Below are 114,181 nucleotides of genomic sequence, written 5' to 3' on the forward strand. Positions count from 1 at the left end.
TTTTTAACAGCACACCCAGAGCACGCGCTCGAAGCTTTTGAGCTTGCTGTTGACGGTTATTTAGTTAAACCCGTTACAGCGGATGCATTATCGAAAACGCTGTCTCAACTGAGAAGATTAAATCGTGCTCAAGTGAGTAAAAGTGATGACCTTTATATTAGCTATCAACTTGCAGGGGTCATTAAGCGAGTGCATATTGAAGATATAATTTGTTGTACAGCTGAGCAAAAATATACGCGTTTAATCTTTGACGGTGGCGAAGCTTTAGTCGAGCAAAGTTTAAAACAGCTTGAACATCAGTACCCAGCGCAATTAATGCGCATTCACCGTAATACATTGGTTAATAAAAACCGAATTTATAGTATGACCCATGATGATGGTGTGCACTCGTTGATGTTAGATGGTGTGTCGACAAAATTTGTTATAAGTCGACGAGAAGTAAAGTCTGTTAAGGCTATTATGGGTAAATAGCGTGGCTTAATGTACCGTTTATCAATAAAAATGACCGCTCATCCATTCTTATATTGCTATTTATTGACCCCACCTTATGCTTAATCTATGGAAAAGTATCAATTGAATTCATTATGTTAAACAAATCACAAGTCCAAGGCTTTACGCTAATCGAAGTGCTTATAGCTTTTGTGATCTTAAGCTTTGGCTTGCTCGGTGCTGTGGCACTTCAAGCAAAGGCAAAGCAAGCGAGTTTTGACTCAATGCAGCGTGCAGCGGCTATTGCTTTGGGTAACGATATTATCCAGCGAATGCGTGCGAATGACACGGCAGGGTTTGCAGGTCGTTATAACGGAACATTAACCAGTGACACACCATTAAATACAAATTTACAGTGCTTTAATAACGCTTGCTCTGCAGAGCAAGTGGCGGCACTTGATAAACAGCAGTGGGTGAGAGCTATTCAAGCGCGTGAGAATACGGGGGCTTTAGATGATGCAACCGTGTGTATAAATGCAGCGTCGCTGGGCACAGCAAATGAATTTAATATTGAAGTGGTTATCAGTTGGCAAGGCCGTCAAAAGATTAAAGCAAACAGTGATACAGCAGCAGTTGATTGCGGCGCATCAAATGATAAACGACGCTTAATTGTACTCGAAAGTTATATATATCTAAGGTCTTGATATGAAAAAGCATATTGGCTTTACATTAGTCGAAATGATGGTTGCACTGTTTATAGGTGGCCTGGTGTTGGGCGGAGTCATGTTCACTTATTTGAGTATGAAAGTCACAACCCGAGACACGATGACAATAGGCGAGCTTCAAGAAACGGGCCGACTTGCAATGAATATAATGCAGCGTGACATTGAGCAAATAGGTTTTTGGGGAACATATTACGAAAAATCAATGACATCTGAAAATACGGATACTTTAACCAATCCTGGTAACGATTGTTTTGGGGGACTCAATAACGGCAGTTTCCCTGACGCGGCATCCGTTACTAACTTTCGCTCTGTTTATGCGGTAAATACAACCGATAATACCGCACTAAGCTGTATTAATAATGTAAAAAAAGATACCGATGTTCTGCAAGTAAAGTTTTTAGAGGGCTTAGAGATAGCACCTGCTGAAACAAACAATAATTTTTACTATTTTATCGCTGAACAAGATAGGGGAGAGTTTCGCAGGGGTCCTGTTGATGCAGCCAGCATAAGTGGCAATGCGACTGTATGGCGTTATCGTCATCATGTTTACTATATTTCTGAGCAAACATTCACTATTAATGAGCAACAAATTTCTGTACCTGTACTGATGCGCAAACGACTAAGACCAGGCTCTGGTATGGTGACCGAAACCATTATGGAAGGGGTCGAAGACATACGCTTTGTATTTGGCCTAGATACAACAAATAACAGCCGTGTTGATACCTATAAAAGTATTGAAAATATGACTAACTCTGATTGGGAAAATCGTCAAAGTATTTTAACTGTTCAAGTCTTTTTACTCACAAGGTCGTTAATGCCTGATGCAAATCTGAAGTTGCAAAATCAAACCTACACGTTGGGTGAAGATGCAAATAAGCGAGAGCTTACATTTAATGATAACTTCAGGCGTGCGTTGTTCACTACGACTATCCGCTTAAATAATGTAGGAGCAAACCTATGGCGCATTTAGTATCGATAAAAAAACAGCAAGGTGTTGTGCTGATAGTCGCCTTGATTATGGTTGTGGCTGTAACTGGAATAGCGGTTACCTTAATGAGTAGCAGTAGCATTGATATAAAAATTACGAATGCGGCTCAAGAGCGGGATGCCGCCGAGAACAAACTAATCGGTATTGTTCAAGAGGTCATTGCAAAAGAAGCACTCGAAGACGGTAAAAGTGCATTTTTATTGAAACCCGCAAAAATACCTGCTGAGGGTTTTAAAATGAACAAAGTTGATAATGAGACAAGCACACTTAAAAATATGAACAAAGGGCCATCAGCATTACTTTGCCCACGCAAGTTTGATCCGACCCCAGGTATTGTTTGTAATATGGTGCAAATTGACTCAAGCCTTACTTATGGTTCTAAGAGTAAGCACACATTAACCGTTGTCACAGGTGTTGCCCAAGAGATGGCAAACGTGAATTCGGGGAGTTAACTGGAGATTTATGATGAAAATTAAACGCTTAACTCGCAGTATACTGCTCGGTTTTATAACGCTAGCTGGTATGTCAGTGCAAGCAGAAGATATAGAGCTTTATGTTAATCACAATGTCGATTTAGATGAGAGGCCGCGTGTTCTAATTGTGTTCGATACCTCAGGAAGTATGGCGTTTTCAACAGCAACAGGTAACAGTTGTGGCTATAACTATTATACCGGCTACGTTGTATGTCCGGACAGTCGTTTGGGGGTTGCACAGGGTGCAATTACCAGCTTGGTTGATGACAATGACGATATTGATTTTGGCCTGATGAGGTTTAATGGTACAGAAGGGGGTTATGTACTTGCAGGTATTGGCTCATCGACATCACTTTTAAAGCAAACTCTTTCAGCTCTCCCTGCTGATGGTGGTACGCCTTTAACGGAAACATTATGGGAAGCGTATCTCTATATTACAGGGCAAAGCGTATTTTATGGACAGAATGTTAGTGAAGCCCAGCGTGACACATCAATAGAAACGAGGGTTCAATCAGGACCGTGGTGGCGACCTAGATATAGCTATACTTATAACTCACCTTTTGATACTACAGAAGAAGCCAAACGTTGTGATAACTCAATTAACGTTATTTATATGACTGATGGGGATCCTTCTGCTGACCAAGATGGCGAGCAAAATAGCAATATTAGCTCATTGTATAACACTCATTTTAATCAATATCTATCTAGCACAGACAAAATAGCCGGTGTATACCTACACAAGCTTGCTCAGATAATTCACGGCACTGAGGATGTTGACGTGGATTTATTCCCTTCGACACCGGATATTCATGAAACAGGGCGAGTATACACAATCGGCTTTGGTAGCGGTATGAGTAATAATGGTAAACGCTTACTATCGGAAACGGCTAAGCTAGGTGGCGGCCAATACCTCCACGCGAATACCTCTGAGCAATTATCGCAGGCACTTAAAAATACCATTACTCAAATCCGTGAAGTAAACGATAGTTTTACCTCACCGTCCATCGCGAGTAATAACGTTGATCAAACCCGTAGTCGTGAAGATATTTACTATGCAATGTTTTATCCAGAAACAGGTGCTCGTTGGCGAGGTAATCTAAAAAAACTAAAAGTGTCTGGTGAACAAATTGTTGATTCGACAGGTAAACCAGCTTTAAATGAAGATGGGCTTATATCAAACAAAGCGCGTACATATTGGTTACCAGATAACGAGGAAGCTGATGGTAATACAGTGCAACGCGGCGGTGTGAACCTGCTGTTGAGTAGCCTTGCAAGTCGAAAACTTTATACTGATGCAGGCTCGTCAGCTTTAATCAGCTTTACGAAAAGTAATGTATCTAATGCGCTTGGCGGAGATGATAAAGCGGCAGCTGCGTTTGGAGTGGACAAGTCTCAATTACAAAAAACGATTGATTGGGCAAGGGGAATCGATGTTGATAATGAGGATGAAGATGCATCTTCAATTGATCAACGCCAAGATATTTTCGGTGATCCGTTGCACTCAAAGCCTGTGACAATAGATTATGGTAATGACGATATACGTATTCTAATTGGCACCAATGCGGGTTTTTTGCATCTTTTTCAAGATAAAAATGACGTGCTAAAAGAAAGCTGGGCATTTATGCCAAGTAGCTTATATAAAATAGTGAAACCGTTAAGAGACAATCAGTCCAACACAAAGGTGTACGGCGTCGATGGTCCTATTTCAGTGTTCTTTGATGATAAGAACGGTGACGGGATTGTTAACGGTAGTGACCGCGTGTGGGCTTTCTTTGGCTTTAGACGTGGCGGTAGTTACTATTATGGTCTTGATATTACTAACCCTGATTCACCAAGCCTGATGTGGAATGGGCCTATTGTGGGGGGGTCTGCTGACTTTAAAGAGCTTGGTCAATCTTGGTCTAAACCGACGGTGACCTATATAAATCTAGAAGGGTATGAAGACCGTCCACTGCTGGTTTTTGGAGCAGGTTATGATACCAATAAAGATAATGTTATTCGTACTGCTGATAGTAAAGGGCGAGGCATTTATATTGTCGATGCACAAACGGGTAAAAAGGTATGGGCACTCACGCCAACTGAAAATGGTTTTCAAGGCAATCACAGCATAGCCTCAGACATAACAACACTGGATTCTGACTATGATGGCTACGTTGACCGTTTATACGCCACAGATACCGGCGGCAATGTTTGGCGCGTAGATATGCCTTCAAACACTCCTAACGACGCGAAGCAGCCATGGACACATTTTAAACTAGCGAGTTTAGGCAATACTCTATCGACGCAAGACCGACGTTTCTTTTATAAACCGTCGGTGGCCAGAACTGTGTTCAGCAAAGTGACAAAAACAACGGTGAATGGCCAATCGACAATTGCCCGACTAGACACACCGTATGATGCGGTATTAATTGGTAGCGGCAATCGCTCAAAGCCTACAGCCACCACGACTAACGATCAGCTTTATATGATTCGTGATATCAATACAACTACACAATCATTCCAAGGTAGTGACGTCCCCGTCGCCATTACGCAATCAGACTTAATGAATATGGATTCAGACCCATTTGGTAATGCATTAGACGATGTTGAGGAGTTTACAGAGCTTGAAGTTGAGTTATCTGAGTATTACGGTTGGTACTACAATTTACCTGCTGCTGGTGAGAAATCACTGGCTGCTAGTACGGTGATTGGTGGTGTGGCTTATTTTACAAGTTATACCCCATCTTCTGCCACTGAAACGGTAAACCAGTGTTCTTTAACTGGTGGGGCAGGTGGCCTGTATGCATTTCATTTGCATTATGGCACCAAGGTTTATGACGAATTAAAATTTACTACATCAAATGATGTACCAGATACGCCACAGTTATACTTTGGTGTTGGTGATAGTTGTGTTGACAAAAACAACAATGGTTTTTGTGATGATTTATCTGATACTGAAAACCCTGACGTAATTAAAGATACAAACATAAAAGTGGAAGAAAAAAGTCAATTTATGACCATAGGGCCGGGTCTCAAAGGGCAGCAGAATCCGTTTAAAGTTAAAAAAATAGTTGGGCCAAATCTCACTCAAGAAGATGGTAAAATTAAGCTCGTAAGCGATACTGATCCTGTTGGCTTTGGCTTTGAGACACAACAAACCTATATTTATAAGCGAGAAGTAAATGATAAAAGTCAATAAAGCGAACGCTGGCTTTACACTGATAGAGCTCATGATAACAGTGGCTATTTTGGGAATTATTGCCAGTATTGCCTTGCCTAGTTATTTTCAGCATGTCAAACGTACTGCCAGAACAGAAGCAATAACGGCATTATTAGATGCTGCCAATAAGCAGGAACAATTCTTTGTTGATAATAGAGAGTATACAACTGTGCTGGCTGATTTAGGTGTCGCAAGTAAAACAGAGAATAACTTCTATACGATATCTGTGACTGTTGATAATGATGCGGGGACATTTGAGTTTACCGCCACACCTGCATCGGGACCTGTATTACAAGATACCGAATGCACCTCTTTATCAATCTCAGATACCGGATTAAAGACATCGAAAGGCTCAGCTAATGCAAAAGAATGCTGGGGCCGATAAAAAGAGCCTATAACTGGCACTTATCAGTATCTTTTAAACGAGTACGGCCGGTAAAACTTAGCGAAATAGCAAGCCCTTTTAGGCTTGCTTTTTTGTACTCAGGGCAATAGATAAAAGTGCCGTTATTAAAGCCCATAGGGGTGCCATTAGGCCTAAAAGTAATAGCATGTCGAGGGTAGGTGAGTTGATCTAGCCTGTTAATTGCCTCTAGCTCAAGGATGACTGTATCACTACTATCAAGCACACCAATTTCATTATTGTCTACAAATACGGTGAGTGATTTGTGCCAGTAGTCCTTGTTACAGTGATTATCTTTTAGAGCACAAAATGTTATGAATGCATCGTTGGTTTGTGCATTATGACGGCTTATCCCCAGCGCACGCCTAATCTCTTGCATTTTGTTTTCTAGGCGATTTTTGGCAAGCAAAGGGGTATATTCAAACAACGCTATATTAAGAAGAATAGCTAAAACAGACAACACAACTAAGCTTTCTATAAGTGTTGTGCCTTTTAATTTCCACCAATACGTTTTTGTCTCCATCCGTGAAGATCTCATTTATTATAGTTTCTTCAACTATATTCATGTCCCTTTATTGGTGTCAAATAAGTTGCTTAATTACAGCTTTTAGTCGTATTCCCATTATATAAAGCAGTCCCAGATTTGAATACTGTAAGCTCTTTATTGTTATCTCCGTCTGCTTTTGAAGGGCAATAGATAAAAGCGCCAGCAGTTGTTGTGATCATCCCGCTTGTATCAAAGATTAATGAACTGCCACCTGAAAATTGGAGCCTACTGCTAGTTGGAAGCTCTTTCATTACTCTGAGAATTTTATCGTTTTGAGCAGGGTTGTAGACACCGTTTTGATTAGCATCATAAAATACAAATACAGTGCCTTCCTGCCAGTTATTTGAACAAGTAACGCGACTATTATTTTCAATGTTAGTGGTACTTCCTGCGCACACAACAACTAAAGAGTCAGAGCTGGTGGCTTTGGCTCTTGCGAAACTAATATTACGTTTTAATTCTTGAAGATAGCTTTCAGCACGATCTTTTTCGAGTAGGTCAGAACTATCCCACAATGCGATGACAGCGATAATACCCACTATTGTGATAGTGACCATGAGCTCTAAAAGCGTAAAACCTTGTTGTGATGATTTCATTGTTGTCTCTATTATCAAACGCCTCATTTAATAATATCATGATTGCTGGTTTAATCACCGAAATTCATAGCTTTGTTTGCCATCAGAGTCGGTATTGTCTAAAATCGAGGCAATTAAGAAATAAAAAGTAACCCAAAAAATGAAAAAAATTGAAGCAATCATAAAACCATTTAAGCTTGATGATGTTCGTGAAGCATTATCAGAAGTGGGTATCACAGGGATGACAGTAAGCGAAGTTAAAGGCTTTGGTCGTCAGAAGGGGCATACAGAGCTTTATCGTGGTGCTGAGTACATGGTTGATTTTTTACCGAAAGTAAAACTAGATATCGTGCTCGCCGATGAAGATGTTGATAGAGCAATTGATGTTATCGTTAAAACGTCACAAACAGGTAAAATTGGCGATGGTAAAATTTTTGTTACTGACGTTGAGCGTGTAGTTCGTATTCGTACTGCTGAAGAAGATGAAGACGCGATTTAATATAAAACTCGCAAATATTAAAAAAGGCGCCAAAGGGCGCCTTTTTAGTTTTCAATCAATTTGAACGATTATTCGCTTCTCGCGTTGCTTTAGCGTGTTCACTTAGCTCAGGTAAGCCAAGTTTGTCGTAGCTTTTTACCATGATCTCAAGCGCTTGATCTAAGTAGCTACTTTGTGAGTAATGCTCGACCACATATTTACCACGGTTTGCAGCCGCAAGGTACGCCTCACGTTCATAATAGTATTGCGCTACTTTTAATTCGTAACGTGCCATTTTATTTAACAACCATACCAAACGTTTTTTAGCTTCAGGGGCATATGCGCTATCAGGGAAACGCTTTAGTAATGTTGATAAGTCAGTAAATGCAACACGCGTACGATTTGCGTCTCTGTCAGCGCGGTCTACACCAAAATATTCCTGAAATGCATTTTCATCCGCTTTAATATTAACTAAGCCACGCATGTAATACATGTAATCTAAGTCTTTGTGATTTGGATTAAGGCGAATAAAGCGGTCAATAGTTGCCAGTGCCTGCTCGGTATTACCTGATTGATAATGTGCATACACTAAGTCCATTTGCACTTGTTTTGACAAAGGGCCAAATGGATAGCGTGAATCAATTGCACTTAAAAGTTCAATTGCACGGGCATAAAGACCCGAGTCTAATGTTTCTTTTGCATCTTCGTATAAAGCTTGCGCAGATTTATTAGGAACCCGTTGTATGTCTTCTTGATCAGGTGCTGATGAACAGGCACCTAAACCAAGTAATGAAACTGAAAAAACTATGGCGAACGCACGTTTCCCTATTTTATTTATCATTTTATTTATTACCTTTGATGTCTTCGGCTAGGCCAAGTGAGGAAAACCGAGTAAACTATACGTATTAAAGCGATTCTAACCCAGTCGAGCAAAGCTTGCACTGGTAAATTGGGTAAAGTTACTAATGTCAGAGCAAATTTCTCTCCAAGCCGAGGTTCCAATAGACCTTGGCGGTAAACGTCTAGACCAAGTATTGGCACAATTGTTCCCTGATTATTCTCGTTCACGTATAAAAACGTGGATTTTAGATGATAAAATAACCGTTAACGGTGAAATATTAAACACACCGCGTGAGAAACTACTCGGTGGCGAAATGGTCAGTGTTGAAACAACCATCGAAGCTCCGCGCGAGTACGAAGCACAAAATATCAAATTAAACATCGTTTATGAAGACGATGATATTTTAGTGATTAATAAACCAATGGGTTTAGTTGTTCACCCTGGTGCAGGTAATCCTGATGGCACCGTATTGAATGCATTGTTACACCATTACCCTGATATCATTAATGTGCCTCGTGCTGGTATTGTGCACCGTTTAGATAAAGACACCACAGGTTTAATGGTGGTAGCAAAGACAATTCCTGCGCAAACACATTTGGTATCTGCTTTACAAAAGCGTGAAAACTTCACCCGTGAATATGAAGCAATTTGTAATGGTTCAATGACAGCAGGTGGCATGGTTGAAAAACCAATTGGCCGTCATGCAACTAAACGAACTCATATGGCCGTGCATGAAATGGGTAAACCCGCGGTTACTCACTATCGGGTTGCAGAAAAATTTAGAGCACATACACGCTTACGTTTACGCTTAGAAACCGGTCGTACTCACCAAATCCGTGTACACATGGCTTATTTGAATCACCCGCTAGTGGGCGATCAACTATACGGAGGCCGTCCACGTCCACCTAAAGGGGCAACACCTGAGCTATTTCAAATGCTTCGTGAGTTTAAGCGCCAAGCCTTGCATGCAGTTAAGCTGTCAATTGCTCACCCGATCACTGGCGAGATGATGACATGGCAGGCACCGATTCCTGATGATATGGCTGCGATGACAGAAGCTTTACGCGCAGACACCAAAGCAAACCCAAATATCGAGTTTTAATCGTTATGATCACACCAGCATGGACTGCCCCAATAACAATTAGCGCACTGAGTACTACTCGCAAGGGCGGTGTTTCTGTTGCACCTTTTGATAGTTTTAATGTGGGGTTACATGTTGGTGATGATGAGCAGGCCGTGCTTGCAAATCGAGAGCTGCTAACAAATCAGTTGCCAAATCCTGCTGTGTGGTTAAATCAAATTCATAGCAGTGACGTCGTGGTGATTGATGAAGACAGTGACTTAAACCAAGTCCGCTCTGCTGACGCGCTTTATACTCGTGTAGCAAAACAGCCGCTTGCGATAATGACCGCGGATTGCTTACCCGTATTACTTTGCTCAACCACCGGTGATGAAATAGCAGCAGTGCATGGTGGTTGGCGTGGTTTAGCCCAAGGTATATTGGCAAACACTATTGCACATTTTAAAGCTAAACCAAGCGATATTATTGCTTGGTTTGGTCCTGCCATTGGCCCTTCAGAATTTGAAGTAGGGCAAGAAGTAAAAGCATGCTTTTGTGAGCTAAATGCTAACCATCAACATGCATTTACGCCTAGAGGTGATAAATATTTAGCTGATATTTATTTACTTGCTCGCCAGCAATTAGCGCAATTAGGCGTGGTAAATATTTTTGGTGGCGAGCACTGTACTGTTAGTGATAAGTCACAGTTTTTCTCATATCGCCGCGATGGCGAAACAGGGCGTATGGCAAGTTTGATCTGGCGCAATTAATACCACTTTTTTGCGATTAAATTATCGTCTCTTACTTGAACAAATCATTAAGCATACCCATTAATTAAGCAATTAGATTTTTTAATAGGTAAACCCTTATGCGTTTAGATAGATTTACAAGTAAATTTCAATCTGCGCTTTCAGATGCGCAGTCATTAGCACTTGGGCGCGATCATCAATTTATTGAGCCAGTACACTTGATGTATTCTTTGCTTCAGCAAAATGGCTCGAGTGTGCGTGCGCTGTTAGCCCAAGCAGGCGTGAGTGCTGATGAATTAAACACCAAGTTATCGCAAGAAATCGAAAAACTATTTAAAGTTGAAGGCATTGGCGGCGATGTTCAACTATCAAATAACATGGTTTCGTTGATAAACCTGTGTGATAAATACGCGCAAAAACGTAAAGATAAATTTATCTCAAGTGAGCTATTTGTTCTTGCAGCATGCGAAGACAAAGGTCCTCTAGGTGATATTTTTAAAGCACTTAATATTACTTCGAGTAAGATTGAAGCAGCAATCGAGGCTATTCGTGGTGGCCAAAAAGTGGATGACCCTAATGCTGAAGAAACTCGTCAGGCATTAAAAAAATTCACAATCGATCTCACTGAGCGCGCAGAGCAAGGCAAGCTAGACCCTGTTATTGGCCGCGATGATGAGATACGCCGCACGATTCAGGTATTACAACGTCGTACCAAAAATAATCCTGTACTCATTGGTGAGCCAGGTGTGGGTAAAACTGCGATTGCCGAAGGCTTAGCGCAACGCATCATTAATGGTGAAGTGCCTGAGGGGCTAAAGAGCAAACGCGTTTTATCGCTTGATTTAGGTGGCTTGGTCGCAGGCGCTAAATACCGTGGTGAATTTGAAGAGCGTTTAAAATCAGTACTGAATGAACTTGCCAAAGAAGAAGGCCAAGTGATCCTCTTTATTGATGAAATTCATACCATGGTGGGCGCAGGTAAAACAGATGGTGCCATGGATGCAGGTAACATGTTAAAACCTGCTCTTGCACGTGGTGAGCTTCACTGTGTGGGTGCGACGACCCTCGATGAGTATCGTCAATACATCGAAAAAGATGCAGCACTTGAGCGTCGTTTTCAAAAAGTGTTTGTTGATGAGCCATCAGTTGAAGATACCATCGCGATTTTACGTGGCTTAAAAGAGCGTTATGAGTTACATCACTCAGTTGATATTACCGATCCGGCCATCGTTGCTGCAGCGCAGTTATCACATCGTTACATTAGCGATCGCCAATTACCAGACAAGGCGATTGATTTAATTGACGAAGCGGGTTCTTCCATTCGTTTGCAAATTGACTCAAAGCCAGAATCTTTAGATAAGCTTGAGCGTCGTATTATCCAGTTGAAGTTGGAAGACAATGCCCTTGCGAAAGAAAAAGACGAAGCGAGCCAAAAACGCCGCACAGAAATGCAAGAGCTGATCACTGAACTGGAAGCGCAATACCGCGAACTAGACGAAGTGTGGAATGCCGAGAAAGCGTCGTTACAAGGCACGCAAGTGATTAAAGCTGAGCTTGAACAGGCACGTCTTGATTTAGATGTGGCACGTCGTGCTAGTGACTTACAGCGCATGTCAGAACTTCAATATGGCCGTATTCCTGAACTTGAGCGTAAACTCGACCTTGCATCGCAAGCGGAAATGCAAGAAATGAGCTTACTCAAAAACCAAGTTGGTGAAGATGAAATCGCGGAGATTTTATCGCGTTGGACAGGTATTCCTGTATCGAAAATGCTGCAAGGTGAGCGCGAAAAGCTACTGCAAATGGAAGATCAATTGCATCATAAAGTAATTGGTCAAGATGAAGCGGTTGTAGCTGTGGCGAATGCCATTCGCCGTTCTCGCGCAGGGCTTGCAGATCCAAATCGTCCAATTGGTTCATTCTTATTTTTAGGCCCAACAGGGGTGGGTAAAACTGAGCTGACTAAAGCGTTGGCTAGTTTTATGTTTGATACTGAGGATGCCATGGTGCGCATCGATATGTCAGAGTTTATGGAAAAACACTCTGTTGCACGTTTAGTGGGGGCGCCTCCAGGCTATGTAGGTTATGAAGAGGGGGGCTATTTAACCGAAGCCGTGCGCCGTCGTCCGTATTCAGTTATTTTACTGGATGAGGTTGAAAAAGCGCACCCTGATGTATTTAACATCTTACTACAAGTTCTTGATGATGGCCGCTTAACGGATGGTCAGGGTCGTACCGTTGACTTTAAAAATACAGTTATCATTATGACCTCTAACTTAGGCTCGGACATTATCCAAGAGCAAGCAGGTTCAAATGACTATGCGACCTTAAAAGAAAAAGTGATGGGCGTTTTAGTGAGTCAGTTCCGTCCAGAGTTTATTAACCGTATTGATGAAACGGTAGTATTCCATCCACTTGCCAATGAGCACATTAAAGAAATCGCTGATATTCAATTAAGTAAGCTTCGTGAGCGTTTAACTGAAAAAGGCTATCTGCTTGAAGTGACCGATGCGGCCCTAGAGGGCATTGCTGCAAGTGGCTTTGATCCGGTTTATGGGGCAAGGCCTTTAAAACGCGCTATTCAACATACTATTGAAAACCCGTTGGCGCAGCGCTTATTAGCTGGAGATTATCAGCCAGGTGCCATCATTCATATTGATGCCGATGAAAATGGATTGGTTTTTTCTAATCGCTAAATTAACCGCACGTAAAAAAGCCGCATCAATTTGATGCGGCTTTGTTTTTATCAATATATTTTATACTTTAAAAGTTAACAGCATATCGTTCACTTTACGTGAGCCCTCAACAAGGCCCGCAGCATCTTTTGCTACGTTGTAGCTTAGCTTTAAGTTTTCTTCGCTGTGTCCTTTGATGCTGTCTACATTGGTACGAATATCAACACTGACCACTTGTTGCTCTTCCGCAGCAGTTGAAATCTCTGTTGCAAGGCTAGAGATCTCATCAATTTGTGCAAAAATGCTCGCAAGCTCGGTTTGTGTATGTGTAGTCGTGCTTACACAGCTATCAGCTTGCTCTTTAGTTGATTGCATTACTTTTGACCAACTGAATAAAGTATCTTGAATTTCTTTGATTGAGCTGTGAATTTGTGACGTAGCACTTTGAGTTCGAGATGAAAGAGCTCGTACCTCATCGGCTACCACAGCAAAGCCTCGGCCATGCTCGCCAGCACGGGCCGCTTCTATCGCTGCATTAAGTGCTAATAAGTTGGTTTGCTCTGCAATACCTTCAATCTCACTCATAACTTGGCCAATTTTATCCGCCTCACTAGCAAGGGAGTTAGCTGTTGTAGCAGCTTGTTCAACTTGATTTGCAAGTGCAGACACCATACCGCTGTTATCTTCTATGTGCAGCTTAATGTCATTACAACTTTGATAAGTCGTATTAACTTTCTCTGCTGTGTGGTGTGTATTTGCAGATATTTCACCAATAGTTGCACTCATCTGCGTCATTGCTGTTGCAATATCGCCCAAGCGTTGACCTTGGGCTGCAATCCCTTGCTCAGTCAACGAAGACTGCCTATCTAAGTTTGTAGCAATATCTTTAAATGAATAGGTCGAATCTTTAATACGGCCAAGAACCGTACGCAGTTTTGCTGATAACATTTGCTGATTATAGGCTGCAACGCTAAATGGATGAGCGCCTGAATACACATAACGAGACACAGAGTCAAACTCAGCACGCTGTTTTTTAAGCTCTGTTGGGGTCACGATTAGCTCGTCATAATTAAGAGCAACAAGAAATACTGTAACCATAAAAGAGATCGCCGCAATGACTGTTGATGTCATCAAGCCAAGCGCAACAATAGCCGAAGCCGCAATAACAACAGAAATGAGTTGTCGCAATGAGATATTTTCACGAAAAGATGAAATAGATTTACCATTATTTATTTTTTCGTATAGTGCCATGGCACGTGTTTTGAGCTCTTCTGATGGTTTTGTACGCACTGATTGATAGCCAACTAATTGCCCGTGTTCATAAATAGGGGTTACAAAGGCATCAACCCAATAATATCGACCATCTTTACAGCGGTTTTTCACCATGCCTCGCCATGAGTGACCCTGTTTGAGCTTTTCCCACATCTCCTTAAATGCAGCTTTTGGCATATCTGGGTGTCTAACCATGTTGTGATTCTTACCCAGCAGCTCTTCCTCGCTATAGCCTGCTATGGTGCAAAACTCTTTGTTTACGTAGGTGATTACCCCACGTAAATCGGTTGTTGAGACAAGCTCTTGATGTTCAGAGTAGGTTACTTCCTGATTGATTGTTTCTTGACCACGACGCATTTTAGTCCTTGAAATGTACTTTTTTACTATGTGCGGATTATAGTCTCAGAAAAATGTAAGGGAAGAGTAACTATGTTAATTAAGTGAAACTTTGAATTATTTCATATAAATATTGATCTAGAACAATGTCTTGTCTGAAAACATGTGTTTGTGGCTTAACCAAAAGGTCGTAATTGAAATAAATTTTATTGGCATGAGGTCTCATTATTGATTAGCGAAACAATTTCGCATCAATGAAGTGCTATCAAAGCAATTGTATTATAGTTATCTGAATGGCAAGATGATGACTAAGTGATGGAGTTGTCAGGGTATCGACATTAATTACAGTTGCATGGATAGAGATTCTAATTTTTCTCTTGAGAATTTATATTCTGCCCCCATACACTTGGGATTAAAGCCACGTGGCTCGAGGAAGCATTTTTGATAAAACATGATTTAAACAAAACGCTACAAGCGTTATCGGCACACTATCCAACCGCAATTAATGGGATTAAACGTGGCATCGAGCGAGAAGCATTAAGGATCAAACCTAACGGTGTTATTTCAAAGAAGGGGCATCCGCAAGGAGTAGGGTGCGCACTGACCAATGATCATATAACTACAGATTTTTCAGAATCTTTATTAGAGTTTATTACGCCAGTCAGTACCTCACCTGAGCAAACATTAGCGCAGCTTAAAGATTTACAGAAGTTTACCTTGTCTCAAATGGGTGACGAATTGTTATGGCCTATTAGTATGCCATGCTTTATTGATAACCAAGATGACATTGTGCTGGCGCAATTTGGTGACTCAAATATCGGTCGCATGAAAACACTCTACCGTGAAGGGCTTAAAAATCGTTATGGTAGTATGATGCAAGCCATTGCAGGTGTGCATTTTAATATTTCCTTCCCTGACACGTTATGGCAGGGACTACATGAGCTAAGTGATAGCACAAAGGACTTAGCAGATTTTATATCTGATGGTTACTTAGGTTTAATTCGTAATTTTAAACGCGAACTTTGGTTAATTAGCTATTTATTTGGTGCCTCCCCTGCGTTATGTCACTCTTTTCTTCAAGGGCGTCAAACTGAGCTGCCATTTAAAAAGTTAGGTAAAGGTACACTTTACTTAGAGGTTGGCACCGCTTTACGTCTTGGTGATCTGGGCTATACAAACAGCGCACAATCTTCTTTACGTGTGATGTACAACTCGTTAGATGAATACGTTGCTGGTTTAAAAGAAGCCATTAATACACCATCAAATATTTATAATCATATTGATGATTACACCAGCGAAACACCAAAACAGTTGAATAAAAACATTCTCCAAATCGAAAATGAATTCTACTCACCGATTAGGCCTAAACGAAATGCTGCCAGTGGAGAAACCCCTACGGACGCTTTGCTACGAGGTGGAATTGAATACATTGAAGTACGTGCCTTAGATGTCAATCCATTTAGTGAAACGGGTATCGACTTACAACAGATCCACTTTTTAGATGTATTTTTAACTTATTGCTTATTAAGTGATTCCCCTGCGATGGACTGGCAGGAGCAAAGTCTCAGTACTAAAAACCTTGATGCCGTAGTAAACGAGGGACGTAGTCCTGATTTGCAACTGTTAAAGCAAGGTGAGTCAGTAAGCTTGACGACGTGGGCAACGTCAATATTCGATAAACTAAAGTCGGTGGCGCACTATATGGATGCTGCCTATGGCGTAAGTTATTACAATGAAACAGTGGCAACGCTTGCGGCCTGGGTTAGTGAGCCAAATAAAACATTTTCAGGACGATACATTGATATGTTAGCAAACACTAACCAAGATAATGGTGAGTTTGCATTAACACTTGCACAGCAATATAAGCAAAGTCACCTAGGCGCTGATTATCAATTTTACGATGAGGCTTTTTTAACTGAGCAAGCATCTAAGTCGGTAACAAAAGAACGCGAAGTAAAAGCAGAAGATAATGTGTCTTTCACTGCATTTTTAGATGATTACTTTGCAAAGGTGAAGTAAATTTTAGACATAAAAAAACGCAGCCTAGGGAGAGGCTGCGTCAAAGATTCTTCAGGGATGAAACAATGCTATACTGCTGCATTCATAAGTTCAGACTGACCCACTAAAAAAAAGTTCAGCGAGATACATAAAAAAATGAAAAAAAGTTTAATTATTTTATCGCTGGCCGCATCTTTGGCTGGTTGTGCTACTGCTCCACCTGAGCAACCCCATGATATTTGTAAGATTTTCGAAGAAAAGCCTGATTGGTATTATGATGCTCGCGATGCTCAAGAAAAGTGGGGATCGCCAAAACATGTATTAATGAGCATGATGTATCAGGAAAGCTCGTTTCGTCATGATGCAACACCACCTATGGAATACTTTCTGTGGATCATCCCAATTGGTCGTGTAAGCTCAGCCTATGGTTACTCACAAGCAAAAACACCAACATGGTCAGACTATATTCGTGAAACCAATAACAGTGGTGCAGATAGAGATGATTTCGATGATGCCATCGATTTTATGGCGTGGTTTGTTTATAAAACACATAAAGTAAATGGTGTTTCAAAGTGGGACGCTTACGCGCAGTACCTTAATTATCATGAAGGGTGGGGCGGTTATAAACGTGGTACGTATAAAAAGAAAAAATGGTTGATGAGTGTGGCAAATAAAGTTAAGCATCGAGCAAGTCGTTATGGTGCACAACTTAGAAAATGCGAAGATGAGTTGGATAAAAACTGGTTTGAGCGCTTGTTTAGTTAGCAGTTATTTAGTTAAAAACCCACAAAAATGTGGGTTTTTTAATGATAAATTATTTGCCAGGAAATTGGTGAATGTGTACATCCCGTTGCGGAAACGGAATAGTGATATCCGCTGCATCAAAAGCAATTTTTACTTTTTCATACAAGCCAAAATACACTGGCCAGTAATTCTCTGAGTTAACCCACGCCCATACCAGCATACCAATATGACTATCGCCATGTTGACTAACATGTACCACCGGCTTTTTCGCATCTTGATCTTTTAGTACTAATTCATAGTCATTCAACACACCCATAAGCACTTCTCGCGCCTTATGAACATCATCGCCATAACTAATACCAAACTCTATATCAACACGGCGTGTAGGCTCTGCAAATTTGTTTTTGACACAGCCATTAGATAAAGCGCCATTTGGAATGATTATTTTTTCATTATCATAAGTAAGTAGCACAGTGACAAAAATTTGAATCTCAACAACTTTCCCCATATAACCTTGTGCTTCAATAACATCACCGACTTTAAACGGTTTAAAGAATAAAATCAGAACACCACCTGCAAAATTAGCTAAACTACCTTGCAGTGCCATACCAACGGCTAAGCCTGCAGCACCTAACATAGCGATGAATGAGGTGGTTTCGATGCCGATCATAGAGGCAACAGAAATCAGCAAGAGTATTTTTAAAATGACTGAAATAAATGACACTAAAAAGTGTGTGAGCCCAGCTTCAAATTTTACTCTGTTCATTGATTTTTCGGCCATGTTGGCGATGCGGCCAATCAACCACCACCCTATAACCAAGACTAAAATAGCTAAAATAAATTTTGGCCCATATAACATGAGTAATTCGATAGCTTGGTTATATACTTTTTCGATTGAAATATCGTCCATTGTTGCTCCATGTAAATAAACTTAACCGGACACAATACTAGACGAATTAACATGAAAGTGTGTTCTTTAGCAGAAAAATGTGAAACTTCAGAGGCGCTAATATGCGTAATAAAAAAGGAGTAGCAAGCTACTCCTTTTCTTATTCTTGAATACGTTTACTGGGGATTACTTTAACCAGTTTTACCATATTTTCTTTAACTTCTAATACTTCGATAGGGTAGCCAGCAATACGCAAACTTAAGTTAGCATCTGGAATATCTTCAAGGTATTCTACAATTAAACCACTTAAAGTTTTTGGCCCATCTATAGGGAGCTCCCAGTTCATTTCTTTATTTAAGTCACGAATATTAGCGCCACCATCGACAAGTACAGAACCATCGTCTTGCTCTGTTACTTCTTCACTTGGCGTACGGGTTTGCGTTGTTGTGAAATCTCCAACCACTTCTTCTAAGATATCTTCAAGTGTCACGAGACCTTGAATATCACCATATTCATCTACAACTAGACCAATTCGCTCTTTTGATTGTTGGAATTTTAAAAGTTGTGTATTGAGTGATGTCCCTTCAGGAATAAAGTAAATCTCACGAACGGCACGTAATAGTGAAGGCTTATCAAATTGCTCTTTTGTTAACAGGCGTAGGGCATCACGCGAATGAATGAAGCCTACTGCATCGTCAATTTGGTCTCTATAAAGCAGTACACGCGTGTGTTGTGCATGTGTTAATTGGCGACTGATAAGCTTCCAATCATCATTGATATCAATTGCAACAATCTCATTTCGTGGGATCATGATATCTTCTACGGTGACTTGCTCTAAATCTAAAATAGATGTCAGCATGCTTTGATGGCGAGCAGGAAGCAGGGCCCCTGATTCATTTACCACCGTTTTTAGCTCTTCTTTGCTTAGGCTGTGCTCTTCAATTTGTGCCGTGGTAATGCCAAATAGGCGCAACATACCATTGGTCATCCAGTTAACGATAACGACAAACGGAAATAGTATTTTTAATAGCCCTTTAAGGATGATAGAGCTTGGAAAAGCGACCTTCTCAGGATAGAGCGCTGCGAGTGTTTTAGGGGTCACTTCAGCAAAAATAAGCACAACAAGCGTTAATACGCCGGTGGCAATAGCAATACCCAAGTCACCATACAGGCGAATTCCTATAATCGTAGCGACTTGAGCCGCTGCGATATTAACGAGGTTATTTCCGATTAAGATCAGACCAATTAGTCTATCAGGACGGCTTAACAGTTTACTGACGCGTTTCGCTGCACGGTGATCTTCTTTTGCTAAATGGCGCAAGCGAATACGGTTAATTGACATAATTCCAGTTTCAGAACCAGAAAAATAAGCAGAAATAAGTATCAATAATCCCAATACAATAAACAGGGTACTAGTCGATATGTCGTCCAACGATGGATCCTTTTTTTATAAACTAATGCATATTAAGCTAGAGACAGCTTGCTGAGTCAAGTTAAAACTTATTTAGTATCACTTCTTGTATGAAACGGCTGCCAAAATAAGCAAGTGATAAGATAAATGCGGCTATCATGATCGAAAATACCACAGGCTTCCCTCGCCAACCTTTACGCAGGTGACCGATAGTCACAACGGTAAAAATAACCCAAGCAAGTAAAGAGAGAATTGTTTTATGAATAAACTCACTAGCAAACATACCATCAAGGAAAATAAAGCCAGATAGCAGGGCAAAGGTGAGTAAAATCGTCCCTAAAGTAAGTAATTGATACAGCTGACGCTCAACCACCATTAAAGGGGGTAAGTGGCTGTGCACTATCGCTAAATCTTTACGCTTTAGGCGTTTATCAATAAAGTAAAACTGAATGGCATAGAGAGTCGATATAATGAGCACGCAGTAAGCTAATAAAGACAGGGAAATATGTGTAACCAGCCCTAGCTCGACATCAATTGTATGCAAAATAACGTGGTGAGGAATAAACAAGCTGGCTAAGGTAAGTATTGCCGCAAACCCATATACAACGGGGAGTAACAGTGTCGCTGGAAACTTTAAAGAAACTGCTGTGACAGAGACAACAATAACCCAACATGTCAGTAGGGCAACATTCACAATACTTAAATCTTGGCCATCTGCACGAAATACAGAGTTAACCAATAGCAGCATATGGGCAAGGATAGCAACCGTGCTTAAAATGACCGTGAGTTTCTGGCTCGGACCTTGTTTGTGAAAAAGGCGTGATAGCACGTGCGACGTTGCTAACACATAAAACAAACTAGCAATAATAGTTAAACTAATAATCATCGTGTTTTGGCCATTTAATTTATATCGATAAATCCTTGTCTCTTTGATGCCATTGTATTTTATAGTAAGGAAAAAGCATAGAGTTTGTAAAAAGAAACTCAAACAGCACACTTGAACACTGTATTGTCGACCACCATTTACGGTATACTGTTAAGAATTGAAATTTTAATTTCTCCTGTTTTGGTCTTTATATTAATCTAAGAAACAGGCGAAACACGTTTTATCGGAACCTTTACATGTTTGAGAATCTCCAAGAACGCTTAGGTAAAACCTTAAAAAATATCAGTGGTCGTGGACGCCTAACTGAAGACAATATTAAAGATACATTACGTGAAGTCCGCATGGCATTTTTGGAAGCGGATGTTGCACTGCCTGTTGTTCGTGAGTTTGTTAAGCAAGTTAAAGAACGTGCAGTGGGTGTTGAAGTCACTAAAAGCTTAAGCCCTGGCCAAGTTTTTATCAAAATTGTCCGCGAAGAGCTTGAAAAAGCCATGGGCGAAGCGAATGAAGAGCTTAGCCTTAATGCGCAGCCGCCAGCTGTTGTAATGATGGCAGGCCTGCAAGGTGCGGGTAAAACGACGAGTGTCGGTAAACTAGCTAAATTTTTAAAAGAGCGTAAAAAGAAATCGGTACTTGTTGTGAGTGCTGACGTTTATCGTCCAGCGGCAATTAAACAGCTTGAAACACTTGCAGATGAAGTGGGCGTTGAGTTCTTCCCGAGTGATATTTCGCAAAAGCCGGTTGATATCGCAAATAATGCTATCTCTCATGCGAAGAAGAAATTTATCGATGTCGTGTTAGTCGATACCGCGGGTCGTTTGCATGTTGATAACGACATGATGGATGAAATCAAAGCACTTCATAGCGCGATTAACCCAATCGAAACTTTATTTGTTGTTGATGCAATGACAGGTCAAGATGCTGCAAATACAGCAAAAGCATTTGACGAAGCGCTTCCTTTAAGTGGTGTGATCTTAACGAAAACGGATGGTGATGCTCGTGGTGGTGCTGCACTATCAATTCGTCATATCACGGGTAAGCCAATTAAGTTCATGGGTGTGGGTGAGCGTACCGATGCACTTGAACCATTCCACCCTGACCGTATTGCTTCTCGTATCCTAGGTATGGGTGATGTACTTTCATTAATCGAAGAAGTCGAAATGAAAGTTGATAAAGAGAAAGCGGCTAAAGTTGCTGAGAAAGTCTTTAAAGGTGATGGATTTACACTTGATGACTTTGCAGAGCAGCTTCGTCAGATGAAAAACATGGGCGGTATGATGTCAATGCTCGATAAATTGCCGGGTATGCAAAACTTACCTGATGCAGTTAAGGGGCAAATGGGTGATAAAACGTTTGTACAAATGGAAGCGATTATTAACTCAATGACTGCAAAAGAGCGTGCGCGCCCTGAAATCATCAAAGGCTCTCGTAAAAAACGTATTGCAGCAGGCTCTGGTACACAGGTGCAAGAAATCAATAAATTGCTTAAGCAATTTACGCAGATGCAAAAAATGATGAAGAAAATGAAAGGTAAAGGCGGCATGAAGAAAATGATGCGTGGCATGAAAGGCATGTTACCGCCAGGTATGATGGGCGGAGGCCCTAAGTTTTAATACCACCTTTATAGTGTTTATCTTAAAGAAGGAGCAAATAGCTCCTTTTTTAATGGATAAATTATGCGTAATCACTATGCAAAGTTAAGATCGCTAGCGCAGATCAGTGTTTAATCAACTAAACTTACATTTTGCATCACTTCTTACTTGCAATGTTGCAAAAAACTCGTACAATTCCCCAGCTTCCCGTATTGGGGAGTAAATCTTATTAATGAAAACAGTCAATCTATTTAGAGGACGGTATGGTAACTATTCGTTTGCAACGTGGTGGCGCTAAAAAACGCCCTTTCTATCAAATTGTGGTTGCGGATAGCCGTTTCTCGCGTGACGGTCGCTTCATCGAGAAAGTAGGTTTCTTTAACCCAATCGCTTCTGGTCAGGAAGAAAAAGTACGTTTAGATTTATCTCGTGTTGAACACTGGGTAGGTCAAGGCGCATCTCTTTCAGATCGCGTAGCTAAATTAGTTAAAGACGCTCGTAAAGCGGCTTAATAGGCGTAAGTGTAACCATGAGTCAAGAGAACACCTCGATAATCGTTGTAGGAAAGCTCGGTGCCCCCTATGGTATAAAGGGCTGGCTTAAGGTGCATTCATTTACTGATGATCCCGAAGGGATCTTCGATTTCAGCCCATGGTTGATAGGGCAACAAGGTAAATGGCAGACCTTAGAAGTGGTCGACTGGCGTCGCCACAACAAAGGCTTTATCGCTAAAGTTGCGCAAGTAAACGACCGAGATGAAGCAATGGCGTTGACCAATGTTGAAATCTCTGTAGATGCAGCGCAGCTACCAGAATTACCGCAAGGTGAATTCTATTGGCGAGATCTCATCGGCATGTCTGTTGTAACTGATAAAGGTTATAATTTAGGCACGGTTGATGACCTAATGGAGACAGGGTCAAATGATGTTTTGGTTGTGAAAGCAAACAAAAAAGATGCATTTGGCCAAGCTGAACGTTTAATTCCATTTTTAACAGACTCTGTTATTAAAGAAGTTAAACACGAGGCGAGAGAAATTACCGTAGACTGGGATCCTGGGTTTTAATGTCACAAACGAGTTCATTGTGGGTAGGGGTGATAAGCCTTTTCCCGAACATGTTTGACGCTATTACCAATGAAGGGGTAACTGGTCGCGCAGTTAAAAATGGTCTAATCGACTTTAACTGCTGGAATCCACGTGACTATGCTACTGATAAGCATAGAACTGTGGACGATCGTCCTTATGGGGGCGGTCCTGGTATGTTAATGATGGTTGAACCATTGAAACAAGCCATTCTTGACGCAAAAAAAGCGGCAGGTGATGGTGCTAAAGTAATTTATATGTCCCCGCAAGGGCGCAAATTAGATCAGCAAGGGGCGAGCGAACTCGCAAGCTCTAAAAAACTGATTTTGATTGCCGGTCGCTATGAAGGTATAGATGAGCGAATCATAGAATCATATGTTGACGAAGAATGGTCAATAGGTGATTTTATTCTGAGTGGTGGTGAGCTACCCGCCATGACATTAATTGATGCAGTCGCACGATTAGTGCCAGGGGTGCTAGGTCACAACCAATCAGCAGAGCAAGATTCATTTTCGGATGGATTGCTTGATTGCCCTCATTATACACGGCCAGAAACATTGGATGATAAACAGGTGCCTGCTGTATTACTCAGCGGAAACCACCAAGAGATAGCAAAATGGCGCTTAAAGCAGTCATTAGGTAGAACTTGGTTACGTCGTCCTGACTTGTTGCATAACCTAGCTCTGACTGAGGAGCAAGCGGCACTTCTTGCAGAATTCAAGCAAGAGTACCAACAAGCTTGTGGCTAGAAGACAGTTACACCTAGGAAAGTGAGAAATATAATGGCAAAAGTAAACCAAAATATTATTAAAGCGCTTGAAGAAGAGCAGCTTAAAACAGACGTACCAGCATTCGGCGCTGGTGATACAGTAGTTGTACAGGTACGTGTAAAAGAAGGTAACAAAGAGCGTCTACAGGCCTTTGAAGGTGTTGTAATCGCTAAGCGTAATCGTGGTCTTCACTCAGCATTCACAGTTCGTAAAATTTCGAGCGGTGAAGGTGTTGAGCGTGTATTCCAAACGCACAGCCCTCTTATCGACAGCGTAACAGTTAAGCGTCGCGGTGCAGTTCGCCGTGCTAAGCTTTACTATCTACGTGAGCGTTCTGGTAAATCTGCACGTATTAGAGAAAAACTTAACTAATACGCGCTGTTTATCAACGCAAAAAAAACGGGTTGCAGCCTTCGGGTTGCAACCCGTTTTGGTTTTTAAAAAAGCAACTCTCTATAAGCTTATCCTTTGTTTCACCCTTCTTTGCACTTTATCCTGTCATACATTGATGACTCAAGTTTCCTCTCTTTGTTAGCTCCTTAGGGCTTTGTACTTTGCAGCTTATGCTGTTACTATAATCTGTATTGTAAGCTTTACTTTTTTGTATATATATATTTACGTTTGGGGTTTGAGGTGTAGTAACGTGGCAACAGTGAATGAATTAGCTGATTTAAGAGCAGGAATAGATGAGTGTGATGCACAATTAGTGGCATTGCTAGCAAAGCGTAATAGCATTACAGAAAAAATAGGGGCAATTAAGCAACAAATCGGCGCTCCGTTACATGCCCCAGATCGTGAAGCTGATTTATTGGCAGCACGTCGCCAAGAAGCGGTTAACCAAGGTGTTAACCCAGAGTTAGTTGAAGATATTTTGCGTCGTATGATGCGTGAAGCGTACCAAAATCAACAAGGAAATTTAGCCTGCTCGGCTCCTCAATTATCACCTATAGTCATTGTTGGCGGAAAAGGAGCGATGGGGCAATTATTCGCACAGCAATTTATTCGCTCAGGTTATGAAGTGCGTATTTTAGATAAAGAGCAGCAAGCAGAGAGTGAAGCTATCTTGGCAGGGGCTAAGCTTGTACTTGTCAGTGTGCCAATCAATGCATTAGAACAGGTTGTTGCAGCTTTGCCTAAGCTTGATGAGGACTGTTTGCTTGTGGATATTACTTCAGTGAAGCAAAAACCATTAAACGCACTTATGGCGGCACATAATGGCCCTGTTGTAGGCTTACATCCGATGTTTGGCCCCGACATTTCTCACTGGGTTAAGCAGACAGTTGTTGTTTGTGAGGGACGTAATCATGAGGTTGCACAGGGCTTGTTAGCCCAGTTGCAAGTGTGGGGTTGTCAAGTTGTCGAAATGGAAGCAAAAAAACACGATGAAGCGATGCAAATCATTCAAGTCATGCGCCACTTAACAACTTTTGTCTATGGTCAATTCTTAGCGAAGCAAAGTCATACACTTGCAGAGCTTCGTAGCTGTTCTTCTCCTATTTATCAATTAGAGCTGATGATGGTAGGGCGACTTTTTGCTCAGTCACCAGAGCTTTACTCGGATATTATGTTAGCGCAATTTGATGATGTGGAAAATTTACTTGCTAATTATCAAGCGACCTTTGCCGACACGCTAGAAAAACTAAAAACGGGTAATAAAGCTGCTTTGATAGAGGGCTTTGCGGATGCCAAAGAGTATTTTAGTGATGCTACCGCACACTTCTTAACGCAAAGTCGCAGTCTGCTAAATAAAGCCAATGATGCCAAGGTACTTGATTGATCATTGCTTTAAGAGCATTAAAGAAGCGAGTCTATACTCGCTTTTTTTAATTAATTTTATGTGGCTACTCTTTATAGACGAGCAAGACTAAGCGTTTAGTGCTCCAAAGTCTTAGGTGATTAATTACAATCTTAGCTTAAAGTTAATTTATTTTTTCATTGCGAAGAGATTTTTATCCGCAGGGTACTTACTTTGCTTGTTAGTTGCTGATCATCTGGTACAATCAGTGAGTTGATCGCTTTTTGCGATAGAAGTAGGTGCTAACTCAAGTGGAAATTGAATGAGAATTTTTAAAGCGAAAAGTCCAGCAGGTTTTGCTGAAGAATACATTGTTGAATCTATTTGGAATGGTGACTTTCCGCCTGGCTCAATTCTTCCTGCTGAACGCGAACTTTCAGAACTAATTGGTGTTACCCGCACAACGCTTCGTGAAGTGCTACAACGTTTAGCACGAGATGGTTGGTTAACAATCCAGCATGGTAAACCGACTCGTGTAAATAATTTCTGGGAAACATCTGGGCTGAATATTCTTGAAACGTTAGCACGGCTTGATGAAGACAAAATGCCTGAGTTAACCGACCAATTACTGTCTGCGCGTACCAATATTAGCGCCATTTATACGCGTGCAGCGATCAAGCTTGCACCTGAACGCGTAATCGAAATTTTATCGCAAAGTGAGCAGCTTGAAGACAGTGCGCAAGCGTTTGCTGATTACGACTACAAAGTACACCATGAGTTAGCTATTGCGGGAAATAATCGCATTTATGTACTGATTTTAAATGGCTTTAAAGGCTTTTATTCAAAAATTGGTTGTCATTATTTTTCTGATTCACGTACCCGTGAATTAGCGCGTCAGTTTTATAAAGATTTAACTTTACTGGCAGAGCGTCGTGAACATGATGGTGCGATTTCTATGATGCGTAAATACGGTCATCAAACAGGTGAAATCTGGCAGCAGATCCGTGGTGATATGCCAGAAGATATAATGGATTAATATTTGTAAAGTATTAACTGTCACCTGAAAACCCAGCTTGATGCTGGGTTTCTTATTTTTAGCCAAAATATACTAAGTTATTGAAAGGATGGTTTATTTCTGTACTTTATTGAGTAGATAGAAGTTGACTTCAAGTTGCCCAGCCATCAATTTAGCCGAATCAATTTTTTCGATTGCACATATCGCTTTTTTCGATTGTTCATTTGTCTGTAACCTCTTTAAACTATCTTGCTAATTATCAGTGCTTACCCTTGGTTTTTGATTTTTCGTAACCATATACTAGTAAGTATTGCGTAGGCAATTGGAAATAAACTCAAATATTTGGAGATAAAAATGGGTGTATTAGTTGGCCGTCAGGCACCAGACTTTACTGCAGCAGCTGTTCTTGGTAACGGTGAAATCGTTGAAAACTTTAACCTAAAAGAAACTATCAAAGGTAAAAAAGCAGTTATCTTCTTTTACCCGTTAGACTTCACTTTCGTATGTCCTTCAGAGCTAATCGCTTTCGACAAACGTTTTGAAGAATTCCAAAAGCGTGGCGTTGAAGTAATCGGTGTTTCTATCGATTCACAATTCTCACACAACGCATGGCGTAACACTGCCGTTGCTGACGGTGGTATTGGTCAAGTGAAATATGCACTTGTTGCAGACGTTAAACACGAAATCTGTCAAGCATATGACGTTGAGCACCCAGAAGCCGGTGTTGCTTTCCGTGGTTCTTTCCTAATCGACGAAGAAGGTAACGTACGTCACCAAGTAGTTAACGACCTTCCACTAGGCCGTAACATCGACGAAATGATCCGTATGGTTGACGCACTCGCATTCCACAGCGAGCACGGTGAAGTATGTCCTGCTGGTTGGACTGAAGGCAAAAAAGGTATGGACGCAAGCCCTGAAGGCGTTGCTAAGTTCCTTTCTGAAAACGAAGGCGACCTATAATTTAGGCCTGAGTTAAAGAGTTAAAAAACCCGCCAGTTGGCGGGTTTTTGTTTTTAAGCCTTGATTAGTTTAATTAAAACGCATCGTTAACTTAGTGTAGAAGTAACGGCCACGTGGATTATGTACACTTGATACATAGCCATATAAGTCGCCATCACCATCACCAATTGCGAATGGTGGATCTTCATCAAATACATTATTAACGCCCACAGAGACCTTTAATTTATCTGAGAAGTTATAAGCGGTCTGTAAATCGACTAATGTTTGTGAGTCAACCATACGCGAAGTATTGCTGTCAAAATCAAGGTCACCATCGAAGTTAATGTCTGGAGTATCCTCAAACTCGCCAATGTAACTAACGTTTACATTCGTATTAAAGTCGCCCATCTCCCAGTTTGTGCTGAAAATCCAGCGATGTTCAGGGTAACGGTATTCGCCAGTGTAATCACGACCATCTTTTTTGAACTCATCTTGGTAGGCCCACTCTAGATTGAATTTCAAGAATCCATAGTCATTCATTGCATGTGTGTAGTTTGCCGATACATCTATACCTGAGACTTCTTGCGAAGAGACATTTTCAAATGTGCTGTGTACTTTTTGAATGACACCTAGGCTCAAACCATCCTGAGGCGCAAGTCGAACGCATACAGTACTGTTTTGGTCATTACAATTTTCACTGTAAATAGGGCCGAACTCTTGCTCGTCAATCTTATTATCTTGAGTGATACTCCAGATATCGACACCAAAACCAAACTCAGCTGTTGGCGCCCAAATAAAGCCGACGTTCCACGACTCAGATTCCTCAGCTTCAAGGTTTGGATTACCTGCAAATTGAATGTTGTAATCAAGCGCATCGCAATCTTGTCCAGTTGCTTGGCATCGGTAAGTATCTACAAAGAATTGGCTTTCTTCTGAAGGTCCCAAGCCTATTTGTGCAAGCGATGGCGCTCTAAATCCTTGTGCCCAAGAACCTCGAACGGTAATCGAGTCAGTTGGAGCCCAGCGAACTGCTACTTTAGGATTTGTTGTTGAACCAAAGTCACTGTAATCATCGTAACGACCAGCCAGTTGTAGCTCTAGGTTGTCGGCAAGTGGAATTGAAAACTCAATATAGGCAGCATATTGATCACGCTCAGCAGCCGCTGAAACAGATTCAGTACCAAAAATTAACCCGCGTTGGAATTGATCATCTGGAATGTCGCTAACATCTTCTTCGCGGTACTCAATACCGGCAGCCATCATCACAACATCGTCGCCAAAGCTGAATGCTTCACCAGTGATGTTTGCATCAAATGATGTCATATGTGATTCACCACGGCGCACTAGGCTTGTTGTGATACGATCAATAACATCTTGACTATTATAGGTGCCGCCGAATGGGTTGTAGTTACCCGCGTCGATTTCTTGTTGTAAAAAGTCAGTACGCACCCAGCCTTGGCTTCTGTCGCCAGTTTGCATTGATTTGCTACGGCCTTTTTGTACCGCCGCTTCCCAGCTCCAGTCACTAATTTCACCTTTGAGTCCGGCAACAAAGCGTAGTGTATCTGATTCAATGTCCCACTGACGCGCTCCAGCATCCACTGTACGGTAACGACCAATATCAATATCTTGACCAAAAGGATTATTCGGATGACTTGCTGGAACTGTCAGTCCTGCGTCTTCATCAAGTGGAGTAGGCGCCCCAGCTGCTTGTGATGAATTGTGTTGAACCGCCACTTCTAAGAAAGCTGAAATACCATTATCAAAGTTGTATTCAAATTGTGAAATAGCACCCACTCGCTCAGATGCCGGCGTAATATAACCATATGGGCCATAGTCGAATAAACAACTTCCAGTTGATGTAGCATTTTCAGGAGGACACGATGGGTCAATCGTTTTTTCGCCATCTACATAAAAGTAACCTGGAAAACCGCGTGATGAGCGAAAGTCCATACCACCATAGGGTTCTTGGTTTGCAGTACCTAATCGCCCCATTTCATCTGATGATAAAGCTGTGTTATTGAAGTAATCAATAATGATAGATGCACTACTTTTTTCAGTGCTCGTACCCCACACTAGACTGGCTGTTTTTTCTTCATAATTAGGCCCGTCTGTACCGCCATAACCTAGGTTAACTTCTAGACCATTTATATCTTTCTTTAAGATGATATTAACGACACCAGCTACAGCATCGGAGCCATAAATAGCCGATGCCCCATCTTTTAAAATATCGATTCGCTCAATAGCTGATACAGGGATTGAGTTAATATCAACAAATGAATTAGTGATGCTTTCAGCAAATGCACTAATAGACACTCGGCGGCCATTTATTAACACAAGCGTGGCATCAGAGCCTAATCCACGTAAACTCACTGCAGCAGCCCCGTTCGCTGTAGAGTCTTGGTTATTACCACGGGTAGAAAATGTACCATTACCGGCTACGGGCATACGTTCTAAAAGTTGTTGTAAGTTGTCGTAGCCCATATTATCAATGTCTGCACGACTGATAGATTGCACCGGCGAAGGGCCTTCAATATCAGAGCGTTTAATGCGAGAACCTGTTACTTCAATACGTTCGACCTTTTCAGCTCCATCTGTTTGAGCTGCAACAGACATAAAGCTTGTGCCTGCTAACGCTGCAATGGTAAATGCATAAAGTGGTCGTTGCATAAAGTGATGGGAGTTCTTCATAAAATTCAATCCTTGTTTCAATGTGAGAATATTGTGAATAAATATCACGAAAAAGATTGATACCATGTAAATGGTGTGTTTTCAAATAGCAAAAAGGTATGGGTTTTTAAGCTGATAATGGTTTTTTGGAGAGTGAAGTGTGTGTTTTCAAGGGGTACAAGCCTAACAAAAAAGTTAGGCTTTAATATTATTTTTAAGCTTTGTGCTTCATTAGGCGCTCTTTTTCACGAGCCCAATCTTTATTTTTTCCGTCTTCACGTTTGTCGTGCATCTTTTTACCTTTAGCAAGGTGGAACTCCAACTTCACCCAGCATTTTTTCCAGTACATAGCCGTTGCGATCAGTGAGTAACCTTCACGCTCTGTTGCACCGATAAGACGATCGATCTCACGCTTATTTAAAAGTAACTTACGATACCGAAGTGGATCGCAAATCACGTGTGTTGAAGCACTATTGAGAGGCTGAATTTGACTGCCAAGTAAAAATGCTTCGCCGTTTTTAATATGAATATAAGTCTCAGAGATGTTTACTTTACCTGCTCGGATACTTTTTACTTCCCAGCCTTGTAGTTCAACCCCTGCTTCAAACTTATCGTGTAAAAAATACTCATGGCGCGCTTTTTTGTTCAGCGCGATGGTATTACTTGTCGATTTAGATGATTTTTTCTTAGCCATAGTGTCCCATATTATACGTAAATACAGCGTTTTTACATCGCTTTTTTAAGGCTTTGCGTAAATTATACTAGTACGAAAATTTGGGGAAATAGCTAAAGCTTGCTAAAATTCGTCGACACAGTTGGGAGTGAATATGCCACAAATAGAAAAAAGTGCGCTGGTAATGTACAGCAGCAAAGAAATGTTTGATTTAGTCAACGATGTAGATGCTTACCCAGAGTTTTTGCCACATTGCTCAGATGCAAAAATTGTTTCAAAGCAGCCCTCTGGTATGACAGCCAGCTTAGAGATTTCTAAAGCGGGTTTAAAAAAGTGGTTCACGACTGAAAACACCTTTATAGATGATCATACTGTGTCATTACAACTAGTTGATGGCCCATTTAAATCCCTAAAAGGGAAGTGGCACTTTTTACCCTTAGATGACAAAGCCTGTAAAGTGCAACTACATCTAGAGTTTGAGTTTGCAAGTAAACTTATTGAGCTTGCATTTGGCAAGGTATTTAATGAAGTTGCGAAGAATATGGTGAATGCCTTCACTCAGCGTGCTAAAGCGGTTTATGGAGCTCGTTTATGATCAGTGTAGAAGTTGTATTTGCATTACCGACAACAGCAACCAGTTTACTCGTTGAAGTGCCAACAGGCACAACGGCTGAGCAGGCAGTTATTAAGTCTGGAATTATCGACAAGTGCCCAGAAATAGATGCAAGTAATCTGACCCTAGGTATTTGGAATCGAACGTGTAAATTGACGCAAGAAGTTAAACAAGGCGACCGAATTGAAATCTATCGTCCCTTGATTGCTGACCCTAAGGATGCCCGCAGACGCCGAGCAGAAAAAGCGAAGGAAGAGGGGCGTGCGAATAAAATAACGGGTGGACGGCCTAAATAAAAAAGGTAGCACCTAGCTACCTTTTCTTGTCTTAGAACTTATTCTTGTTCTAGAGGGGTATTGAACTCGCTTGGTTGATCGTAATCACCTGAAATTGAAACCAGCTTGTCGTTCTCAAAGTTTACAGTGAGCGATTTTCGCTGCTCATTATCACGACCGATGTTAAACACATAAAGGTAATGCCAAGTACTTTTATCAAAAGAGTCTTCTGCCACGGGTTTACCTAGGACATAAACCACTTGCTCACGAGTCATGTTTACGCGTAGCTTATCAACATCAGACTGCTCTAAAAAGTTACCTTGGGGAATGTTGATACGATAAACCCAGCTAGAACATCCTGCTGTAACAGTTAAAGCAAGGGAAAGTACGAGCCAAAAAGAAAAAGTTTTAAACGACTGCATTATTTGTTTGAATCCTTATTTTTTATACTTTGCATGATACCGATTAGTCACAGAAGGTAAAACCCTTTTCAACAATTGTTTTTGCTGAGATTGACGTTTACGAGGCACAAATTTGACCACAGACACGACAAAAAGTTTACCTGAATCAATAAAAAAGCGCGAGAGTATGGATGCTGTGTGGCATTTGTATATCGTTCAGACGCGTTTAGGGCATTGGTACACAGGAATAAGTACTGATGTTGAAAAACGTTTTGCCGCACACGAGGCTGGTAAAGGAGCTAAGAATTTAAAAGGCAAAGGGCCTTTAACGCTAGTATACCAACAAAAGGTTGGCACCCGCAGCGAGGCAAGTAAGTTAGAGGCACGTGTGAAAAAGTTAACCAAAATACAAAAAAAGCAGTTTGTATTGTGTACTCAACTCCCTGTTAAGTAAGTCACAAACTCCGCTATTTTTAAAATGGTTTGCTCATAAAGGTGAAAGTCGATATGTTCTAGCGTGTCTGTTACTTGATGATGATGTTTATCATCACCCATGCCGAAATAAATAAAAGGAATATCAGCTTTGGCAAATGCGTAGTGATCACTTGCTTTACGCCAGTTAATGTTAGTGCCAAGTAATCTATTGAGTCGTGCTGATGAACTGCTGACTATAAATGTTAATTCCTTATCAGAGAGCAAAGTTAACGCTTTTTTATACTGACTACCAGACTGCCTATCTAAATACACATAAATGCGTGGTTTGTGTTTATTAACCACTAACATATCAAGGTTTATACTTAGTTTGATATCACTTAAATTAAGTGTGGAGACAAGATATTTACTGCCGTGTAAACCGTTTTCTTCAGCATCCGTAGCGACAAAAACTAAGTTGTACTGTCGAGTTTGATGCGCTAAATGATGTGCTAAGTACAACAGCGCAGCTACGCCGCTGGCATTATCGTTCGCTCCTGGGTAATAGCGGCTTCCTGTTGGCCCTAGGTGATCATAGTGAGCGGTGAAAATGATCATTTTGCAATCAGTGCATGCTGTTTTCTGCGTGGCGATTATATTAACGCCTGAGCGTTTTTGGTTAAAAGGAACATCATACTCAAAGGGTTGTTTACGTACGTTGTAGTTTAGTTCTAAGAAGCGCTCACTAATAAACTCACCCGCATGTTTTGCACCAAGCGTATTTGTTTTCCTGCCATAAAATTGACTGGATGTAAGTGCTGTAATGTCCTTTTCGAGTGCGGTTTGTGCATTCGCATATGCATGACCAGTCAGAATAAGTAACAGACTACTAGTAGTGAGTAAGCTTAGCTGTGTGAGAGCGAATAGCTTGTAATTTGCTTTCATAGCGTTTTTTATCATGATCGAAATCAGCTTTGTTATTAGCGGATATTAAGTACTTTCTGGCAAGTTTTAAATCCCCTAATTGGTAGTAGGTTTTGGCAAGACCAAAGTCAGAATCATGAAGTTTAATGTTTAAGCTGCGTGCTTTTTTATAGTGTTTGAGTGCATCTTGATAGCGCGCTGCGGCATATGCATCGTTACCTAATGAAATATGATAGTAAGGATTGGATTGGCGCTTTTTATCTAGCCTAGTGAGAATGTCTTCTCCCTCTTTTTCACGGTTAGTGAGTTTGTAGATAAGTGCTAAGTTGCCAAGTGCGGTATGATTGTTCACATCAAGATCAATCGCATGCAGGTAAGCAGCTTCAGCCTGTTTAAAGTGATTAGTTAAACGCAACAGTACCCCTAAGTTACCCCAAGCACCTGAATATTTTGGGTCGACTTTAATCGCTCCAGTAAAATAACTGTAAGCTAAATCGTAGCTCTCATTGAGCATAGCGGCAGCGCCTTTGTTATTATAAAACATTGCAGTAATGCGCGCTTTATCAATGTAACTGGTTTTAAATGATTCTTGACGGCTATTAGGGTCAAAATCAATGACTAAAGCGCGCTCTTGCGGGTAAATGACCCTTAGATTCGTGAGCTGTTTGCCTCTTTCTTTCACTCTTAGGTTAATGTGTCCAGTGAGTAAATTAAACCCATTATTCAAAGCCCAATACTCAGGGATGTGTACTTTTTGAAATTGTCCATATAAACCCAAATGCTCAGCGAGACTATATGCGAGTATAGAAAGCGATAAACAGTTCGCATTTAAGTCGTTATAGGCTTGCGCTGCGGTAAGGGTCGCGCCTGACTGATAAGAGAGGGATTCATCGCCATTATCGAGCAAAAACTGCATCAGTCGCTTTGCACTGCGGATAGAGCGTTGACCCTCAGGAAAGCTCATGTCGAGGCGTTCTTTTATAGTGGGCGTTAATGTAAAGATATCTTTTTGGCTTTCGATCTCCAAAATGTTGAAATCTTCAATCTGGGTAAGGGCGTTGGGGGGTGAAAGAGGTTTATCAGCAGTACTATTGCACGCACTTAAAAAGCAAAGGTTTAATACAAGAATAAACGTTGTTGTTTTCATCTGACCCTCTTAAATTCACGGCCTAAATCACTTTAAGTATAGGCGGTGAATCAAAAAGGGTCAGTGTTAACTGTTACAAAACGTGTCAGCGTTTGTCAAAAGTAGCCACTAAATCATCCAGAGTTTGTGCGCTGGTTGCTAAATCTTTTATCGCTTGTTCAGTATCTATTTGTTCACGCATAACATTGTCACTAATATCGCTAATCTGTTCAATATTACGACCAACATCAGCGACGACGTTGCTTTGCTCCTCGGTGGCGGTCGCAATCAAGGTGGCCATATCATTTATTTCGTTTGCAGCATCATTAATTGCATTGAGTAACTCAACAGAGCTCTGCATCGCATCCACACTTAATTGAGCTTGTGATTTCGAGTGATTGATATGCTCAACCACTAAATCAGACGTATTCGTCAGATCGCTGATCATTGTTTGAATTTCATTAGTCGATTGTGATGTTCTGCTTGCTAGTGCTCTCACTTCATCGGCGACAACAGCGAATCCGCGACCATGTTCACCTGCCCGGGCTGATTCAATTGCCGCATTAAGCGCCAGTAAGTTCGTTTGCTCAGAAATTCCTCTGATGGCATCAACAATGTTTGCAATAGCTTGCGTTTTACCTGCCAATTCGTTCACTTGCACCGTTATATTATCTATATCAGCCGCAAGCTCAGTGATCGCTTGCTGGCTTTGTGTGACCTGAACATGGCTTTGTTCAGTATTTTGTTTACTGCTTTCAGTGAGCTTTGCTGTATTTGCTGCGCTTGATGCAATTTCTTGTACTGTTGCACCCATTTCGTTAATTGCAGCCGCAACGGAAATAGTTTGCTCTTTCTGATTATCCAATGCGTCTGAATTTTTCTGGGTTTGTTTAAATACATGACTTGCGCTTTGTCTGATCTCTCGACTTTCTTGCGCTACTTGGCCAATCGCTGTTTCGATTTTGGTCATAAATTGATTAAAGCCAGCACTCAAATTTGCAAGCTCTGGTTGCTCTGAGCTAGGTAATCGATAGGCTAAATTTGCATCACCAGAGCCTAACCGAGTAAATAACTCTGCCATTTTTGATAAAGGAGATGACAATGTTCTAGCTAGTAGTAAACCTGCAAAACTGGCAACGAATGCGATGACAATTGCAAAGCTGATAATTTGCCATGTCAATGTATCAATACTTGCAAAGACTTCACGCTTAGGCACTTGTGCAACAACAAACAGGTCTGTGTTTTTTATTGGGCTTGCAGCAACCAGCGTTTCTTCTCCCTTGATGCTGACTTCCTTAAGAGTAAACTCTTCACCAGTTAATAGTGTGCTTGTAATACCTGATTCATAAAGCGTATCAAGTTTTGCTTTGGCTACTTTACTGGCGTCTTTGTGCAGCTTTATCAAGCCATGTTTGTCAACAACAAAAACAAAACCGGTTTTCTCTATTTGAAACTTTTGCAGCATTGCTTGCATGTCATCAATACTTTTAGCAAGACCTGCCAAACCTAAGCCATTAGTTTGTTGGTGGTTCACAAACATTTTTACGTCTGTAGGTGATTCTTGGTAAATACTGATAGAAAAAGGGTTTGCTGATTGTTTAAACGCAAAAAACCAACCATCTTGCTCTTTAGTAAGTACTCTTAAAAAACCATCTTGATTCCAATATTGCGCTGTTTCACGGTTTGCCCATGAAGCTGTCGCAAGATCGTATTGTGCAACTAAGCGATTCAACTCTTTAAGTAAAATCGTATCATCAGTATCACCAGAGCGTGCCCAGTCGATAACAAACGCGTTACTTGAAAGCTGCTCAGCGGCACTGATCATTTGGTTTATATCGTGGCTAATATAATTATCAATTGCTTGTAACTTGCTTGGTAGCTCAGACTCGATCATTCGTTGTTCAATGATTTGTTTAGCACTATAAATTGCGGTTACGCCAATTAACGCAGCAACAATGAGTGCAATAGAGCTACCTAGTAGAGTGATTTTTTTAGTAATGGTAAGGTGATTTAACGCCATGAAAGTGTCTTAGGTTACAACATTAAGGTAGTTATTTTAGCATAGACTTTTCAGATGACGAATTAAACTAGGAACAAAAAAGCCCAAAGCATATGCAATTGGGCTTGGTTTCTAACAAGCGAAACTTACTTTCTAGGGTTAAACTATTTTCTTCATTGCCGACATGTAACCACGTAATTTACTGCCAACAATTTCAACAGGGTGCTCACGCAGGGCCTTGTTCACCGCGATTAAAGTTTGGTTGTCCACCTGATTTGATGAATCACCTAAACCTTTACCAATCACATCAGTGTCGATATCTTTCATAAAATCTTGTAGTAAAGGCAAACATGCGTGGTTGTATAGGTAGCAACCATATTCAGCTGTATCTGAAATTGTTCTGTTCATTTCGAAAAGCTTTTTACGCGCAATCGTGTTAGCGATCAGTGGCGTTTCGTGTAATGACTCATAGTAAGCTGATTCGTCGATAATGCCAGCAGCAGTCATGGTTTCAAACGCAAGTTCAACGCCTGCTTTAACCATAGCAACCATCAAGATACCTTGGTCGAAGAAAGTTTGCTCGTTAATTTCTTCATCGGTATTTTGCTGTTTTTCGAATGCGGTTTCAGCAGTTTCAGCACGCCATGCAAGAAGCTTTGCATCATCTTCAGCCCAATCAGCCATCATACCGCGAGAGAATTCGCCGCTGATGATATCGTCCATATGCTTATTATAAAGTGGACGCATAATTGTTTTAAGTTGTTCGCTTAATTCAAATGCTTTAACTTTTGCTGGGTTTGATAAGCGGTCAAGCATGTTAGTCACACCGCCATACTTAAGTGCTTCAGTGATCACTTCCCAACCGTATTGGATTAACTTTGACGCGTAACTTGCATCAATACCTTTTTCGACCATTTTATCAAAGCAAAGTAGTGAGCCAGTTTGTAACATGCCACATAGAATCGTTTGCTCGCCCATTAAGTCAGACTTAACTTCTGCAATGAATGATGATTTTAGTACACCAGCACGATGACCACCGGTACCAGCTGCATACGCTTTCGCTTGCGCTAGGCCATGACCTTGAGGGTCGTTTTCTGGGTGAACGGCAATGAGTGTTGGTACGCCAAAGCCACGTTTATATTCTTCACGCACTTCTGAACCAGGGCATTTAGGCGCAACCATGATAACAGTTAAGTCTTCGCGAATTTGCATGCCTTCTTCAACGATATTAAAGCCATGTGAATAGGCAAGCGTTGCACCTTGTTTCATCAGCGGCATGATGGCATTAACAACAGATGTATGTTGTTTATCAGGAGTTAGGTTTAATACTACATCAGCCGTTGGAATAAGCTCTTCATATGTGCCTACAGTGAAGCCGTTTTCAGATGCGTTTAAGAAAGATTGACGACGCTCAGCAATCGCTGACTCACGCAGTGTGTAAGAAACATCTAAACCAGAATCACGTAAATTTAAACCTTGGTTAAGGCCTTGTGCACCACAGCCGACAATAACGAGTTTTTTCCCTTTTAAAGCGTCTACGCCATCAGCAAATTCTGATGGGTCCATAAATTCACATTGCGCTAATTGCGCTAACTGCTCTCTCAAAGGAAGAGTATTAAAATAATTCGCCATTGTTAGTGTCCTATAAATACAAGTTTTTCAAAAAACAAAGAATAAAAGTGTGTGCTCTTTGTATGGCTTAACAGTATGCAATTTTATCTCTTGCGTAAAATGATATATTTGAATTAAAGTGTTTCATAAAATGAAATGGTAGTCACAATGGATCACAAACATCTTAATTACTTCTTAGCCTTAGCTAAAACGCTCCACTTTGCTAGAGCCAGTGAGCTTTGCCATATTAGCGCTCCTACTTTAAGCCGTAATATCAAGCAACTTGAAGATGAAGTAGGCGCAGTATTATTTAATCGTGATAACCGTACGGTTAAGCTAACTCAAGAGGGAAAAGCATTTTGTGATTATGCCAATGCTACGCTTGCCAGTTGGCACCGATTCAAAGCTGATATCCAAGAGCCACAGCAACATATATACGGTAATGTCAGTATTTATTGTTCTGTTACTGCCTCATATAGCTTTTTGCATCAAATTCTTGAAAAGCTTCGGATGCAGCATCCTTATATCGAAATTACACTCAATACAGGTGACCCCGCGCTCGCCATAAATCGTGTATTGGATGGCCATGAAGCCATGGCGATTGCAGCAAAACCAGTTAAATTACCAGGGCAAATAGCCTTTACCAGTATCGGGTATTCTCCTTTGGTACTTATTGGACCTAAAATAGCCTGTCCTATCAGTGAACAACTTAAAGATTTAGAAACAATTCATTGGTCTAATTTAGAATTCATTGTTGCTGAACAAGGATTATCTAGGCAGCGATTAGAGCAGTGGTGGCGAAAGAAAAATATTCATGGTCGTATTTACGCCCATGTAGCAGGTCATGAAGCCATGGTGTCGATGGTAAGTTTGGGTTTAGGTGTTGCTATGGTGCCTAAAATTGTACTTGATAATAGCCCGTTAAAAGAAAAGGTTCAGGTTATTAGTGACGCTGAAAAAGATATTCCAGGCTTTGAAATTGGCTTAGCAGTGCTTAAAAAGGAGCGGCATGATCCCGCATTAAATGCTATTTGGGAAATTGCGCAGTCGTTACTAACTTATTAAGCATGACTGGTCATCGTTTTAATAACAGGAATAAGCCGTTTTTATAGAATTGATGTGGAAACTTGACAGCGATGTCATTTTGCATCTAGTGTTAATAAAAGGTTAAAACCTATTTTAGAAACACACAATTCAAAGGAAAGACGATGAAAACCCACTCTATTAAACTGCTTGCTCTGCAAGTTGCTCTTATCGCCTCTGCTAATGCATTAACGATTGTTGATGACCCGAATAACCCAAACGGCTATTTGCTATCTCGTGCGGAACTAAATGCGGCTCGTGATGCTAAAGCATCCGATCCCATGTATCAGACTTGGGCAAAAGCGCTTGAAACGAGGGATAATAGTATTGTTGAAGCTATTACACCTAACAATGCAAGCAACCCTGAAAACGTGAAACGTGTTGAACGAGTCTTTGGTCAGCAAGAGTGGGATTTTCTGACGGGAATGGCTGCGCCAGAGTATACTTATACACGTTTTTTGCGGGCAATTGGTAAGTTCCCTGCTTTTTGTGGTGAATACACCGATGGCCGAGATTCTGATGCCATTTGTAAAAAGTCTATCATCACGGCATTTGCACACTTTGCACAAGAAACCGGTGGTCATATCGCCAAAGATAATATCTCTGATAACCCATTACAACTCGAAGAATGGCAACAGGCTTTAGTACATGTCCGCGAAATGGGGTGGTCAGAAGGGCAGGCCGGTTATACAACAGGGTGTGGTCAAAATGATTGGCAAAATCGCCGTTGGCCATGCGCAGAAGGACAAGGTTATTTCGGCCGCGGTGCGAAGCAGCTTTCGTATCATTTTAATTATGGTGCATTTTCGGAAGTGATGTTTAATGGTGATGCAACTGTGCTACTTAACAACCCAAGCTTAGTGGCAGATTCTTGGCTTAATCTTGCTTCAGCAATTTGGTTTTTCTTGACACCTCAAGCACCTAAACCGGCGATGCTACACGTTATTGATAGAACTTGGGTGCCATCACAAAAAGAGCTCAGTGCGGGGATCGGATACGGTTTTGGCACAACAATTAATGTAATAAATGGGGGAATTGAATGTGGCGAGCAAAACCGCACCAAAGGACAGCCAGTAAATCGCATTCGCTATTGGGAAGGTCTATCGAATTACTATTATATCCCGATTGAAACAGATGAAGAGAACACCTGCTGGCAGCAAACTCCTTTTGGTAGTTTAAACCTTAATGATTCGACCGATGTTCTCTACACAAACTGGGAAGCAGACTGGGCATATTACAGCGACAGACCAGGAGGCCAATCATTTGAGTGTAAGTTAGTTGGTTATCAAACTGCCTATTCAGCATTGGTCCCTGGTGATTATGAAAAGTGCGTAACAAACTTTTATCAATCTCATGTAAACTGGCCTCAAGTAACAGTCGTCGACACGCTAACACCACCAGAGGGCAATCCTCCGGTAGGTGGTGTTGCAGCATGGGATAGTACAAAGGTATATGTTAAAGACGACAAAGTAAGTTTTAACAATGTCATATATGTCGCTAAGTGGTGGACTCAAGGTGACTCGCCAGAAACAGCTAATGGACCTTGGTCAGCTGTAAACTAATTTCAAACTATTCAATAAAACCTAAGGCGGTTGATATAATTGTTATAAGCCGCCTATAAATCCCCAGTTATTTAACTTTTGGCTAAACTGACGCGGTGATTTTTCACGTCATTTTCTTAAATTAGCAGATCTCATCTTTTTTACTTAGAGTTTTTGGGTTATTTTGTTCCGCAAAAATAGCCATAAAAACAATCCTTTTGTATTGTTTTTTGTTAATGGTTTCCGTGTTTTTTGCTGGGATTTAGCGATTATTGCAGATTTTTTATTGATTTTTTTCAATGTGTTGCTAACGTAAATCAAAATAATAAAAATACTGATGGCATGGACACATGATTCTGTCAGCTCACGTTGAGCATTCGCTGAGCTATTCAAGTAGCTGTTTGAAGCGCGCTATTCCCTTAATGGTTAAATACAAAATGCCTATTACACCGCTTAATTATGCGTTGTGGTATTGCTATGTAAGTGGCAGAAATAAAGCGCTTAATGAAGAACTTGATAATATTATTCGCACATTCAGTACATGCGACCAAGAGCGAGCCAAGTATCTTTTTAATAAATATTTATCTCAAGATGATCTGTCTTTGTTCTATCAACTATCGAATGATTTTAATGGTGTTGTAAGTAATGTTCAGCAAGGCATAAACGACACGCTTGTTCACTCTATTCAGTTTAATCAAACACTCCAAGAGTGCCGAGAGCAACTCAATGATGTAAATTTAAGTGATGGAGATAGCTTTGATAATGTGTTGGACTGTGTAGAGCGACTAAGTGGTGAGTCAGCCGCTTTACAAAACCGCGCACAGGATTTTCAAAACCAGTTAGCACAAGCCTATGCAGAAATATCCGAATTAAAGCAGGAGCTTAGTCTTTCGAAAAATAAAGCAGAAAAAGATACGCTGACAGGCCTTTATAATCGAGGCAAGTTTGATGAAGACATTTCTCGATTCTGCCAAGCGGCTCATTTGGCTGGTCTTGCGGTGTTGGTGATGGTTGATATTGATCATTTTAAGCAATTTAATGATACATTCGGACACCAAAAGGGAGACCAAGTTCTGAGAGCTGTAGCGAGTAAATTACTCAAACACGTGTCAAGTGTAGGGCAGGTTTATCGCTTTGGTGGGGAAGAGTTTTGCTTTACTGCACATTTTGCAAGTGTCAGTGATATGACTAACTTTACTCAACAGCTGCGCATCGCGATATCGAAGTTACAAGTCAAGAAACCTAAATCGACTAATGTGTTAAGTAAGATAACGGCAAGTTTTGGTATTGCTATTAAGTCTAAGAATAGTCAACCAGAACAACTGATTGCTAAAGCTGACCAAGCTCTTTATCTTGCCAAAGAGCATGGAAGAAACCGTCTTGAGATTGTTGAAGAGTAACAAACTTAGCTGATATATGTATCAAAATTGTGAATACTTGTAACCTATAAAAGACAGCCTATTCACACCTTGATACCATAGACTAACTGGAAACTGCCTGTGGTCGTAACAAACATGAAAACGATAACGATCAATAATTGGGTAATGATGTGCATCTTGATTTTTATATCGATGAATCAAGTCTGTGCTGAAGACTCAACCCGCACAGAACGAGAAAGTCGTTCAGCATCTCAAGAAGTTGAAGCCAATAAGTGGTATTTGGGTGTCAATACAGGAGCTGGGGTGATCACAAACCCGCTGTATGGAGGTGATAATCTACCGCTTATACTCTTACCTGAAATTGCTTATTACGGTGAAAAGTGGTTTTTTGATAACGGTCGACTTGGTTATGCTTTTCATGAAACGTCATCTCATGTTTTTAATGTAGTGGCGGAGTTTAACCCTGAAACGCGCTTTTTTATTGATTTTCACCCTAGTAATGTTTTTGCGCTGCAAACTTCGAGTAGTTTTGTCAATTCCACAGAAAAGAATGAATTGAATGCTGAGCGTATCTCTGTGAACGATATCAGTAAGCGTCGTTGGGCATTAGATGCAGGCTTAAGTTACCATTACATTCATAATAACCATATATTCTCGCTACAAGCATTAGCAGATGTATCCAATGTATATAAAGGCACAAGAAGTGCAGTTCAGTGGCAGACACTCCAGCAAATAGGTCAGTTAGAACTGACTCCAAGTTTAGGCGTTTGGTATAAATCCGCTAAGTTAAACGATTACTTTTATGGCTTATCGGCGAAAGAAACCTTACATGGGAAAATTGGTGTTGGCAGTAGTTGGCAACCTTATGCTAAAATCGACGCCCGTTGGCCCTTGAGTGAGGGCAACTCACTTCGTTTTCATTTAGCATATTACGATTACTCGGGCGTAGATGACAGTCCGCTTTTTGAACACACGTATTCGATGACTGCTTTTATAGGATTCAATCATATTTTTTAATATGAAGTTTTTTGTTTTTAGTCTGGGTGTGTTTGTTGCTGTTTTTTGGGGATTCCCGAGCCATGCACAAGCATCTCTCTTCGATGTATCACCTAAAGTGTGTGTTGTTTTTCAACAGCACGAATTTTGCGATCTTGAACTAAAAATAAGTTGGCAGTTAACACACCCTCAAGATGTATGTTTGTATCAGAATGATCAACAAGTTCAGTGCTGGCAGAACATGCAAAAAGGCCGTTTTAGCTATAAAGCGCGGGTTCAGGTTGAAACAATATACTCCTTAGTCAATCCGCACACGGGGAGCAAAGTTGCGACAGCAAAAGTTGAAGTGCAGAGCACAGAAGCAAAAACGACAAGACGAAGATTACGCTCTCCGTGGAGCTTTTTTTAATTCAGGAGCAACCAATGACAAAGATTTTACTTGTTGAAGATGATCTCGGTTTACAACAGTTAACACGAGACTACCTTCAGCACAATGGGTTGGATGTTGCGGTCCTTGAACGCGGCGATGAAGTTTTCGAATACCTAGAAAATAACCCTGTTGATTTAATGATTCTTGATGTCATGTTACCAGGTAAAGATGGCTTTAGTGTGTGCCGTCAAGTACGCGATAAGTTTAACTTGCCAATTCTTATGTTAACCGCGAAAGGTGAAGATTTTGATCAGGTCATCGGTCTGGAGCTTGGTGCTGATGATTATGTAATTAAACCGGCAGAACCGCGTGTACTACTTGCAAGAATCAATGCGTTACTGCGCCGTGGGCATGCAACGACTAAAGCCCCTGAAGAAATCACATTTGGTGATTTATCAATTGATAAAACGAGTCGCATTGTTACACTTAAAGGCAATGAGATTACACTTACATCACATGAATTTGAATTATTGTGGCTTTTAGCTTCAAATGCAGGTGAAGTGCTAAGCCGTGAGCATGTCCATCAACATATGATTGGACGTCAATATGATGGTTTAGATCGCACTGTTGATGTTCGGGTATCAAGAATCCGTAAGAAGTTAGGTGATAACAGTGATAAACCATACCGTATTAAAACAGTTTGGGGACAGGGATACTTATTCGTATCAGATGCTTGGGAAATCTAGCTGTTAATGGGGAAGCTGTTTGCGAGTTTATATCTTTATATAATCGTTTCTCTGTTTCTTGTCAGTGGGGTCATCGAACAACTGTGGCCCTATGAAGACTCCCAACAGCAAATTGCACTCGATAAAGAATTTGGTAAATCGCTCTGGTTATTAAGCCAAACTAAAGACGGCTTATCGAAGCTACAAGATGAATTTGATAGTGAAATCATCGACAGGAATGACTTGGCACTTCCTGATGATTTAAAAGCCGATTTAGCTTCTCACCATTATTTGTACTTATTTAACCAACAACAAGAGGTTATTTGGTACATAACACTCAACGATCAGCAGTTACTTCATATTGGCCCATTGACTGTATCGAACCCAAGCTTTAGCTCTGTCTGGCCTTATTTTTTACTGTTGATGGTTGTCGGTGTTCCTGTAGGCTTATGGAGTTTTTTACTGTGGAGAGATTTTAATAAACTGACCCTTGCTTGTGAGGCTGTAGGTGGTGCGCAAGATTTTGAATTACATGATGCTTCAAAGTCTTTTTTCTTACCGATCACCGATACTTTATCTGCCATGCAAGAGCGTATTCAATACTTATTAGCAGCACAGCAGGAGCTAACCTCATCAGTTTCTCATGAATTTAGAACGCCGCTAGCGCGTTTGAAATTCGCAATAGCAATGCTTGAAGAACAAGTAGAGAATGAGCAGTCTTTTACCTATTTAGACAATATGCATGCAGATATTGTTGAACTTGAAGCGTTAGTGTCAGAAATGCTTGAGTATGCACGTTTAGAATCCCACAAGCCTAACCTTATCAACCGCTCATGTGATTTAACTGCCCTCGTTACCAGTGTGGTTAATAAACTTGAGTTTGCGACAGATATAGACGTGCAAATAAAGGCACCGCTTAGCTTAATTTATAAGTGTGATGAGCACTTTATGGCTCGCTGTATTCAAAACTTATTAGGTAATGCGCAAAAGTATGCTGCACATACAATCATTGTTTCCCTAGAAGAGCATAATAAAGAGCTTGTCATAACCGTTGAAGACGATGGACCTGGCATTGCTAAAAGTGAGTGGGAGAGTGTGTTTAAGCCATTCACGCGTTTAGATAAAAGTAGAGATAAGAAAACAGGTGGCTTTGGCTTAGGGCTGGCGATTGTTGCTAAAATTATAAGCTGGCATCGTGGTACGTATGAAGTGAGTGACTCTGAATTGGGCGGTGCAAAGTTTACCATCCGCTTATTTAATACAGAAGATTATTGAGTTTCTGATAAAGCATACTGTTTAATAGTAAAGCTGTAACGCTGATAGTGATAGGTTAAATCGTTTAAAGTAATTAACTATTTTATGACCTATTTAGACATAAAAAAAGCGCCTTGAGGCGCTTTTTTTGAGGTTAAAACCAAAAATAAACAAGTAGCAAATTAATAGACCGCCAGTCAGCAAAAAAGTTCTCAAAAATAAAATTATTTATTGTCTAAAAGGGGCATCAACATTTGCTCTAACCCGTTTAGTTTTACTTCATACATCATTGCCAGCTGAGCGCCAAGCTGACCTGCTGGAAAGCCCTGTTGCTTAAACCACACTAAATAAGGTTCAGGCAATAGTAAAAGAGGGCGTCCAGCGTACTTGCCGAATGGCATTTTCGTATTAATGGCTTGTTTAAGTTGAGCTGTATCCATCTTTATCTCAAACAATTGTTAAAGCTAAATGATACGGTAAAAAGGAGAGAGAAAATAGGCTGTGACGGGCAAGAAACAGCCTATTTAGTGAGGGAGGTAGGCCCCCACAATAGCGTAGCGTTTATTTCGTTAATGACGAAATAAAGTTAATGTAATTGGTGACGACTTTTTTTCGAAAAACCAAGTTCTTTTAATCTACTAACAATACTTGGGTCATCAATTCGAGCGGGGGTTTTACCCTCTCGAAGAAAGTGATCATGTGGCACTTGATAAACATCGAGCATTTTATTAAACAATACAGTTCTAATGTCTGTTGCGCTCATGCCATTTTGCTGTAACTCATCCAGTCGACGTTGTATGTCAATAAGTTTCCCCGAACAAGCATCATCTGCGTTTACTTTTAACGCACTGGTAAACTTATCTTTCATCTTAAACAACCTCAATTAGCTTAACAGTAATCGCACAAACGAAATCGTAAACAGGATTAATAAACTTTTTTGTGCTAAAAATAGATACTTAGCAAAGTATCATATGGCGAGTTTACTCTTTTTTTTGATTGGATGGCTAATCTGGATGTAAAGCTTTGTAAATAAGCTTGACCTTCTTTAGGTACGCCTATTGAAGTGTACTAAAAATAGCAATAGCAAGTCGCTGAATATAATGAAAATAATTCTCAGTACCAAATATAGGCCCTGAGAATTATTTTTTTACATTATGAGAAAAGTTTTTGTTTTACGTGCTCGGCAAAGCCGCTACCCGCTTCTAGATAAAAGTTATAGGTAGAATCTACACCCATATCTTCTAACTCTTTTTGCTGGTCAGGGTAATTTGCAATAGCCGTTACTTGGCCTTGGTATCCAGACGCTTTTAGCTGCTCTAGGGCAAAAATATTCTGCATGTGCTTTGGCATCGCAAGCATAACCATGCCAACATGAGAGTGATTTACCCGTTGCCAAAAGTCAGGGTCTGTGGCGTCAGCTAAAAGAACGCGGCGTCCTCGTTTAATGTGCTTATCCACCACATCAGGTTTAATATCAATGCCAGCAACGAGGTTTGGATGTGTTTGACTAATTGTTTCGTACGCCCCTGTACCAATACGGCCCATACCAAAAATAACGATTTTGGTATCGTTTAAGTTCACTGGTAACTCTTCGGTTAAGCGGCTATTACTTTCAAATTTAAGTAGCCAGTGCTCAATCTTGACATAAATTTCGTTAGAGCGTTTATTTAAAGGAGATGCCAAAATAAAAGTAATTGATACGGCAATCGCCATAACCGCGAGCCATTCGGAGGTGATCATATTACTGCTAGCAGCAACGGCACAAACGATTAAACCAAACTCACTATAGTTAGCAAGGCTAAATGCGCTAAGCAGTGAAGTACGTGCACGTAATTTGAAGGCGTTAGTTAAAACATAATAGAGCGCAACTTTAATTGGTAACACTAAGATAATCACCATCGCAACCAATATAGCATGCGCGGTAAGCTCCGCGTTTAAACCTATGTTTAGGAAGAAGCCAACAAGCAAGATATCTTTCAGATTTAGTAATGATTTTGATAGCTCACCCGCTTTTTTATGGGGAGCAAACATCATCCCTATGATAAGCGCGCCTAAATCGCCTTTGAGTCCAGCAAATTCAAAGGCTTGATAACCTAAAACCAGCGCAAAGAAAAAGCCAAATAAAGGCAGTAATTCACCATGCTTAGAGCGATTTAAAATCCAAAACATAATAGGGCGCAGAACCGGAAGCCCTATTAATAATGCTAATGCCCAAATATTAGGTGCTTTACCTGTACTAATCGCTAAGAAAATAACTGCGAATATATCCTGCATTACCAAGATACCTATTGCAATTTTGCCATGTAGACTAGACATTTCTCCGCGTTCTTCAAGGACTTTAACGGCAAACACAGTACTCGAAAAGCTAAATGCAAAACCAACCAAGAGTGCACTTTGCCAAGTCAGTTCGCTGAAAAGAGGAAGTGCGAATGCGCCAAGCAACAGCATAAAACCGCTAAAGAGGGTGCTGCTCAGTACAATATGCATTGACGCTGGTGCCCATACTTGTGGTTTTATAAGGTTAGAAACTTTTAATTTTAAACCAATACTAAACAGCAGTAAGGTTACGCCTAAGCTCGCTAGTGTGTTGAGTAATTCAGTGGTTTTATAGCCATATAAGTTGAGGGCAAACCCTGCTAATAAAAAACCAATTAAAGGAGGAAGCTTTAGCTGATAGACAGCAAAGCCGCACACGAACGCCGTAGCAAAGTATATAAGTTCCATAATTCTTCTTTTGACTTCATTTGTTAGGAGTGTAGCGAAATATTCACTAATGGAAAACAATATCGAATATAAAGAGTCTAAAAAATGAACACTTACGCACTATTTATTGATTAATGCGCTAAAAGCATCATTTTTTCGCTGACATTAGCTTTTAATTGTGGTTAAGATGCAACAACAAAGGAATTTAAGCCAACTAGAAAAGAGACGGCTTAAGGAGAAAAGATGTTTAAGAAAATCCTTGCATCAGTAGGTATTGGTGCAGCAAAGGTGGACACTGTACTGGAAACAGAGCACTTACAACCAGGCCAAAAATTTAATGCAGTTATCGTTATTAAAGGCGGCGATGTAGAGCAAGATATTACTGGCTTAGACTTAGCATTAATGACGCGTGTTAAAGTTGAAGGTGAAGATGGTGAGTATTTTACAAATCATGTGATCGAAAAATGGCGTATCACGGATGTCGGCACGATTGCAGCGGGCGAAGAGAGGCATATTCCGTTTGAAGCACGCCTACATTCAGAGACCCCAATCACGGAAATTAACGCTGGCTATAATCAATCACATGTTTGGTTAGAAACGGGTCTTGATATTGATATGGCGCTTGATCCAACGGATCGTGACTCATTACATATTTATCCGAATGATGCTGTTAGCACGTTTATGCACGCAATGGATAAATTAGGTTTTAACCTAGTCAAGGCAGATGTTGAAAAGGGTTATCTACGCGCACCTACGTTTCAATCTCACTCAGGTTGTTATCAGGAACTTGAGTATCGTCCAGATAGCCGAAGCCTTTTTGGTTTACAAGAAGTTGAGCTGTCGTTTGTGCCTGAAGCTCATAAAACGCATGTGTTAATTGAATTAGACCGTGCTTTTAGAGGGGATGGTTATGTTGATTTAACGATAGAACATGATCACGTAAACCTGTCGCAATTATGTGACCAATTAGAGCGGTTATTCGCTTAGGGCTTAATCGAATAGGTACACTTTAAACCCAGCTACGGCTGGGTTTTTTGTCTTGCAAAAAGGAATCTTATGTTTTCTGTTAAGAGTTACGCTGAACTCAGTAAAGATGAGTTATTCGCGATTTTACGAGCACGGGTTGAGGTGTTTGTTGTAGAGCAAACCTGTGCTTATCCAGAGATTGACGAGGTTGATAACCATGACCTGACTCAGCATCTCTTTGTGTTCAAAGAACAACAGCTAGCTGCCTACGCTCGGTGTTATGACAAAAATGAGCAGTTCAGTGCATTTGGTCGTGTACTTGTTGCTAAGCAATTTAGGGGACAAGGGTTGGCAAGCAAACTTGTGCAAATGGCTATAGAGACATGTCAGCAACGCTGGCCAGAGAAAGCTATTTTGATAGGCGCTCAATGTTATTTAACGGGCTTTTATCAACAGTTTGGCTTTAAAAATGTCGGTGATGATTACTTAGAAGACGGCATTCCACATCAGGATATGTGTTTGAAGTAGCCCAAAGCAAAGGGCCACTTCAAGTAAGCGCTTAGCTTAACAGCGAGTTGGCGAATACCAGTGCAATAGCCAATGGACAAATGAATTTGATATACCATGGCCACACTTTCCAGAAGAAGCTGTTTGCAGCTTCTGGGCAGCCTTGTTGAATTTCTTTTAATAAAGATGCACGGTGCCAAATCCAACCGACAAATATACAACACATTAATCCTAAAATTGGTTGGCCAATCTTAGTGGTTAGTGTGATCACAAAGCCAAACAATGTGCCTAAGTTAAAAACGATCGTAAAGCTGACAAGGGCAATAATACCGCCAATTAACCATGTCGCCTGCACGCGTTTTAGAGCAAAGCGCTCAACCGCATAAGAGACGGGTGCCTCCAGCATTGAAATAGATGAAGTTAACGCTGCAATACTCATTAAAGCAAAAAAGGCAAAGCCAACGAAAATACCCACATCACCCATGCTGGTGAAAAGTGCGGGCAGCACTTGAAACACTAACGTATCTTCAGACAGTAGTACGCCTTCAGCAGAGAAAATCTGTACGCCTTGTGCCTGTGCAACATACATCGCAGGAATAATCAATAAACCGGCTACAAAGGCAATAAACACATCGATCAAAGTAACATAAGCACCCAAGGACACGAGATTCTCTTTTTTGCTAATGTATGAACCATAGATGATCATCACACTGGTGCCCAAAGATAGCGAGAAAAATGCTTGTCCAAGGGCATTAACTAGCAGCTCTGGGTTTAAAATAGATGAAAAGTCAGGCACTAAGTAGGCTTTTAAACCTTCAACTGCGCCATCTTGGGTCATCACATAAATGATAAGCATAAACAAAATGCCTAATAGAGCAGGCATCAGGCGCTTTGACCATTTCTCAATGCCGTTTTCAACACCTTTAGAAATAATAGCAACGGTCAAAATAATAAACGCAGCAGTAAAAATTAGGTTTCTTGATAGTGACTGCTCACCTAACCAAGTAATTGCAGGCTCTTGAGCAGTTAATTGTGCTACGGGCTCTAATGTTGCACTGAGCATCCAGCCCGCTACGATGGCATAAAAGCTTAAAATTAAACCAGCACAAATAATACCGCCAAAGCCGACTACAAAAGCAAATTTTTTCTGCCATGGCTGGTTTGTAACTTTTCTAAGGGAACTGACAGCATTGGCTTGGCCATGACGGCCTATAACAAGCTCTGCCATTAATGCTGGGTAAGCTAGGCAAAATGCAAGTACTAAGTAAGCAACTAAAAATGCTGCGCCGCCATTACTTGCTGTTTGTGTAGGGAAACCCCAAATATTTCCTAAGCCAACAGCGGAGCCTGCTGCGGCCATAATAAATCCAAAGCGGGAGCTGAACTCCCCACGTGATGCGCTCATATTATTGTTACTTCTCTATTTGTGACGGCGCTGACAATCTACTTCAATTAACACTAAATAAAAAGGGTTAATAGTGGGCATTTTTACTTGTAATCGCCTCGAATCTGCTGCCAGCATATATTTCGTTCAATTAGCTAATACAATACGTAACAATTAACACAATTGAAACATATTCAAAGGCTTTTATTTTGAATACTGAGGGTAAAGCATGCGCCACCAAGAGACTGGCTTTTTGATACGCTGACAGTGCCATGATGCCAATCAGCCACTTTTGCAACAATCGCGAGGCCTAAGCCATAGCTTTCACCGTCACGATTTCGGTGACTTTGTTCTTGAAAGAACGGACTGAATATTTTCCCCCAGTTTTTTTTATGCACTCCTGGGCCATCATCTTCTACTTTAATAGTAACGAAGCCTTGGTTGTAGGAGGCTGATAAAACTATTTCGCAGCGTGCAAAGTCACATGCATTACTTAATAGGTTTACAATCGCACGTGCTAACCAATCTAAGTCGGCACATATATGTCCTTGTTTTATGTCGTGGCTGATGCGTAATGAACGTTGCTCAAGCTTAGGGTGAACTTGTTGAATCAAGCTGAGTAAGTAGCTTTCTAAGTCAGATTCGCTAAAGGTTAGTTTATTTGCTTTTTGCTCTAAGGTAGCAAAAGCAAGATAACTTTTTAGCATTGACTCCATTTGATCTAAATCTTGCTCCATTCGAGATAAGTACTCAAGACGTTTTTCCTCATTAGTACAATCTTGCGCGGCTTCTAAACCGAAGCGTAAGCACGCAACAGGGGTTCTTATATCGTGCGATAAACTCGACGCCATTAGCTTGTTTTCATCAAGTAGTTTCTCAATTTGATTCGCCATGCGATTAAAGGTGAGCTCGACATCTTTAATATAGGTAAAATGAGATGGTTTAATGCGGGTAGCTAAGTCACCTTTAGCGAAGCGTTGCGCGGCATCATTAAGGATGCTGAGACGTTTTGCAAGTGGAGCAATAATAAAGCCCATAAAAACACATAACCCAGCATAGAAGAGTAGGGTAAGGAGAACATCATTCCCTTGCTCATGTAAATGCGCTTTCTCTAGACGCATTTTAAGATGGTGTGAGCCAAGTGCCTGCTCGCTGTAGAGTAAGTAGTATCCTTGTTGATCTTCGAGTATTAAGCCTGTAGGCATTGTAATTTGCGAAAGCAGAGAGTGAGGAAGTGCTAATGCTTGAGTTGAGCGATACTCTAGTTGCACGTTGAAATCTTGCTCTAGCTGCTTGATTGCATTCTCGCGTTTATCCGCAGGCAGTACCGACAACTGTTTAGTAAACCCTTTAATCATTTGGGTTTGGCTATGAAAAGTATCTTGCGGCTGATGGGTTTGCTGACTAAATGCGTCAATTAACCAGCCCAATATGATTATTGATAGCAGTGCACTGCCCAGTAATGAAATATAAAACTTTTTCACGCGTTATATCATCTATTGCCACGCTGTCGCGACGAGCAAGTAGCCACGTCCCCAGATGGTTTTAATTTTTTCAGGGTGTTGGGGATCATCATTAAATTTTTTGCGTAGTGACGAAATAAGCACATCGACACTTCTGTCTAACCCATCATATTCTCTGCCTTTTGTTGCTTTGAACACGGCATCGCGCGACACAACCTGACCTGCATTACTGGCCAAGTAATGCAGCAATAGGTATTCCGCACTTGAAATATGCACTTCTTGATCGGCAAAAGAAACAGTGCGTGATTCGGTGTCTATAGTAAGTTTGCCAACAGTTATGTTAGGATTTTCTAAGCGCGACTCTTTGTTATCTGTATTTGCACGTAAGGCCGTTTTTATACGGGCTAAGAGTGCTCGTGGTCGTACAGGTTTCATCATGTAATCACTTGCACCGACTTCAAGGCCTATTACTTCGTCCATTTCATCGTCTCTGGCTGTGAGCATAATAATAGGCGCTTGGTAAAACTGTCTTAACTCTCGACACACACTAATACCATCTTGACCAGGCAGCATGATATCTAATAAAACTAAGTCCGGTGGTGTCGCTCTGACTTGCTCAATGACTTGGTCACCACGTTGACAAATTGTTGTTTTATAGCCTTGCTCAGTTAAGTATTCTGCGACCCACTTAGCCAGTGAAATATCATCTTCTACTAGCAGAATCGTGCCATAATGTTCCATTTTTTACTCCAAACAGTTAAAACAGTCGCCAACGGCGTTTCTTTTGGCGATTTTGGTACACCCACTGCACTTGTATTTCAGTGGTGTCAACGACCTTGCCATTGTTACTATTGACCAATTCAAAGTTGACCGTTATTGCAGAGTCAAACTGATAGCGAAAAAAGCCCGTTTTTTGCATAAGCCAACACTGCATAATATGTTTACTTTGACCATCACGTAAGCAGTAATTACCCTTTGGCTGGTGCCAAGATATTTCCACATCAGCATAGCAATTTCGTCCTTCACGAAGGGCAACACAGGTATCAGGTAGTGATACTAGGCTTGTCTCTTCTTTAGGTTGTTCTTGCGCTTTGACGCTGATTATAGGGAGCGCTAATAAAAAATAGTATTTAAAAAACATAGCGCAGGCCTACCTTGGCTTTGTGCTGATATTCTTGGGAGACAATAGGGCTGTGATGAATATCATCAGAAAACCATGTTGATAGCCAGCCAGTTAAAAATACCCAGTTTTGGTTTATTGGGTATTCAGCATGAAACTCAAAGATAAGACTGTAGGATGTGCTCGGGGTGTAAACAGGTCTGTTTGAATTAGCTTCAGAAGGAGTAATACCGAAGTAATAGTTAGTAAAATCTTCAGAATAAGCACTTAGCCCGATACCTGAGCGAAACTCCCAATTACGCCAAGGAATTATCTGACTAAAGAAGCTGTTCATTACCCAGCCATTATGGGCGCCTGAAATATCATGTAAATACTCAAAGGAGATCTGCGAATTATCAAAACGTCTTGATAAGCGAAGTCCAACATCAAAGTCATAATTTCTGCTTTTAATACCGGCAAGCTCTTCAATTACGTCTTCTTCGTAAAAAGCTAAGCCGGTTTCATCGAAGCCAGATTGAATATTTGTACCAACTAGGTCAAGTCCCCATTCGAACTTATCAATCACGCTGTAGCCAATGGTCAGCCCACCACTTAATTGGCTTTGATCATAATCAAGGTAAAAGTGTTCGTAGGAAAGGGCAAGGTGAATGTCTGGTTCAAAGCCATCATTGTAAGAGTCCATACCGACTAAATAAGAGTCTTCGATATAATAGCCAGCCCCAACTCCCCAATCCCATGCAAAACCTTGGCTGGGTTCTAACGTATTATCAGCGTAGTAACGATTACTTGCATAAGAAGATGTTGCCAATAAAGATAAGCAAAAAAATAATATGGCGCGGCTGGTTTGCAAGTGTGTTGTCCTTGTTACAAATAAGTGAAGTCATCATTATATACGCAATTAGTATATTGTTAAGGAGTTCCCAAAATCTGTAAAAAAGTGTAGTCGAGTCGTAAAGGTGTTAGGGAAGTGTAGCTTGAAGAGAGAAGTAGGTGTTTGCACTTTTGTTAAGTGCAAACACCAACCTTTTTATTGAACTTTAATTTTATCGATTAAGATACTGGTGAGATAATACTGCATCATAGGCGTAAGAGCACTGATTTCAGTACGGTTACATGGGCCTTGCTCTTTTGTTAAAGCACTCATGCGAGAAATTGTTTGATACTGAGGTATCACAATATCGGTATTATTTATACGCGACATACGCGCTTGTTCCGTATTATGTTCATTAACAAAGCTGGCAACTTCTAGTTCGTTCTTGATTAATTGCTGTTGCTCAAAGCTATAGATGAGCGGCTCACGGTGAAAGCTAGCACTGTCTATAGATGACTTCGCAAACCAGACAACATCGCCTGTTTTTTTATGGGTTAGGCGCATACTTACCTGTGCTTGAATGGTGGCACATTGTTGAGTTGGGAATTGCTCTGCTACTTGGTCAAAAAGTGGCAATGGTTTTTCAGGTATCACTAATTGGTATTCGGTATCGTCAACAAGCTCTAAATCAAGCTGGTGGATAGACAATGTGTAATCTGCTTGGCCATTTTGGACAACTTTTAATTGTTTTTCATTTAATGCTTCTGTTAATTGCGCATATAAAGTGTCTGTTACGCTTGTTTTATCAGCAACGATTGCAACGGTTTGGTTTGCATTTACTGTATGCGCAGGGAGTTGTACCGATTTAACTTTTGGGGCTGCATGTTCAGTTTTATATTCAATTTGAAAACGTTGGCTTTTAAGCGACGGTTTTTCTGGCATCGCTAATAAAGGCGCTGGCTCTGGTTTAAGGGCGCAACCAGCTGAAATAATTGTAAAAAGCAGTACTACAAGTAAGCGCATAAAGAAAAGTCTACCCATAAAAAAGTTAATATTGTGCGTATTGTACGTTAGTCGAAGCAAAAGTTCATGATATTATGTAATGAGAAACTTCCGAAACAGACTAAAACAATAACGAATGAAGTACACGCTCACTTTTATAATCTTTCTATTTTCTTCTTTTTTTCTCCTTCTTTTCAGTGGGTATGCTTCAGGCAGTGACTCAAATTGGCAGCCCTTCGTTAGCGAGTACAATAAATACCTAAGAGGAAAGTTAAGAGCCAAAGGAATTCCCGGTGGCTCTTTGGCAATTGTTAAAGTGGGTGAGGAAGACTTTGTCCAAGGCATTGGCCGAACTAAAATATCAAAAGGGCGAAAAGTAGATAAACACACACGATTTCGCTTGGCTTCAGTTTCTAAAACATTTGCAGGGTCATTGACATCAAAGCTTGCGACTCAGGGAGAGTTCAATATTGACGATCCGATCAGTAAGTTCATTCCTGAATTTAATAATACTGTCTATAAAGATGATTTAAAAATTTATCATATTCTGAGCCATTCAAGCGGTTTAGTGCCAAATGCTTACGACAATTTAATAGAATCAAGAATGAGTTACCCAGACATTGTTAAACAGCTTCTAACTGTTGAACCTATTTGCAAACCGGGTGAGTGTTATGGCTATCAAAATGTGATGTTCAGTCTCATTGATTCAATTATTTATAAAACAACTCAAATGGATTATGCCCATTGGATAGCTGAATATATTTTTGCACCATTAAAAATGACGGATGCGAGCGTAGGCTACGAAGGTATGGTGCGTGACAATAATTATGCTCATCCTCATGTAAGAGGAAGAAAGCGTTGGTACACCTCTCGCTTAAAAAAGAATTACTACAAGGTAGCAGCCGCTGCGGGGGTTAATGCCAGCGCTAGTGATATGGCTATTTGGTTAAATGCGCAGCTAGGCCAGTACCCTGATGTTTTGCCGCTGGATGCGCTTATAAAACAAACGCGACCATACACCCATACAAAAAAAGAAACACGGCGTCGGGTATGGCGAGGGCATGTAAAAGATGCCTATTACGGCCTTGGTTGGCGAGTATATGATTACGATGGAGAAGTACTTTATTACCATAGTGGTTGGGTACAAGGCTACCGCAGTGACTTAGTCGTTTTTCCACATTTAAATATTGGTTTTAGTCTAGTACTTAATGCGGAAACAGGGTTAATTAATGAGCTAACAACCGAATTTATAAATCGCACACTGAAATATGCGCGAGAAAGTGAGTCGAGCTAGTTATATATTTAGTCTAGGCATTAAAAAAGCCAGCAAGCTGGCTTTTTTATAGAATTGGCTTTCAATCTTAACCGCGAGGTAATTGAATCTTTTTCTCTTCACTTTGACGGTAAAGAACAATGGTATGGCCAATTGTTTGAAGTTTTACAGCACCGGTCTCGCGAACAATTGCATCGAAAATTAATACTTTTGTTTCACGTTCATCCGTTGGTACTTTTACTTTAATAAGCTCGTGGATATCTAGGGCGCTTTCAATTTCAACTAAAACGCCTTCGGTTAAACCGTTTGCGCCAAGTAATACCACAGGCTTTAAACTGTGTGCTTGACCTTTTAAAAACTGCTTTTGTTTGTTCGATAATTTCATGATGTTACAAATTTTGCTGAATATGGCTTGAATTAAGGGTATTCTAACGCCATCTAGAGAATATTACTAATTAGTTACGTATTAATTTTATGGCAAATAAAAAACATTCAGCTAGTTCTAAGCGATGGCTGAAAGAACATTTTGACGATCCTTATGTTCACGAAGCGCAGAAGAAAGGTTGGCGCTCTCGTGCGGTATTCAAATTAGATGAAATTCAAAATAAAGATAAATTAATTAAACCAGCCATGACCGTGGTTGATTTAGGTGCTGCTCCAGGAAGTTGGTCACAGTATCTTGCTGAAAAGGTGGGTGATAAAGGCCAAGTTGTTGCCTGTGACATCTTGCCAATGGATTCGTTAGCAGGCGTAGACTTTTTGCAAGGTGACTTTCGAGAAGAAGCGGTATTAGATGCGCTATTAACGCGCATTGATGGGAAAAATGTGGATGTTGTATTTTCTGACATGGCCCCCAATATGAGTGGTAATACATCGGTTGATCAGGCCGGAAGCATGTATCTAGTTGAGCTTGCATTAGATATGTGTCACCAAGTTTTGAAGAAAAATGGTGCTTTTTGTGTGAAAGTTTTCCAAGGTGAAGGGTTTGATCAATACTTACAGGACGTACGTAATAGCTTTAAAGCGGTCAAGATCAGAAAGCCTGATGCATCGCGTGCCCGTTCTCGGGAAGTTTATATAGTGGCGACGGGATACAAACTGTAGTACAGTTGTGCTGCGTTAAGTTGAATTTATATTAATTGGATACAAGAGGTTAACCCCTTGAGCGATATGGCGAAAAATCTAATACTCTGGCTGGTCATTGCTGTTGTGCTAATGTCAGTCTTTCAGAGCTTTAATGGTGGCGATCAAGCTGATCGCCAAACAAGTTATACCCAGTTTGTTAGCGATGCACGTAGCGGCGCTATTCAAGAGGTTTCTATTGAAAGTAGCTCAGGTACGATTACCGGCACCAAAACCAATGGTGAGCGCTTTCAAACTATCATGCCGATGTACGATAAAGATATTTTAAATGATCTTTTGAAAAGCAATGTGAATGTAAAGGGTGTAAAACCTGAAGAGCAATCTTTCCTCGCCAGCATTTTAATCTCTTGGTTCCCAATGCTGCTGCTAATTGGTGTATGGATATTCTTCATGCGTCAAATGCAAGGTGGTGGCGGTAAAGGTGCGATGTCTTTCGGTAAGAGTAAAGCGCGCCTAATGAGCGAAGACCAAGTTAAAACAACCTTTGCTGATGTTGCTGGCTGTGATGAAGCAAAAGAGGACGTTACTGAGCTTGTTGATTTCTTACGTGATCCATCTAAATTCCAAAAATTAGGTGGTAGCATTCCTAAAGGTGTGCTCATGGTAGGTCCACCAGGTACGGGTAAAACATTACTTGCCAAAGCCGTTGCAGGTGAAGCCAAAGTGCCGTTTTTCACAATCTCAGGTTCTGATTTCGTAGAAATGTTCGTTGGTGTGGGTGCATCACGTGTACGTGACATGTTCGAACAAGCTAAAAAAGCAGCACCTTGTATCATCTTTATTGATGAAATCGATGCAGTAGGTCGTAAACGTGGCGCTGGCATGGGTGGTGGTCACGATGAGCGTGAGCAAACTCTTAACCAAATGCTTGTAGAAATGGACGGCTTTGAAGGTAATGAAGGTATTATCGTTATTGCCGCAACTAACCGTCCTGATGTTCTTGACCCTGCATTATTACGTCCTGGTCGTTTTGACCGTCAAGTCGTGGTTGGGTTACCTGATATTCGTGGTCGTGAGCAAATTCTTAAAGTGCATATGCGCAAAGTACCATTGGGTGACAACGTAGAAGCAGCAGTTATTGCACGCGGTACACCGGGCTTTTCGGGGGCTGACCTTGCTAACTTAGTAAACGAAGCAGCCTTATATGCAGCGCGTGGTAACAAGCGTGTTGTCAGCATGGCTGAATTTGATGCTGCTAAAGACAAAATCATGATGGGCGCAGAACGCAAGACCATGGTGATGAGTGAGCAAGAGAAAGAAATGACTGCTTACCATGAAGCGGGTCACGCGATTGTTGGTCGTATGGTGCCTGAACACGATCCAGTCTATAAAGTGTCTATTATCCCTCGTGGTCGTGCATTGGGTGTAACAATGTACCTACCTGAGCAAGACCGTGTTAGCCACTCTAAAGAGCTTTTAGAGTCAATGATTTCGAGCTTGTATGGTGGTCGTATTGCTGAGGCACTTATATACGGTGAAGATAAAGTGACGACAGGTGCAAGTAACGACATCGAACGTGCCACGGACATCGCTCGTAAAATGGTGACGCAGTGGGGCTTGAGTGAAAAGCTTGGTCCATTACTTTACGCTGAAGACCAAAACGAAATGTACATGGGTGGTGGCGGAAGCCGCTCGATGAGCATGTCGGATGAAACAGCAAAGGTTATTGATAGTGAAGTGCGCTTGTTCTCTGATCGTAACTATGAACGCGCTGAACAAATCTTAAAAGATAATATTGATATCTTACATGCGATGAAAGATGCATTGATGAAATATGAAACCATTGATGCAGGTCAAATAGACGATCTCATGGCGCGTAAGCCAGTCCGCGAACCGCGTGATATGCATGATCGCAGACCAGAAGAGAAGAAAAGTACAGAAAAGCCGGCTGAGCCAGCCTCAGAAGAGCCGAAAAATGATGATTCAGCTAAAAAGGATGAAACAAGCCTTGATGATAAAGCGGAATAATCGTTAAAATAGTACAAGCAAAAGCCCCGAATGCCGGGGCTTTTTTGTAGACAAATTTTAAAATACCGACCCGCAATCAGACTTCATCAGCGAAGAGGTATAACTGTTTACTGAAAACATTTTTAGCCATTGCTATACATGTCGTAAAGGTGATAAATGACCGTTCTTAATTTACCCCGAGGTCGCACTTTACACCTCGATTCCCCAGTTGTGATGGGAATTTTAAATGTCACACCCGATTCATTTTCAGACGGCGGCAGCTATTGCCAATTAGACAGCGCTGTCAATCAAGCTAGCAGATTACTAGAGCACGGTGCCTTAATTATTGATATCGGTGGTGAGTCAACCCGTCCTGGCGCACCAGATGTTTCGTTAGAAGATGAATTAGCGAGAGTTATTCCGCTTGTAAAAGCGCTTCGTGAACACAGTGATTGTGTTATTTCAATTGATACCAGCAAAAGTGAAGTTATGCGCCAAGCTATTGAAGCAGGTGCAGATATTATAAATGATGTACGTGCTCTTCAAGAGCCTGGTGCCATTGAGGTGCTCGCTCAGTATCGAGATGTGGCAGTGTGCTTAATGCACATGCAAGGGCAGCCTCGCACAATGCAAGTGGCCCCGCAATACGATGACTTGTTTACTGATATAAACAGCTTTTTTGCAGCGCGTATTGAAGCGTGTGAGCAAGCGGGTATTCAGCGAGAGCGAATTATACTAGATCCAGGTTTTGGGTTTGGAAAATCATTGGCACATAACTATCAAATCCTCGACAAATTCGATGATTTTAATCAATTCAAACTACCTGTTTTAGCGGGCTTATCTCGAAAGTCTATGATAGGTAATTTACTAAATAGAGACACAGATGAACGCCTAGCAGGTAGCCTTGCTGGCGCACTTATTGCCGCACAAAATGGCGCAAAGATCATTCGTGTTCATGATGTATTAGAAACTGTAGATGCCTTAACCGTTTGGCAGGCGTGTAATAAAGGATTTTTAAATGAGTAAAACAAGAAAATATTTTGGTACGGATGGTGTTCGCGGTATGGTTGGGGAATATCCAATCACACCTGAGTTTGCCCTAAAGCTAGGTTGGGCTGCAGGGCGAGTTTTATCAAAGATTGGCACCAAAAAAGTGATCATTGGTAAAGATACGCGCATCTCAGGTTATATGTTAGAAACGTCTCTTGAGGCAGGCTTAATTGCCGCAGGTATTGATGTGGTTCTACTCGGGCCGATGCCGACTCCAGCGGTTGCATACCTTACACAAACGTTCCGTGCTGAAGCGGGTATTGTTATTAGTGCTTCTCATAACCCTTATCATGATAATGGTATTAAATTCTTTTCTAGTCGGGGTTTAAAACTCCCTGATGATGTGGAGCTAGAAATTGAAGCCATGATGGATGAGCCAATGACGTGTGTTGCATCCGATAAACTCGGAAAAGCACGCCGCTTAGAAACGGCCGATGGTCGTTATATTGAGTTCTGTAAGAGCCAATTCCCGCAAGGGTTATCACTTGAAGGTTTAAAAATAGTCCTCGATTGTGCCAACGGTGCTACCTACCACATTGCACCATCGGTGATGAGAGAACTAGGTGCAGAAGTGATTTGTCATGCATGCGAGCCGAATGGAGTAAATATTAACCTTGAATGTGGTGCCACTCATGTTGAGACACTCAAACGCAAAGTGCTTGAACACAATGCTGATGTAGGGATTGCCTATGATGGTGATGGCGACCGTGTCATGATGGTGGACCATAACGGCCGTGTATTTGACGGTGATGATATTGTTTATATTATTGCTTGCCAAGCTGCAAATGATGACATGCTAGGTGGTGGTGTTGTTGGTACTGTCATGTCTAATATGGGGCTTGAAAATGCACTTAAGTCACGCGGTATTGATTTTGCCAGAAGCAAAGTTGGTGATCGTTATGTAATGGAGCTGTTACAAGAGAAAGGGTGGAAAATAGGTGGCGAAAGTTCAGGCCATGTATTGAACCTTGATTTAATTAGTACAGGCGATGGCATTATTTCGAGCTTACAAGTGCTTGCAGCAATGGTCGCGCAAAATAAAACATTACAAGACCTAGGTGCGGGTTTCACAAAATACCCAATGAAAATGATTAATGTTCGTTACCCTCAAGGAACGGATCCTACTCAAGCTCAGGCGGTGATTGACTGTGTGGCTGAGGTTGAAGAAAAACTTGGTAACACTGGACGTGTATTACTTCGTAAGTCAGGCACTGAACCCGTTGTGCGTGTTATGGTCGAAGCTGACCAAGAGAAAATTGTACTCGATAATGCACAGAAAATCGCTCAAGTTGTCGAATCTGTGAGCAAACAAACCGAGGTATAACAATAACCTCTTGTAACTTTGGGCAAGTCGAGTTAGTATCTTGCCCGCTTTCTAATGTGGAGTGGAATTATGGCAACACGTAAGCCAATGGTTGCAGGTAATTGGAAAATGAACGGCTCATTAGAGCTCGTTGAACAGTTATCTCAGGCAATTAAAAACGTTCAATCGGATGAACTGGATATTGTGGTTTTTCCACCATTCCCATTGATGAGTAGTTTGCTACAACGTGATGTGCTTGTTGGCTCACAGACTGTATCTGAGAATCAAGCAGGTGCATTTACAGGTGAAGTCGATGCGCAGCTTATAAAAGATTTAGGCGCCACATACACATTGGTTGGTCACTCAGAACGTCGAAGCATTTACGGTGAGTCAGACCAAATTGTTGCAGAAAAATTCGCTCGTGCGCAAGAAGTAGGCTTAACACCTATATTATGTGTTGGTGAAAGTGAGCAACAACGCGAAGCAAATGAAACCGAATTAGTGGTTGCAGCACAAATTGATGCTGTAATTGATAAATTAGGTGTAGCAGCACTGAAGAATTCTGTGGTAGCATACGAGCCCGTTTGGGCCATTGGTACAGGTAAAACTGCTTCACCTGAGCAAGCTCAAGCTGTGCATAAATTTATCCGCGAAAAAGTCGCTTCACTAGATAGCGATTTAGCCGCGCAGCTAACCATCTTATATGGTGGTAGCGTGAATGAAAAAAATAGCGAATTATTATTTGCACAACCAGATATAGATGGCGGCCTTATTGGCGGCGCAAGTCTAAAAGCAGACTCATTCACTGCAATCTGTGAGAGTGCAAAAGGGACCGTATAAGATGTACGAAATTTTATTAGTAGTTTATTTAATCGTTGCTTTAGCACTTGTTGGTATGGTTTTAATCCAACAAGGTAAAGGCGCAGACATGGGCTCATCATTCGGTGCAGGCGCTTCTGCTACTGTGTTTGGTTCATCTGGTGCTGGTAACTTTATGACTAAAACAACGACAATTCTTGCCACAGTATTCTTTGTGTTAAGTATTGTTTTAGGTAACCTTACAGCCGGTCAAATTAAAAAGACTGACGAATGGGAAAACCTAGAAGCTGCGCCAGCTGTTGAAACAGTAACACCAGCACAAGATGATGTGCCTGTTACTGAAGAGAAAAGCTCTGACGTACCAAACTAATTAGCGTTGCTAAATTAGGTTAAGCAGTTACTTTCCTCAAGTAATAATAACGCTTAACAACATACAAAAATTGTATGCGGATGTGGTGGAATTGGTAGACACGCCATCTTGAGGGGGTGGTGGCTTAGGCCGTGGGGGTTCAAGTCCCCCCATCCGCACCAAATTTGAAAAGCCGTTACTTAACAGTAACGGCTTTTTTCGTTTTTTCACTCTTTCTACTCGTCTTGTGCATTTATGTGGCAAAAGCTTTTCCTGTGTTTATATTCATTGAAAAAGAAAAATTCTATTTGAACTTTCCTTTTTTGTACTCTCGGTTAGTATTTTACTGATAGGTGAATAATACCAATCCGCAATAATACTTAATCATTTTGAGGGATTAAACCTGTCGCTACCGGCGTTAAAAATTTCTGATTTAGAACAACTAAATAACGAAATTTTTGCCTTGCTATCAACGAGGTTTTATTGCCTCAAAATAGAACACTTAATTAAGCGAATTGGTATAACATGACGATAGTGATTTATTTAAGTGCGATAGAGGGATACGCAGAACAAGACCTGATCGCACGCCCTTACTTTTGGTTGCAATTACCAACGTAGATACACATTTTACCTCCCATATATTTCAACTGCTACAAAGCATTTATGCATATCAATCGTGAAGACAATACACGCTGATTAGCAAGATAATTACTTCTAGTTGTAGATGTGAGCCTAACTGAATTGGTTGAGTTCATCATAGGAGATACAAAGCGCAAATATGACACCTTATTTTAAGGTCGGTTATAGCTTGATTGTTAGTTGTCTATCCAGCCTAGTGATTTACTTACTCTTTAAGCTGTTTGCTGACATGTTTTCTCTTTTGCTAGGAAAACACAGTCAATCAGATCCAATTCAGCCTTTCACTATCATTATCTTTGTCACCTTAGCTTTTTTAGCTATTTTTGATTTTGGGAAAACTATTTTGGAGGAAGAGATCCTCATGCATAAAGCTATTTTTCGCTACAGCTCAACCAGACGAACAATCACACGGTTTATCTCAACGATTTTGATTGCAGTCTCAATAGAGGCATTACTTACTATGTTTAAGGCTGTTCTAGGACAAGTTGAGTACGTAATACCTGCGGTTCTAATGATGTTCGCAGTTGTCGGTTTATTATTAACATTGGCGGTCTATGTCTACTTAGGCGCAAAGCCAGAAGATGTATTAATGCAAGGTTCAACGCCTCAATACAAAGCAATAAGAGTGGAATTTTTGGTTGTAAACGGGCTTTAGATACAGTCATTAATTGTTATGAAGTTTATTTTTGTTTATACAAACTAACTGATTTGTCGTGGTATTTGTTTAAAGCCCATTTATAGCATTATTTCTAGTAGAAGAAGCTGAATATTACCTGAATTTTAAGCTGAATGTTAGATGAATGAGGTGTTGGGCTTAGCCTCTGTGGGTATGAAATTAGCGTTTGTTTAGCCTCTATTGATAAACAGCCTCTGTCTATTTTTTTGGAGCTCATAAATAAGCTAAGCAAATAGCAACAACCTTTCTAGAAAAACTCCTTTAGACTTCTTCCGTGTTAACAAACCTGCTCAAAGGATATGGGTGAATGATGAAAAAATGCATGTTAGTTCTTTTCATTTTCAGCACTTTTTACAGTGTAGCCTCCGATGATGTGAGTTTAACATTGGAAGGATACATAAAAGCAAAGTGCGGTTTTACAATGCAAGAAAATGATTTGCAGTTTCCACATAATGGTTTGGTTAGCACTGAGTTAGTTATTAACTGTAACTCACCAATGAGGATGTCATTGCACTCTGAGCATGGCGGATTACTTCATTTACAGGGCAGGAAAGTCAACGGGTACAGGGTAAGCTTGTCAGTTGCAGGGCTATCGCTAAGTGAATCATTTTTAGCGCGAAATCTTGTCGATTCACACACTCTGAATATTGACCAAATCTTGTTTAAGAAGACGATGAATTTACAGTTAGAGTTAACAGAGCCACTTATATATGCAGGTGAGTATAAGGATATCTTGCGTATAGAAATGACCCCAGCTGCCAGTTCTGGCGGAATTTGGTAAGTCATTAAGAAATAATGCTTAAATAACATGGATAAGGAATAAACTAATGAAAAAATTAATCACACTTTCAGCAATCGCTGTTCTTACTTCTGGTACTGCTTTAGCGGAAAACCTAAACGTTGGTGGTGCAGTTGAGTCAATTTGTGAAGTTAGCAATGTAAACACAACAACCTATTTTCCTGCATTAGCAAAAGATCAAACAAAAACAATTGGCTTTGATTTGCAGTGTAACGATGCTGACGGCGCAACAATGTCTTTAACGACAGCCGAAGGTCACTTACAAAACGCAGACCGCGAAGACCAAGGGGTAGGGTACACTGCTGAATTAAATGCGAACCCATTCGCTTTTACACTTGTTGCTGAAAATGGTCATAACGACCAAAGCGTTGAGCAAAGCCAGCCAGGCTCTTTTGCTCTAGCTGCCGGTGGTGTTGCAGGCACAATCGAGTTAACTATTACGCAAAACCCAGTTTTCTCTGGTACTTATGCTGATACGTTAATGTTAGCTATTACAGCTAACTAAACTTGATGAAAAAAGAGCAGCTAATGCTGCTCTTTTTTATGGGAGATCATATGCGCTTTTTAATCATATTTTTGACTTGTTTTTGGTCATTACATAGTTATGCATTCCAAGTTCAGCCCATGGTTGCTGAGTTAAAGCCTTCAGGTTCAAATTCACAGCAAAGAATTCGGGTTATGAATAATTCAAATGAACCATTAACTATTGAGCTCACAGCGTTTGATTTAGAAATCAACAAGGCGGGCGATGAAGAGCTGAAGCTTAACGAGGAAGATTTTTTGATTATTCCTATGACGACAATCGTTCAGCCTGGAAAAACTCAATCTGTATTGGTTCGCTATATTGGTGATCCCGCTATATCAGTATCAAAGTCGTATCGTATAGCTGTTGATCAAGTTCCTGTCGATATTAATGAAATTAAACAATCTGGTGTTGGTATGTCGGTAAGTTTTAGAACACTGTTTAATGTCGTACCAGAACAAGCAACGGCTAAGTTATTAGTTAAAGAAAAGCAGTTGCAACAAGCGGGTGTTTGGAAAATATTACTTGAAAATGAAGGTGACAAATTTATACGCCTTTCCCAAGCAAAGTGGCTTTTTAAAAATCAAGAAGAGCAGCTTTTATTAGAAGGTGAAGAGCTCAGTAAAGCCTTGAGTGGCAAGCTATTATTACCGCACTCTGAGCGTGAGGTAACTATAAAAGTGCCGGCTAAGTTTTCACCGCAAAATAGTCAGTTAGAGGTGCTATTCTAATGCGCTGGTGTTTGGTTGCTTATTTATTTATGTCGCTATCTTGTTTTGCTATAGAAGTCACCCCCATGGTGCTTACTTTAGATCCAACGATGACCTCGCAACCAGCATATAGCAGGGTAAGGAATACGTTAAACCGTGATTTAGCGTTTGAAATAGAAGTGTACGAGGTTGACTTTTCAAAGCAGCAGCCTCAATTCCATTATCTTGACGAGCCACCGATCTGGGTGTTTCCACCCACGATTTACCTTAAGAAAAATGAACAGCAACGCATTCAGTTTCGCTGGAACGGTGATACCCCTAAAACAGATAAAACATATCAAGTTACTTTGGTTGAACAAGTTGTGTCTGGGCAAACAAGCGAGGTATCGCAGTTAACAATGTTATTAAACGTGAATATGATTGTGCACGTGCATCAACAAGCGTTTGAGGCTAATTTAGTCGTTGAGAATATCGACTGTCTTGAAAAACAATGTAGTTTTGATGTTCGTAATGTTGGCGATGGGGCCTCACGTTTAAGTGAGTATGAAATCATTATTAGTTCCAAGGATAAGCCGCAACTAACTTTTGATAAACAGCAACTAAAAGCATTGGGCTACGATGTTTTCTTTGCGCCTTCTGCCATCTCTCATGTTTCTATTCCAATATTAAAAGAAGGACATGTCGATTTAACTTCTCCTACAGTCACTTTGAAAAAGTAACATGCGTGCCTATATTTGCTTTGTTTTCTTCGTTTTGGCTGCACCTATATATGGGCAGATCAACCCCACATCAGAGCCTATTGAATTAACGGTTGATACACGGATTAATAAAAACGCGATTGGCAGCATTACTTTGATTGTTACACCAAAGGATAAGTTAGTTTTGAAGTGGCCTGAGATTGAGCCACATTTTGCGCCAATGTTATTCGCGCAAAGCCAAGAAAATATTGCCAACCAAGCTAACTCACAGCAGCTTATTGATGTTGATAAGTTAGAAAAGATAGGCATTGAAGTGGCGTTCTCTATGCTCGATTTTAGTTTAGATATAACTGTGCCACTTTTAATGACAAAGCCTAAAAGTCTAAGTGTGATGTCCTATCGTCAAGGCTTAAAACCCACAAAACCAGCCTCCGTGAGCGGCTATTTAAATCTACGCTCAAGCTATTTGTATCAACTAGATAAAGAACGAGATTTAACGCAAAGGCAACTGACTGTAAGACCCGAAGGAGTTATAAACTTCCACAGTTGGGTATTAGAGAACGAAGCCGAATATGAGTCAAATGATAAAAAAAGTAACTTTAAACGTCTTGGAACACGTTTAATTCATGACTTACCTGAGCAAGGGATGCGCGTTTCTATTGGTGATAACTATAGTTCTGGAAGTTATTTTCAATCCACTACTAGAATGCTAGGGCTATCGCTTGCTCATGATTTCTCTCTCGTTTCTGACAGGCCGATTCGGCCAAGTGCATCACAAAGCTTTACGCTTGAGTCTCCCTCATCAGTTGACGTGCTTGTGGATGATCGTTTAGTACAACGTTTGAATTTAGCTGCAGGTATTTACTCATTGAACGATATCCCTCTTGACGAAGGTAATAACAATATTGTGCTGCGAATAACGGATAGCGCAGGTGTGGTTCGACTGGTTAATTTTACAGTGACCACAGGTCTAGATTTGTTTGCACAAGGGCAACTGGAATATGAGGTCCATTTAGGTTTTCCAAGCTCACTACGAGATAAATTAACTTATGCTTGGGAAAAACCACTACTGTCTTCGTATTTAGATTATGGCGTGACGCCAAGTTGGACTATAGGTATGTCGGCACAAGGTAATGAAGATGCTCAGCAAATTGGTTTAAAACAAATCTATGCCACACCACTAGGTCAATTAGCTTTTGAAAATACCTTAAGTTTAAATGATGGCTATGCCTATCGCCTAGTTTATAGCACGTTTAATGACCCATCATATAATGGCGTAGACTTTACATTGGGCTATGAATACACAAATCGAGATTATCGTAGGCAAAGTTTTTCTGGATTACAAAGTGACGGGTTAAGCCAAAGAGAGCATTTTATTCAAGCTAACCTTAATATTGTGTCCGAAATGAGAATGCAAACATCCTTGTACTCCACGTTTTCACGACGTCATGATCAAGCACAGTTTGATAAATCAGCAGGTCTTGTGCTCTCTTCAGAGCTATTTAACCATCAATGGCGTTATTCACTTGGCGGGCAGTGGGAAGATATAAATGCACAGTCGCAATGGGGGTTTAGTGCCTCTATTACTTATAAGTTTTCAAATACGCGACGAGTGAAGCTTAGCCATCAATCTAAACGTGATAAGACTCGCTTTGAGTTTAATCAAGATGGTAATCAACGATATGTAGGCGCATTGAGCGTTCGCTCTGGACTTGAAAGGAATGAGCTAAACGAAGCTATTTTTGATCTAAATACCCAATACAATGCTAACCGTTTTCTAGCAAGCTTTGATCACGGAACGTATTACAAACAGTTAAACTCGCGTACAGCCTATCATCAAAGCCGCTTAAGTGGTGCAGCAAGTCTTGCATTTGCAAATACAAGTTGGACTGTTGGAAAGCCAATTGAAGATAGTTTTGCCTTAGTATCTGCCCATAGTAGTTTATCCGGCAAAAAGATCAGTTTAGGTAGAACAGAATCGCAGTACAGAGCAAGTAATGCTGACTTTAATACAATATTACTCAGTGATATCAACGCTTACGATAATTCCACAGTAACCCTAGATGTTGATGATTTAGCACCTGGCTATGATATTGGGGCGGGTGCAATCACATTTTATCCTTCATACAAGAGCGGCCATGTTGTGACCGTTGGCACCGATGCAAATATTTCTATCATTGCAACGCTGAAAACAACTGAAAACGAGCCTTTGGCATTACAAGTGGGTACTGCAAAATGTATTGATGAAGAAGCAGCAAAGCCTCTTACATTCTTTACCAGTAAAAGCGGACGTTTTGCTTTAACAGGTCTTAAACCTTGTCAGTACCAGATTTCTTTGAAAAGCGTCACTCACAAAACGCTTTTAATCGACGTGATAAAGGGTCAACAATTACAAAGAAAAGGGGTTATTTATGTTCAGTAAAATGCGTTTAGCTAAAAAATCGATACTAATTTTCTTTCTCATGCCTTTATCCAGTTGGGCAACATGTGATGCGACAATAGAAAGTATTCAGCAAGGTGTTGATAATCTCTCTGGGTATCATTCCTTACAACGAACGGACGCAGAAAAACAGCTCACACTTTATACGACAGCCACTGATGATTGCACGCTTTATGTGGCTCTAAGTAGTGAAAATAACTTCCAATTTATCGGGCAACATCAACATATTCCTTATCATATTGCCTCTTCAAGTTCGCTATTGAGTGGTCAAGTAAGCAGATTAGCCGTTGAAGACGGTCAAGCTAGCTTTGCGCTTACTATAGCGGCTGGTACACCCGTCAAAGCAGGTCAGTATCGTGATCGGCTAACATTACAATTAATGAATGAAAATAATGAGGTGTTGGATGATTACGAACTCAACGTTGACGTGAACATACCTGCCAATGTGTCCTTATCATTGTTAGGTTTCAGTAGTTCACATAACGTTGTTAATCTTGGAGAGTTAGTTGCGAATAAAGAATATGCGATGTTACCCACACTGAAAGTGGTTACAAACGCAGATGTCGCTATAAAAGTTGATTCCGAGAATAAAGGGAAGTTAATACACACTCTCTACCAAAGTCGCTTTGCTATTGACTATTCCTTGATAATGAATGGAAGAAATATCGATCTTAAACAGCGCTCAGTAAAAACATTTTCGTTTTCGGATCAAACTGTTTTTTTATTACCTCTAAAAATAAAGTTGGCCCAATTTCAAAATCAAGCTGCAGGTCATTATTCCGATACAGTTAGGTTCCAAATTAGTCCGCTGAACTACTAAATTTACTTAAGTTCTTTTCGCACCATTGCAGGGCTTTTTGCTTATTTTTAACATTTATCTTTTGGTAGATTTTATGTAAATGAACACGCACAGTTGCTTCACTGATGAACAACGAATCTGCAATTTGTGGGGAGCTTGCACCACCCCAAAGTAAATTAAGAACTTTAATCTCTTTAAAAGTGAGGTTATTAGATTGCAAAGTCGTTTTTTCTTCAGATGCAAGTAATTCCCTCATCCACGTGTCAGACACTGTTCGTGGAAACCATAAATCCCCTTTTCCAATCGCTTCTAGGCCTTGTTTGAAAATATGTTCCTCAGTACCTTGATAAAATAAACCTTTTAATTTTGGCCACTCTTTGAGGGAGGTTACATCAGCATCGTAAGGAATATTAAAAATCACTAGATTAGTGTAACCACGTGCGTTCATAAATTGAGCTATCATTTCTTGTGTTGTAAGTATATTGAGGGAGTCAAAATTTATAAGTAATGTTTCACTTTCATCAGCAACACAATAAGATAGAGAACACACAGAGTAAGACTTGTTGTTTTTTCTATTAACGAGATTATCCATATCCACACCAGTATTATTAATTACCGTAAAAATATAGTTTTAATGAATGGTTTTCAACTATTAGATTGAGACATTGCGATAGTTAAAAAGTACTGGTGTTTAGCTGTTTTAGACATTTTTAGTAATAAAAATATAAATTTTTTTCTAAATCGAGAGGTAAAATATTCCTTTATTTCTTCAAAGACTGCCTTAAAACCTTGAACTGTTAAGCAATTACTCTATTATTAATGTTGGTGATATTTTTTCTCTACACTATTCATTAAATCTATTCATATAAGCGTTTATTTTAGTTTAGTTTTCTAATGCGTTATGTTTAGTTGCTTCATCTGAACATGAAACAAAAAGAGGTTTTTTTATACACTTTTTCATTAATTTTAAAAAAATTATACATGTTTTCACAAAACTGACATATAATATCCCTCCAAGGGAAAGATGCTTAACGCTAAGCATCTTTTTTTATGCCTAAAATTCACAGGCAAAAAACACACACGGTATCCTTTGGAGTTTAAATGAAATTACGTCATCTCTCACAAATAAGTGTCGCGATATTCGCCGCCTTATCTACATCAGCATTAGCTGAACAAGAAAAAACCACCGCTAAACAAGATGCTTTCGAAAAAATAGAAGTAACAGCGCGTAAGCGTACCGAAAGTATTTTTGAATCACCCACAGCGGTTACGTCAATAGGTGAAAACCTTATTGATAAAGCGAATATGAGTAATTTGGAAGACATTGGTAAGTATGTGCCAAATTTGAATATTACGCGTTATGGTGTCGGTAATGCAGCACATGCTTCTGTATTTATCCGTGGCATAGGTTTGCAAGATCATGTGATCACCACAGATCCTGGTGTCGGTGTTTACCTCGACGGTGTTTATTTAGGTCGTCAAATGGGCTCAAACCTGTCACTACCTAATGTTGATCGTGTTGAAGTGTTACGTGGCCCACAAGGTACGTTATATGGGCGCAACACGCTTGGTGGCGCGGTAAACATTATTACTAAGCAACCAGGTGATGAAGGTATCATTACAACAACAGCTAAAGTAGGTAGCCGTGGTCGTTTGGCAGGTGATGTTTATTTCAACAACAGCTTAACTGATACACTTAGTATGTCGGCAAGTGTGTCATATAAACAGCGTGATGGTGTTGGTGAAGCTATTAATCTTGCCAATCCAGAAAAAGAGATCGGGGAAGAGCAAGAGTTAAGTGGCCGTATGGCACTTAAGTGGCAGGCTAGCAATGACTTATCGTTAACTTTCTCTTTAGATGGGGTTGATAACAAGTCAGGCCAATCACCTTACACTATTGAGCTTACAAGCCCGCTGGATGCAAGCGATCCATTTAACGGCGATTTCCCGTTATTGACAGCAGACATGCTACCAAGCGATCCGGATGATTTGGCAACGACTGTAGCAGGTATCGAGTCAACCGCTTATTCTGGTTGGGGTACGTCACTGATTGCTGACTGGGATATCAACAATACCTATACTGCTAAGTTTATTACAAGTTATCGTACGTCAGAGTACGAAGGGGGTCTTGATGATGACGCAGTCGCGCTCAACTTATCAGAGTTCCCTGAAGAGGGGGGGGCAGATCAGTATTCATTTGAAATCCAGTTGAATGGTAGCTTCGACAATATGGACTTCGTTTCAGGGTTATATTTCTTTAATGAAGACGGCTTCACCAGCTCTGGTCCATTTGTATTTAGCCCATTTAACACGCCCAACGGGCTTTTGAATGACGGTGTTACCCCATCATTTGGCGACTATGGCTTTTTTGATATTAACCAAGAAACAAACTCGTATGCAGCGTACATCAATGCAAGCTATGATCTGACTAATGAGCTGACAGTAGGGGGGGGGCTTCGTTATTCAAAAGATAAAAAAGAGGCTGATGCACTTTTCCCTTCATTCCCATCACGTAAGTTCGTGAGCGCAGATTTTGATGCTGTAACATGGGATATCAACGCCTCGTATCAGCTGTCAAATGACATGAACTTGTATGGTCAAATTCAAAAAGGCTATCAAACAGGCGGTTTTCCTCCTCGTCCATTTGGCGGCCCAGATCAATTTGTATCATTTGATGAAACCAAAGCAATTAACTATGAAGTGGGTCTAAAAGGACAAGTACACGAAAATATCTCAATGATGCTAGCTGTATTTGTAACTGATTACACAGATTTAGCGCTACCATTTTCAGATCCAACAGCCGGTGGCGGATTTGTCACGATTGTTGAAAATGCCGGTGAGTCTAAAGCACAGGGTATTGAACTAGAAACAACCATAGCCATCACTGATGATTTTACTCTGCGCAGTGCCATTGGTTATCTTGATTCAGAGATCACAGAAGTGGATGATGGCGTAATGGGGATCGGTAAAGGTGACTCGCCAGCTTTGACTCCTCGATGGACCGTGATGCTTGCGCCTTCTTACTTCATGGATTTAAGCAATGGCGGTACATTGGCTATTAACGCGAATTACTCATATCGCAGCGATATGCAGGGTCAATCTGTGTTTAATCAAAGCGAACACATTGAGTCACGTGAACTTGTAGGTTTCAATATTTCTTACTTAAACCCATACGGTGACTTTGAAGTAACCTTGTATGGCGAAAACGTATTGAATGAAGTTTATGATGTAGGTCGATTGCAGCAATCGGGCTTTGTCGGTGTGATGCGTAGCAATGACCGTAGTGAGTTTGGTCTTAAATTCAAAAAAGACTTTGAACTATAGTCTAACCAGTAAAGTAAAAGGGTAAGCAGTTGCTTACCCTTTTCTATTAATTATTACTTTCTTGTTCACGTTTTTCACGTGCTTCTCTAAGCTCTTCAGCAAGTTCTCTTGCTTTTTGCTTAGTTTTTTCTGACAGCTCGCCAGCAGCTTCTTTGCTCTCAATCCATGCGTCGATGGCAATTTCTTTACCGTCATCATACATGTTTAAGCCCATCTTTTTACTTTCTTCCAGAAGCTCTTGTAAAGATTCATCATTAAACTCATTGGTGGTATCTTTTACTTCATCCCACGCATCGTTTAGTGCTTGTTTTACTTCTTCTTTAGCTTCGGCAGCGTCCTTTTTAGCTTCGTTGGCATCTTCGCAACCTGTCAAGGCTACACAACCTAATAAAACTAAGCTTGCTAATTTATTCATATTTTCCTCTAATGGTTCATGAACATTCAAATAAGTATAAGCAATTAAAAATGAACATAGCTAGAACAAAGCGTCTGAGTTTTAGGTTAATGGATGAAAATGATGCCCAGCTACTTTATGAGCTTGATAACGACCCTGATGTTATGAAGTACTTAACACGAGGCAAGACCTCCTCGCTGCAATCGATCAAAGACGTATTTATTCCGCGTTTGAATGCCTATCGTAATGAACAAAAAGGATGGGGGTTGTGGCAAGTGAATATCACTCAAAGTAATACGTTTATAGGGTGGGTGCTAGTGAGACCCATGGGCTTTTTTGAACAGCCTGATTATAGTGACCTAGAGATTGGTTGGCGATTTAAACAAATAAGCTGGGGCAAAGGTTACGCATCAGAAGCTGCACTTGCTGTTGCACACTCAGTAAGCCAGTTTAAAGAGGTCAAATCCCTGTCTGCAACAGCATTAAAGGATAACCTAGGTTCAATAAACGTAATGAAAAAACTGGGCCTTAGTTTTGTAAAAGAATACCAACATAGTGATGAGCACGGCGAGTTACCCGCAGTGCTTTATTCGTGCTCAAAAGAGCAATTAGCGCCTTTGAGCGCAACTCATTGATTTGCATGCTCTGGCATGTATTAATGCTTAAAATAAAATCAAAAAAGGAAGTGTCATGCCAAATTTAACTAAGTATGCGGCTGGGTTATGTGTAGCTACCGTGTTGTTTTTTCACACATCGTTGTTTGCTAAGCAAGCAGCGGCTGCCATGCCTGACAGCTACAGCAGTGATACTGCACGCGCCATTTTAGAGCAAGGGGGAAATGCCGTAGATGCCGCCATTGCTGCTCAGTTTGTACTAGCTGTTACTCTACCAGAGGCAGGAAATATTGGCGGCGGCGGTTTTATGCTGATCCAAAAAGAGGGCAAAGGGGACTTTATCGACTACCGTGAAACAGCCCCTGCTGGGGCTCATCGTGATATGTATCTTGATGAAAAAGGTAATGTGATTGATAACATGTCTGTGTATGGTATTCACGCAAGTGGCGTTCCCGGTAGTGTGGCGGGTATGTGGTTAGCACACCAGAAGCATGGCACACTAGAATGGAAAACCTTAGTTGAGCCTGCACTAAAGCTCGCTGAAGACGGGTTTATTGTTCATCCAAAGCTGGCAGGGAGTATCGAGCGCTATATTGCACGCATGGCGAAAAAATCGGTTAAGGTTAATTTTGCTGATTATTTTGCTGATGCAAAAGCCGATAAGCTTTTTAAACAACCAGAATTAGCGGCAACCTTAAAGCGCATTCGTGACCAAGGTAAAGCCGGCTTTTATGAGGGGGAAACGGCTAAAATTATTGCAAGCTTTATGAAGCAACATGGCGGGATCATTACCGAGCAAGATTTAAAAGCGTATCAAGCAAAGTCTCGCACACCTATAAAAGGCAAATGGCGTGACTTTGAAGTATTAACCTCGCCGCCACCAAGTTCTGGTGGTATTGCTATTTTGCAATGGTTGAAAATGTATGACCTTGCCAAACCTAAAGAGCCGCTTGCGCATAACTCAACCACTTATGTACACATACTTTCTGAGGTAGGTAAACGTGTGTTTGCTGACCGTGCAGAGTACTTAGGTGATCCTGACTTTTATGATGTACCAAAAACAGCTTTATTAGCCGATAGTTACCTTGCAAAACGTGCAAGTACCATTCGCCCTGATGCAATTTCCACGACCGAGAATATCAAACCAGGGCTTCATGAAAGTGAGCAAACCACGCATTTTTCTATTATGGACAAGTGGGGAAATGCGGTTGCGAATACCACGACAATAAATTTAAGTTTTGGTAGCGGTGTTGTTGTCTCAGGGGCCGGGTTTATTTTGAATGACGAAATGGACGACTTTAGCGCCAAACCTGGGGTGATGAATGTGTTTGGTGCTCTAGGCGGAGAAGCAAACGAGATCCAGCCTCATAAACGTATGCTAAGCTCAATGACACCAACAATGCTATTAAAAGATAACAAAGTTAAAATGGTCACAGGCTCTCCTGGTGGTACAACTATTATTAGTTCAGTTTACGAGTCTATTTTAAATGCTGTTGAGTTTAATATGCCCGCAGAGCAAGTCGTAAATAGCCCGCGATTCCATCATCAATTATGGCCAAAAAATGTCATTAGACATCATAGCGGTTTTGAGCCAAGTGTAGTAAAAGCGCTTGAGAAAATGGGCTATACACTCAATGAACGCCGTTTTGGTGATATGCATGTCATTATTAACAAAGAAGGTAAGCTAGATGCTGCCTCTGAAGCATCTGGTCGCGGTAAGGCCATGGTGTTTTAGCTTGTTTCATGGTTTGCAGCAAACAGTAAAAAAGCACCCTCGGGTGCTTTTTTACTTGAGCTTGACTTGCTTAACCAATAGCTGGAATAAGTCCCGCCATTTGTGCGCCTTGAGCACTGATAATCAATACACCAAATAATGCAGCTAACACTAAACCTATATTTCCGCCCTTAACTTGATAACCCGTATTAGAGTGACTGCAACGTTGTTTATAAACCATAGCAACAGGTAAAAATACGGCTAAGATCACTAATGCAATGGCGGCATAGCCTAGCGCCATAATAAAACCTTGAGGATAAAATAAGGCAAACCCCAAAGGCGGTAAAAAGGTAATTAATGCGGTTTTAATTCTATCTTTACTGCCGTCACCTTTTTTGAAGGTGTCTGCAAAAAAATCAAATAGACCTAAGCTTACCCCAAGAAAAGAGGTCGCCAGTGCTAAGTCTGCAAAAATGTTAACAGCCGTTGCTACATGAGGGCTGTGTGCGATGCTTGCAACACTACTTACAAACCCTGGCAATCCCTGACTTTGCAATAAATCGCTTTGACTCATCATTCCTTGGCTTAAAAGTTGCCAGAAAATATAAATAACAAGAGGCAGAGCAGCACCTGCAATCATTACTTTACGCAGTGTTTTAATATCTAAGCCTACGTATTTCACAATGGACGGAATAGAGCCATGAAAACCGAATGAGGTAAACACCACAGGAATGGCCGATAGAATCAGTCCTTGCTCAAGCGGCATTTCGAGTAAATGCTGACCATGAACATAAGGGGTAAGCATATAAAATAAGCTCGCTAACACACATACTTTGATGGTAAACAGCACGCGATTAAGCTTATCGACCTTACTGGTGCCAAGCGTGACAACCGTGCCAATCACAATCGCTAATACGACCGAGCCAACTTGTGGTGCTAAAGACATTGATAGACCATTGTTGAGTTTCTCTTGTAGTTGCGCACCGCCGCCTGCGATATACGCGGCACATAACGCATAAAATAAGAACATCACTGAAAAATTAGCCACCCACTGTCCTCGCTTGCCCAGCCAAGACTTTGCGAGTGTATTGAGTGTGGCGTCTCTGTCGGCATACTGATGCAACTCAAGCATAAGTAGTGCGGTGTAGGTCATTAAAGCCCATGTAATGAGTATGAGTGATAACGCTGTTGTAAAACCAAGCCCTGCGGAGGCGATGGGCAATGCCAGCATCCCTGCACCTATGGTGGTGCCAGCAACAATTAACATGCTGCCGATTGTTTTATTTTTAAGCACTTCTTGCCCCTTAAACTTCGTGAGAGGCAAGCAAGATATAACTTGTTTCATAAAACTTAAATAGTTTTGTTATAAATCAAAGAAATTAAATGTAACTTATGATTTACAAGTGCAAACCTAGTGTGAGTTAGTGGCTGAATTTTATTCGATAAAGTTTATCAACACGTATTGACAAAACCATTATTTAGTCGGATTCTTAATGTTCTTCAATTTACTTTTGATAATTATGATGCAGCCAAATAACCGACCAAATAATTGTAATACGCACCTGCTAATGTCAGTCGTGTGGTCAGTTATGCTCTGCGGTTAATAAAGTAAATATTACTAACCGCGTTCAAAGCGGTTGGTTATTCTCTCTAATTTTCTTCCGCTTTTTTCGCCTCTTAAAGGAATAAGCGTGTGCCAGTAAAAGCCTCATATTTTTTCATGGTGGTTATTTGGTCTACAACTCCATTGGGTATTGTTTGGAGTAGTGAAACTGTTGCTCCTACCTTAGCGGTTCTATTACGAATGCTGGTGGGGTTAGTGTTGGCTGCTTTCGTGGTTGCCGTGGCTAATATTCGTGTGCCTTGGCACCGTCGTGCGTTATTTTTGTATGGCTATTCGAGTATCGGTATTTTTGGGGGTATGCTACTTAGCTACATGGCAGCTAAAACTGTTCCATCTGGGTTAATTTCTTTGATGTTTGGTTTGGCGCCTATTTTATCTGGGCTACTAGCCCAAAAAATCCTTAACGAACCTAAATTCAGTAGCATAAAACTTGCCTCCTTAGGGTGTGCATTAATAGGGCTGTTTTTAGTCAGTCAGCGTCACATTCAGGGGGGCGTAGAGCAGTTAAGTGGTCTGTTATATGTATTCATGGCGGTATGCTTTTTTAGCTTAAGTGGTGTAATGATTAAGCGGGTTAAAATAGCGATTCATCCGATGGCGACAACGTTTGGTGCTTTAGTTTTTGTAACCCCTTTGTTTTTTATTACATGGTTAGTTGTTGATGGGCAGTTTAATAGCCATATGTGGAGCGCAAAATCGTTGTATTCAATTATGTATTTGGGTGTCTTTGGGTCGCTCATTGGCGCATTAGCTTATTTTCATGTATTGCAAAAGTTAAACGCTAGTACGGTGGCACTTACCACTCTCATAACGCCTAGCTTTGCAATTGCCATTGGTGGAATACTCAATAACGAAACAATAGATCACGCACTTATTGTCGGTGCAACCATTATTATGTTGAGCCTTGCTTGTTTTCAGTTTGGAGATAAGTGGCTAAAACGCATTAAGCGTGTAAAGCCAGTAGGCTTGGGTTAGGAGAGTGATAGCCGAATAACGGCTATCACATTTTTGCGATTTGAATAACTAAACGACGGTTTTTATTACGGTCTAAAATGTTGTCATTACTGGCAACATGACGTTTTTCGCCATAGCCTTCGGTATCGACTTTGCTTTCATCGATACCCAAAGCAACAATGTACTCTTTAATCGCTTTGGCACGCTTTTTAGACAGCTCAAGGTTGTTCCAACGACCGCCATAACTGTCTGTGTATGATGAAATTGAAATAGAAGCAATGCCGGTATCGTGTTTTAGGTACTCGGCAATTTTCTCTAATCGTTTTTGTGAGGCTTTAGTTAGCTTACTGGTATTTGGTTCGTAGTTCATAACCGTGAACGAAATATCTTCAAAGCTGTATGGCAACATAGAATCGCGGCATTGTAAAAACGCCCAATAAGCTTGCTTAAAGTTAACACTTGATAGGCCAACGGCAATTTTGTCGGCAGTATTTTGCCAATCTTGGTAGTAAAAGGTAGGTTGGTAGCCTTTTTCAAGCTCTGTTAGCATTTCCCATGCTGTTTTATTTCCCAGCTCGCCATCAAATTTACGCAACAGCTTCATATTTGCAATATCGCGGGCAGGCAACCCTGCTCGCCAACGAGGCGGAACTGCTTTTAAACCTGCAATACTGTAATTATCTGGGCGTACCACCATATCAAGATTAAAATTTACATCTTTATTTTTACTGGCAGCTGTGCTGAAAATGGCTTCGCCATAATAGGGAACTTCATGATTTAGTTGGCATTCAAGGCGCGACGTTTTAACCATTTGCCAGTTTGAGGTATCGGCAGTTGCTGCATACTCACGCATAGCACCAGTAGCATGCACACTGGCGAGCAAGGTTAAAAGGCTTAAATTTAAAGAAAGTAATGAAGGCTTCATCACAGGTATTCTCCAACTGATCATCAATGCCAACTATTTGGCATTTTGTTGCTTTAACACCCCAAAAGCTGACTTAATGAGGGGAATCGGTAAGTATAAAGCAAGTACTGTGCCTAAAAACGCGGTGAGAATCTGCTATTTCATCATATTTGCTCTAGCAGAGCCCCCTTGGTTTTTGACATAATAACCAGCTTACACAGGCAAACCAAGAAGACTATGGAAAATACTGAACAAACTCTTTTCGCAAAACGCTTTCGTGGCTTTTTTCCCGTTGTTATCGATGTTGAAACGGCAGGTTTTAATAAAGACACCGATGCGCTATTAGAAATCGCCGCCTCGATTTTAAAGATGGATGACGATGGCGTATTAAGTATTGACCATACCTTACACTTTCATGTTGCGCCTTTTGAAGGAGCAAATATTGAACAGGCTGCTATCGAATTTAATGGTATTGAGCCATTTTCTGCATTACGTGGTGCTGTGCCTGAAGAAGAAGCAATAAAAGAAATTTGTAAAGCTGTTCGCAAGGCGCAAAAGGCCGCGGGTTGCCAGCGTTCAGTTGTTGTTGCACATAATGCGGCTTTTGACCATGGTTTTTTAAATGCTGCGATTGAACGATGTAAAATTAAGCGCACCCCATTTCATCCATTTGTGAGCTTTGATACGACCTCATTGGCGGGGTTAGCACTGGGTCAAACTGTGTTAGCGAAAGCATGCCGCGCAGCGGGTATTGAGTTTGACAATAAACAAGCTCACTCAGCCCTTTACGATACAGAGCGTACCGCAGAGTTATTTTGTTTAATCGTCAACCGCTGGCAACAACTAGGTGGTTGGCCGTTATCAGAACAAGCCGATACGGCCGAACAAGAGACTAAAACGTCTGAGTAATTTTACCTTCTAAATAGCGCATCAAACTAGGTGGGTAAATACGTGAAAACTGTTTACTCTCCTGGGCTATTTTTAACTCGACACCTGGGTGCATAAGCTCATTGACCTTTAAACGACTTGTGGCCAGTAAGCGAGCAATTTTAAGCTTTACCAATTGTTTCTTTTTCTTTGTATTGGCCGTTTTTATTTTAATTTGTTGCTCACTTGCCGTTATTTTATTGATGTAGTGTTCGCGTTGAGCGGCATCAGGTATTTTGTTAGCTTTTTTACGAGCTTGTTGAAGGGCACTAGCCTTAGTTGCCAATAACTTTTCAAAATCACTGATTTGTTGCTGTTTTTGCTTTAAGTCATGCCAATACTGAGCGATGAAAACACGGGTTTTTGTACCCGAGGGGGCGCCCAGTTCACCTGTTTCAATACGCATAGCATCTAAAATGTTACCACCAATAATTTTACCGCGCGGGTTATTTGCCTTACCAACACGAATAAGCCTGCGAGCACTTAAATCGCAATGCAATGCTTGACGTTCGATAAACAGATCTTGAGAACTTTTTATATGACAGTATTGCGCGTAACCAATTGAAATTGTGCGTGTAGCCTCAATATTGCACGTAAAGGCTTCGTTATTTTCGCGCTTGCGACCTATTGCCCCTAACATAATAGTGATTTCGCTTTTACTCTCAATGGTGGCTGACTCCACAAAGCCCAATACGGTGATATCGCCCGTCGCTTTAACACGCATACCATCTTTAACGTCACCACTTATGATGACGCTGCCATCAAAATCAACGTGACCTGTGCTAACATCAACATGATGAAAACATAAAACATCATCGACGCGCATACCACGAGGAAGCGCAACAGGCACACCTTTAGAGTCAGCAATCAACATATTACTGTTGATAGGGTCAATACGGGTGCCTTCAAAGGGCTCAAGCGGGAAGTCTTTACCCGCAGAGGCTGGTAACACATCACCACAAACAGTGAAACCATTCTCACCAGCGGTCGCTGGGATACGCTGCATAAGCGGCGTACCAGGGTTTACTGTAATAATGGCGCCTAAATCACGCATATCGACCTTTCCACCAGACTTAGCTTGTGGGCTCAATACTCTATCTTGTGCGGTAGGGCATAGCCGAACGAATTTTGCATCGTTGCCATCTTTAGGCATACGACCATGGGCAACAATTGCACTGTAATGTGCACCTGCAGGTTGCTTAAATTGCTGCCCTAAAAAGGTATCAAGAGCACGTAGGCTTACCCCCTTTTCTACACCTGCATCGGCCAAAGCGGCTTGGGCATCGTCCATGCTGATTATTTTTCCACCTTTGGCCGTTGTTAAACTGGCTTCTGCAACCATATTCTTTTCATCAACACTAATTGATATTGACGCGTCTACCGCTTTGGCAATGACAAGTGATTGAGTGTTATGTTGGCTACTTGGTGTGAATAATTTGCCTATATTTGCGTCTATTAGCTCAAACTCAGCATAAGAAGATTGTTCGAACAGCTCTAAAAGCTGCGAACTGGTCACCGGAAAACCAGCATCACGCGGGTGCTCAAGCAAAGAGACATATCCACTTTGCTCATCGAACGTAAACATCGACATTTGGGGAGTCCTGAAAAAAGGCCTGTTATTATTATTGTTCGTTGCTACGGAATTATTTTTTATATGAGGTAACAACAGGCCTATTTGAGCACAACTTTAGTATTATGTTAAGAACTTGTATGCGTCAAATGTGAAATTTTGTATAAAAACTGACTTTTCCTGTTGGATTTTTCATCATTCAAAGCTGCCTAGCAAAAATATCCTGATTAATGCCTTGAGTATAAACAGATTACTCAGTTATACTGCACCTACACTCTGAATGAGATATCAAATTCAGGGGCTGATTAGGATTCGACGGAATTCAAGACGCCCGAGGTGCATGTCGAGGTGCGGTTGGCCTCGTAAAAAAGCCGCAATCTAAAGTAATCGCAAACGACGATAACTACGCTCTAGCGGCATAATAGCCCGCTAGCACTTCTCCGGCGCATTCTTGTGGGCCCGGTTCTGAAGTGTCACCCTACACAAGATCGCGATGGAAACCCTGGCCGGGGTTGAAGCGCTAAAACTAAGCGGCCTCGCCTTTGCAGATCGTGTTCGTCCGAGCTGTAAAGGTTAACTAAAAGACGATACTAAGCATGTAGTACCAAAGGTCGAGGCTTTTCGGACGGGGGTTCAAATCCCCCCAGCTCCACCATTAAAAACCCTTGTAATTCAATGAGTTACGAGGGTTTTCTCTTTCTGATGGATCCGTATTGGATCAATTTCATAATTTTCCAGCTCACAACATCTATTGAATTAAATGTTTGTATCCAATTTAGATGTTTCTCATTTTAAAGTGATCTCAGTTACTGCATAATCATTCTCGGAAGTCTAAAACAACAAAGGGATATATATGTCTAACTATAGTGAGAACAAACCACCTGTATTTTTATTAGCAGGACTAATCTTCATTGCTCTTTTATGTGTCGCTGGGACTTACTTATTATGGGAAAAGGGTTTGGGTGTTGGTTATGGTGGTACAACAGAAACATGGGCTCACTTTGGTAGTTTTTTTGGTGGTGTTCTGGGCCCCGTACTTTCCTTCTTTTCTTTTGTGGGGGTCATGTTCACTATTTACTTGCAATCGAAAAGTAATAAAGAGCAAGCTTTAGCTAACACGCACACTGCTGAAGCGATAAAGTCATCTGAACAATTGGCTAAAGAAAATTTAAAAGAACAAATAAAATTACACCAAGTACAAATCGAGTATGACAAACAACAACGTTTATTCGATTTATTAGTAAACTCTTTCGTCGAGTTAGAACAAGCAGGATGCGATGCAGCAAAGGAGTTAATACCTGAAAGGAATGAACCTCCTTGGGTTGGCAAGTACTTTAACCCCTATTGTTGGAGGATTCAGGCTACAGCTAATCAGGTTAAAATAAATAAAGATAAAATCAGTGATTACAATGTTGAAATTATTATCATGTTGTTAGATAAAACTATTGGGCAGATTGATATGATTCATGGGGCATTAGAAGATCGCGCAAAATTTGTAATTGAAAATGAATCAGTTCGGCAAGAATTTATTAATTCATTAATTATTGAGGAAAAAAGATGTTCTGAAGTATTAGCGTACTTGAAAGAGAAGTATAATTATTGATTAATATAAATTACCAATTACTTCAGAAGAAACCCGCTCAATTAGCGGGTTTTTTTGTGCCTAAGTATTTATGGATTAGCCGGCTTAGTTTTTCGTTGGTGACTATGGCTTGAGAATATCTTTGATACTCTCGCGGCCATGTCGGGTATTTCTTCGTTCATCCATTTACCGTAATGTTTTTCTAACATGGTGATGGATGTGTGACCCATTTGGCGAGCTATCCAACGTTCGGCTACGCCTTTGGTAAGCAGCTGGCTTGCAAATGTGTGGCGAGCTTGGTTTATAGCGCGGTAGCGAATGCCACATTTTTTTAAATGCTTTTGTAAAAATCGTTTATTAACGTTTTGGCCATCAGTATGTGGCTTTTGGTTTAGGGTATTAATAAACACAAATCTAAGCTCTGCTTTTTCATAGCTGCGGTTGTCATCTTTTAACACATCGACTTTGATTGCCGGCATTGCAAATGAGAGTGCTTTTTGACGAATTAATATGTCGTATGCCTGGTCTAGTAGGTCGATGGTTCTGTAGCTGCCGTCATTCTTTGTGTAGGCATAATCGCCTTTGGTAACACCACGCCTGATTTTTATTTGTCGTTTTACAAAATCAATGTCTTCCCATGCAAGCGCGTAGCACTCAGATGCACGTAAACCTGTCCAACAAGCAAATAAAAACCCGTTAAGTTCACTTTGATCAGCGGTTGGCTGCGATTCTATTAGTTGTAGTTCGTCTAAGGTGAACGGGTCACAATTTTCTGAGCGACTTCTTTTTAAATTAGGTAAATGGTCAAGTGGATTAAAGTCTATTAACCTATCTGCCATTGCATCTTTAAATATGCCACGTAGGGGAATAAACACATCGTTAATTGTTTTATTCGATAAAAACGTGGTGAGTGTTAAATCACGCCAGTCTCGGATCATGGTTAAGGTGACTTTGTCTAACTTTAACTCGCCAAATTGCGGGCGAATGTATAATTTGCACCTGGCTAAATTGTGCTTGTAGTTATCTGCCCGGGTGTTGGCTTTGTTTCTTTCTAGCCATTTGTCTAAAGCAGTGTTCACTGTTGGTACTGCACCTTTTCCCTCAAACAACCTTACCTTTGCTGAATCAGGAAAATGCTTAGCGTAGTTAAATTGGTTGGTTGCAATCTCATGCAGTATGGCGGTACGTTTATTCGATGCAAACTTGATATTTGACTTAGATATCAAAATGCCTTTAAGGGGCTCTATGCAACGCACACCACGGTAACTGAACATAATACGTATGTTTTTACCGTGGATAGTGACACCCTCATACTTTTTACAAAACTCAAGCACCGATGCCGTCATTATCAAAATACTCGTCTAATTTTTCATAGTTATACACAACAACACCGCGTACTTTTTTCCAGTGCACACCCTCTACGATTTTACCAGTTTGGCGCATTCTATTGAGTGCATCATCAGTAAAGCCTTTGTGCTGTTCGATGATCTTGGCTTTCACCCAACCAAGTTTTACATATGTAACGGTCATAGTTATTCTCCAGCCTGCAGTTCGTCTAAGTGGGGAAGTACTTCGAATGCTTCGTCGAGGTCTTCACACTCATATTTTACGCTACGGCCATTGGTGCGAATTTCAATAACTACGCCCTCGGCCTCTTCTAATATCGTGATTACTTTCTTTGCCATGACTACCTCCTAAAAGTTAGATATTTTAAGGCTTTCTTCGCCTTCGATTTGACGTTCAAGACTCACTTTGTTACCAGCTGCTTCACCTTTTAGGTATGAGTGCATTTCTTGAAATGATGGTTTGCGTAATGGCTTAGATTTCATTGGTTTTAATTCACCAAAATGTGCCACTATCATTGATTCTTTGAGCGGTACTAAAGCCGTACCAGATGAACTTACGAATGTCTGCTCTCGTTCTGACTTAATATCCATCGCGCGGCGGTGAATTGCTTCAGCAAACCCTATTCGGAAAAAGTTTTTTTCTGAAGCTCCTTTAACTTGTGATTGTTCACACTGCCTGTTGCAAGCTTCAATCAAGTAGTCAAATGTTAGCTTGGCTACGACTGCATCAGATTTGAAACCTTGAAATAAATACTTAACTACAGGAGCGTGGGTTACAGCCCCAACACAGTCATTTAAACTGGCCGCAGATCTTTGCAATATCAAAACCCAGCGCAAACGTTTAGGTGTAATATTGTCACCTTGTGATTCTAAGAATTGATCGCCAGTTTGTTTCTCAATATCCAGCTTTGTAAGCTGGTATTTATCCATGAGGCTTCTAGCTCTTTTAGCTGCTATTAATGCTTCATTGGGACTGGATGTATCAGCGGCCATCGCCAATAACTTTTTGATTTTATCAACCACTTTATCTAGGTCATTCATAAGTCACCTACAGTTAAAACAATAAACATTCTTGCCTTGGCTGTTTAGCCTCAGGCCTGTTATCAGCATCAACCACTTCTATAAATGATTCTTGCTGATATTGGTTACAAAGCTCTGTGATGAACACTTGGGTTTTGTGTACTTGGCATTGGCCATAGCGAGTTTAAGTTTGCTGCTGGCCGTATCTATATATGTGAGGGCAGTGTTTATCGTCTGCCTTACCAATGTGCTTATAGGCCTGACAGCTAATACAGGCCTTTGGCATGGTGATTAAATTACCCATTATGCTGCCCAAAGCTCACTGAGTTCCCGCTCAAGTCGGTAATCGTCTAAACGTTCTTCTAACTTTTCTCGTGCTGATTTTTGACGTTCGCTATAAGGAACTGCTCGCGGAGCGTCTTTCTTAGGTGAAGTTTGCTTTGCGATACTAACCGTGATTGGTTTGTTTTTTGTTTTAGGTGTAGCGCTTCGTTTTTTATAAGGCTTACGAACACAGCCACAACCAAGTACTCTGCCTAAGTTACCTTTCTTAACTGAACGCTCAGTGCCACAAATACAGCGACATAAAAAGTATTGGCCACATGCTTCCTCAGATAGCACTGTCCAATTGTTAAATACATCGCCGGCTGTTATTTGTATTTTGCTTTTGGACATGATGCCTCCTTTTGTTTCACAGTCAGGTTTTTACGTTGATAGTATTGACGTATGCGGGCCCTTTGCTGGGCCACACAGTTGCGTTTAAATTTGTGCATAACTTACTGTTTCAAATAGATTGAATGGCAATGTGATATCTGTTTGTAGATATCGCTAATGTATTTAGCCTGGTGTTTTGCATCATCTAATGCGTTGTGTGGGTTACCTTTAAATGCATTTAATTTTTTAGGGTCAATACCTAGTACTCGACGGCCAACATCAACCATGGTGCGAACATCACGATCATTGCTAAAGTGCCATGGTTTAGTCATATTGGCGGCTTTGTAGGCGTTGGTTAGAATGGTGTTGTCGAATGTGGCGCCATTACCCCACACAATGCGCTTTTTGTAGCCCTCTATTTGGTACAGCCAGTCGCTGAATTCGAACAGGGCATCTTTAAGCGGCATGGTGTCGTTTACATTAAAGACAGAGCGGGCTTCATCGCTTTTTTTCATCCACCATTTAAGTGTTGAGCCATCTACCTCGCCGTATTTCATGGCATCTTCTATATCGATGACTTGGTAAAATTCTGCACCAATATTGCCTGTAAGTGGGTTAAAGAATACGGCACCTATTGATACGATCACCGCATTCGAATGTTGGCCAATAGTTTCTAGGTCGAGCATGACATCGTTGAGTTCTGTATTCATGGTGTTTCCTGTTATGTCCAAGGGGCTAAGCCCAGTTGTTGACGTTTATCGTTCCACTTTTTAACCAGTTGGCGGGCTTCTTTTTGAAGCTTTTTGCTAGTTAGTAAGCGGCTGATCTCTTTTTGGTCTTTGGCTTTAAAGCTGACCAATGTTTCAAGCGTGGCTTGCTCAAAGCTGTTCATCTTCATTGTTTAAAGTAATTAGGTCTGTGGCTGTTAGTTCCCAGTTGTTGGCTTTAACACGGCGTAACCAGTTACCACAGAGCTCTAAGGTGTCTTTTTTAGGGTGCAAGCCACCTTTAGGGGCTTCGACTAATTCGGCTTCATCATCTTTGTTGAGGATGATTAAACCGCCACGACCGCTTTGGTGTAGGTAGAGTAGTGGGGTTTGTCTTGCGTCGCGGCCTTCGACCATGCCACCAATGTGATACGGGTAGGTTTGTACAATGTCTGTATCACCACGGTAGATTTGCACTATGTCAGCGGCAGCTAAACGATTTTTAAGTTCGCTTATTTCGGTTTTAAGCTGGGCTGTTGTTTTGCGTTCGCTTTGATAAAGGCGCTTTTGTTGCTCAGTCGCTAAGCGCTGGCTTTCTAGCTTGTCTTTATAGCTTTTTATTTTGTCGCGTAGCTTCTTAGGTGTGCCGGCAATTTCTTTATACGCAGTTAGCGTAATCGTTAAGTCTTTTACTTTAGCTAATGCTTGATCGCGTTCTCTTTGTGCTTGCGCCAGCTGTTGATCGGCACTTTTTGTATTATTAAGTACAACTGCAGCACCTTGCTCATAGTCTTTTACCAAAGCAGTAAGCTTGTCATTTTGTACTTGTAGCTGCTGTTCGTTTTCAACCATTTGGTCAAACTCAGCAACTTCTTGGTTATAGGCCGCAACTAAATTATCGATTGCATCTACGACTGAAAAAGGTTGATTACTCATGGTGTTTATCCTGGTGCTATACCCAGCTCTCTAGGTTCTGTTCAAAAATCAGCAATGCGATTAATAACGTGATGAATAGCATTGCTGACAGGGCTTTCTTAAGGGGTTTCATGCTGCCAAAACTGCTTTTGGGATGCGTGTGTTTTCAATCAGGCTTAAAAAGGCTTTCGTCATGCATAAATCACGGCGGGCGCTAGCGTTTAACGCGATTGAGCCAAGCACTATTTGGTTGTTGATATCAAATAAAATGATTAAGCAGTATTTGGTACCTGACTCGTAAATGCGCAGCTCTTCGCCTTGCATACGTTGGTTCATGAAGTTGATGCGTTGTTTTAGCTGGTTGATCACCAGTGATGTGAATACGTTTAACATAGCTTTTTCCTTTTCCTGTTGTGTTGTTTTAGTTGCTTACGGCAACCACTCGGCTGGTTTGGTTGGGCAAGTGCGTACCAGCGAACTGTGAAACCTTGTTTTAGGCCGCTTGTGGCGGTGGCTCTGGCGGCGGGTTATTAGCCGCTTTTAGCTCTGGCACCACTAATTCAAATGGGCTAATGCGCTGAGCTTGTTTTAGCTTGTGTAATAACGGGGCTGTTGCTGCGTTATTGCGTGCTGTTGGGAATATAAATACTTTGGTCATATTCACTCTCCTTGGCCTTAGGCTGCTAGTAAGTCGTTTTGCAGTTCACGCAGTCGGCGTAAACGGGTGGTGCGAACAGTTCGGGTTACTCGAATCGTTCTAAAACTACGCTCAACGTCACTGTTAGTTGCACTTAACAACACAAGTATTAGGCACATGGTGTAACGCAACACACCTTGCTTAATTGCTTGGTGTACCGTTTGGCGCATTGAATGGGTGTTAAATTTGAAGCTGAGCTCATTACAGGCTTGGCGAACTGTGGTGGGTTTTACACCCAATGATTCAGCAATAGACTTTTGTGTTAGGCCTTTTGCTACGAGCAGCAGAGTACGTGCTTGCTGTGCAGGTAAGCGAGAATGCGGCTTTGCACTTACGTGCATGTCGTCAAGCTGGTATCCAGTTTCTGTGCGTAATGGGTTCATAACTAAAAGCTCGATTAATAACTTATGTTATTAATAATGACACAAAAAGCTGCATTGTAAATAACTAAAGTTATCAAAACAAAGTTGTGAAAGTTATGCTTATGATTTTTATGGTTTAAAATTTGAAAATTAGCTTTAATTGACTAAATTAAAAAATGTATTGAATTGATAGGGACATCGATTATGCAGCTAAAAATTATAGCTATTATTCTAATAGCTCTTACCTCAAGCTATCTTTACCTTACTTATGAGCCTGAACCCACCATAGATACAAGTTCCATGAATAGTTTTGCTTCTTCAGAATTAGACGTTTATTTATCACTTTCAGAAGATGAAAAGCCATTATTTCAGAGAGCTATAAGGTTTTATAGTTATGGAGGGGTTTATAATTCTTATGATGAATTAGTTGAAAATGTTTTAGCTAAAGGTTTGAGTATGAGGGATGTGCATTTTTATAAAAATGCACAAAAAATAAATGGTATGACAGGATCGGAAGTGCTTAGGGCATATCAGAGAGACCTAGAGTCTCTTGCAAAATTGCACAGGTAGCATTATCTTCTTGCACAAGAATAGTGATAAATATAAAGGATTTCAATTGGATAAATATATTACTGAGATAACAGGTGTATTACCTAAGTCAGATAAAAAAGTTTTTATTAATAACATTGATGGAAAAAACATTATTGTTACTGGTATTAATGGGTGTGGGAAGACATCATTCTTAAAGACAGTTTCACAAAACTTAGCGACTCTATCGGATGAAGTAAAAGGGAATAGGTACCTTGGTCTCAATAGAGTCCTTGCTGAAAAGGAGAGAGAGTTAAAATCAGAAATAGGCACAAAAAAAAACTTTATTAAAAAAACAATAGATAATCTTAATTTGCAAATGCAAGAACTTATCAAACAAGACTCACAATTAAAAATAACCTTTGATAATTTTGATACAGTAGCTGAAAAGTCTTCTGAAAAAATGTTTGTTCATACTTTTTTTGATGCAACGAGACAGTATGAAAGTCACAGAAAGAAGACTAACAGTCAACTGGACACTTACTCAGATTTTATTCAGTATGGAAAAAGAACATCTTTAAGAGCAGATATATCAAATAGATTTGAAAGCTATTTAGTAACTTTTATTGAGGCCTGTTATATTGCTTATGCAATGAGGTCTGATATTAGTAGCAAAGAGAAAGCTGATGAGTGGATGTTATCTGTAGAAAATGATCTTAAACATTTATTTGAAGATTCAACACTAAAATTTACATATGAAGAAAAATCCAAGCAGTTCTTTATTACTCAACATGGTAAACAACCATACGATTTATCCGTACTTTCTTCAGGTTACTCTGCTATATTAAAAATATATGCTGAGCTAATATTAAAAGTAGAATTTAAATCTATTGAACCGAAAGAGCTAAGCGGCATAGTTTTTATAGATGAGATTGATGCACATCTACACGTTTCTCTTCAGAAAAAAATTCTTCCATTTCTATCCAATGCTTATCCTAATATACAGTTTATTGTCTCTACTCATTCCCCATTTGTTTTGCAATCAGTTGATAATGCGGTAGTTTACGATCTTACTAATAATGAGCAAATGGAAGATCTCTCTTTGTATTCCTATGAGGCCATACTAAAAGGTTTATTAGGAGTTGAAACGAATTCAGATGAGTTAATTAGGTCTGTCGACTCTCTAGCTGAAATCATTCCAGAACTTGAAAGTGGTAACATAAGACACCTCAAGAAAGCTAGAGAGCTAACAGCTAGGTTGAGAAATATTGAGTCGAAATTAGATTCTAAATCAAAAGTTGTTTTATTGATGGCTGAACAAGCTATAGATGATCTAAAAGGTTAGTCTTATGTTTAATGTAACTCGGCCAGAAGAAATACCTCAGGACTTAGGAAATGGTAAACAATACAATAAACCAGAGGTTGTTAAAGCACTAAAAAAAATGTTTTTTGGTAAATGCTACTTATGTGAGAGAGGTAATGTTGAAGACCCTGAAATTGAGCACTTTCTAGCTCAAGCAAATGGTGGTGGAAGAGTATTGTGGGAAAACTTATTCTATTCATGCAGTAGATGTAATAGCATAAAAAGTAATAAATATAATGACTTATTGGATTGCACAGACGATAATATTGATGTATCAGCTGCTATAAAATTAGTTATGACTGTAACACCAAATGATGATGTAATTGTTGAAGCGGCAATTGCAAATCCAAATGCTCAAGTAATTAATACAGTTAAGTTATTGAATGAATGTTACAATAATCAAAATACAGGATTACGAGGTGTTAGTCGGGAGTCTTTAATAGAACAAATATATGAGTATTTAATTGTATTTATTCAAACTCGTGGCTTGCTAAAAAATCCCAGTACATCTGAGGAAAGGGAAAAAGAGGCTTTAGGTGTTTTAGAGAAGATGATGAGGCCTAAACATCCTTTCAGCGCATTTTGGCGATGGCAATATTTAGGCGACTCATTTCTGGTTGATGAATATCCAGAATTACTCAATCTTTTAACTGATTAACTATATTAAAACGGAATACCAAAAAACACGACCAATTACTCTGACTGATTTCGCTTCATCAATTGATAGGTTTTCATCAGGGTACTGATCAGTATTAAAACTTCTAATTCGCAGGCCACCACCAGGTCTGCGTGTTAAAGTTTTTACAAATAATGCACCACCCCAGTCAATAGCATACATATCACCGTCTTTAATTGCTGTGTTGGCAGTATCAATACCAACAGTAGCGCCATCTGGTATAACAGGCTCCATCGAGTTTCCTGATACTTTTACACAAGCCGCACTGGTAAAGTCAATACCATGACGTCTAAGTGTTGATTTTGAAAAACGTAATTTAGGGCCTGTTGTTTCTAGTTGTATAACAGACCCATTCCCAGCTGATAACTCTACTTCCATGTAAAACGGTACTTCTACTTCATCTAAATCTAGTGGGGTTTTACTATCCCATGGCTCGATATCTATAAACTTATTAATATTTGATAATTCTCTAACATCATCGGCTTTAGTTGAAGAGCTCGATGAGTAGCTTGCTCCCGTTTCATTGATAGCTTGATCTGAGTACAAAAGCCAATCTACATTCACACCTAAAGCCCGCGCAAAATCATTAATTTTACGCGGGTTTTTTGTTTGGCCGTTTTCTATTTTCATGACTGCGACTTGAGATACTCCAACAAGGTCACCCAATTCTTTTTGGGTTAAACCTCTGTTTTCTCGCGCTTGCCTAAATTTTTCATGTAGTTTCATATGAACTAGTTTGATAACAAATGTTGTTTCAATCAAATAATTTTAGTTATATTGAAAACAACTAAAGTTGTGTTAGTATGATAACTAAAGTTATTTGTTTGAAGGTGAATAATGAGTATTAAAGCACTGCAAGAGGCTATCAAATTTAGCGGCGGTCAGGCTGCTTTAGCTGATAAGTTAGGTAAAAAGCAGGGCCATATTTCGATGTGGATTCGTCGAGGCAAGATCCCTGCGGAAATGGTTTTGAAAATCGAGAAAGTCTCTAACGTTCCAAGACATGAATTGCGTTCTGACCTTTATCCACCTGAAGAATATTGTTTCCTTTGTCGTAATGTTGGGCATAAGTAAGCTGCTTGACTGGATTGTTTTCATGGTTTGGTTCCTGTGTTGTTGAGCTTTTAGATTAGCCAATCAATAAGTGGGAATTTAGCTAAACGAATATATGTTTTTTTATACAGGTGATTTATGGCAGTTAGAAGTTTGAATGTTGAGCTATCGGTTGAAAATTCAGAATTACAACTACCGATAGCTTTGAGTGGTATTTAATTATGATTGAAATTATAGATGAGAATAAACAAATCTATATTCCATTGTCAGGCATCACCTCTAGTGTTGGCAGCATCCAAAGCTTTGACTCTGCGGATTGCCGTACCGAGTTGCTTCATAGCATTTTGAAAAGTGGCATGTATGGGCGCAATCTCTCTTTGAAAATCAAGAGGGAACTGAATACTGCTTGGGTCAAAGCTGACCCCTTTAGCAGTAGCCTTTTGACCTTGATTTCTATACCCATACTTGTAACTAAGTTCGGCCATGGCTCTTTCTGCGATGTTTTTATTCCTATATGCGGAAATAAAATCGGTGATAGCTGGCTCGTCCTTAAAGGGAAAGTGCTTAGATTGAACATAGCAAGGCTTTTCGAGGTTGATAGTGATTCTATCATCAGCAATGAAGACCGTATGGCATTTAACCGGATCGCTTTCGTACTTTGCCGTGACATCAACCAAGGTCCCGTCTGGCATCTTCCAAATAGCATGATGCATAGCTTCAATGAACCTTTTCGGCCAGTACATTATTTGCCAACCATATATAGGAACGCCTCCATGAGCTTCTATTTCTTCGGCAACATTCCAATAGCAACAGCCCTGAGGTCTCAACTTATCAGACATTTTGACTTTAATGGGTTTAGCTTTTGGAGAAATTAACGGTGCAAATTTTCGAAGTTTAGGATGATCTATTCGGATAGTTTCATAACTAGGGGTCTCATAACCATTAGACATTTAGCTTCCTTATCTTAGTTTGTTGGTTTGGTCGCTAAACATACTAATTTAGGGAAGCATTTTTTAACAGGAATTTTAATTATGCAGCAGGCAACGCTACAAGATGTACAAGATGCTTTGCAGTATCTTGACCCAAATTTAGATCGTGATACTTGGGTTAGGATTGCCATGGGCATTAAAAATGAGTTTGCTGAGGCAGGCTTTGATATTTTTGATTCGTGGAGTGCTGGCGGTGAACGTTATAAGCCAAGTGATGTTAAAAGCATGTGGCGCAGCGTAAAAGCTGGCGGCGGTGTTACGATTGGTACTGTAATTGGCATGGCTAAAGAGAAGGGGTTTACATTTACTCATGAACCTATGACGGCCGAGCAACAAGCCAAAGTAAAAGCTGATTACGCTAAACGAGCAAAAGAGCGCGAAGCGAAAGAAGCAGAGGATGAAGCCGCGCGCCAGCGTTGGCATGGGGTAATTAGCTACTTTTCCAAATATATCATTGATAACTTCACTATACCGATAAAATCAAATAAGTACTTAAGCGACAAAAAAGTGAATGCCTATGGGGTGTTAGGTTTTAAAAAGTCGTTTATTTTGATTATTCGCGATAACTTTACTACTGAGTTAGTTGAAGGTGGTAAAGAGATAAAAGCCTTCTTTGATACTTTACCTAGCGAAGATGAAGGTCGGGACTTTTCGTTTTTACATATCAAGCGTGGCAGTCTGGCCATTCCCCTCATTGATATTAATAAGCAAATTTGGAACATCCAAGTAATCAACAATACTGGTACCAAGTTATTTTTAAAGCATGGCCGTAAGTCAGGGCTGTTTCATTTTATTGGTAAAGCAAGTAGCTGCAATATTTTGGCTGTTTGTGAAGGATATGCAACGGGCGCGAGCATTCATATGGCGACTGGTTGGCCGTGTGCAGTGGCGCTTGATGCGGGTAATTTGCTACCTGTGGCTTTGGCATTTGCGGAAAAGCTAAAAGATAAGACCTTTTTGTTTTGTGCAGATAACGACGTTAATACAAAGGGTAATCCTGGCATTACTAAAGCGAATGAAGCAGCAGCTGCGGTTAATGGCCTTGTTGCTGCACCTGATTTTTCTGGTATTTTAAATAAGGAGGCTGCTTGATGGCCTCTAGTTCTTTAACAGATTGGAATGACTTACATGTAAGTGCTGGTTTAGCTGAGGTCAAAAAACAGCTATCTGCTGTTGTTGATAAGCCAAGCGCTAATGATGGTGATAACCGGCCGCCGAAAAACGCTGACGCGCGGGAGCGTTCACTGGGGGATGAGCCGTGGCAACGGCTTTTCCAAAGAACAAATGCTGGCAATCCACAAGCGAATATTAGTAATACGAAGTTGGTTTTAGAACACGATCCTGCTTTTGATGGTGTTTTAGGTTATTGCAATTTTAGCTATCGGATCATTAAACGTAAGTTGCCACCGTTTAAAATGGCAAAGCTTGGTGAATGGACTGATGCCGATACCGAGCGCTTACGTATTTACTTATCTGAAAGCTATGGTTTTACACCTAAACCCAGTGATGTACTGGGTGCTATTTTGGTTCATTCAGAAGAGCATGCCTTTCATCCCGTTCAGGACTATTTAACGTCAATAAAGTGGGATGGTAAGCCGCGAGTGGCTATGTGGTTGCATGATTACTTAGGTGTAGAGGACTCTGATTATGCGGCTATGGTTGGCACATTTTTTTTGGTTTCTGCTGTAGTTCGGGTAATGAGGCCACCTGTAAAAGTTGACTCGGTGTTGATTTTAGAGGGCTTGCAGGGGTTGGGTAAATCGACGATGTGCCACAACCTATTTGGTGATTGGTTCACTGATACTCCGATGGCTTTAGGTGAAAAAGATACGTTTCAACAAATGCAGGGGATGTGGGGAATTGAACTTGCAGAGCTTGATGCGTTTAATAAGGCAGAAAACACCAAAGCGAAGCAGTTCTTTGGTTCGCAGGTTGATAGGTATCGCCCCAGTTATGGGCGCATGGTGCAAGAGTTCCCGAGGCAATGTGTATTTATTGGTACCACAAACCAAGATAGGTATTTAAAAGACTCAACGGGTAACCGGCGCTATTGGCCTGTGATGTGTACAAAGATATGCCAAGAGGCCATAAAGCGAGATAGAGATCAGTTATGGGCCGAGGCTGTTCACCTATTAAATGAGGGTACACCTTGGTGGCCTACTGATGAATACAAGCACCTGTTTGAAGAGCAACAAGAGGATAGGTTCGACTCCGATGTATGGGAGGAGCTTATCTACAAATGGCTTATTAAAAATATGCGTTCGGATTATTCCTGTGCCGAAATTATGGAAGAAGCTCTAGGTATGGATGCTCACGCCATGCGCCCACCTGAACAAAAACGTGTTGGCCAAATTATGCACCGCCTTGGTTTTGAGAAAAAGAAAAAGCTTATAAAAGGTAAGCGGCCTGCGTTTTATTTTCCGCCAAAGGGGTTTTGGGATGCTAGATAATTATTTTAGTGTGACAGTGACATTTACCATGACCACTTGCAGCCCTTGCCATATAAGGCTTTGTCATAGTGTCACAGTGTGTCACTGTGTTTTCGCGCACACATACGCGCGCGCGTGCGAGCGGACGCATTTGATATCTATATTCTATTTAATAATGTTACTTACTAATGTATGTAAAAACACTATGACACAGTATGACAGTATGACAATACCAGTAAATACAAGGGCTGTAGCTGTCATGGTTGTGTGTCACGGTGAAAGTGAGTATGACATCAATGTTTTAAACTATTTTGCGGCGGGGATGTAGGATGCAATTAGATCTAAGAGAACAGGCAGAAAACGATTTAGCACAGTGGGGCCTGTGGGCGAGAGAGAAGAACTTACCAACGCTTAAGTCTCAGAACCTCGTTACATCGCGTTCAGTGAAGCTAGATATTAACGGTTGCCCTTTAGTGATTAAAGATGACTATGCGCAGGTGCTTGATGCCAGTATTGCGAGAATGCGGCATTTAGATCCTACTTACCCGCTTATTGCTCGCCAATACTTTAGCTTGGGTTTAAGCTGTAGAGTGATCGCACAGAGCACTAAAATTAATAAAACAAAGGTATCTTCGATAGTGGGTGAGATAGTTAGCTGGGTTGCTAGCGATCTTATCAAAGCGGCCTAGATCTTTTTTTCAAAAACTATTGCTTTTGTCCGGACAGAAACTATACTAATTCAGGTAAGCTTAGCAAAGCTACAACATAAAGCCCGAGGTTAACGCCTTGGGCTTTTTTGTTTCTGCTTTTTAGCTCACGTTCCTGTTGTTGACCCGCTTTGGCTTTGCCTGAGCGGGTTTTTTCGTTTGAGGCCCTTATGAAAGTAAACAAGCTATTAGCCGCTGGTGTTACCGGTGTACTTGCGCTTGCAGGCGTTACGATTGCACAGTTTGAAGGTGAGGTAAGAACGGGTTATGTCGATCCTGTTGGTGTGGTTACCGCTTGCTTTGGTCACACAGCGACAGCTGAGCTTGGCAAGAACTACACAGAGAACGAATGTTTAAGTTTGTTTGCTAAAGACTTAGGCGAACATAACAAGCAGCTGCTACGAGCTGTTAGCGTATCGATGTCAGCAAGCGAACATGCTGCTTACTTGTCATTTCATTACAACGTAGGTGCTGGGAACTTTCGTAGTAGCACGTTATTAAAACTTTTGAACAATGACCAACGAGTGAAAGCGTGTAATGAGTTACCGCGTTGGGTTTACGCTGATGGCCAGAAGTTACCAGGCTTAATTAAGCGCCGTGAAGCAGAGCGCCAGTTGTGCTTAAGCGAGCTTAGCAATGTTTAGTTTAAACAAAGTATTGTTTTCAGGTTTGGGAGTGATGCTTGCGATATCCGTGTTTCGATATTTGGGCGTTAGCGCTGAGCTTGATGAAGCGCGTGATAGTAACGAACAGCTACTCGGCACTATTCAAAGCTATAAGAATCAGGTTGAGATGCTTGCTAACAACTTAGTTAATGCAGAGAAGCAAAATAAGCGATTACTAAAAGAGCGCACTTTACTGGAACAAATTCGTGAAAAGCACCAAGCACAACTTACCTCTATCGAAAATAAGCTTCAAACAACTAACTCACAACTTGATGCATTAAGGCTTTCGACTAATGAAACAACTAAGAACTGGGCTAATGACTGTGTGCCTAGCGCTGTTATCAGCGTGTTCAAGTACGCCAACGCTAGAGCCTGTAATCAAAACAGTCGTACAAACTGAGTATGAGTTTGTGCAGATGCCTAATGAATTCATTAAACCCTGTGAGGTTAGTATTCAAGCTGTTGGAGACAATACATCCCACAGTCAGTACACAGTGTATTTAGAGACCGTTATTGATACCTGCAATGAGCAGCTATTAAGAGCGCGAGAGTGGAACAATGCGAATAGAAACAAGTGATATAGCTGTGCAAAAGGCCGTCAGTGTAACGACCTACAGCGCAAGCTTAGGCACTGCAGCTGGAGGGATATTTAGCTTGAATGAGTGGGCTATATTACTGGGGATTATATTCGCAGCATTAACATTCTTAGTTAATGCGTGGTTTCAACATAAGCGTGACGAACGTGAAGCGCGTAAGCATGAAGATGATAGAGAGTTCCATCGAGCAAGAATGGAAGCGCTACAGCAAAGCGACCATGCACAGCTGTTATGTCAGCCTGATTCAGATGGTCATTAATTTCTCTGCTCAATTGAAAAATATATTCACGGGTCCTTTGAGCAATACCCTGTATACGAAGCAAAACTCGCGAATTTTTAACAGCTAGAACTTCCTATTAGGGGGTTCCGGTTTTTTATTGATATTAGATAGTTAGGTTTCAAATTGAATCAAGTTGAAATTGCAGAACATCTGGATATTTCAGAGCGACAACTTCGTGATGTGCTCTCACGTTTGAAGCTAGACCACAAAGTAAATTCATTGGAAGAAATTCGTTTGGCATATATTCGCGATTTGCGCGAAAAAGCCGCTGGGCGCACGCCAACGACTCATCGTCAAAAGCTTGATGAAGCAAAAACGCGCGAAGCAATCGCTAGCGCGCAAATGAAAGAACTCGAACTTTTCAAAGAACACAAACTTGTTTTAGACCGAACTCAAGTTCGCGATGCAATGGACCAGTGGACCATTATTGCTAAGTCTGAATATGAAAACTCAGTGGATAAAATCATTGCACTTATTGAAGATCAGTATGAGGTATCGATAGACCGTGAATCTATTAATGGAATCGTTGAGTCTACCTGCCGAGTTATTGGAGATTTCCAGTTCCAATCTTGACGATCTTATCAAAGAGGTAGCTGATGGGTGGTTGCCAGTAGAGCGCTTACCAACCAAAGAGTGGTTAGAAACTTACTTTAGGCTACCAGCTGAAGACTCAGACTTTTCAGGTTTATATAACGCTGATTTTGTTCCTTACTTTTGGGGCGTAATGCATGCTTTAGATAATGAGCATGTTGAGTTCATTGGGTTAACTAAAGCCGCTCAAATTGGCTGGACCATGCTGTTGTGTGGGTGGTTATCTAAAAATATATGTGTTGAACCAAGTCGCATGTTGGGTCTGTTCCCTAAAGACTCTAAAGCAACAGACTTCATGGAAGAAAAATTTACACCTTGCGTCGAGGCTACGCCTGAGCTAGCAAAGCGTGTTGATGTATCAACAAGCCGTAAGTCGGGTAATCGAAACAATAAAAAGAACTTTCCTGGTGGTTCACTTAAGGTATTTGGTTCTAACTCTGTTTCAAACGTTAAGTCGACACCTTCGCCAGTTGTTGTCGTCGAAGAACCCGATGACACAAATGACAGTGTAGGTGATCAAGGTGATGCTATTCGCCTGGCAAGAGAAAGGAACAAGCGCTTTAGAAAACGCAAGTTTGTATTAGGTGGAACCCCTAGTGTGGCTGGCCTATCAAAAGTTGAGCACTACGTTAACTTAGGCTCACAAAGAGTATTACCGATCATATGTCATGAATGTGGCGAATCACACATTCTTGATTGGGAAAATGTGAGCTGGATCGAAAAAGAAGATGGTCCAGTTCATCCCATCTTTGGACGCCACTTACCAGAGTCTGCATTATATGCGTGTCCTCATTGTGGGTCGGCCTGGTCTGATTGGCAGCGTCAGCAGAATATATTTAACACCTGCAAAAATGCAAAAGAGGCGGGTGATGAGTTTTGTGGCTGGGTAGCCACTGTTGAAAATGACGGTGTAGTTGAAACCTTTAAAGATTTGTCTGAGCTGTACGTATGTATTCCAGGCTCATCAATAGCCAGTATTGTTCGTGATTACTTAGAAGCTGAGTACGAAGCGAGGTTAGGGGATGAGAATGGCCGTATTGTTTTTCAAAACTCAAAGCTTGGTAAGCCTTATGAGTACAAGGATAAAGACTCACTTAACCATGAAGAGTTGCAAGAAAAGGCGGAAGACTACCCTGAGTTAGTTTGCCCAAGAGGTGGGCTGATTGTTACTGCTGGTATCGATGTTCAGCATGACAGACTTGCTATTATCATCAGGGCATTTGGCAGGAATGAAGAAAGCTGGCTAATGCTTTGGCGAGAAATAGCCGGCGATACTGCAGATAAAAATGACCCTGTTTGGAAAGAGTTGGACGGGATCTTATTTAGTGGTTTTCAGCATGAGTCATTTGCAAACTTACATTTAAGCGCAGTAACTATTGATTCATCAGACGGTTCTACGAACCACTCTGTCTATCATTGGGTAAGAACCTGTAGCGCTAAACATCGCCGTATCTTAATTATGGCAGGCAAGGGCGATAGCCATGATAACGGCAAGCGAGAAATATTTCGTTTGCCACAAAAGTTAGACCATAACAATGCGCGTAAGGCTACTAAAGCTGATAAACATGGCGTGCAGGTTTATATGGTTGGTACACACAAAGCAAAGGACCTGATCTCTAAACGGCTAAATGGGACAAGTGCTTATATGCACAGCTATTCAGATGCCCGAGTCGATTATTGGGAGCAGGTTACATCGGAAATAAAAGCGCCATCAAGAAACTTACGTGGTGCTCGAATTTGGCAAGTAAAATCAGGCCGTCGAAATGAAGCGTTAGACTGCGAAGTTTATGCATTGCATGCGGCAATGGCCACAAAAGTTCACACTAAAAAACCTAAAGATTGGGACTTGTTAGAGCAACGCTTGTCTCAAATAGATTTATTTGCACCTCAGCAAGAAGAAACAGAAGTAGTTAAGAAACCAATGAAGCCCAAGCGTTCTAGTCAACGCACTGGGCGTGGTTCAGGATTCATTTCAGGTCATTAATTATGTCAGAACCAAAGAGCATCATTGCTGGTACCAAAGTTGTTTGGACAGCTCAATTTACTGGCGATGAAGGCGATGTGTCTCAATTTCAGTATGTTCTCTTATCAGAACAAAACCGAGTATCAATTGATGCAACCTTTGCCGCAGGCGAAGTAATTGTAAGCATGAGCTCAGCTGATAGCGCAGCTATTCAAGCAGGGCATTACACCTGGCATTTAATCCAAACGTTACATGGTGAGAACTATCAGTTAAATGAAGGACGCATAGAAGTTAAAGCTGATCCAACAGCAGCTCAGACAAGCACTGTATTAACTCATAACGAAAAAATGTTAGTTGCAATACGTAAGCGCTTAGAAGGGCGGGTTTTAACTGATCATGAAAACTACAGTATTGACGGTCGTAGCTTGTCGCGCATTCCATTTGAGAGTCTCAAGAAGTTTGAAAATGACTACGCCTGGAAAGTTCATAACGAAAAAGTAGCACGCGGTGAAATCACTCGCCGACGTTCAATTAGGTTTCGGTAAAGATTATGGGTTTATTGGATAAGATACTGGGGCGTGGTGATAATACTCAGCAACAAGCGCCTGAAGTTCGTGACTACGAACAACCAGAGCAAGCTTCACGAAAGTTATCACCTCAACAAATTGCGGCACAAAAACGCTATGCTGCATCTAAATCTGATCGTTTGTTTAAAAACCCTATCGGTTATGGGTTAAGTGTTGATGAAACCTTGCGAAGAGATGTGGAGCGCTTACGAGCTGCAAGTCGATCTGCAGGTGAAGACGTTGGGTATATCAAGAAGTACTTTGGCATGGTGCAAACGCATATTGTCGGGGATAAGGGCTTTCGTCTTCAATCGCAGATACGAAATGCGCAAGGAGAGCTTGATAAGGATGCGAATAAATCTGTCGAGTTAGCTTATAAAGAGTTTTGTCGTAAAGGTTTTTGCGAAATATCTGGTCGTATGAATATGACCGAAGCTGACCAATTGATAGCGAAGACCGTTAGCCAAGACGGTGATATGTTGATCAGGCATATAGACAACGCACCTAATAAGTTTGGTTATGCTTTTCAGCTTATAGAAGCTGATTTGCTCGATGTTAATCTCTATAAAGTCCTGTCTAATGGCCACGTAATTAAAATGGGGGTTGAGCAGGACGGTTTTGGTCGTCACCTTGCGTACCATATTCTTACCAATCATCCAGGTGAATATACGTGGTCTACGGGCGGTAGACGATATATTCGGGTACCTGCAGATGAGATTGTATTGCCATTCCCTATGTGGCGCCCAGGTCAAACACGAGGCGTGCCCTGGGCCCATGCGTCGCTATTAGATATGCATGACATTCGTGGTTTTCGTGAAGCAACACTTGTTAGTGCACGAGTCGGTGCAAGCAATATGCTTATTTATGAGCGGGACCCGGATCAGCCACCTCCTGAAGATGACGAAAATTGGGAGAATGGCGAGTTTATTCAGGAACTCGAACCAGGTAAAAGTAATGTGGTACCAGATGGTTTCAAAGCCAGAGAAAGCCGCTTTGACATGCCTGATGATTCAACAGGTGATTTTCAAAAAGCAATCTTGCGTGGTGCAGCAAGTGGGGTAGATGCAAATTACAATGTTCTAGCAAACGACTTTGAAGGTGTTAGTTGGTCAACCTTAAGGCAAGCTGTCATTGAAGACCGTGAGCATTGGAAACGCTTGCAAGGTTGGTATATCAGCCAAATCAAGAATGTTATTTATGAGCGCTGGCTTCGTAACGCGCTCATTAGAAATCAAATTAAAAGTTTGTATGCTTATGATCTAGAGCGTGCAAATCATTATCAATTTTATGGCCGTCGGTGGCAGTGGGTTGACCCACTCAAAGACGAACAAGCAATTTCAGAAAGCTATAAAAACTTCACTGTTAACCCAATGGAAGTTCTTCAAGACAAAGGCCTTGATCCACAAGAACTCGCTGAGGGTTGGCAAAACTTCTTAGAGCTAATGGGCGACAACATTCAATTAGCTCAATCTATCGGCCTGATCAAAGGCTCATCGGTTAAGGCCAACGAACCCCCTCCAAAAGAAGACGAGGAATAATATGAAAGTTAATCAAATTACCCGTGACATGTTGGTCGGCGGTAAGTGTCCTATTGCCTATCGTTTTGCAGAAGTTGAGCAAGGCAGCATCAATGTTGAAGAGCGCACAGTCACAATTTCATTTTCAAGTGAGTACGAAGTTGAACGCTGGGGCTGGTTTGAAACATTGGGTCATGAGGTAGATGAAGTTGATTTATCACGAATAGAACAAAATGGCCCATTTTTATGCGATCACAATTGGCAAGACCAACGAGGCGTAATCACTAAGGCTTGGGTAGAAAATGGCCGAGGCTACGCCGAAATAAAACTATCGCGAAATCCGTTAGGTGAACAATTACTGATAGATATGCAAGACAGCATACGAACCAATATCAGTGTTGGTTACCGAATTTTAGAAGCCACGCTAACCAAGCGAGAAGGTGATAACGAGCATTATCGGATCACCAAGTGGCAACCTATGGAAATATCTTCCGTTTCTGTACCAGCCGACCCCACTGTCGGGGTGGGTCGTTCAGATGAAAATAGCAATAATGTCAATATCAGAGAGGCAATCAAAATGGATGAGAACGAAATCCTAGATGACATCACCCCGGCAGAAGATGAAACTCGTCAAACTCCGGCTCCTAATCAACAAACACAACAGCGCTCACAGCAACAAGCACCATTTAGTGCCCCAGTAAATGATGCTCAGCGTATAGCACAGACCGGTTCTCAATATGGGGCTGAAACACTTGCGAACGAATGTATCCGTGATGGTAAATCGTTTGAAGAGTTTAATTCAGCCTTATTACGTGAGCTACAAAACAAGCGCAATGCACCTGATGCACAGTCAACAGTGTTTGACTTGGGGGTTGAGCAAAAGGACCTGCAGCGTTATAGCGTTCTTAAGTTATTCCGTGCGGTTGCAACTGGGAACTTTAAGCAAGCAGGCCTTGAGCGTGAACTATCAAATGCCATTGCTGAGCGCACAGGTAAAGACCCTGATGGTTGTTATGTAAGCCCGGAAGCATTGGGCTTTGGTATTCGTCAGCAGTTAGAGCGTCAGATGCTAATGCGCCAACAGGCTGCTGGAACCGCTGGTAAGGGTGCCGAGTTAATTGCTACTGAGCTACACAGTGAACTGTTTATTGAAGCTTTACGGGCAAAAGCAATGCTGGGTGGTTTAGGTGCTCGATATATGAGTGGTTTAGTAGGTAACTTAGATATTCCTAAGCATGCTGGCTCAGCGACATTTTATTGGGTGGGTGAAGATGGTGAAGCTACTGATTCAGATCTTAGCTTTACAACAGTTCAAATGTCACCGCATACAGTGGCTACTGCAGTGCCAATGACACGCCGTATGATGATCCAATCTACCCCTGATATCGAAGCGTTGGTTCGTAACGATATTATGGAAGGTTTAGCGCTTGCATTAGATAGCGCTGGTATTAAAGGTACCGGTGCTGCGAATCAGCCAACAGGTATTATCAACACTGCAGGTATTGGCGCAGTTGATTTAACCGGTGGCGTTAACTGGGCAAAAATAGTTGAGTTTGAAACTGATGTAGCAGAAGCAAATGCAGATTCAGAAAGCATGGCTTACTTAATGCGCCCAAGTATGCGTGGCACTTTAAAAACCACAGAAAAGGCAGCAGGCACGGCTAAGTTTTTGTGGGGTGATGATAACCGTGTAAATGGTTATCAAGGTGTCGTAGGTACTCAAATGGACGCAGGTTCGATCTTATTTGGTGACTTCTCACAGCTTATGTTTGGTATGTGGGGAGCGCTTGATGTGGTACCTGACCGCGCCACTAAAGTTAAATCTGGTGGTTTAGTAATGCGTCTTTTCCAAGACGTTGATGTTGCGGTTCGTCACGCCCAAGCATTCAGCTACGGCTCTTAATCTCCCTGTAATAAGGCGCTAGTTTGCGCCTTTTACTTTATTAAAAAGGTATAAATCATGGCAAAGCAAACAGTTAAAAAAGTTAATTTCCGCGTTGACCGCGGTATTCGTATCAATGGTGAAAGTATTTATCCTGGCAAAGATAAAAAGAAACCAACGATTATCTCGATTCGTGAAACTCTGGCCAAGGAACTTGTGAATGCAAGTAAAGGCGAAATTGTAAATGATAAAGTCACCACTCAGGTGAAAGAGCCTTCGTCGGAAGATGCAGATCTTGATGCTGCATTTGGTCCAGAGGGTGAAGAATAAATGAACTTTTCCGATGACCTTAATGCAGATCTGACTAATGTATTTTTTGCTGATTTTACTGATGTTAGTGTAATTGATGGCATTGAGGTTATCGGGTTTTTAGATATCAATGCATATCAATGGGCTGATGTTGATTCAAGTCAGCATATTTTTATCACTCCCCAGAGTGTCGGTTTTAATCTGCAGCGTCACGATACACTGACCATTTCAGGGAAGTTATACAAGTATGTTACGAAGCGCCAGCATGGCAACGTTACTCACCTAATAGTGGTACCAGGGTAATTATGACCATTATTAATATAAACCATAAACAGCTCACTTATGGGATGAACGAGTTAAACAGAGATTTAAAGCGCATCACCAAAGAAGGCGATCGTGCTGTTCAATCTGTTCTGAATCGCGGGCTTACCTCAATTAGAAAAGAAGCTGTTAAAGAGTCTGCTATTGCTTTAGCCGTGCCTCAGAAGGTGCTGCGAGAGCGTACATCAACACGCCGTGCAAGCCCTAAAAAATTACGGATTATCATTACTGCAAGGACTCGCGCTATTAACGCTGTCGTTGCCGGCGCAAAAGAAACCGATACCGGTTTGAGCTTAGGGCCCTATGAATGGGATGGTGGGTTTATCGTCACAAGCAAATACGGTAAGAGAGTGGGTGTTAAACGTTATGGTAAGAAAAGGTATCCACTTCAACCCACTGAAATTGGTAAAAGCTTTGTACACCGAGAAGTGAAAAGAGGGCTTGAAAATGCGCGAGCGCGCTTTGAGCGTCGATATAGCCGTGAGTTAGCTAAAGAAATAAATAAACGTTACACGCGAATATTAAGAAAATAGTTATGGCAACCAGACAACAAATTAGAGCCAGCATCAAGCAATTAATAGCTGGCTTTTTTACAGCAACGTTTGATTTCAGACCAGCCCAATTTTACAAAGAAGAGCTGCCATGCAGTGCGGTGTTTTTTGATAGCGGTGAGTCTGTAAGGGATTTTGATGATGATACTGACACCAATGCGCAGTTATCACTTGAAATAATTATAGATAGCAATGGCAAGCAGGATACAGAATTAGATGTATTTGCTAGCCAAGTTGAAGCTGCCATTCGAGCTGATAACACCTTAAATGGCTTGGTCGATGCTATTTACAGAGTCGGTTTTCAGTACGACCGAGACCCTGAATCATTAACTGCATCACTTACCTTATTTTTTAAAGTTCAATATGAAGACGAGGACTAAACAATGTTAGGCAATAAAGTAACTTTACATCGTTCAACTGATAACGGCACAGCTTATGGCGAAAAGATTGCCAATATTGTTGACCTTCAACCAGGTGCAAAAACAGCTGAGACACATGAAAACACCACATATGGCGCTGAGCATGATTACAAAGAATATGACTACGGCTTAAAGGATGGCGGTGAATACACCTTTGTTTTTAAATATGAGCCAGGCAACAGTGATATGGAAGCGATTGCTGATGCATTAGATAACGATACGAAAGAGTATTTACAGCTTCAGTTTCCTTTGCCAATTAGTAAGTCAAAGTCATTCCGATGTTTGGTTACTGAAGTCGGCGACCAAACACCTGTTGGTGAGCATGTAAAACGCTCAATCAAGGTAAAAGTAGACGGTCCTATCGCCGAATCAGCATTGGCATAATTATGATTGCATGGCTTAAAAGATGGCTTGCAGAGCGCGCAATGCCAGTTGACCCGAACTTTAAACACCGACTAGTGGCCAAGCAAAAGCTTGGTCATTTTTTTATCGTGGAGTTAGGCGCGAGTGATTATGTGATCATTCATGACATGTTAGGCCGTATCCAAGCTGAAGATACTGATGATGCAACTAAGTCTCGTGAATTAATGGGGCTTAGGTATATGGCGCTTGCCATGTCATTGAGAACGGGCAATGGACGTATGCCATTTGATTGGCAAAATGATGTTGACCTTATGTATTTGGCAACACTACCTCACTCAAAAGTCATACCTGCTTTGGACGAAATAGCGGCTATTTCAGGTATCGATTGGATAACGCCTAGTTTTATTCCTAAAGAAACTGATACCCAGCTAGAAGAAGTTGAGCAACCAACCCAAGAAGACTTAGACGCAAACCCCTCTTAGGCCAACCGAACCGTAGATTTGCCCTGCGGTTGGCACAAAAGAATGGGGCAACCAATGTTGATGACATGCTTTTAAATATGTCATCAACTCAATTTATAGAGTGGCAGCAATTTGCTCAGCTTGAGCCTTTTGGTGCACAAGTTGATGAATTTCAGTTAGCGGCGCTAAGGGCGCTAGTCACAAACTATCTCAGCTCCAATAAACAAAATATAAAATCCGTAAATAATTTCATGCTTAGCGCTGTTGAACGGCCAAAAGAGCGTGAGAAAACGGTGGAAGAAATTTACCAATTATTTGGATAAATATCATGGCCAATGAACATAAAGTCATTTTAAGTGCTGATACCCGATCGCACCGTACAGAGTTTAATAAGTCAGTAGAAGCAAATAAAAAGTTTACGCTTTCTATTCAAAATGTATCTGACCAAACAAAGCTATTTGCCGCTAAGACTCGCACCTATTCAAATATGGCAGGTAAAGCGATTGCTGGATTTGCAACAGTAAGTATTGCTGCATATGCGGCGATTTATAAGAAACAAGCTGAATTTATTGATCAACAAGCAAAAACGGCAGACCGCTTAGGTATATCAACAGAAGCCTTAATTGGTTTGCAGCATGCTGCTAATCAAACCGGTGCGAGCACAGAAAGCCTCAATATGGGGTTACAGCGAATGACCAGACGTATAGGGCAAGTTGCAGCAACGGGAAGTGGTGAAGCAGCAGTGGCGCTTGAGCAATTGGGGATCTCAATTGATGAGATAAAGGATAAAAGCCCTGATCAACAATTTGCACTCATTGCAGAAAAAATGAAAGGCATACACGAGCAAGGCCAAAAAGTATTTTTAACTCAAAAGCTATTTGATTCTGAGGGGGTGAAATTACTGAATACTCTTAACTTAGGGGCTGATGGTATTGCTGCCATGATCACTGAAGCAGAAGAGTTAGGTATTACATTTAGTCGAATTGATGCCTCAAAAGTTGAAATGGCCAATGACTCATTTGACCGAGCAGAAAAGCTTTTATCATCGTTTGGTACAAAACTAGCTACCGAAACTGCTCCTCTTGTTGGTGCTTTATCAGATCTTTTCGTTGAAACAGCAAAAGAAGCCGGTGGCTTCGGCAAACTCGCCCAGCAGGTCATAGGAAAAGTATCAACTGGTATTGGTGTAATGGCTGACGGTGTTCATGGTTTAAAAGTTCTTTTTAATGGTGCGAAAGTCGTTGCTATGGGTTTTTCGACAGCGCTATGGCAAGGGCTGGCTTTTGTAATAAACAAAGGGATTGTCCCTTTTGCTAATAGGGTGACTAATGGCATTTTATTTCCGCTCAGAAAAGTATTAGAGCTTGCTCAGCATATTCCTGGTGTAGGTGATTCTGCAAAAAAGGCATTGGCAGAGTTAAATAAACTCGGAAATGCTGAGGGCTTTAAAACGCTGGATGAAATAGGTGAAACTGCATTCGACAGCCTTATTCAAGCGAAAGAAGATCTTCATAACTCTATGATGGAGCCGCTACCCTCAGAGCGTATAAAGGGATGGATTGAGGATGTTCAAGCAAAATTTCAAGCAGCTGCTGCAGAACAAACAAGTAAAGGCGGAAAAACAGGCTTATCCAATTTAATTTCTTCTGATCAAAAAGCCCTAGTTGATGCGGCTAAAAAACAATATGAAAAGATTCATGAAGCACAATTGGCCATGGAAGGTAAAGAAATTGAACTTGAGAATCGTCGCTTTGAACGTCAACAGCAGCAAATGGAAAAAGAGTTCCAGTTGCTGCGTGATAAGAACCTACTAACCGCTGAAATTGAAGCATCTTATAAGCTGGCTAAGGAGCAGGCCGAAGCACAGCACCAACAAAACATAACTAACATTCAAAAAGAGCAGCAAGAAGCTAGAGAAAAGAAAGAAAAAGAACATAAAGAAAAGTTAGACAAAGAAGAAAAGACTCGTATGGATACGATGCAGCAATCATACGATAGCTTGTTTAACGTGATGAGCGGTTATTTTGATGGCATGGACAGTAAAAAAGCGAGTTATGCGAAATCAGCTATGAGTATTGGTGCTGCCATGCTTGATGATGAAAAGAGTAATTCAATACAAAGTATTTGGACGAATACCTATGACACTGCGATGAAAGCATATAACGCGCTTGCAGATATTCCTTATGTTGGACCTGTTCTTGGTGCTGCAGCTGCAGGTGTTGTTATTGCTGCCGGTGGTATGTATGCGGGTAAAGTAAGTGGCTTAGCTTCTTTCGATGGTGGTGGTTATACAGGTAACTTACCACGTTATGGTGGTGTTGATGGTAAAGGTGGTTTCCATGCCATTTTACACGGTAATGAAACAGTTGTTGACCACAGTAAGGGGCAATCACTAGGTGCAAATGTAACGGTGAACTTGTTTGAAGATGCGAGTAGAGCAGGTTCGACAACACGTAGTTCAGGGCCATCAGGTGAAGAAGTTATCAATATATTTGTGACGAGTATACGCCAGGGTGGTGAAGCTTCATCCGTTCTTGAAAATACCTATGGGCTACAAAGGCAGGGGTTCTAAGTATGTTAGTCCGATACCCCAAAGACCTAAAACTTCCCCTTGTTTCTACTCACCGACTTTCCCAAAACCCTAATTTATTAAGAACTGAAATGGCAAGTGGTCGAGCTCGGCAGCGCAAGCGCTTTCAATCAGTGCCAACGACAATGGCTGCAACGTGGAAACTGAAGGCTGATCAGGCCGTTATTTTAGAAGGGTTTGTGAAACACGGTACCAACGATGCGGTTAACTGGTTTGTTATGCCAATTCGCACACCCCAAGGCTTAATTGATCACGATGTACGCTTTATGCAAAGCCCCCTTGAGTCATGCAGTTTCAATGGCGGGTTTTGGAGTTATAGCGCAAATATCGAAATCAAAGAGCTGCAAGTAGTGAGTAGAGAAATTTATGATCTTACTACTCACTTTGGAATATTAGATCTCTCATTCCTTTTAGATGCTATAGAAGTAACTGTTAACCAAAATAAGTTTGAGTAAATAAATATGATATTACCTACAATAGAAGACTTCGAAAATGCTAAAGAAGACTTAGACAATTTATCTAAAATTGTTAATAGTCAAACACAAGTAGTTGTAACGAGAACTGGTGCTGCAAAAAAAACGTTGGCGGGTTTAGAAGCAAATTATTTAATGACAGCTATTAATGGTGGTCTGTGGGAGGGTGGCCAGACATTTACAGCTTATAACCAGTATATGGTCCACAATGGCATTGCATATAAGCCAAAAGCAATAACTACTTTACCTTATACAGTTTCAATAACACCAGACCATGGCAAAGTTGAAGTAACCGGCGGATTGACTAAGGAGCAATCAGATAAGCGTTATAGCTTAATATTTGAAAATGTTGCAACTTTAAAAGCATTTGAGGAATTAGCCGCTGGGATGCTGGTGAAAACACAAACGTATTATGTAGGTACAGGTGGGGGTGCTAACTATTTAATTGTTACTTCCATAAATTATGGGGCAACACCTGACGGTGATTTTGATTTTTATGTCGGTTCAGAAAATAATTTAGTTGCAGTATTGATTGTCGATGGTGTATTGAATCTTGCTCAAGGCGGCTTCATACCAGCTAAAAAAGAGGATTGGTCAGACTTCTTTGAGGCTGCGTTTGCGAAAAGTAAAACTCTTTACTCAAAATTTGTTGCTGGTAAATTTTTGATTTCTCGTCCATTAAATATTCCGCTTGATGGGAAAGTAGATTTAAACCTATGTAAGCTTGGTAAAACAGATAGTTTTATTAGCAACAATGTAAATACTATTATTCAATTTACTGGTAGCAATGGTGTTGTTGCAGGTATTGATGGTTCAGATGTTGTTGCAGCTAATGAGAAGCTCATAGGTTTCAATAAAGGTATTAAAAACTGTCGAGAGCGCAATTGTCGTGTTCCCTTGAGCCGCTTTTTGAGAAATGAAGGTGTTCTGAATGACAATGTCTCAGAAACGCTTAACTCATTAGTGCCACAATATGGTGAAAATAGCCGAAGTAGAACTAAAAAAGTAAAGATGCAAATAGATACCTCGAAAACAGGAGGTTCAGGCGATTTTAGGCGTGTACGTTATATACCGTCAATTATGCGTTTAACTCATGTTAAAGTAACAGATACTAGTGGTAGCCCTGATTTTTCATTTGAAGTAATTGCTACACAAGGAGATTTAAGAGCTATTTACTCTAAGGCTCGTGGAGGCAGTAATATTGACCAAGCTATTGATTTAGATTATATCCACGAAGATTTTGATGATGTTTTACAGTTGCGTTTAATTAGTTATGGTGCAGTTGGGACTACTTTTGATATTGAACTTACATACGAGTATGAGCAAAGGTGTAATGAGCAGGTAGCTTGGTTTTATTCATCAGAGCATGATTTTTTGAAGCCGCATAAGTCAAATGCGTTAACTCACGCTTTAGGTGTTAGGGGGGCAGAGTATCGCTGTTATATTAATGGCCTTTTGAAAGTTACAAATATTACTCCACTCAGAAAAAAGAATGCTAATCATAATTGGCCTTATGTCACAGTACCTGTTTTAGCTGGAACACGTGATGCTAGCAAAACAACAGAGCTTAAGTTTTACTTAAATTATAGTGCAGCTCAAGCATTACGAGATGGTGTCACTCATTTGAAAGTGCGTCTACAGGATGCTCCCGCTATAAAATGCACAGTCATAAATGGTTGGCTCTCTCAAGCTTACGATGACGCTCCAAACGTTCATTTATCTACATTGGGAGAGCAACCAAGTATTGAGGTTGATATATCGCAAACAAGTATAGATGAATCTCAAGGTTATATTCTCATGATACCCCTTGATAGAAAAGCTATGCAGCAAGGAGCACTTCAAATGCAAGCTAATGATTTCAACTTTTTCTATCTAACGTTTTATCAAAATTTAACAGAACATTTGCCTATAGAGTGGAATGACGAATGGAGTTTTCAGTTTGAGTTTATTCGTCAGCCGGAACTAGTTTAATGAGTAGAGTACTTCAAACCCTTTACGCAAGTGCTCCGACGAATGACTTGCCAATTCACACACTAGAGCTTAAAGCTGCCGATTTATGGGAGCTTAGGATTTGTGACGGCTTTGATGACCAAGTTGCCGGCATTGAAAGTGGCGACATGGTTACATTTAAAGCCAGCGGTATGGGTGTGTCGTTACCGCAGCGAGGTGTTAAAGGGCGGCAGGACTTACAATTTCAAATTGATAATGTTTCTGGTGAGGCACTTGCACTGATTGATCAGGCAATTGATGCGGGCGTAAAAATTGATGTAATTTATCGTGTCTATGTATCGAGTGATTTAAGTGAACCTGCTGAGCCAGCAGTTACAATGAAAGCAGCTGACGTTCAAGCTACTGCACAGAGCATCAATGTGGTTGCATCATTTAATGATTTGGTAAATAAAGCTTGGCCTAACAAGCGCTATACACCTTCCATTGCCCCAGGGCTCAAATACTTCAGTTAATTATGGTATTCACAATTAATGATTATTTAAGTGTTCCATATGTGAATGAGGGGCGAGATATGTCTGGGTTTGACTGTTGGGGTCAAACTCGGCATCGCCTCCATCACTATTATGGTCAACCATTGTTTGAATCG

General features: G+C 40.9%; 121 protein-coding genes, 1 tRNA gene, 1 other RNA gene and 1 pseudogene (2 of these 124 only partly in view). 82 read left to right on the forward strand and 42 right to left on the reverse strand.

Annotated features, from left to right (window positions below):
• From PAARA_RS18790 to PAARA_RS18815, 6 genes are all read left to right on the forward strand, one after another.
• Nucleotides 1-471 carry the 3' portion of a LytR/AlgR family response regulator transcription factor gene (locus tag PAARA_RS18790; protein WP_267135596.1) on the forward strand. The gene continues 237 nt to the left of window position 1, outside the view, so 471 of the gene's 708 nt are visible here — the last part of the coding sequence; its start codon lies off the left edge, out of view; it ends in the stop codon at nt 469-471.
• 113 nt (nt 472-584) lie between these two features.
• Nucleotides 585-1,133 carry a type IV pilus modification protein PilV gene (gene pilV, locus PAARA_RS18795; RefSeq protein ID WP_062570517.1) on the forward strand — a complete coding sequence of 183 codons (549 nt, stop codon included), beginning with the start codon at nt 585-587 and terminating at the stop codon, nt 1,131-1,133.
• Nucleotide 1,134: 1 nt separating this feature from the next.
• A complete protein-coding gene (locus tag PAARA_RS18800) occupies nt 1,135-2,124 on the forward strand; it encodes a PilW family protein (protein WP_062570518.1) in 990 nt (329 codons plus the stop codon).
• On the forward strand, nt 2,112-2,594 hold the full coding sequence (locus PAARA_RS18805) for a pilus assembly PilX family protein (RefSeq protein ID WP_062570519.1): 483 nt from the start codon (nt 2,112-2,114) through the stop codon (nt 2,592-2,594). The genes PAARA_RS18800 and PAARA_RS18805 overlap by 13 nt, the downstream gene beginning before the upstream one ends.
• 13 nt (nt 2,595-2,607) lie before the next feature.
• Nucleotides 2,608-5,793: a pilus assembly protein gene (locus PAARA_RS18810; protein ID WP_062570520.1), complete on the forward strand. Its 3,186-nt coding sequence runs from the start codon at nt 2,608-2,610 to the stop codon at nt 5,791-5,793.
• Nucleotides 5,777-6,199, forward strand: coding sequence for a type IV pilin protein (locus tag PAARA_RS18815; RefSeq protein ID WP_062570521.1), 423 nt, complete (start codon nt 5,777-5,779; stop codon nt 6,197-6,199). The genes PAARA_RS18810 and PAARA_RS18815 overlap by 17 nt, the downstream gene beginning before the upstream one ends.
• Nucleotides 6,200-6,206: 7 nt before the next feature.
• On the opposite strand, the gene PAARA_RS18820 is transcribed toward PAARA_RS18815, so the two are convergent.
• Both PAARA_RS18820 and PAARA_RS18825 read right to left on the reverse strand, forming a co-directional pair.
• Entirely contained in the window at nt 6,207-6,740 is a 534-nt protein-coding gene (locus PAARA_RS18820; RefSeq protein ID WP_062570522.1) for a GspH/FimT family pseudopilin, read from the reverse strand.
• A gap of 71 nt (nt 6,741-6,811) precedes the next feature.
• Nucleotides 6,812-7,360, reverse strand: coding sequence for a GspH/FimT family pseudopilin (locus PAARA_RS18825; protein ID WP_062570523.1), 549 nt, complete (start codon nt 7,358-7,360; stop codon nt 6,812-6,814).
• Nucleotides 7,361-7,499: 139 nt separating this feature from the next.
• Between PAARA_RS18825 and glnB the strand changes: the two genes are divergently transcribed.
• Entirely contained in the window at nt 7,500-7,838 is a 339-nt protein-coding gene (gene glnB, locus PAARA_RS18830) for a nitrogen regulatory protein P-II (protein ID WP_062570524.1), read from the forward strand.
• A 55-nt stretch (nt 7,839-7,893) separates the two neighbouring features.
• On the opposite strand, the gene PAARA_RS18835 is transcribed toward glnB, so the two are convergent.
• Entirely contained in the window at nt 7,894-8,658 is a 765-nt protein-coding gene (locus PAARA_RS18835; RefSeq protein ID WP_062570525.1) for an outer membrane protein assembly factor BamD, read from the reverse strand.
• Between the two features lie 124 nt (nt 8,659-8,782).
• Here PAARA_RS18835 and rluD point away from each other — a divergent pair, with 124 nt between their 5' ends.
• The 3 genes from rluD to clpB all read left to right on the forward strand — a co-directional run bounded on the left by rluD (nt 8,783) and on the right by clpB (nt 13,163).
• Nucleotides 8,783-9,760, forward strand: a complete 978-nt coding sequence (gene rluD / locus PAARA_RS18840) for a 23S rRNA pseudouridine(1911/1915/1917) synthase RluD (protein ID WP_062570526.1) — start codon at nt 8,783-8,785, stop codon at nt 9,758-9,760.
• Entirely contained in the window at nt 9,760-10,488 is a 729-nt protein-coding gene (gene pgeF / locus PAARA_RS18845) for a peptidoglycan editing factor PgeF (RefSeq protein ID WP_420806965.1), read from the forward strand. Before rluD ends, pgeF begins: the two co-directional genes overlap by 1 nt.
• A 98-nt stretch (nt 10,489-10,586) precedes the next feature.
• Nucleotides 10,587-13,163 (forward strand): ATP-dependent chaperone ClpB, encoded by a 2,577-nt coding sequence (gene clpB / locus PAARA_RS18850; protein WP_062570528.1) that lies wholly within the window; start codon nt 10,587-10,589, stop codon nt 13,161-13,163.
• 60 nt (nt 13,164-13,223) lie between these two features.
• On the opposite strand, the gene PAARA_RS18855 is transcribed toward clpB, so the two are convergent.
• On the reverse strand, nt 13,224-14,771 hold the full coding sequence (locus tag PAARA_RS18855; RefSeq protein ID WP_062570529.1) for a methyl-accepting chemotaxis protein: 1,548 nt from the start codon (nt 14,769-14,771) through the stop codon (nt 13,224-13,226).
• A 420-nt stretch (nt 14,772-15,191) separates the two neighbouring features.
• On the opposite strand from PAARA_RS18855, the gene gshA reads away from it, so the two are divergent.
• A complete protein-coding gene (gene gshA / locus PAARA_RS18860) occupies nt 15,192-16,769 on the forward strand; it encodes a glutamate--cysteine ligase (RefSeq protein WP_062570530.1) in 1,578 nt (525 codons plus the stop codon).
• A gap of 135 nt (nt 16,770-16,904) precedes the next feature.
• Nucleotides 16,905-17,513 (forward strand): transglycosylase SLT domain-containing protein, encoded by a 609-nt coding sequence (locus tag PAARA_RS18865; protein WP_062570531.1) that lies wholly within the window; start codon nt 16,905-16,907, stop codon nt 17,511-17,513.
• Nucleotides 17,514-17,562: 49 nt separating this feature from the next.
• Here PAARA_RS18865 and PAARA_RS18870 read toward each other — a convergent pair whose 3' ends face one another.
• From PAARA_RS18870 to PAARA_RS18880, 3 genes are all read right to left on the reverse strand, one after another.
• On the reverse strand, nt 17,563-18,402 hold the full coding sequence (locus PAARA_RS18870) for a mechanosensitive ion channel family protein (protein WP_062570532.1): 840 nt from the start codon (nt 18,400-18,402) through the stop codon (nt 17,563-17,565).
• A 139-nt stretch (nt 18,403-18,541) separates the two neighbouring features.
• Nucleotides 18,542-19,813 carry an HlyC/CorC family transporter gene (locus tag PAARA_RS18875; protein WP_083515358.1) on the reverse strand — a complete coding sequence of 424 codons (1,272 nt, stop codon included), beginning with the start codon at nt 19,811-19,813 and terminating at the stop codon, nt 18,542-18,544.
• A gap of 61 nt (nt 19,814-19,874) precedes the next feature.
• A complete protein-coding gene (locus PAARA_RS18880; RefSeq protein WP_062570534.1) occupies nt 19,875-20,678 on the reverse strand; it encodes a cytochrome C assembly family protein in 804 nt (267 codons plus the stop codon).
• 236 nt (nt 20,679-20,914) lie between these two features.
• Here PAARA_RS18880 and ffh point away from each other — a divergent pair, with 236 nt between their 5' ends.
• The 8 genes from ffh to PAARA_RS18920 all read left to right on the forward strand — a co-directional run bounded on the left by ffh (nt 20,915) and on the right by PAARA_RS18920 (nt 27,831).
• Nucleotides 20,915-22,291, forward strand: coding sequence for a signal recognition particle protein (ffh, locus tag PAARA_RS18885; RefSeq protein WP_062570535.1), 1,377 nt, complete (start codon nt 20,915-20,917; stop codon nt 22,289-22,291).
• Between the two features lie 242 nt (nt 22,292-22,533).
• A complete protein-coding gene (gene rpsP / locus PAARA_RS18890; protein ID WP_036967110.1) occupies nt 22,534-22,782 on the forward strand; it encodes a 30S ribosomal protein S16 in 249 nt (82 codons plus the stop codon).
• A gap of 17 nt (nt 22,783-22,799) precedes the next feature.
• On the forward strand, nt 22,800-23,333 hold the full coding sequence (rimM, locus tag PAARA_RS18895) for a ribosome maturation factor RimM (protein ID WP_062570536.1): 534 nt from the start codon (nt 22,800-22,802) through the stop codon (nt 23,331-23,333).
• Nucleotides 23,333-24,100: a tRNA (guanosine(37)-N1)-methyltransferase TrmD gene (gene trmD / locus PAARA_RS18900; RefSeq protein ID WP_062570537.1), complete on the forward strand. Its 768-nt coding sequence runs from the start codon at nt 23,333-23,335 to the stop codon at nt 24,098-24,100. The genes rimM and trmD overlap by 1 nt, the downstream gene beginning before the upstream one ends.
• 33 nt (nt 24,101-24,133) lie before the next feature.
• Nucleotides 24,134-24,493, forward strand: coding sequence for a 50S ribosomal protein L19 (rplS, locus tag PAARA_RS18905; protein ID WP_004587324.1), 360 nt, complete (start codon nt 24,134-24,136; stop codon nt 24,491-24,493).
• Between the two features lie 271 nt (nt 24,494-24,764).
• Nucleotides 24,765-25,898, forward strand: coding sequence for a bifunctional chorismate mutase/prephenate dehydrogenase (tyrA, locus tag PAARA_RS18910; RefSeq protein ID WP_062570538.1), 1,134 nt, complete (start codon nt 24,765-24,767; stop codon nt 25,896-25,898).
• 280 nt (nt 25,899-26,178) lie between these two features.
• Nucleotides 26,179-26,892: a fatty acid metabolism transcriptional regulator FadR gene (gene fadR / locus PAARA_RS18915; protein WP_062570539.1), complete on the forward strand. Its 714-nt coding sequence runs from the start codon at nt 26,179-26,181 to the stop codon at nt 26,890-26,892.
• Nucleotides 26,893-27,225: 333 nt separating this feature from the next.
• Nucleotides 27,226-27,831 (forward strand): peroxiredoxin C, encoded by a 606-nt coding sequence (locus PAARA_RS18920; RefSeq protein WP_054551729.1) that lies wholly within the window; start codon nt 27,226-27,228, stop codon nt 27,829-27,831.
• 69 nt (nt 27,832-27,900) lie between these two features.
• On the opposite strand, the gene PAARA_RS18925 is transcribed toward PAARA_RS18920, so the two are convergent.
• The gene (locus tag PAARA_RS18925) at nt 27,901-30,501 is read right to left on the reverse strand and encodes a TonB-dependent receptor (protein WP_062570540.1); all 2,601 of its coding nucleotides are present in this window, start codon (nt 30,499-30,501) and stop codon (nt 27,901-27,903) included.
• A 193-nt stretch (nt 30,502-30,694) separates the two neighbouring features.
• A complete protein-coding gene (gene smpB, locus PAARA_RS18930; RefSeq protein WP_062570541.1) occupies nt 30,695-31,174 on the reverse strand; it encodes an SsrA-binding protein SmpB in 480 nt (159 codons plus the stop codon).
• Nucleotides 31,175-31,307: 133 nt separating this feature from the next.
• Here smpB and PAARA_RS18935 point away from each other — a divergent pair, with 133 nt between their 5' ends.
• Both PAARA_RS18935 and PAARA_RS18940 read left to right on the forward strand, forming a co-directional pair.
• Nucleotides 31,308-31,748: a type II toxin-antitoxin system RatA family toxin gene (locus tag PAARA_RS18935; protein WP_062570542.1), complete on the forward strand. Its 441-nt coding sequence runs from the start codon at nt 31,308-31,310 to the stop codon at nt 31,746-31,748.
• Nucleotides 31,745-32,062: an RnfH family protein gene (locus PAARA_RS18940; protein ID WP_062570543.1), complete on the forward strand. Its 318-nt coding sequence runs from the start codon at nt 31,745-31,747 to the stop codon at nt 32,060-32,062. The genes PAARA_RS18935 and PAARA_RS18940 overlap by 4 nt, the downstream gene beginning before the upstream one ends.
• Nucleotides 32,063-32,100: 38 nt before the next feature.
• Here PAARA_RS18940 and PAARA_RS18945 read toward each other — a convergent pair whose 3' ends face one another.
• Nucleotides 32,101-32,463, reverse strand: coding sequence for an outer membrane protein assembly factor BamE (locus PAARA_RS18945; RefSeq protein ID WP_062570544.1), 363 nt, complete (start codon nt 32,461-32,463; stop codon nt 32,101-32,103).
• A 112-nt stretch (nt 32,464-32,575) separates the two neighbouring features.
• On the opposite strand from PAARA_RS18945, the gene PAARA_RS18950 reads away from it, so the two are divergent.
• Entirely contained in the window at nt 32,576-32,896 is a 321-nt protein-coding gene (locus PAARA_RS18950; protein ID WP_062570545.1) for a GIY-YIG nuclease family protein, read from the forward strand.
• Here PAARA_RS18950 and PAARA_RS18955 read toward each other — a convergent pair.
• The 4 genes from PAARA_RS18955 to ilvC form a co-directional block, all read right to left on the reverse strand.
• Nucleotides 32,878-33,798, reverse strand: coding sequence for a M20/M25/M40 family metallo-hydrolase (locus tag PAARA_RS18955; RefSeq protein WP_062570546.1), 921 nt, complete (start codon nt 33,796-33,798; stop codon nt 32,878-32,880). The genes PAARA_RS18950 and PAARA_RS18955 overlap by 19 nt on opposite strands.
• Nucleotides 33,743-34,924 carry a tetratricopeptide repeat protein gene (locus PAARA_RS18960; protein WP_062570547.1) on the reverse strand — a complete coding sequence of 394 codons (1,182 nt, stop codon included), beginning with the start codon at nt 34,922-34,924 and terminating at the stop codon, nt 33,743-33,745. Before PAARA_RS18960 ends, PAARA_RS18955 begins: the two co-directional genes overlap by 56 nt.
• Nucleotides 34,925-35,009: 85 nt before the next feature.
• Nucleotides 35,010-36,923 (reverse strand): methyl-accepting chemotaxis protein, encoded by a 1,914-nt coding sequence (locus PAARA_RS18965; protein ID WP_062570548.1) that lies wholly within the window; start codon nt 36,921-36,923, stop codon nt 35,010-35,012.
• A 138-nt stretch (nt 36,924-37,061) separates the two neighbouring features.
• The gene (gene ilvC, locus PAARA_RS18970; RefSeq protein ID WP_062570549.1) at nt 37,062-38,534 is read right to left on the reverse strand and encodes a ketol-acid reductoisomerase; all 1,473 of its coding nucleotides are present in this window, start codon (nt 38,532-38,534) and stop codon (nt 37,062-37,064) included.
• Between the two features lie 147 nt (nt 38,535-38,681).
• On the opposite strand from ilvC, the gene ilvY reads away from it, so the two are divergent.
• The 7 genes from ilvY to PAARA_RS19005 all read left to right on the forward strand — a co-directional run bounded on the left by ilvY (nt 38,682) and on the right by PAARA_RS19005 (nt 45,882).
• Complete coding sequence (ilvY, locus tag PAARA_RS18975; protein ID WP_062570550.1) at nt 38,682-39,578, forward strand: HTH-type transcriptional activator IlvY; 897 nt, start codon at nt 38,682-38,684, stop codon at nt 39,576-39,578.
• A 143-nt stretch (nt 39,579-39,721) separates the two neighbouring features.
• Complete coding sequence (locus PAARA_RS18980; protein ID WP_157066237.1) at nt 39,722-41,158, forward strand: chitinase; 1,437 nt, start codon at nt 39,722-39,724, stop codon at nt 41,156-41,158.
• A gap of 329 nt (nt 41,159-41,487) precedes the next feature.
• On the forward strand, nt 41,488-42,537 hold the full coding sequence (locus PAARA_RS18985) for a GGDEF domain-containing protein (RefSeq protein ID WP_062570551.1): 1,050 nt from the start codon (nt 41,488-41,490) through the stop codon (nt 42,535-42,537).
• 114 nt (nt 42,538-42,651) lie between these two features.
• Nucleotides 42,652-43,533 (forward strand): MipA/OmpV family protein, encoded by an 882-nt coding sequence (locus PAARA_RS18990; protein WP_228074438.1) that lies wholly within the window; start codon nt 42,652-42,654, stop codon nt 43,531-43,533.
• Nucleotide 43,534: 1 nt separating this feature from the next.
• On the forward strand, nt 43,535-43,921 hold the full coding sequence (locus PAARA_RS18995) for a DUF3019 domain-containing protein (protein ID WP_062570553.1): 387 nt from the start codon (nt 43,535-43,537) through the stop codon (nt 43,919-43,921).
• Between the two features lie 14 nt (nt 43,922-43,935).
• Nucleotides 43,936-44,628 (forward strand): response regulator, encoded by a 693-nt coding sequence (locus PAARA_RS19000; protein WP_062570554.1) that lies wholly within the window; start codon nt 43,936-43,938, stop codon nt 44,626-44,628.
• A gap of 6 nt (nt 44,629-44,634) precedes the next feature.
• The gene (locus tag PAARA_RS19005; RefSeq protein WP_062570555.1) at nt 44,635-45,882 is read left to right on the forward strand and encodes an ATP-binding protein; all 1,248 of its coding nucleotides are present in this window, start codon (nt 44,635-44,637) and stop codon (nt 45,880-45,882) included.
• Between the two features lie 203 nt (nt 45,883-46,085).
• On the opposite strand, the gene PAARA_RS19010 is transcribed toward PAARA_RS19005, so the two are convergent.
• The 3 genes from PAARA_RS19010 to PAARA_RS19020 form a co-directional block, all read right to left on the reverse strand.
• Nucleotides 46,086-46,301, reverse strand: a complete 216-nt coding sequence (locus PAARA_RS19010; RefSeq protein WP_062570556.1) for a DUF3820 family protein — start codon at nt 46,299-46,301, stop codon at nt 46,086-46,088.
• 146 nt (nt 46,302-46,447) lie between these two features.
• A complete protein-coding gene (locus tag PAARA_RS19015; protein WP_062570557.1) occupies nt 46,448-46,729 on the reverse strand; it encodes a hypothetical protein in 282 nt (93 codons plus the stop codon).
• A gap of 284 nt (nt 46,730-47,013) precedes the next feature.
• Nucleotides 47,014-48,585, reverse strand: coding sequence for a cation:proton antiporter family protein (locus tag PAARA_RS19020; protein WP_062570558.1), 1,572 nt, complete (start codon nt 48,583-48,585; stop codon nt 47,014-47,016).
• 222 nt (nt 48,586-48,807) lie between these two features.
• Between PAARA_RS19020 and PAARA_RS19025 the strand changes: the two genes are divergently transcribed.
• Complete coding sequence (locus PAARA_RS19025) at nt 48,808-49,551, forward strand: sporulation protein (protein WP_062570559.1); 744 nt, start codon at nt 48,808-48,810, stop codon at nt 49,549-49,551.
• A 69-nt stretch (nt 49,552-49,620) separates the two neighbouring features.
• Complete coding sequence (locus PAARA_RS19030; RefSeq protein ID WP_062570560.1) at nt 49,621-50,058, forward strand: GNAT family N-acetyltransferase; 438 nt, start codon at nt 49,621-49,623, stop codon at nt 50,056-50,058.
• A 31-nt stretch (nt 50,059-50,089) separates the two neighbouring features.
• On the opposite strand, the gene PAARA_RS19035 is transcribed toward PAARA_RS19030, so the two are convergent.
• From PAARA_RS19035 to PAARA_RS19060, 6 genes are all read right to left on the reverse strand, one after another.
• Entirely contained in the window at nt 50,090-51,442 is a 1,353-nt protein-coding gene (locus PAARA_RS19035) for a sodium-dependent transporter (RefSeq protein WP_062570561.1), read from the reverse strand.
• A gap of 173 nt (nt 51,443-51,615) precedes the next feature.
• On the reverse strand, nt 51,616-52,905 hold the full coding sequence (locus PAARA_RS19040; protein ID WP_062570562.1) for a sensor histidine kinase: 1,290 nt from the start codon (nt 52,903-52,905) through the stop codon (nt 51,616-51,618).
• A gap of 12 nt (nt 52,906-52,917) precedes the next feature.
• Complete coding sequence (locus PAARA_RS19045; RefSeq protein ID WP_062570563.1) at nt 52,918-53,625, reverse strand: response regulator; 708 nt, start codon at nt 53,623-53,625, stop codon at nt 52,918-52,920.
• Between the two features lie 16 nt (nt 53,626-53,641).
• On the reverse strand, nt 53,642-54,025 hold the full coding sequence (locus tag PAARA_RS19050) for a DUF3019 domain-containing protein (RefSeq protein WP_062570564.1): 384 nt from the start codon (nt 54,023-54,025) through the stop codon (nt 53,642-53,644).
• Nucleotides 54,015-54,854 (reverse strand): MipA/OmpV family protein, encoded by an 840-nt coding sequence (locus PAARA_RS19055; protein ID WP_062570565.1) that lies wholly within the window; start codon nt 54,852-54,854, stop codon nt 54,015-54,017. The genes PAARA_RS19050 and PAARA_RS19055 overlap by 11 nt, the downstream gene beginning before the upstream one ends.
• A gap of 177 nt (nt 54,855-55,031) precedes the next feature.
• Nucleotides 55,032-55,838: a hypothetical protein gene (locus PAARA_RS19060; RefSeq protein ID WP_062570566.1), complete on the reverse strand. Its 807-nt coding sequence runs from the start codon at nt 55,836-55,838 to the stop codon at nt 55,032-55,034.
• Between the two features lie 115 nt (nt 55,839-55,953).
• On the opposite strand from PAARA_RS19060, the gene PAARA_RS19065 reads away from it, so the two are divergent.
• Complete coding sequence (locus PAARA_RS19065; protein ID WP_062570567.1) at nt 55,954-57,111, forward strand: serine hydrolase domain-containing protein; 1,158 nt, start codon at nt 55,954-55,956, stop codon at nt 57,109-57,111.
• 67 nt (nt 57,112-57,178) lie between these two features.
• Here PAARA_RS19065 and yhbY read toward each other — a convergent pair whose 3' ends face one another.
• Entirely contained in the window at nt 57,179-57,475 is a 297-nt protein-coding gene (yhbY, locus tag PAARA_RS19070; RefSeq protein WP_062570568.1) for a ribosome assembly RNA-binding protein YhbY, read from the reverse strand.
• Nucleotides 57,476-57,564: 89 nt separating this feature from the next.
• Here yhbY and rlmE point away from each other — a divergent pair, with 89 nt between their 5' ends.
• The 14 genes and pseudogenes from rlmE to PAARA_RS19140 all read left to right on the forward strand — a co-directional run bounded on the left by rlmE (nt 57,565) and on the right by PAARA_RS19140 (nt 71,006).
• Nucleotides 57,565-58,194, forward strand: coding sequence for a 23S rRNA (uridine(2552)-2'-O)-methyltransferase RlmE (rlmE, locus tag PAARA_RS19075; protein ID WP_062570569.1), 630 nt, complete (start codon nt 57,565-57,567; stop codon nt 58,192-58,194).
• A gap of 66 nt (nt 58,195-58,260) precedes the next feature.
• Nucleotides 58,261-60,201 carry an ATP-dependent zinc metalloprotease FtsH gene (gene ftsH / locus PAARA_RS19080; RefSeq protein WP_062570570.1) on the forward strand — a complete coding sequence of 647 codons (1,941 nt, stop codon included), beginning with the start codon at nt 58,261-58,263 and terminating at the stop codon, nt 60,199-60,201.
• A gap of 156 nt (nt 60,202-60,357) precedes the next feature.
• Nucleotides 60,358-61,206 carry a dihydropteroate synthase gene (gene folP, locus PAARA_RS19085; RefSeq protein ID WP_062570571.1) on the forward strand — a complete coding sequence of 283 codons (849 nt, stop codon included), beginning with the start codon at nt 60,358-60,360 and terminating at the stop codon, nt 61,204-61,206.
• On the forward strand, nt 61,199-62,554 hold the full coding sequence (gene glmM / locus PAARA_RS19090) for a phosphoglucosamine mutase (RefSeq protein WP_062570572.1): 1,356 nt from the start codon (nt 61,199-61,201) through the stop codon (nt 62,552-62,554). Before folP ends, glmM begins: the two co-directional genes overlap by 8 nt.
• Nucleotides 62,555-62,623: 69 nt before the next feature.
• The gene (gene tpiA / locus PAARA_RS19095; RefSeq protein ID WP_062570573.1) at nt 62,624-63,373 is read left to right on the forward strand and encodes a triose-phosphate isomerase; all 750 of its coding nucleotides are present in this window, start codon (nt 62,624-62,626) and stop codon (nt 63,371-63,373) included.
• A 1-nt stretch (nt 63,374) separates the two neighbouring features.
• On the forward strand, nt 63,375-63,722 hold the full coding sequence (gene secG / locus PAARA_RS19100) for a preprotein translocase subunit SecG (protein ID WP_062570574.1): 348 nt from the start codon (nt 63,375-63,377) through the stop codon (nt 63,720-63,722).
• 76 nt (nt 63,723-63,798) lie between these two features.
• Nucleotides 63,799-63,883 (forward strand) — tRNA-Leu (locus tag PAARA_RS19105).
• Between the two features lie 532 nt (nt 63,884-64,415).
• Nucleotides 64,416-64,995, forward strand: a pseudogene (locus tag PAARA_RS19110) (general glycosylation pathway protein); the annotation flags it as partial.
• Between the two features lie 442 nt (nt 64,996-65,437).
• Nucleotides 65,438-65,797 (forward strand): hypothetical protein, encoded by a 360-nt coding sequence (locus PAARA_RS19115; protein ID WP_228074440.1) that lies wholly within the window; start codon nt 65,438-65,440, stop codon nt 65,795-65,797.
• Nucleotides 65,798-65,843: 46 nt separating this feature from the next.
• Complete coding sequence (locus PAARA_RS19120; protein ID WP_062570576.1) at nt 65,844-66,320, forward strand: hypothetical protein; 477 nt, start codon at nt 65,844-65,846, stop codon at nt 66,318-66,320.
• Between the two features lie 50 nt (nt 66,321-66,370).
• Nucleotides 66,371-67,069 (forward strand): fimbrial biogenesis chaperone, encoded by a 699-nt coding sequence (locus PAARA_RS19125; RefSeq protein ID WP_062570803.1) that lies wholly within the window; start codon nt 66,371-66,373, stop codon nt 67,067-67,069.
• Nucleotides 67,069-67,767, forward strand: coding sequence for a hypothetical protein (locus tag PAARA_RS19130; protein ID WP_062570577.1), 699 nt, complete (start codon nt 67,069-67,071; stop codon nt 67,765-67,767). Before PAARA_RS19125 ends, PAARA_RS19130 begins: the two co-directional genes overlap by 1 nt.
• A gap of 1 nt (nt 67,768) precedes the next feature.
• Nucleotides 67,769-70,168, forward strand: coding sequence for a fimbria/pilus outer membrane usher protein (locus tag PAARA_RS19135; RefSeq protein ID WP_062570578.1), 2,400 nt, complete (start codon nt 67,769-67,771; stop codon nt 70,166-70,168).
• Nucleotides 70,158-71,006, forward strand: a complete 849-nt coding sequence (locus tag PAARA_RS19140; protein ID WP_062570579.1) for a hypothetical protein — start codon at nt 70,158-70,160, stop codon at nt 71,004-71,006. The genes PAARA_RS19135 and PAARA_RS19140 overlap by 11 nt, the downstream gene beginning before the upstream one ends.
• Here PAARA_RS19140 and PAARA_RS19145 read toward each other — a convergent pair.
• Nucleotides 70,987-71,577, reverse strand: a complete 591-nt coding sequence (locus tag PAARA_RS19145) for a LuxR C-terminal-related transcriptional regulator (RefSeq protein WP_083515360.1) — start codon at nt 71,575-71,577, stop codon at nt 70,987-70,989. The two genes, PAARA_RS19140 and PAARA_RS19145, sit on opposite strands and share 20 nt — an antisense overlap.
• A 509-nt stretch (nt 71,578-72,086) precedes the next feature.
• Between PAARA_RS19145 and PAARA_RS19150 the strand changes: the two genes are divergently transcribed.
• Entirely contained in the window at nt 72,087-74,309 is a 2,223-nt protein-coding gene (locus tag PAARA_RS19150; RefSeq protein ID WP_062570581.1) for a TonB-dependent receptor, read from the forward strand.
• Nucleotides 74,310-74,355: 46 nt separating this feature from the next.
• Here the strand turns inward: PAARA_RS19150 and PAARA_RS19155 are convergent, their stop codons facing one another.
• Nucleotides 74,356-74,724 carry a hypothetical protein gene (locus PAARA_RS19155; protein WP_062570582.1) on the reverse strand — a complete coding sequence of 123 codons (369 nt, stop codon included), beginning with the start codon at nt 74,722-74,724 and terminating at the stop codon, nt 74,356-74,358.
• Nucleotides 74,725-74,774: 50 nt separating this feature from the next.
• On the opposite strand from PAARA_RS19155, the gene PAARA_RS19160 reads away from it, so the two are divergent.
• Both PAARA_RS19160 and ggt read left to right on the forward strand, forming a co-directional pair.
• The gene (locus tag PAARA_RS19160; protein WP_062570583.1) at nt 74,775-75,338 is read left to right on the forward strand and encodes a GNAT family N-acetyltransferase; all 564 of its coding nucleotides are present in this window, start codon (nt 74,775-74,777) and stop codon (nt 75,336-75,338) included.
• Nucleotides 75,339-75,393: 55 nt separating this feature from the next.
• Nucleotides 75,394-77,052: a gamma-glutamyltransferase gene (gene ggt / locus PAARA_RS19165; RefSeq protein WP_062570584.1), complete on the forward strand. Its 1,659-nt coding sequence runs from the start codon at nt 75,394-75,396 to the stop codon at nt 77,050-77,052.
• Nucleotides 77,053-77,122: 70 nt separating this feature from the next.
• Here ggt and PAARA_RS19170 read toward each other — a convergent pair whose 3' ends face one another.
• A complete protein-coding gene (locus PAARA_RS19170; protein ID WP_193988599.1) occupies nt 77,123-78,325 on the reverse strand; it encodes an aromatic amino acid transport family protein in 1,203 nt (400 codons plus the stop codon).
• 399 nt (nt 78,326-78,724) lie between these two features.
• Here PAARA_RS19170 and PAARA_RS19175 point away from each other — a divergent pair, with 399 nt between their 5' ends.
• Nucleotides 78,725-79,630, forward strand: a complete 906-nt coding sequence (locus tag PAARA_RS19175; protein ID WP_062570585.1) for a DMT family transporter — start codon at nt 78,725-78,727, stop codon at nt 79,628-79,630.
• A 25-nt stretch (nt 79,631-79,655) separates the two neighbouring features.
• On the opposite strand, the gene PAARA_RS19180 is transcribed toward PAARA_RS19175, so the two are convergent.
• Nucleotides 79,656-80,534 (reverse strand): flagellar protein MotY, encoded by an 879-nt coding sequence (locus PAARA_RS19180; protein WP_062570586.1) that lies wholly within the window; start codon nt 80,532-80,534, stop codon nt 79,656-79,658.
• A 216-nt stretch (nt 80,535-80,750) separates the two neighbouring features.
• Here PAARA_RS19180 and rnt point away from each other — a divergent pair, with 216 nt between their 5' ends.
• Nucleotides 80,751-81,422, forward strand: a complete 672-nt coding sequence (gene rnt / locus PAARA_RS19185; protein WP_062570587.1) for a ribonuclease T — start codon at nt 80,751-80,753, stop codon at nt 81,420-81,422.
• Here rnt and PAARA_RS19190 read toward each other — a convergent pair.
• Nucleotides 81,406-83,031, reverse strand: coding sequence for a DUF342 domain-containing protein (locus PAARA_RS19190; RefSeq protein ID WP_062570588.1), 1,626 nt, complete (start codon nt 83,029-83,031; stop codon nt 81,406-81,408). The two genes, rnt and PAARA_RS19190, sit on opposite strands and share 17 nt — an antisense overlap.
• Nucleotides 83,032-83,307: 276 nt before the next feature.
• Here PAARA_RS19190 and ssrA point away from each other — a divergent pair.
• Both ssrA and PAARA_RS19200 read left to right on the forward strand, forming a co-directional pair.
• Nucleotides 83,308-83,665, forward strand: a transfer-messenger RNA (tmRNA) gene (ssrA, locus tag PAARA_RS19195).
• 198 nt (nt 83,666-83,863) lie between these two features.
• Complete coding sequence (locus PAARA_RS19200) at nt 83,864-84,613, forward strand: hypothetical protein (protein WP_062570589.1); 750 nt, start codon at nt 83,864-83,866, stop codon at nt 84,611-84,613.
• A gap of 68 nt (nt 84,614-84,681) precedes the next feature.
• Here PAARA_RS19200 and PAARA_RS19205 read toward each other — a convergent pair whose 3' ends face one another.
• The 11 genes from PAARA_RS19205 to PAARA_RS19240 form a co-directional block, all read right to left on the reverse strand.
• Entirely contained in the window at nt 84,682-85,938 is a 1,257-nt protein-coding gene (locus tag PAARA_RS19205) for a tyrosine-type recombinase/integrase (RefSeq protein WP_083515362.1), read from the reverse strand.
• Nucleotides 85,919-86,122 (reverse strand): excisionase family protein, encoded by a 204-nt coding sequence (gene xisR, locus PAARA_RS19210; RefSeq protein WP_062570591.1) that lies wholly within the window; start codon nt 86,120-86,122, stop codon nt 85,919-85,921. Before xisR ends, PAARA_RS19205 begins: the two co-directional genes overlap by 20 nt.
• A gap of 2 nt (nt 86,123-86,124) precedes the next feature.
• The gene (locus PAARA_RS20585) at nt 86,125-86,277 is read right to left on the reverse strand and encodes a hypothetical protein (protein WP_157066238.1); all 153 of its coding nucleotides are present in this window, start codon (nt 86,275-86,277) and stop codon (nt 86,125-86,127) included.
• A 9-nt stretch (nt 86,278-86,286) separates the two neighbouring features.
• Complete coding sequence (locus tag PAARA_RS19215; RefSeq protein WP_062570592.1) at nt 86,287-86,979, reverse strand: DUF2786 domain-containing protein; 693 nt, start codon at nt 86,977-86,979, stop codon at nt 86,287-86,289.
• A 282-nt stretch (nt 86,980-87,261) separates the two neighbouring features.
• A complete protein-coding gene (locus PAARA_RS19220; protein WP_062570593.1) occupies nt 87,262-87,633 on the reverse strand; it encodes a hypothetical protein in 372 nt (123 codons plus the stop codon).
• A 101-nt stretch (nt 87,634-87,734) separates the two neighbouring features.
• Nucleotides 87,735-88,322 (reverse strand): 3'-5' exonuclease, encoded by a 588-nt coding sequence (locus PAARA_RS19225; protein ID WP_062570594.1) that lies wholly within the window; start codon nt 88,320-88,322, stop codon nt 87,735-87,737.
• Nucleotides 88,323-88,333: 11 nt separating this feature from the next.
• The gene (locus tag PAARA_RS20590) at nt 88,334-88,504 is read right to left on the reverse strand and encodes a hypothetical protein (RefSeq protein ID WP_157066239.1); all 171 of its coding nucleotides are present in this window, start codon (nt 88,502-88,504) and stop codon (nt 88,334-88,336) included.
• Complete coding sequence (locus PAARA_RS19230) at nt 88,491-89,255, reverse strand: hypothetical protein (protein ID WP_062570595.1); 765 nt, start codon at nt 89,253-89,255, stop codon at nt 88,491-88,493. The genes PAARA_RS20590 and PAARA_RS19230 overlap by 14 nt, the downstream gene beginning before the upstream one ends.
• 108 nt (nt 89,256-89,363) lie before the next feature.
• Nucleotides 89,364-89,627 carry a hypothetical protein gene (locus tag PAARA_RS19235; RefSeq protein ID WP_062570596.1) on the reverse strand — a complete coding sequence of 88 codons (264 nt, stop codon included), beginning with the start codon at nt 89,625-89,627 and terminating at the stop codon, nt 89,364-89,366.
• Nucleotides 89,628-89,727: 100 nt separating this feature from the next.
• Nucleotides 89,728-89,892: a hypothetical protein gene (locus tag PAARA_RS20595; RefSeq protein ID WP_157066240.1), complete on the reverse strand. Its 165-nt coding sequence runs from the start codon at nt 89,890-89,892 to the stop codon at nt 89,728-89,730.
• A gap of 17 nt (nt 89,893-89,909) precedes the next feature.
• Nucleotides 89,910-90,314 carry a helix-turn-helix transcriptional regulator gene (locus PAARA_RS19240; protein WP_062570597.1) on the reverse strand — a complete coding sequence of 135 codons (405 nt, stop codon included), beginning with the start codon at nt 90,312-90,314 and terminating at the stop codon, nt 89,910-89,912.
• 183 nt (nt 90,315-90,497) lie between these two features.
• Here PAARA_RS19240 and PAARA_RS19245 point away from each other — a divergent pair, with 183 nt between their 5' ends.
• The 3 genes from PAARA_RS19245 to PAARA_RS19255 are packed head-to-tail and all read left to right on the forward strand — an operon-like array spanning nt 90,498 to nt 92,842.
• Entirely contained in the window at nt 90,498-90,863 is a 366-nt protein-coding gene (locus tag PAARA_RS19245; RefSeq protein ID WP_062570598.1) for a DUF6694 family lipoprotein, read from the forward strand.
• Nucleotides 90,864-90,909: 46 nt separating this feature from the next.
• The gene (locus PAARA_RS19250; protein WP_062570599.1) at nt 90,910-92,166 is read left to right on the forward strand and encodes an AAA family ATPase; all 1,257 of its coding nucleotides are present in this window, start codon (nt 90,910-90,912) and stop codon (nt 92,164-92,166) included.
• 4 nt (nt 92,167-92,170) lie between these two features.
• Nucleotides 92,171-92,842 carry an HNH endonuclease gene (locus tag PAARA_RS19255; RefSeq protein ID WP_062570600.1) on the forward strand — a complete coding sequence of 224 codons (672 nt, stop codon included), beginning with the start codon at nt 92,171-92,173 and terminating at the stop codon, nt 92,840-92,842.
• Here PAARA_RS19255 and PAARA_RS19260 read toward each other — a convergent pair whose 3' ends face one another.
• The gene (locus PAARA_RS19260) at nt 92,843-93,586 is read right to left on the reverse strand and encodes an XRE family transcriptional regulator (protein WP_083515363.1); all 744 of its coding nucleotides are present in this window, start codon (nt 93,584-93,586) and stop codon (nt 92,843-92,845) included.
• 111 nt (nt 93,587-93,697) lie between these two features.
• On the opposite strand from PAARA_RS19260, the gene PAARA_RS19265 reads away from it, so the two are divergent.
• Complete coding sequence (locus PAARA_RS19265) at nt 93,698-93,934, forward strand: transcriptional regulator (protein WP_062570601.1); 237 nt, start codon at nt 93,698-93,700, stop codon at nt 93,932-93,934.
• Nucleotides 93,935-94,179: 245 nt separating this feature from the next.
• On the opposite strand, the gene PAARA_RS19270 is transcribed toward PAARA_RS19265, so the two are convergent.
• On the reverse strand, nt 94,180-94,863 hold the full coding sequence (locus PAARA_RS19270; RefSeq protein ID WP_062570602.1) for a hypothetical protein: 684 nt from the start codon (nt 94,861-94,863) through the stop codon (nt 94,180-94,182).
• Nucleotides 94,864-94,944: 81 nt separating this feature from the next.
• Here PAARA_RS19270 and PAARA_RS19275 point away from each other — a divergent pair, with 81 nt between their 5' ends.
• The 24 genes from PAARA_RS19275 to PAARA_RS19385 form a co-directional block, all read left to right on the forward strand.
• Nucleotides 94,945-95,994 (forward strand): PriCT-2 domain-containing protein, encoded by a 1,050-nt coding sequence (locus tag PAARA_RS19275; RefSeq protein WP_062570603.1) that lies wholly within the window; start codon nt 94,945-94,947, stop codon nt 95,992-95,994.
• On the forward strand, nt 95,994-97,352 hold the full coding sequence (locus tag PAARA_RS19280) for a virulence-associated E family protein (RefSeq protein WP_062570604.1): 1,359 nt from the start codon (nt 95,994-95,996) through the stop codon (nt 97,350-97,352). The genes PAARA_RS19275 and PAARA_RS19280 overlap by 1 nt, the downstream gene beginning before the upstream one ends.
• 308 nt (nt 97,353-97,660) lie before the next feature.
• Nucleotides 97,661-98,020 (forward strand): antiterminator Q family protein, encoded by a 360-nt coding sequence (locus tag PAARA_RS19285; protein WP_062570605.1) that lies wholly within the window; start codon nt 97,661-97,663, stop codon nt 98,018-98,020.
• Between the two features lie 188 nt (nt 98,021-98,208).
• A complete protein-coding gene (locus PAARA_RS19290; RefSeq protein ID WP_062570606.1) occupies nt 98,209-98,682 on the forward strand; it encodes a lysozyme in 474 nt (157 codons plus the stop codon).
• Entirely contained in the window at nt 98,675-99,103 is a 429-nt protein-coding gene (locus PAARA_RS19295) for a hypothetical protein (RefSeq protein ID WP_062570607.1), read from the forward strand. The genes PAARA_RS19290 and PAARA_RS19295 overlap by 8 nt, the downstream gene beginning before the upstream one ends.
• Entirely contained in the window at nt 99,021-99,281 is a 261-nt protein-coding gene (gene lysC / locus PAARA_RS21005) for an Rz1-like lysis system protein LysC (RefSeq protein WP_420806963.1), read from the forward strand. Before PAARA_RS19295 ends, lysC begins: the two co-directional genes overlap by 83 nt.
• Nucleotides 99,262-99,558, forward strand: coding sequence for an HP1 family phage holin (locus PAARA_RS19300; protein ID WP_062570608.1), 297 nt, complete (start codon nt 99,262-99,264; stop codon nt 99,556-99,558). The genes lysC and PAARA_RS19300 overlap by 20 nt, the downstream gene beginning before the upstream one ends.
• A gap of 144 nt (nt 99,559-99,702) precedes the next feature.
• Nucleotides 99,703-100,152 carry a hypothetical protein gene (locus tag PAARA_RS19305; RefSeq protein ID WP_062570609.1) on the forward strand — a complete coding sequence of 150 codons (450 nt, stop codon included), beginning with the start codon at nt 99,703-99,705 and terminating at the stop codon, nt 100,150-100,152.
• Nucleotides 100,097-102,154: a phage terminase large subunit family protein gene (locus tag PAARA_RS19310; protein WP_083515364.1), complete on the forward strand. Its 2,058-nt coding sequence runs from the start codon at nt 100,097-100,099 to the stop codon at nt 102,152-102,154. Before PAARA_RS19305 ends, PAARA_RS19310 begins: the two co-directional genes overlap by 56 nt.
• A gap of 2 nt (nt 102,155-102,156) precedes the next feature.
• On the forward strand, nt 102,157-102,678 hold the full coding sequence (locus PAARA_RS19315) for a hypothetical protein (RefSeq protein ID WP_062570611.1): 522 nt from the start codon (nt 102,157-102,159) through the stop codon (nt 102,676-102,678).
• 5 nt (nt 102,679-102,683) lie between these two features.
• Nucleotides 102,684-104,237, forward strand: coding sequence for a phage portal protein (locus PAARA_RS19320; protein ID WP_062570612.1), 1,554 nt, complete (start codon nt 102,684-102,686; stop codon nt 104,235-104,237).
• 1 nt (nt 104,238) lies between these two features.
• Complete coding sequence (locus PAARA_RS19325) at nt 104,239-106,119, forward strand: phage major capsid protein (RefSeq protein ID WP_062570613.1); 1,881 nt, start codon at nt 104,239-104,241, stop codon at nt 106,117-106,119.
• A gap of 57 nt (nt 106,120-106,176) precedes the next feature.
• Nucleotides 106,177-106,428: a hypothetical protein gene (locus PAARA_RS19330; protein WP_062570614.1), complete on the forward strand. Its 252-nt coding sequence runs from the start codon at nt 106,177-106,179 to the stop codon at nt 106,426-106,428.
• Nucleotides 106,429-106,710, forward strand: a complete 282-nt coding sequence (locus tag PAARA_RS19335) for a hypothetical protein (protein ID WP_062570615.1) — start codon at nt 106,429-106,431, stop codon at nt 106,708-106,710.
• Between the two features lie 2 nt (nt 106,711-106,712).
• Complete coding sequence (locus tag PAARA_RS19340) at nt 106,713-107,261, forward strand: phage tail protein (RefSeq protein ID WP_062570616.1); 549 nt, start codon at nt 106,713-106,715, stop codon at nt 107,259-107,261.
• Nucleotides 107,262-107,263: 2 nt separating this feature from the next.
• On the forward strand, nt 107,264-107,659 hold the full coding sequence (gene gpU / locus PAARA_RS19345; RefSeq protein ID WP_062570617.1) for a phage tail terminator protein: 396 nt from the start codon (nt 107,264-107,266) through the stop codon (nt 107,657-107,659).
• A 3-nt stretch (nt 107,660-107,662) separates the two neighbouring features.
• Nucleotides 107,663-108,082 (forward strand): phage tail tube protein, encoded by a 420-nt coding sequence (locus PAARA_RS19350; RefSeq protein WP_062570618.1) that lies wholly within the window; start codon nt 107,663-107,665, stop codon nt 108,080-108,082.
• Between the two features lie 2 nt (nt 108,083-108,084).
• Nucleotides 108,085-108,543: a hypothetical protein gene (locus PAARA_RS19355; RefSeq protein ID WP_062570619.1), complete on the forward strand. Its 459-nt coding sequence runs from the start codon at nt 108,085-108,087 to the stop codon at nt 108,541-108,543.
• Nucleotides 108,544-108,608: 65 nt separating this feature from the next.
• A complete protein-coding gene (locus PAARA_RS19360; protein ID WP_157066241.1) occupies nt 108,609-108,845 on the forward strand; it encodes a phage tail assembly protein T in 237 nt (78 codons plus the stop codon).
• A gap of 5 nt (nt 108,846-108,850) precedes the next feature.
• Nucleotides 108,851-111,094 (forward strand): phage tail tape measure protein, encoded by a 2,244-nt coding sequence (locus PAARA_RS19365; protein ID WP_062570621.1) that lies wholly within the window; start codon nt 108,851-108,853, stop codon nt 111,092-111,094.
• Between the two features lie 89 nt (nt 111,095-111,183).
• The gene (locus PAARA_RS19370) at nt 111,184-111,567 is read left to right on the forward strand and encodes a hypothetical protein (protein ID WP_062570622.1); all 384 of its coding nucleotides are present in this window, start codon (nt 111,184-111,186) and stop codon (nt 111,565-111,567) included.
• 6 nt (nt 111,568-111,573) lie between these two features.
• Complete coding sequence (locus PAARA_RS19375; protein ID WP_062570623.1) at nt 111,574-113,556, forward strand: hypothetical protein; 1,983 nt, start codon at nt 111,574-111,576, stop codon at nt 113,554-113,556.
• On the forward strand, nt 113,556-114,047 hold the full coding sequence (locus PAARA_RS19380) for a DUF1833 family protein (protein ID WP_062570624.1): 492 nt from the start codon (nt 113,556-113,558) through the stop codon (nt 114,045-114,047). Before PAARA_RS19375 ends, PAARA_RS19380 begins: the two co-directional genes overlap by 1 nt.
• A gap of 59 nt (nt 114,048-114,106) precedes the next feature.
• Nucleotides 114,107-114,181, forward strand: the beginning of a protein-coding gene (locus PAARA_RS19385; protein WP_245220004.1) for a hypothetical protein. 267 nt of this gene lie beyond the right edge of the window; the window shows 75 of its 342 coding nt (coding positions 1-75); its start codon is at nt 114,107-114,109; its stop codon lies beyond the right edge, outside the window.

Source organism: Pseudoalteromonas arabiensis (assembly GCF_001550155.1).
In the GTDB taxonomy this organism is placed as follows: Bacteria; Pseudomonadota; Gammaproteobacteria; order Enterobacterales; family Alteromonadaceae; genus Pseudoalteromonas; species Pseudoalteromonas arabiensis.

Bases quoted from the DNA above. Each gene is read 5' to 3' on its own strand.
- pilV (WP_062570517.1), top strand. From the start codon at position 585: ATGTTAAACAAATCACAAGTCCAAGGCTTTACGCTAATCGAAGTGCTT.
- PAARA_RS18800 (WP_062570518.1), top strand. From the start codon at position 1,135: ATGAAAAAGCATATTGGCTTTACATTAGTCGAAATGATGGTTGCACTG.
- PAARA_RS18805 (WP_062570519.1), top strand. From the start codon at position 2,112: ATGGCGCATTTAGTATCGATAAAAAAACAGCAAGGTGTTGTGCTGATA.
- PAARA_RS18810 (WP_062570520.1), top strand. From the start codon at position 2,608: ATGAAAATTAAACGCTTAACTCGCAGTATACTGCTCGGTTTTATAACG.
- PAARA_RS18815 (WP_062570521.1), top strand. From the start codon at position 5,777: ATGATAAAAGTCAATAAAGCGAACGCTGGCTTTACACTGATAGAGCTC.
- PAARA_RS18820 (WP_062570522.1), bottom strand. From the start codon at position 6,740: ATGGAGACAAAAACGTATTGGTGGAAATTAAAAGGCACAACACTTATA.
- PAARA_RS18825 (WP_062570523.1), bottom strand. From the start codon at position 7,360: ATGAAATCATCACAACAAGGTTTTACGCTTTTAGAGCTCATGGTCACT.
- glnB (WP_062570524.1), top strand. From the start codon at position 7,500: ATGAAAAAAATTGAAGCAATCATAAAACCATTTAAGCTTGATGATGTT.
- PAARA_RS18835 (WP_062570525.1), bottom strand. From the start codon at position 8,658: ATGATAAATAAAATAGGGAAACGTGCGTTCGCCATAGTTTTTTCAGTT.
- rluD (WP_062570526.1), top strand. From the start codon at position 8,783: ATGTCAGAGCAAATTTCTCTCCAAGCCGAGGTTCCAATAGACCTTGGC.
- clpB (WP_062570528.1), top strand. From the start codon at position 10,587: ATGCGTTTAGATAGATTTACAAGTAAATTTCAATCTGCGCTTTCAGAT.
- PAARA_RS18855 (WP_062570529.1), bottom strand. From the start codon at position 14,771: ATGCGTCGTGGTCAAGAAACAATCAATCAGGAAGTAACCTACTCTGAA.
- PAARA_RS18865 (WP_062570531.1), top strand. From the start codon at position 16,905: ATGAAAAAAAGTTTAATTATTTTATCGCTGGCCGCATCTTTGGCTGGT.
- PAARA_RS18870 (WP_062570532.1), bottom strand. From the start codon at position 18,402: ATGGACGATATTTCAATCGAAAAAGTATATAACCAAGCTATCGAATTA.
- PAARA_RS18880 (WP_062570534.1), bottom strand. From the start codon at position 20,678: ATGATTATTAGTTTAACTATTATTGCTAGTTTGTTTTATGTGTTAGCA.
- ffh (WP_062570535.1), top strand. From the start codon at position 20,915: ATGTTTGAGAATCTCCAAGAACGCTTAGGTAAAACCTTAAAAAATATC.
- rpsP (WP_036967110.1), top strand. From the start codon at position 22,534: ATGGTAACTATTCGTTTGCAACGTGGTGGCGCTAAAAAACGCCCTTTC.
- rimM (WP_062570536.1), top strand. From the start codon at position 22,800: ATGAGTCAAGAGAACACCTCGATAATCGTTGTAGGAAAGCTCGGTGCC.
- trmD (WP_062570537.1), top strand. From the start codon at position 23,333: ATGTCACAAACGAGTTCATTGTGGGTAGGGGTGATAAGCCTTTTCCCG.
- rplS (WP_004587324.1), top strand. From the start codon at position 24,134: ATGGCAAAAGTAAACCAAAATATTATTAAAGCGCTTGAAGAAGAGCAG.
- fadR (WP_062570539.1), top strand. From the start codon at position 26,179: ATGAGAATTTTTAAAGCGAAAAGTCCAGCAGGTTTTGCTGAAGAATAC.
- PAARA_RS18920 (WP_054551729.1), top strand. From the start codon at position 27,226: ATGGGTGTATTAGTTGGCCGTCAGGCACCAGACTTTACTGCAGCAGCT.
- PAARA_RS18925 (WP_062570540.1), bottom strand. From the start codon at position 30,501: ATGAAGAACTCCCATCACTTTATGCAACGACCACTTTATGCATTTACC.
- smpB (WP_062570541.1), bottom strand. From the start codon at position 31,174: ATGGCTAAGAAAAAATCATCTAAATCGACAAGTAATACCATCGCGCTG.
- PAARA_RS18935 (WP_062570542.1), top strand. From the start codon at position 31,308: ATGCCACAAATAGAAAAAAGTGCGCTGGTAATGTACAGCAGCAAAGAA.
- PAARA_RS18940 (WP_062570543.1), top strand. From the start codon at position 31,745: ATGATCAGTGTAGAAGTTGTATTTGCATTACCGACAACAGCAACCAGT.
- PAARA_RS18945 (WP_062570544.1), bottom strand. From the start codon at position 32,463: ATGCAGTCGTTTAAAACTTTTTCTTTTTGGCTCGTACTTTCCCTTGCT.
- PAARA_RS18955 (WP_062570546.1), bottom strand. From the start codon at position 33,798: ATGAAAGCAAATTACAAGCTATTCGCTCTCACACAGCTAAGCTTACTC.
- PAARA_RS18960 (WP_062570547.1), bottom strand. From the start codon at position 34,924: ATGAAAACAACAACGTTTATTCTTGTATTAAACCTTTGCTTTTTAAGT.
- PAARA_RS18965 (WP_062570548.1), bottom strand. From the start codon at position 36,923: ATGGCGTTAAATCACCTTACCATTACTAAAAAAATCACTCTACTAGGT.
- ilvC (WP_062570549.1), bottom strand. From the start codon at position 38,534: ATGGCGAATTATTTTAATACTCTTCCTTTGAGAGAGCAGTTAGCGCAA.
- ilvY (WP_062570550.1), top strand. From the start codon at position 38,682: ATGGATCACAAACATCTTAATTACTTCTTAGCCTTAGCTAAAACGCTC.
- PAARA_RS18980 (WP_157066237.1), top strand. From the start codon at position 39,722: ATGAAAACCCACTCTATTAAACTGCTTGCTCTGCAAGTTGCTCTTATC.
- PAARA_RS18985 (WP_062570551.1), top strand. From the start codon at position 41,488: ATGATTCTGTCAGCTCACGTTGAGCATTCGCTGAGCTATTCAAGTAGC.
- PAARA_RS18990 (WP_228074438.1), top strand. From the start codon at position 42,652: ATGAAAACGATAACGATCAATAATTGGGTAATGATGTGCATCTTGATT.
- PAARA_RS18995 (WP_062570553.1), top strand. From the start codon at position 43,535: ATGAAGTTTTTTGTTTTTAGTCTGGGTGTGTTTGTTGCTGTTTTTTGG.
- PAARA_RS19000 (WP_062570554.1), top strand. From the start codon at position 43,936: ATGACAAAGATTTTACTTGTTGAAGATGATCTCGGTTTACAACAGTTA.
- PAARA_RS19005 (WP_062570555.1), top strand. From the start codon at position 44,635: ATGGGGAAGCTGTTTGCGAGTTTATATCTTTATATAATCGTTTCTCTG.
- PAARA_RS19010 (WP_062570556.1), bottom strand. From the start codon at position 46,301: ATGGATACAGCTCAACTTAAACAAGCCATTAATACGAAAATGCCATTC.
- PAARA_RS19015 (WP_062570557.1), bottom strand. From the start codon at position 46,729: ATGAAAGATAAGTTTACCAGTGCGTTAAAAGTAAACGCAGATGATGCT.
- PAARA_RS19020 (WP_062570558.1), bottom strand. From the start codon at position 48,585: ATGGAACTTATATACTTTGCTACGGCGTTCGTGTGCGGCTTTGCTGTC.
- PAARA_RS19025 (WP_062570559.1), top strand. From the start codon at position 48,808: ATGTTTAAGAAAATCCTTGCATCAGTAGGTATTGGTGCAGCAAAGGTG.
- PAARA_RS19030 (WP_062570560.1), top strand. From the start codon at position 49,621: ATGTTTTCTGTTAAGAGTTACGCTGAACTCAGTAAAGATGAGTTATTC.
- PAARA_RS19035 (WP_062570561.1), bottom strand. From the start codon at position 51,442: ATGAGCGCATCACGTGGGGAGTTCAGCTCCCGCTTTGGATTTATTATG.
- PAARA_RS19045 (WP_062570563.1), bottom strand. From the start codon at position 53,625: ATGGAACATTATGGCACGATTCTGCTAGTAGAAGATGATATTTCACTG.
- PAARA_RS19050 (WP_062570564.1), bottom strand. From the start codon at position 54,025: ATGTTTTTTAAATACTATTTTTTATTAGCGCTCCCTATAATCAGCGTC.
- PAARA_RS19060 (WP_062570566.1), bottom strand. From the start codon at position 55,838: ATGCGCTTACTTGTAGTACTGCTTTTTACAATTATTTCAGCTGGTTGC.
- PAARA_RS19065 (WP_062570567.1), top strand. From the start codon at position 55,954: ATGAAGTACACGCTCACTTTTATAATCTTTCTATTTTCTTCTTTTTTT.
- yhbY (WP_062570568.1), bottom strand. From the start codon at position 57,475: ATGAAATTATCGAACAAACAAAAGCAGTTTTTAAAAGGTCAAGCACAC.
- rlmE (WP_062570569.1), top strand. From the start codon at position 57,565: ATGGCAAATAAAAAACATTCAGCTAGTTCTAAGCGATGGCTGAAAGAA.
- ftsH (WP_062570570.1), top strand. From the start codon at position 58,261: ATGGCGAAAAATCTAATACTCTGGCTGGTCATTGCTGTTGTGCTAATG.
- folP (WP_062570571.1), top strand. From the start codon at position 60,358: ATGACCGTTCTTAATTTACCCCGAGGTCGCACTTTACACCTCGATTCC.
- glmM (WP_062570572.1), top strand. From the start codon at position 61,199: ATGAGTAAAACAAGAAAATATTTTGGTACGGATGGTGTTCGCGGTATG.
- tpiA (WP_062570573.1), top strand. From the start codon at position 62,624: ATGGCAACACGTAAGCCAATGGTTGCAGGTAATTGGAAAATGAACGGC.
- secG (WP_062570574.1), top strand. From the start codon at position 63,375: ATGTACGAAATTTTATTAGTAGTTTATTTAATCGTTGCTTTAGCACTT.
- PAARA_RS19115 (WP_228074440.1), top strand. From the start codon at position 65,438: ATGCAAGAAAATGATTTGCAGTTTCCACATAATGGTTTGGTTAGCACT.
- PAARA_RS19120 (WP_062570576.1), top strand. From the start codon at position 65,844: ATGAAAAAATTAATCACACTTTCAGCAATCGCTGTTCTTACTTCTGGT.
- PAARA_RS19125 (WP_062570803.1), top strand. From the start codon at position 66,371: ATGCGCTTTTTAATCATATTTTTGACTTGTTTTTGGTCATTACATAGT.
- PAARA_RS19130 (WP_062570577.1), top strand. From the start codon at position 67,069: ATGCGCTGGTGTTTGGTTGCTTATTTATTTATGTCGCTATCTTGTTTT.
- PAARA_RS19135 (WP_062570578.1), top strand. From the start codon at position 67,769: ATGCGTGCCTATATTTGCTTTGTTTTCTTCGTTTTGGCTGCACCTATA.
- PAARA_RS19140 (WP_062570579.1), top strand. From the start codon at position 70,158: ATGTTCAGTAAAATGCGTTTAGCTAAAAAATCGATACTAATTTTCTTT.
- PAARA_RS19145 (WP_083515360.1), bottom strand. From the start codon at position 71,577: ATGGATAATCTCGTTAATAGAAAAAACAACAAGTCTTACTCTGTGTGT.
- PAARA_RS19150 (WP_062570581.1), top strand. From the start codon at position 72,087: ATGAAATTACGTCATCTCTCACAAATAAGTGTCGCGATATTCGCCGCC.
- PAARA_RS19155 (WP_062570582.1), bottom strand. From the start codon at position 74,724: ATGAATAAATTAGCAAGCTTAGTTTTATTAGGTTGTGTAGCCTTGACA.
- PAARA_RS19160 (WP_062570583.1), top strand. From the start codon at position 74,775: ATGAACATAGCTAGAACAAAGCGTCTGAGTTTTAGGTTAATGGATGAA.
- ggt (WP_062570584.1), top strand. From the start codon at position 75,394: ATGCCAAATTTAACTAAGTATGCGGCTGGGTTATGTGTAGCTACCGTG.
- PAARA_RS19180 (WP_062570586.1), bottom strand. From the start codon at position 80,534: ATGAAGCCTTCATTACTTTCTTTAAATTTAAGCCTTTTAACCTTGCTC.
- rnt (WP_062570587.1), top strand. From the start codon at position 80,751: ATGGAAAATACTGAACAAACTCTTTTCGCAAAACGCTTTCGTGGCTTT.
- PAARA_RS19190 (WP_062570588.1), bottom strand. From the start codon at position 83,031: ATGTCGATGTTTACGTTCGATGAGCAAAGTGGATATGTCTCTTTGCTT.
- PAARA_RS19200 (WP_062570589.1), top strand. From the start codon at position 83,864: ATGTCTAACTATAGTGAGAACAAACCACCTGTATTTTTATTAGCAGGA.
- PAARA_RS19205 (WP_083515362.1), bottom strand. From the start codon at position 85,938: ATGACGGCATCGGTGCTTGAGTTTTGTAAAAAGTATGAGGGTGTCACT.
- xisR (WP_062570591.1), bottom strand. From the start codon at position 86,122: ATGACCGTTACATATGTAAAACTTGGTTGGGTGAAAGCCAAGATCATC.
- PAARA_RS20585 (WP_157066238.1), bottom strand. From the start codon at position 86,277: ATGGCAAAGAAAGTAATCACGATATTAGAAGAGGCCGAGGGCGTAGTT.
- PAARA_RS19215 (WP_062570592.1), bottom strand. From the start codon at position 86,979: ATGAATGACCTAGATAAAGTGGTTGATAAAATCAAAAAGTTATTGGCG.
- PAARA_RS19220 (WP_062570593.1), bottom strand. From the start codon at position 87,633: ATGTCCAAAAGCAAAATACAAATAACAGCCGGCGATGTATTTAACAAT.
- PAARA_RS19225 (WP_062570594.1), bottom strand. From the start codon at position 88,322: ATGAATACAGAACTCAACGATGTCATGCTCGACCTAGAAACTATTGGC.
- PAARA_RS20590 (WP_157066239.1), bottom strand. From the start codon at position 88,504: ATGAACAGCTTTGAGCAAGCCACGCTTGAAACATTGGTCAGCTTTAAA.
- PAARA_RS19230 (WP_062570595.1), bottom strand. From the start codon at position 89,255: ATGAGTAATCAACCTTTTTCAGTCGTAGATGCAATCGATAATTTAGTT.
- PAARA_RS19235 (WP_062570596.1), bottom strand. From the start codon at position 89,627: ATGTTAAACGTATTCACATCACTGGTGATCAACCAGCTAAAACAACGC.
- PAARA_RS20595 (WP_157066240.1), bottom strand. From the start codon at position 89,892: ATGACCAAAGTATTTATATTCCCAACAGCACGCAATAACGCAGCAACA.
- PAARA_RS19240 (WP_062570597.1), bottom strand. From the start codon at position 90,314: ATGAACCCATTACGCACAGAAACTGGATACCAGCTTGACGACATGCAC.
- PAARA_RS19245 (WP_062570598.1), top strand. From the start codon at position 90,498: ATGCAGCTAAAAATTATAGCTATTATTCTAATAGCTCTTACCTCAAGC.
- PAARA_RS19255 (WP_062570600.1), top strand. From the start codon at position 92,171: ATGTTTAATGTAACTCGGCCAGAAGAAATACCTCAGGACTTAGGAAAT.
- PAARA_RS19260 (WP_083515363.1), bottom strand. From the start codon at position 93,586: ATGAAACTACATGAAAAATTTAGGCAAGCGCGAGAAAACAGAGGTTTA.
- PAARA_RS19265 (WP_062570601.1), top strand. From the start codon at position 93,698: ATGAGTATTAAAGCACTGCAAGAGGCTATCAAATTTAGCGGCGGTCAG.
- PAARA_RS19270 (WP_062570602.1), bottom strand. From the start codon at position 94,863: ATGTCTAATGGTTATGAGACCCCTAGTTATGAAACTATCCGAATAGAT.
- PAARA_RS19275 (WP_062570603.1), top strand. From the start codon at position 94,945: ATGCAGCAGGCAACGCTACAAGATGTACAAGATGCTTTGCAGTATCTT.
- PAARA_RS19280 (WP_062570604.1), top strand. From the start codon at position 95,994: ATGGCCTCTAGTTCTTTAACAGATTGGAATGACTTACATGTAAGTGCT.
- PAARA_RS19285 (WP_062570605.1), top strand. From the start codon at position 97,661: ATGCAATTAGATCTAAGAGAACAGGCAGAAAACGATTTAGCACAGTGG.
- PAARA_RS19290 (WP_062570606.1), top strand. From the start codon at position 98,209: ATGAAAGTAAACAAGCTATTAGCCGCTGGTGTTACCGGTGTACTTGCG.
- PAARA_RS19295 (WP_062570607.1), top strand. From the start codon at position 98,675: ATGTTTAGTTTAAACAAAGTATTGTTTTCAGGTTTGGGAGTGATGCTT.
- lysC (WP_420806963.1), top strand. From the start codon at position 99,021: ATGACTGTGTGCCTAGCGCTGTTATCAGCGTGTTCAAGTACGCCAACG.
- PAARA_RS19300 (WP_062570608.1), top strand. From the start codon at position 99,262: ATGCGAATAGAAACAAGTGATATAGCTGTGCAAAAGGCCGTCAGTGTA.
- PAARA_RS19310 (WP_083515364.1), top strand. From the start codon at position 100,097: ATGGAATCGTTGAGTCTACCTGCCGAGTTATTGGAGATTTCCAGTTCC.
- PAARA_RS19315 (WP_062570611.1), top strand. From the start codon at position 102,157: ATGTCAGAACCAAAGAGCATCATTGCTGGTACCAAAGTTGTTTGGACA.
- PAARA_RS19320 (WP_062570612.1), top strand. From the start codon at position 102,684: ATGGGTTTATTGGATAAGATACTGGGGCGTGGTGATAATACTCAGCAA.
- PAARA_RS19325 (WP_062570613.1), top strand. From the start codon at position 104,239: ATGAAAGTTAATCAAATTACCCGTGACATGTTGGTCGGCGGTAAGTGT.
- PAARA_RS19330 (WP_062570614.1), top strand. From the start codon at position 106,177: ATGGCAAAGCAAACAGTTAAAAAAGTTAATTTCCGCGTTGACCGCGGT.
- PAARA_RS19335 (WP_062570615.1), top strand. From the start codon at position 106,429: ATGAACTTTTCCGATGACCTTAATGCAGATCTGACTAATGTATTTTTT.
- PAARA_RS19340 (WP_062570616.1), top strand. From the start codon at position 106,713: ATGACCATTATTAATATAAACCATAAACAGCTCACTTATGGGATGAAC.
- gpU (WP_062570617.1), top strand. From the start codon at position 107,264: ATGGCAACCAGACAACAAATTAGAGCCAGCATCAAGCAATTAATAGCT.
- PAARA_RS19350 (WP_062570618.1), top strand. From the start codon at position 107,663: ATGTTAGGCAATAAAGTAACTTTACATCGTTCAACTGATAACGGCACA.
- PAARA_RS19355 (WP_062570619.1), top strand. From the start codon at position 108,085: ATGATTGCATGGCTTAAAAGATGGCTTGCAGAGCGCGCAATGCCAGTT.
- PAARA_RS19360 (WP_157066241.1), top strand. From the start codon at position 108,609: ATGCTTTTAAATATGTCATCAACTCAATTTATAGAGTGGCAGCAATTT.
- PAARA_RS19365 (WP_062570621.1), top strand. From the start codon at position 108,851: ATGGCCAATGAACATAAAGTCATTTTAAGTGCTGATACCCGATCGCAC.
- PAARA_RS19370 (WP_062570622.1), top strand. From the start codon at position 111,184: ATGGCAAGTGGTCGAGCTCGGCAGCGCAAGCGCTTTCAATCAGTGCCA.
- PAARA_RS19375 (WP_062570623.1), top strand. From the start codon at position 111,574: ATGATATTACCTACAATAGAAGACTTCGAAAATGCTAAAGAAGACTTA.
- PAARA_RS19380 (WP_062570624.1), top strand. From the start codon at position 113,556: ATGAGTAGAGTACTTCAAACCCTTTACGCAAGTGCTCCGACGAATGAC.